Source organism: Paenibacillus urinalis, assembly GCF_028747985.1.
Taxonomy (GTDB): Bacteria; Bacillota; Bacilli; order Paenibacillales; family Paenibacillaceae; genus Paenibacillus; species Paenibacillus urinalis.
Genome location: NZ_CP118108.1, coordinates 4,345,001 through 4,460,343, shown reverse-complemented (window position 1 = coordinate 4,460,343; position 115,343 = coordinate 4,345,001). Strand labels below are relative to the sequence as shown.

Annotated in this window: 106 protein-coding genes, 2 tRNA genes and 1 other annotated feature (1 of these 109 cut by a window edge); of the genes, 95 read left to right on the top strand and 13 right to left on the bottom strand. The window is 47.2% G+C overall.

Features of this window, described 5'->3' with window-relative positions:
• From PUW25_RS20595 to PUW25_RS20505, 19 genes are all read left to right on the top strand, one after another.
• Positions 1 to 714: the 3' portion of a sugar phosphate nucleotidyltransferase gene (locus PUW25_RS20595; protein WP_047913606.1), read on the top strand. Its footprint begins 18 nt before the window's first position; the window shows 714 of its 732 coding nt (coding positions 19-732); its start codon lies off the left edge, out of view; it ends in the stop codon at positions 712 to 714.
• A 13-nt stretch (positions 715 to 727) separates the two neighbouring features.
• The gene (locus PUW25_RS20590) at positions 728 to 1,759 is read left to right on the top strand and encodes a GT-D fold domain-containing protein (RefSeq protein WP_052512251.1); all 1,032 of its coding nucleotides are present in this window, start codon (positions 728 to 730) and stop codon (positions 1,757 to 1,759) included.
• A 31-nt stretch (positions 1,760 to 1,790) separates the two neighbouring features.
• Positions 1,791 to 3,167 carry a glycosyltransferase family 2 protein gene (locus PUW25_RS20585; protein ID WP_047913607.1) on the top strand — a complete coding sequence of 459 codons (1,377 nt, stop codon included), beginning with the start codon at positions 1,791 to 1,793 and terminating at the stop codon, positions 3,165 to 3,167.
• Between the two features lie 219 nt (positions 3,168 to 3,386).
• Positions 3,387 to 4,013 carry a DedA family protein gene (locus PUW25_RS20580; protein WP_047913608.1) on the top strand — a complete coding sequence of 209 codons (627 nt, stop codon included), beginning with the start codon at positions 3,387 to 3,389 and terminating at the stop codon, positions 4,011 to 4,013.
• A gap of 253 nt (positions 4,014 to 4,266) precedes the next feature.
• Positions 4,267 to 4,554, top strand: coding sequence for a hypothetical protein (locus PUW25_RS20575; protein WP_047913609.1), 288 nt, complete (start codon positions 4,267 to 4,269; stop codon positions 4,552 to 4,554).
• A gap of 23 nt (positions 4,555 to 4,577) precedes the next feature.
• The gene (locus PUW25_RS20570) at positions 4,578 to 4,901 is read left to right on the top strand and encodes an alpha-helical endospore appendage domain-containing protein (RefSeq protein ID WP_047913610.1); all 324 of its coding nucleotides are present in this window, start codon (positions 4,578 to 4,580) and stop codon (positions 4,899 to 4,901) included.
• The gene (locus PUW25_RS20565; protein WP_047913611.1) at positions 4,901 to 5,188 is read left to right on the top strand and encodes a hypothetical protein; all 288 of its coding nucleotides are present in this window, start codon (positions 4,901 to 4,903) and stop codon (positions 5,186 to 5,188) included. The genes PUW25_RS20570 and PUW25_RS20565 overlap by 1 nt, the downstream gene beginning before the upstream one ends.
• 68 nt (positions 5,189 to 5,256) lie before the next feature.
• Positions 5,257 to 5,568, top strand: coding sequence for a hypothetical protein (locus PUW25_RS20560; protein ID WP_047913612.1), 312 nt, complete (start codon positions 5,257 to 5,259; stop codon positions 5,566 to 5,568).
• Between the two features lie 264 nt (positions 5,569 to 5,832).
• A complete protein-coding gene (locus PUW25_RS20555) occupies positions 5,833 to 6,903 on the top strand; it encodes a CgeB family protein (protein WP_081872723.1) in 1,071 nt (356 codons plus the stop codon).
• A 22-nt stretch (positions 6,904 to 6,925) separates the two neighbouring features.
• On the top strand, positions 6,926 to 8,062 hold the full coding sequence (locus tag PUW25_RS20550; protein ID WP_052512252.1) for a CgeB family protein: 1,137 nt from the start codon (positions 6,926 to 6,928) through the stop codon (positions 8,060 to 8,062).
• 163 nt (positions 8,063 to 8,225) lie between these two features.
• Positions 8,226 to 9,656: a glycosyltransferase family 4 protein gene (locus tag PUW25_RS20545; protein WP_274337464.1), complete on the top strand. Its 1,431-nt coding sequence runs from the start codon at positions 8,226 to 8,228 to the stop codon at positions 9,654 to 9,656.
• 13 nt (positions 9,657 to 9,669) lie between these two features.
• Positions 9,670 to 10,761, top strand: a complete 1,092-nt coding sequence (gene wecB / locus PUW25_RS20540; RefSeq protein ID WP_047913613.1) for a non-hydrolyzing UDP-N-acetylglucosamine 2-epimerase — start codon at positions 9,670 to 9,672, stop codon at positions 10,759 to 10,761.
• Positions 10,754 to 11,740, top strand: a complete 987-nt coding sequence (locus tag PUW25_RS20535) for a polysaccharide biosynthesis protein (RefSeq protein WP_047913614.1) — start codon at positions 10,754 to 10,756, stop codon at positions 11,738 to 11,740. Before wecB ends, PUW25_RS20535 begins: the two co-directional genes overlap by 8 nt.
• Positions 11,737 to 12,567 (top strand): SDR family oxidoreductase, encoded by an 831-nt coding sequence (locus PUW25_RS20530; protein ID WP_047913615.1) that lies wholly within the window; start codon positions 11,737 to 11,739, stop codon positions 12,565 to 12,567. The genes PUW25_RS20535 and PUW25_RS20530 overlap by 4 nt, the downstream gene beginning before the upstream one ends.
• Positions 12,549 to 13,496 carry an NAD-dependent epimerase/dehydratase family protein gene (locus PUW25_RS20525; protein ID WP_047913616.1) on the top strand — a complete coding sequence of 316 codons (948 nt, stop codon included), beginning with the start codon at positions 12,549 to 12,551 and terminating at the stop codon, positions 13,494 to 13,496. Before PUW25_RS20530 ends, PUW25_RS20525 begins: the two co-directional genes overlap by 19 nt.
• Positions 13,493 to 14,200, top strand: coding sequence for a glycosyltransferase (locus tag PUW25_RS20520; RefSeq protein ID WP_047913617.1), 708 nt, complete (start codon positions 13,493 to 13,495; stop codon positions 14,198 to 14,200). Before PUW25_RS20525 ends, PUW25_RS20520 begins: the two co-directional genes overlap by 4 nt.
• A 53-nt stretch (positions 14,201 to 14,253) precedes the next feature.
• Entirely contained in the window at positions 14,254 to 14,835 is a 582-nt protein-coding gene (locus tag PUW25_RS20515) for a class I SAM-dependent methyltransferase (protein ID WP_047913618.1), read from the top strand.
• Between the two features lie 70 nt (positions 14,836 to 14,905).
• Positions 14,906 to 15,610, top strand: a complete 705-nt coding sequence (locus PUW25_RS20510) for a glycosyltransferase (protein ID WP_047913619.1) — start codon at positions 14,906 to 14,908, stop codon at positions 15,608 to 15,610.
• 19 nt (positions 15,611 to 15,629) lie between these two features.
• The gene (locus PUW25_RS20505) at positions 15,630 to 16,676 is read left to right on the top strand and encodes a glycosyltransferase family 4 protein (protein ID WP_047913620.1); all 1,047 of its coding nucleotides are present in this window, start codon (positions 15,630 to 15,632) and stop codon (positions 16,674 to 16,676) included.
• Positions 16,677 to 16,706: 30 nt separating this feature from the next.
• On the opposite strand, the gene PUW25_RS20500 is transcribed toward PUW25_RS20505, so the two are convergent.
• The 4 genes from PUW25_RS20500 to PUW25_RS20485 form a co-directional block, all read right to left on the bottom strand.
• Complete coding sequence (locus tag PUW25_RS20500; protein WP_047913621.1) at positions 16,707 to 17,684, bottom strand: D-alanyl-D-alanine carboxypeptidase family protein; 978 nt, start codon at positions 17,682 to 17,684, stop codon at positions 16,707 to 16,709.
• 145 nt (positions 17,685 to 17,829) lie between these two features.
• Entirely contained in the window at positions 17,830 to 18,963 is a 1,134-nt protein-coding gene (gene vanS, locus PUW25_RS20495; RefSeq protein WP_238546475.1) for a vancomycin resistance histidine kinase VanS, read from the bottom strand.
• Positions 18,947 to 19,645, bottom strand: coding sequence for a VanR-ABDEGLN family response regulator transcription factor (gene vanR, locus PUW25_RS20490; RefSeq protein ID WP_205054941.1), 699 nt, complete (start codon positions 19,643 to 19,645; stop codon positions 18,947 to 18,949). The genes vanS and vanR overlap by 17 nt, the downstream gene beginning before the upstream one ends.
• Before the next feature lie 146 nt (positions 19,646 to 19,791).
• A complete protein-coding gene (locus PUW25_RS20485; RefSeq protein WP_081872727.1) occupies positions 19,792 to 20,862 on the bottom strand; it encodes a glycosyltransferase family 4 protein in 1,071 nt (356 codons plus the stop codon).
• A gap of 280 nt (positions 20,863 to 21,142) precedes the next feature.
• Here PUW25_RS20485 and PUW25_RS20480 point away from each other — a divergent pair, with 280 nt between their 5' ends.
• The 5 genes from PUW25_RS20480 (at position 21,143) to PUW25_RS20460 (ending at position 26,301) form a co-directional block, all read left to right on the top strand.
• A complete protein-coding gene (locus PUW25_RS20480) occupies positions 21,143 to 22,174 on the top strand; it encodes an ATP-binding cassette domain-containing protein (RefSeq protein ID WP_205054942.1) in 1,032 nt (343 codons plus the stop codon).
• Positions 22,171 to 22,881, top strand: a complete 711-nt coding sequence (locus PUW25_RS20475; RefSeq protein ID WP_047913625.1) for an ABC transporter permease subunit — start codon at positions 22,171 to 22,173, stop codon at positions 22,879 to 22,881. The genes PUW25_RS20480 and PUW25_RS20475 overlap by 4 nt, the downstream gene beginning before the upstream one ends.
• Positions 22,882 to 22,886: 5 nt before the next feature.
• Positions 22,887 to 24,272, top strand: coding sequence for a GldG family protein (locus tag PUW25_RS20470; protein WP_047913626.1), 1,386 nt, complete (start codon positions 22,887 to 22,889; stop codon positions 24,270 to 24,272).
• The gene (locus PUW25_RS20465; protein ID WP_205054944.1) at positions 24,272 to 25,216 is read left to right on the top strand and encodes a DUF4340 domain-containing protein; all 945 of its coding nucleotides are present in this window, start codon (positions 24,272 to 24,274) and stop codon (positions 25,214 to 25,216) included. The genes PUW25_RS20470 and PUW25_RS20465 overlap by 1 nt, the downstream gene beginning before the upstream one ends.
• Positions 25,217 to 25,488: 272 nt before the next feature.
• Positions 25,489 to 26,301, top strand: coding sequence for a YhcN/YlaJ family sporulation lipoprotein (locus tag PUW25_RS20460; RefSeq protein ID WP_052512255.1), 813 nt, complete (start codon positions 25,489 to 25,491; stop codon positions 26,299 to 26,301).
• A gap of 99 nt (positions 26,302 to 26,400) precedes the next feature.
• Here PUW25_RS20460 and nagA read toward each other — a convergent pair whose 3' ends face one another.
• From nagA to PUW25_RS20445, 3 genes are read right to left on the bottom strand one after another with little or no spacing between them, the layout of a single operon-like run.
• Positions 26,401 to 27,579 (bottom strand): N-acetylglucosamine-6-phosphate deacetylase, encoded by a 1,179-nt coding sequence (gene nagA / locus PUW25_RS20455; protein ID WP_274338438.1) that lies wholly within the window; start codon positions 27,577 to 27,579, stop codon positions 26,401 to 26,403.
• Positions 27,580 to 28,305 (bottom strand): glucosamine-6-phosphate deaminase, encoded by a 726-nt coding sequence (gene nagB, locus PUW25_RS20450; RefSeq protein WP_047913629.1) that lies wholly within the window; start codon positions 28,303 to 28,305, stop codon positions 27,580 to 27,582.
• Positions 28,306 to 28,311: 6 nt separating this feature from the next.
• On the bottom strand, positions 28,312 to 29,169 hold the full coding sequence (locus PUW25_RS20445) for a MurR/RpiR family transcriptional regulator (RefSeq protein ID WP_047913630.1): 858 nt from the start codon (positions 29,167 to 29,169) through the stop codon (positions 28,312 to 28,314).
• Positions 29,170 to 29,440: 271 nt separating this feature from the next.
• Between PUW25_RS20445 and PUW25_RS20440 the strand changes: the two genes are divergently transcribed.
• The 3 genes from PUW25_RS20440 to PUW25_RS20430 all read left to right on the top strand — a co-directional run bounded on the left by PUW25_RS20440 (position 29,441) and on the right by PUW25_RS20430 (position 32,623).
• Positions 29,441 to 29,662 carry a helix-turn-helix domain-containing protein gene (locus PUW25_RS20440; RefSeq protein WP_047913631.1) on the top strand — a complete coding sequence of 74 codons (222 nt, stop codon included), beginning with the start codon at positions 29,441 to 29,443 and terminating at the stop codon, positions 29,660 to 29,662.
• A gap of 1,218 nt (positions 29,663 to 30,880) precedes the next feature.
• Positions 30,881 to 31,849, top strand: a complete 969-nt coding sequence (locus PUW25_RS20435) for a phosphotransferase family protein (RefSeq protein WP_047914471.1) — start codon at positions 30,881 to 30,883, stop codon at positions 31,847 to 31,849.
• Between the two features lie 171 nt (positions 31,850 to 32,020).
• Entirely contained in the window at positions 32,021 to 32,623 is a 603-nt protein-coding gene (locus tag PUW25_RS20430) for a hypothetical protein (RefSeq protein ID WP_047914472.1), read from the top strand.
• A 369-nt stretch (positions 32,624 to 32,992) separates the two neighbouring features.
• Here the strand turns inward: PUW25_RS20430 and PUW25_RS20425 are convergent, their stop codons facing one another.
• Entirely contained in the window at positions 32,993 to 33,238 is a 246-nt protein-coding gene (locus tag PUW25_RS20425) for a hypothetical protein (RefSeq protein ID WP_152557840.1), read from the bottom strand.
• 89 nt (positions 33,239 to 33,327) lie between these two features.
• Complete coding sequence (locus tag PUW25_RS20420; protein ID WP_047914473.1) at positions 33,328 to 34,689, bottom strand: dipeptidase; 1,362 nt, start codon at positions 34,687 to 34,689, stop codon at positions 33,328 to 33,330.
• Positions 34,690 to 34,937: 248 nt separating this feature from the next.
• Here PUW25_RS20420 and PUW25_RS20415 point away from each other — a divergent pair, with 248 nt between their 5' ends.
• The 12 genes from PUW25_RS20415 to PUW25_RS20360 all read left to right on the top strand — a co-directional run bounded on the left by PUW25_RS20415 (position 34,938) and on the right by PUW25_RS20360 (position 52,304).
• Positions 34,938 to 37,346 carry a helix-turn-helix domain-containing protein gene (locus PUW25_RS20415; RefSeq protein WP_205055155.1) on the top strand — a complete coding sequence of 803 codons (2,409 nt, stop codon included), beginning with the start codon at positions 34,938 to 34,940 and terminating at the stop codon, positions 37,344 to 37,346.
• Positions 37,347 to 37,753: 407 nt separating this feature from the next.
• The gene (locus PUW25_RS20410) at positions 37,754 to 38,674 is read left to right on the top strand and encodes an ABC transporter permease (RefSeq protein ID WP_047914482.1); all 921 of its coding nucleotides are present in this window, start codon (positions 37,754 to 37,756) and stop codon (positions 38,672 to 38,674) included.
• 47 nt (positions 38,675 to 38,721) lie between these two features.
• Entirely contained in the window at positions 38,722 to 39,606 is an 885-nt protein-coding gene (locus PUW25_RS20405; protein WP_047914474.1) for a carbohydrate ABC transporter permease, read from the top strand.
• Positions 39,607 to 39,638: 32 nt separating this feature from the next.
• Complete coding sequence (locus PUW25_RS20400; protein ID WP_205055156.1) at positions 39,639 to 41,174, top strand: extracellular solute-binding protein; 1,536 nt, start codon at positions 39,639 to 39,641, stop codon at positions 41,172 to 41,174.
• Between the two features lie 114 nt (positions 41,175 to 41,288).
• Positions 41,289 to 42,755 (top strand): glycosyl hydrolase, encoded by a 1,467-nt coding sequence (locus PUW25_RS20395; protein WP_274338437.1) that lies wholly within the window; start codon positions 41,289 to 41,291, stop codon positions 42,753 to 42,755.
• Positions 42,722 to 43,654, top strand: a complete 933-nt coding sequence (locus tag PUW25_RS20390; protein ID WP_274338436.1) for a hypothetical protein — start codon at positions 42,722 to 42,724, stop codon at positions 43,652 to 43,654. The genes PUW25_RS20395 and PUW25_RS20390 overlap by 34 nt, the downstream gene beginning before the upstream one ends.
• Positions 43,655 to 43,687: 33 nt before the next feature.
• Complete coding sequence (locus PUW25_RS20385; protein ID WP_274338435.1) at positions 43,688 to 44,581, top strand: hypothetical protein; 894 nt, start codon at positions 43,688 to 43,690, stop codon at positions 44,579 to 44,581.
• Position 44,582: 1 nt separating this feature from the next.
• Positions 44,583 to 45,875, top strand: coding sequence for a Gfo/Idh/MocA family protein (locus PUW25_RS20380; RefSeq protein ID WP_205055158.1), 1,293 nt, complete (start codon positions 44,583 to 44,585; stop codon positions 45,873 to 45,875).
• 54 nt (positions 45,876 to 45,929) lie between these two features.
• Positions 45,930 to 48,152: a glycoside hydrolase family 88/105 protein gene (locus PUW25_RS20375; RefSeq protein WP_274337459.1), complete on the top strand. Its 2,223-nt coding sequence runs from the start codon at positions 45,930 to 45,932 to the stop codon at positions 48,150 to 48,152.
• Between the two features lie 165 nt (positions 48,153 to 48,317).
• Positions 48,318 to 50,267, top strand: a complete 1,950-nt coding sequence (locus PUW25_RS20370; RefSeq protein WP_047914479.1) for an ABC transporter substrate-binding protein — start codon at positions 48,318 to 48,320, stop codon at positions 50,265 to 50,267.
• A complete protein-coding gene (locus PUW25_RS20365) occupies positions 50,245 to 51,294 on the top strand; it encodes a FecCD family ABC transporter permease (protein WP_377783575.1) in 1,050 nt (349 codons plus the stop codon). The genes PUW25_RS20370 and PUW25_RS20365 overlap by 23 nt, the downstream gene beginning before the upstream one ends.
• Complete coding sequence (locus PUW25_RS20360; RefSeq protein ID WP_047914480.1) at positions 51,291 to 52,304, top strand: FecCD family ABC transporter permease; 1,014 nt, start codon at positions 51,291 to 51,293, stop codon at positions 52,302 to 52,304. Before PUW25_RS20365 ends, PUW25_RS20360 begins: the two co-directional genes overlap by 4 nt.
• 80 nt (positions 52,305 to 52,384) lie before the next feature.
• Here the strand turns inward: PUW25_RS20360 and PUW25_RS20355 are convergent, their stop codons facing one another.
• Positions 52,385 to 53,263, bottom strand: coding sequence for a DUF72 domain-containing protein (locus tag PUW25_RS20355; protein WP_205055161.1), 879 nt, complete (start codon positions 53,261 to 53,263; stop codon positions 52,385 to 52,387).
• A gap of 137 nt (positions 53,264 to 53,400) precedes the next feature.
• On the opposite strand from PUW25_RS20355, the gene PUW25_RS20350 reads away from it, so the two are divergent.
• A complete protein-coding gene (locus PUW25_RS20350) occupies positions 53,401 to 54,393 on the top strand; it encodes an MBL fold metallo-hydrolase (RefSeq protein WP_274338434.1) in 993 nt (330 codons plus the stop codon).
• 107 nt (positions 54,394 to 54,500) lie between these two features.
• On the opposite strand, the gene PUW25_RS20345 is transcribed toward PUW25_RS20350, so the two are convergent.
• Positions 54,501 to 55,061: a phosphatidylglycerophosphatase A family protein gene (locus tag PUW25_RS20345; protein WP_047914492.1), complete on the bottom strand. Its 561-nt coding sequence runs from the start codon at positions 55,059 to 55,061 to the stop codon at positions 54,501 to 54,503.
• A 163-nt stretch (positions 55,062 to 55,224) separates the two neighbouring features.
• Between PUW25_RS20345 and PUW25_RS20340 the strand changes: the two genes are divergently transcribed.
• The 3 genes from PUW25_RS20340 (at position 55,225) to PUW25_RS20330 (ending at position 57,763) form a co-directional block, all read left to right on the top strand.
• The gene (locus PUW25_RS20340) at positions 55,225 to 56,280 is read left to right on the top strand and encodes a GerMN domain-containing protein (protein WP_047914491.1); all 1,056 of its coding nucleotides are present in this window, start codon (positions 55,225 to 55,227) and stop codon (positions 56,278 to 56,280) included.
• 92 nt (positions 56,281 to 56,372) lie between these two features.
• Positions 56,373 to 57,128: a ribonuclease PH gene (rph, locus tag PUW25_RS20335; protein ID WP_047914490.1), complete on the top strand. Its 756-nt coding sequence runs from the start codon at positions 56,373 to 56,375 to the stop codon at positions 57,126 to 57,128.
• Positions 57,129 to 57,136: 8 nt separating this feature from the next.
• Positions 57,137 to 57,763 carry an XTP/dITP diphosphatase gene (locus tag PUW25_RS20330; RefSeq protein ID WP_047914489.1) on the top strand — a complete coding sequence of 209 codons (627 nt, stop codon included), beginning with the start codon at positions 57,137 to 57,139 and terminating at the stop codon, positions 57,761 to 57,763.
• An 80-nt stretch (positions 57,764 to 57,843) separates the two neighbouring features.
• Here PUW25_RS20330 and asnB read toward each other — a convergent pair whose 3' ends face one another.
• Positions 57,844 to 59,688, bottom strand: a complete 1,845-nt coding sequence (gene asnB, locus PUW25_RS20325) for an asparagine synthase (glutamine-hydrolyzing) (RefSeq protein WP_047914488.1) — start codon at positions 59,686 to 59,688, stop codon at positions 57,844 to 57,846.
• Between the two features lie 189 nt (positions 59,689 to 59,877).
• Between asnB and PUW25_RS20320 the strand changes: the two genes are divergently transcribed.
• The 4 genes from PUW25_RS20320 to mgtE all read left to right on the top strand — a co-directional run bounded on the left by PUW25_RS20320 (position 59,878) and on the right by mgtE (position 62,461).
• Entirely contained in the window at positions 59,878 to 60,207 is a 330-nt protein-coding gene (locus tag PUW25_RS20320; RefSeq protein WP_047914487.1) for a hypothetical protein, read from the top strand.
• 42 nt (positions 60,208 to 60,249) lie between these two features.
• Complete coding sequence (locus PUW25_RS20315) at positions 60,250 to 60,600, top strand: hypothetical protein (RefSeq protein WP_047914486.1); 351 nt, start codon at positions 60,250 to 60,252, stop codon at positions 60,598 to 60,600.
• Between the two features lie 122 nt (positions 60,601 to 60,722).
• Positions 60,723 to 60,857 (top strand): hypothetical protein, encoded by a 135-nt coding sequence (locus PUW25_RS20310; protein ID WP_256209896.1) that lies wholly within the window; start codon positions 60,723 to 60,725, stop codon positions 60,855 to 60,857.
• A gap of 224 nt (positions 60,858 to 61,081) precedes the next feature.
• Positions 61,082 to 62,461 (top strand): magnesium transporter, encoded by a 1,380-nt coding sequence (gene mgtE, locus PUW25_RS20305; RefSeq protein WP_047914485.1) that lies wholly within the window; start codon positions 61,082 to 61,084, stop codon positions 62,459 to 62,461.
• A 78-nt stretch (positions 62,462 to 62,539) separates the two neighbouring features.
• Here mgtE and PUW25_RS20300 read toward each other — a convergent pair whose 3' ends face one another.
• Positions 62,540 to 62,833, bottom strand: a complete 294-nt coding sequence (locus PUW25_RS20300; RefSeq protein WP_047914484.1) for a magnetosome magnetite crystal formation protein family — start codon at positions 62,831 to 62,833, stop codon at positions 62,540 to 62,542.
• 141 nt (positions 62,834 to 62,974) lie between these two features.
• On the opposite strand from PUW25_RS20300, the gene PUW25_RS20295 reads away from it, so the two are divergent.
• From PUW25_RS20295 to PUW25_RS20060, 48 genes are all read left to right on the top strand, one after another.
• Positions 62,975 to 63,048, top strand: a tRNA-Arg gene (locus PUW25_RS20295).
• Between the two features lie 448 nt (positions 63,049 to 63,496).
• Positions 63,497 to 63,570: transfer RNA gene (locus PUW25_RS20290), tRNA-Arg, on the top strand.
• 565 nt (positions 63,571 to 64,135) lie between these two features.
• Entirely contained in the window at positions 64,136 to 65,068 is a 933-nt protein-coding gene (locus PUW25_RS20285) for a hypothetical protein (RefSeq protein ID WP_205055167.1), read from the top strand.
• A 129-nt stretch (positions 65,069 to 65,197) separates the two neighbouring features.
• On the top strand, positions 65,198 to 66,529 hold the full coding sequence (tig, locus tag PUW25_RS20280) for a trigger factor (RefSeq protein ID WP_047914316.1): 1,332 nt from the start codon (positions 65,198 to 65,200) through the stop codon (positions 66,527 to 66,529).
• A gap of 376 nt (positions 66,530 to 66,905) precedes the next feature.
• Positions 66,906 to 67,496, top strand: a complete 591-nt coding sequence (clpP, locus tag PUW25_RS20275; protein WP_047914315.1) for an ATP-dependent Clp endopeptidase proteolytic subunit ClpP — start codon at positions 66,906 to 66,908, stop codon at positions 67,494 to 67,496.
• Positions 67,497 to 67,508: 12 nt separating this feature from the next.
• Positions 67,509 to 68,762, top strand: a complete 1,254-nt coding sequence (clpX, locus tag PUW25_RS20270) for an ATP-dependent protease ATP-binding subunit ClpX (RefSeq protein WP_047914314.1) — start codon at positions 67,509 to 67,511, stop codon at positions 68,760 to 68,762.
• 101 nt (positions 68,763 to 68,863) lie between these two features.
• Positions 68,864 to 69,961 (top strand): flavodoxin-dependent (E)-4-hydroxy-3-methylbut-2-enyl-diphosphate synthase, encoded by a 1,098-nt coding sequence (gene ispG / locus PUW25_RS20265; RefSeq protein ID WP_047914313.1) that lies wholly within the window; start codon positions 68,864 to 68,866, stop codon positions 69,959 to 69,961.
• A 219-nt stretch (positions 69,962 to 70,180) separates the two neighbouring features.
• Entirely contained in the window at positions 70,181 to 71,920 is a 1,740-nt protein-coding gene (gene lonB, locus PUW25_RS20260) for an ATP-dependent protease LonB (protein ID WP_047914312.1), read from the top strand.
• Between the two features lie 87 nt (positions 71,921 to 72,007).
• Positions 72,008 to 74,347 (top strand): endopeptidase La, encoded by a 2,340-nt coding sequence (lon, locus tag PUW25_RS20255; protein ID WP_205055168.1) that lies wholly within the window; start codon positions 72,008 to 72,010, stop codon positions 74,345 to 74,347.
• Positions 74,348 to 74,419: 72 nt separating this feature from the next.
• The gene (gene yihA / locus PUW25_RS20250) at positions 74,420 to 75,034 is read left to right on the top strand and encodes a ribosome biogenesis GTP-binding protein YihA/YsxC (RefSeq protein WP_047914310.1); all 615 of its coding nucleotides are present in this window, start codon (positions 74,420 to 74,422) and stop codon (positions 75,032 to 75,034) included.
• Between the two features lie 273 nt (positions 75,035 to 75,307).
• A complete protein-coding gene (locus PUW25_RS20245; protein WP_047914309.1) occupies positions 75,308 to 75,898 on the top strand; it encodes a hypothetical protein in 591 nt (196 codons plus the stop codon).
• A gap of 317 nt (positions 75,899 to 76,215) precedes the next feature.
• Positions 76,216 to 76,614 carry an adenosylmethionine decarboxylase gene (gene speD / locus PUW25_RS20240; RefSeq protein ID WP_047914308.1) on the top strand — a complete coding sequence of 133 codons (399 nt, stop codon included), beginning with the start codon at positions 76,216 to 76,218 and terminating at the stop codon, positions 76,612 to 76,614.
• A 382-nt stretch (positions 76,615 to 76,996) separates the two neighbouring features.
• Entirely contained in the window at positions 76,997 to 78,382 is a 1,386-nt protein-coding gene (gene hemA / locus PUW25_RS20235) for a glutamyl-tRNA reductase (RefSeq protein WP_047914307.1), read from the top strand.
• 14 nt (positions 78,383 to 78,396) lie between these two features.
• Entirely contained in the window at positions 78,397 to 79,224 is an 828-nt protein-coding gene (ccsA, locus tag PUW25_RS20230; RefSeq protein WP_047914306.1) for a cytochrome c biogenesis protein CcsA, read from the top strand.
• Between the two features lie 5 nt (positions 79,225 to 79,229).
• Positions 79,230 to 79,886, top strand: a complete 657-nt coding sequence (locus PUW25_RS20225; RefSeq protein WP_274337457.1) for a precorrin-2 dehydrogenase/sirohydrochlorin ferrochelatase family protein — start codon at positions 79,230 to 79,232, stop codon at positions 79,884 to 79,886.
• Positions 79,887 to 80,837, top strand: a complete 951-nt coding sequence (hemC, locus tag PUW25_RS20220) for a hydroxymethylbilane synthase (RefSeq protein ID WP_047914304.1) — start codon at positions 79,887 to 79,889, stop codon at positions 80,835 to 80,837.
• Between the two features lie 4 nt (positions 80,838 to 80,841).
• Entirely contained in the window at positions 80,842 to 82,392 is a 1,551-nt protein-coding gene (cobA, locus tag PUW25_RS20215) for a uroporphyrinogen-III C-methyltransferase (RefSeq protein ID WP_274337456.1), read from the top strand.
• Positions 82,393 to 82,450: 58 nt separating this feature from the next.
• Positions 82,451 to 83,452 (top strand): porphobilinogen synthase, encoded by a 1,002-nt coding sequence (hemB, locus tag PUW25_RS20210; RefSeq protein WP_047914302.1) that lies wholly within the window; start codon positions 82,451 to 82,453, stop codon positions 83,450 to 83,452.
• Between the two features lie 61 nt (positions 83,453 to 83,513).
• Positions 83,514 to 84,818: a glutamate-1-semialdehyde 2,1-aminomutase gene (hemL, locus tag PUW25_RS20205; protein ID WP_274337455.1), complete on the top strand. Its 1,305-nt coding sequence runs from the start codon at positions 83,514 to 83,516 to the stop codon at positions 84,816 to 84,818.
• Positions 84,818 to 85,714, top strand: coding sequence for an RluA family pseudouridine synthase (locus PUW25_RS20200; protein WP_274338233.1), 897 nt, complete (start codon positions 84,818 to 84,820; stop codon positions 85,712 to 85,714). Before hemL ends, PUW25_RS20200 begins: the two co-directional genes overlap by 1 nt.
• A gap of 152 nt (positions 85,715 to 85,866) precedes the next feature.
• Positions 85,867 to 87,324: a LysM peptidoglycan-binding domain-containing protein gene (locus tag PUW25_RS20195; RefSeq protein ID WP_274337454.1), complete on the top strand. Its 1,458-nt coding sequence runs from the start codon at positions 85,867 to 85,869 to the stop codon at positions 87,322 to 87,324.
• A 502-nt stretch (positions 87,325 to 87,826) separates the two neighbouring features.
• Positions 87,827 to 90,496 carry a valine--tRNA ligase gene (locus PUW25_RS20190; RefSeq protein ID WP_047914298.1) on the top strand — a complete coding sequence of 890 codons (2,670 nt, stop codon included), beginning with the start codon at positions 87,827 to 87,829 and terminating at the stop codon, positions 90,494 to 90,496.
• A 77-nt stretch (positions 90,497 to 90,573) separates the two neighbouring features.
• Positions 90,574 to 91,950, top strand: coding sequence for a bifunctional folylpolyglutamate synthase/dihydrofolate synthase (locus tag PUW25_RS20185; protein WP_047914297.1), 1,377 nt, complete (start codon positions 90,574 to 90,576; stop codon positions 91,948 to 91,950).
• 4 nt (positions 91,951 to 91,954) lie between these two features.
• Positions 91,955 to 93,325: a UDP-N-acetylmuramate--L-alanine ligase gene (murC, locus tag PUW25_RS20180; RefSeq protein WP_081872823.1), complete on the top strand. Its 1,371-nt coding sequence runs from the start codon at positions 91,955 to 91,957 to the stop codon at positions 93,323 to 93,325.
• 125 nt (positions 93,326 to 93,450) lie between these two features.
• Entirely contained in the window at positions 93,451 to 94,731 is a 1,281-nt protein-coding gene (locus PUW25_RS20175; protein WP_052512294.1) for an SPOR domain-containing protein, read from the top strand.
• Between the two features lie 120 nt (positions 94,732 to 94,851).
• Positions 94,852 to 95,094, top strand: coding sequence for a DUF4321 domain-containing protein (locus PUW25_RS20170; protein WP_047914296.1), 243 nt, complete (start codon positions 94,852 to 94,854; stop codon positions 95,092 to 95,094).
• Positions 95,095 to 95,213: 119 nt separating this feature from the next.
• Complete coding sequence (locus PUW25_RS20165; protein WP_047914295.1) at positions 95,214 to 95,819, top strand: Maf family protein; 606 nt, start codon at positions 95,214 to 95,216, stop codon at positions 95,817 to 95,819.
• Positions 95,820 to 95,874: 55 nt separating this feature from the next.
• Positions 95,875 to 96,564 carry a RadC family protein gene (gene radC, locus PUW25_RS20160; RefSeq protein ID WP_047914294.1) on the top strand — a complete coding sequence of 230 codons (690 nt, stop codon included), beginning with the start codon at positions 95,875 to 95,877 and terminating at the stop codon, positions 96,562 to 96,564.
• A gap of 159 nt (positions 96,565 to 96,723) precedes the next feature.
• Positions 96,724 to 97,758, top strand: coding sequence for a rod shape-determining protein (locus PUW25_RS20155; protein ID WP_047914293.1), 1,035 nt, complete (start codon positions 96,724 to 96,726; stop codon positions 97,756 to 97,758).
• A 280-nt stretch (positions 97,759 to 98,038) separates the two neighbouring features.
• Positions 98,039 to 98,878 (top strand): rod shape-determining protein MreC, encoded by an 840-nt coding sequence (gene mreC / locus PUW25_RS20150; protein WP_081872821.1) that lies wholly within the window; start codon positions 98,039 to 98,041, stop codon positions 98,876 to 98,878.
• Positions 98,878 to 99,411, top strand: coding sequence for a rod shape-determining protein MreD (gene mreD / locus PUW25_RS20145; protein WP_047914291.1), 534 nt, complete (start codon positions 98,878 to 98,880; stop codon positions 99,409 to 99,411). Before mreC ends, mreD begins: the two co-directional genes overlap by 1 nt.
• Before the next feature lie 79 nt (positions 99,412 to 99,490).
• Complete coding sequence (minC, locus tag PUW25_RS20140; RefSeq protein WP_047914290.1) at positions 99,491 to 100,153, top strand: septum site-determining protein MinC; 663 nt, start codon at positions 99,491 to 99,493, stop codon at positions 100,151 to 100,153.
• A gap of 5 nt (positions 100,154 to 100,158) precedes the next feature.
• Positions 100,159 to 100,953 carry a septum site-determining protein MinD gene (minD, locus tag PUW25_RS20135; protein ID WP_047914289.1) on the top strand — a complete coding sequence of 265 codons (795 nt, stop codon included), beginning with the start codon at positions 100,159 to 100,161 and terminating at the stop codon, positions 100,951 to 100,953.
• A gap of 6 nt (positions 100,954 to 100,959) precedes the next feature.
• Positions 100,960 to 102,141, top strand: coding sequence for an FtsW/RodA/SpoVE family cell cycle protein (locus PUW25_RS20130; RefSeq protein ID WP_274337453.1), 1,182 nt, complete (start codon positions 100,960 to 100,962; stop codon positions 102,139 to 102,141).
• Between the two features lie 110 nt (positions 102,142 to 102,251).
• The gene (locus PUW25_RS20125) at positions 102,252 to 103,151 is read left to right on the top strand and encodes a M23 family metallopeptidase (protein ID WP_274337452.1); all 900 of its coding nucleotides are present in this window, start codon (positions 102,252 to 102,254) and stop codon (positions 103,149 to 103,151) included.
• On the top strand, positions 103,144 to 103,995 hold the full coding sequence (locus PUW25_RS20120; RefSeq protein ID WP_274337451.1) for a M50 family metallopeptidase: 852 nt from the start codon (positions 103,144 to 103,146) through the stop codon (positions 103,993 to 103,995). Before PUW25_RS20125 ends, PUW25_RS20120 begins: the two co-directional genes overlap by 8 nt.
• Before the next feature lie 70 nt (positions 103,996 to 104,065).
• Positions 104,066 to 105,256 (top strand): Rne/Rng family ribonuclease, encoded by a 1,191-nt coding sequence (locus PUW25_RS20115; protein ID WP_274337450.1) that lies wholly within the window; start codon positions 104,066 to 104,068, stop codon positions 105,254 to 105,256.
• 74 nt (positions 105,257 to 105,330) lie between these two features.
• Positions 105,331 to 105,415 (top strand) — a sequence feature (ribosomal protein L21 leader region).
• Between the two features lie 13 nt (positions 105,416 to 105,428).
• Entirely contained in the window at positions 105,429 to 105,740 is a 312-nt protein-coding gene (gene rplU / locus PUW25_RS20110; RefSeq protein WP_047914284.1) for a 50S ribosomal protein L21, read from the top strand.
• Between the two features lie 13 nt (positions 105,741 to 105,753).
• A complete protein-coding gene (locus PUW25_RS20105) occupies positions 105,754 to 106,092 on the top strand; it encodes a ribosomal-processing cysteine protease Prp (RefSeq protein ID WP_047914283.1) in 339 nt (112 codons plus the stop codon).
• 18 nt (positions 106,093 to 106,110) lie between these two features.
• Positions 106,111 to 106,422, top strand: a complete 312-nt coding sequence (gene rpmA, locus PUW25_RS20100; RefSeq protein ID WP_047914282.1) for a 50S ribosomal protein L27 — start codon at positions 106,111 to 106,113, stop codon at positions 106,420 to 106,422.
• A gap of 200 nt (positions 106,423 to 106,622) precedes the next feature.
• Positions 106,623 to 107,360, top strand: coding sequence for a Spo0B domain-containing protein (locus PUW25_RS20095; RefSeq protein ID WP_047914280.1), 738 nt, complete (start codon positions 106,623 to 106,625; stop codon positions 107,358 to 107,360).
• Between the two features lie 13 nt (positions 107,361 to 107,373).
• Entirely contained in the window at positions 107,374 to 108,684 is a 1,311-nt protein-coding gene (gene obgE / locus PUW25_RS20090) for a GTPase ObgE (protein WP_047914279.1), read from the top strand.
• A gap of 157 nt (positions 108,685 to 108,841) precedes the next feature.
• Complete coding sequence (locus PUW25_RS20085; RefSeq protein WP_047914278.1) at positions 108,842 to 109,279, top strand: ACT domain-containing protein; 438 nt, start codon at positions 108,842 to 108,844, stop codon at positions 109,277 to 109,279.
• 35 nt (positions 109,280 to 109,314) lie between these two features.
• The gene (locus PUW25_RS20080) at positions 109,315 to 110,601 is read left to right on the top strand and encodes a homoserine dehydrogenase (RefSeq protein ID WP_047914277.1); all 1,287 of its coding nucleotides are present in this window, start codon (positions 109,315 to 109,317) and stop codon (positions 110,599 to 110,601) included.
• Between the two features lie 33 nt (positions 110,602 to 110,634).
• Positions 110,635 to 111,597, top strand: coding sequence for a homoserine kinase (gene thrB, locus PUW25_RS20075; RefSeq protein ID WP_274338433.1), 963 nt, complete (start codon positions 110,635 to 110,637; stop codon positions 111,595 to 111,597).
• Positions 111,594 to 112,466, top strand: coding sequence for a prephenate dehydratase (gene pheA, locus PUW25_RS20070; RefSeq protein WP_047914275.1), 873 nt, complete (start codon positions 111,594 to 111,596; stop codon positions 112,464 to 112,466). The genes thrB and pheA overlap by 4 nt, the downstream gene beginning before the upstream one ends.
• A 19-nt stretch (positions 112,467 to 112,485) precedes the next feature.
• On the top strand, positions 112,486 to 113,373 hold the full coding sequence (gene ilvE, locus PUW25_RS20065; RefSeq protein ID WP_047914274.1) for a branched-chain-amino-acid transaminase: 888 nt from the start codon (positions 112,486 to 112,488) through the stop codon (positions 113,371 to 113,373).
• A gap of 189 nt (positions 113,374 to 113,562) precedes the next feature.
• The gene (locus PUW25_RS20060; RefSeq protein WP_274337447.1) at positions 113,563 to 115,173 is read left to right on the top strand and encodes a LysM peptidoglycan-binding domain-containing protein; all 1,611 of its coding nucleotides are present in this window, start codon (positions 113,563 to 113,565) and stop codon (positions 115,171 to 115,173) included.
• Positions 115,174 to 115,343: the final 170 nt, after the last annotated feature.

The window sequence follows — 115,343 nt, the reverse complement described above, 5'->3', positions numbered from 1 at the left end:
GCAGGAGGCAAGGGTACGCGTCTTCATCCTTTGACTCAGCTGCTGAGCAAGCATCTGCTCCCTGTGGGCAAGTACCCGATGATTGTATATGGAATTGAAACACTGCGCAAAGCAGGGATTACAGACATTATGCTTATTATTAGCAAGCAGTCTGCTGGGCTCTATACCGATTTTCTCGGGAGCGGAGCCGGGTATGGGGTGAGTCTGACCTATCGGATTCAAGAAGAAGCAGGTGGAATTGCAGAGGCGCTGGATTTAGCCAAGGGGTTTATTTTACCGCAGGAGAAGTTTGCTGTTCTGCTTGGAGATAATCTGTTTGCAGATGATCTTGCTCCCTTTGTCACCGCATTTAAGCAACAGAAGCTGGGAACAGCCAGAGTGCTGCTGAAGGAAGTCGATGATCCAAGAAGATATGGGGTACCTGTATTTGATCCCGAGCATAGCGAGCTTATTTCATATATTGAAGAGAAGCCGGAGCATCCAGAGACAAATTACAGCGTAACTGGGTTTTATCTATATGATGCGGATGTATTCCATATTATTTCAGGCATATCTCCCTCTGCCCGGGGAGAGCTCGAAATTACGGATGTGAACAATGCCTATGCCAGAGCGAAAGGCTTGGAGTACGATATTCTCTCCGGTTATTGGAGTGATGCCGGGACATTCGAATCTCTTCAGGATGCAGCCATTCAGATGAAGAAGATCTTACCCTAAGGGAGCAATCCATATGGAGCGAAGCAGGAAGCTGGATCATGTCGGGCTGGCAGTCATTCACGCCGCGAAGAAGAGACGGCAGAGGTCTTCCGTCAAGAATAAGGCTTCTGCCAGAAAAAAGGGATCCAAATTAAAGCCGGCCATGAGGAAAAAAACCAATGCTAAGAGGCACAAACATCCGCGTCAACCGCAGGCTCCGCTCCCGCTTGATCATGAGGGTCCGCTTCAGAAGGCTTATGCCGCAGGGTATAAAGAGGGAATGTACCACGGTGGGGAGGCAATTGTAGAGCGGCTCATTCCAAGCGGAAGAATACTGCCGGGAATTACAGCCGAAGCTCTCATTCAGTCAGGTCTCATGCAGCATCAAGCCGAGATGCTTGAGATTACAGACAGTAAACAGGTAGCGGATGAGATTCGGTCGGCGCTGGATGAACGCCGGTCTTTTTCGCTTGTACGGCTGGGAGACGGCGAGCTGCTGACCCTAGCTTATGGGACGGTAATCTCCAGCACAGAAGCCCATGAGTTAGGGGCATTTCTACCTTATGCAGGGGTGCCTTTACCTGATGCTTCTGTTCAGAGTCTCCTGCTGGACTCCATCATGAAGGCGGATTATGTGGGGGTTCCCATGTCCAGGCGGCCCGAATTCCAGATGCTGCTGTTTGCCGTAAGCCGGCATTACGGCTGGAGCTTAACGCAGAATCGGCTGACCTCCTCACTCATTAATTACCAGCTGCATCATCATGGCCTGCTACTGCCAATCCTTGCTGAGCAGCGTGTCCTTCTTATCGGAAACAGAGCAGCAGAAACAGCGGATTTGATGAGGAAGCAGGGTGTAAATGTTACTGGCAGTGTCAGCCCGGTGCGTGGATTTGAAGATATCGAGCGGGTGTTAGAGGAGTGCCGCAGGTATGAATTTGATATTTGTTTAATCGCTGCTGGAGTTCCTGCGGTTGTTCTTTGTCAGCGCATAGCGAGTGAAGATAAAAAAGTCGCCATTGATATCGGTCATCTAGCGGATCAAATGATACAGGAGAGTCAGCAGTGATGCAGCTGTTCTTGAAGGAGGTAAGACAAGGATGAACCGAAAGACCAAGAAGCAGATGCGGAAGACGCCGCGAGTGATTTCGTTTCAGGAAGGCTTTCAACAAGGGTACGATCAAGGTAAGACTCATGGTATTCATTCATACGGCAAGTGGATGGAAGGAACAAGTATCGTCATTCCTACCTATAATCAGATGGATCTATTGAAAGGATGTATAGCCAGCATTCAGACTCACACCGCTCATCCTTATGAAATTGTAGTTGTGGATAATGCATCGACGGATGGTACGGCAGATTACCTCCGGTCTCTAGACTTGAATGTCCGATACACGGTGCTGGAGCGTAATTTGGGATTTGCAGGCGGTGTTAACCATGGTCTGATGATGGCCAGAGGTCAATATATTGTCATCTTGAACAATGACGTTGTGGTGACGCCGGGATGGCTTACGAACATGCTCAGCTGTTTGGACAGTGATGCAGGTATAGCTGCCGTAGGACCCGTCACCAATTATATTGGTGGAGAGCAGCAAATAGAGGTTCCCTACTCCGATGTGAAGGATATGCTTCCCTTTGCAGAGGGGTTTAATAAGCCTGATCCTGGTAAATGGAAATATACAGATCGTCTTGTAGGCTTCTGTTTATTGTTTCGAAGAGAGCTGCTGTATGACATTGGATATCTGGACGAAGGTTATCGCATTGGCAATTACGAGGATGATGACTGGATGATTCGTATCAGGTTGTCCGGGAGGAAACTTTGCATCGCGGGAGACAGCTTTATTCATCATTTCGGCAGTGTAAGCATGAAGAGCATAGAGAATTCACAGTTTGAAGAAACCAATCATGGGAATGCGAAGTTTTATGAGGCAAAATGGGGGAATCCGCATCAGTTGATTCAGGAAACGCGGCATACGAATGGTGCAGCGTATGAACAATTTGGAGTGCGCGGCATCCCGAGCTATCAATTTTATCCTGATCGCAGATTGGTCAAAACGAGCGGCAGCAAGCTGTACTGGTTACAGGATGGCCATAAGCATCCTCTAGAGCTGCAGGATGTGCATCAAGCAGCGGTATTCAATCGAGCTGTTCGGCTGTCTCGTCATGAGCTGCAGTCCATTCCAACCGGGGATATCATCCAGCTCCATACACCCGAAGAGTTACAGCAGCAGCAAGCCGGGAAGATGACGATCGGGATCCCTGATGGAAGCATCGTGACTGACAGCAGTCCTGAGGCAGCACAGCATCTATTTCAGTTGAAGGATGGAAAGCGAAGGCTGTTCATTACACCCCATGCAGCTGAGTGCTGGGGAATTGATCAGCAAGACATTTATGAGCTTACGACCGAACAATTGCAATCCATTCCACAAGGACTTCCTATTATTGCACCGCCTATGCTGATCAGCCCTATATTATAGATGGAATGAGGGTGTAATAGTTTAGAGTCAGGGGGATATTCGTCAAAATATAAATAAACCGGATCCCTGGGTAGATCTCATGGGTCCGGCTTTTTGGTGCCTGGAAGGGTTAAACTTGATTATAGTTTCCAATTTTAATAATATTTTCAGTAGTGAGTTTGTAGCTGCCCTTGATTGTCTACTCAAAAATAACATTAGGGCCCGAATATAGGAGATTATATGAATTTAATTGACGTCGTTGAACGATTATTTGATCAATACGGCTATTATGTATTGTTAATTGGCCTGCCTCTGGACTTTATCGCTTTGCCGATTCCCCCTGGCAACAGCACGCTTACATATACGGGATATCTTGTTTATTTGGGACTGCTGGAATGGCTTCCGGCTTATCTGCTGGCACTGACTGGAGCCTGTCTCGGAGTGACGATTACCTACGCGATCGGATACAGATTTGGGTCTCCCCTCGTGGATCGGTTTGGGAAGTGGCTGTCCATTCATCCGGATTTTCTTGAGAAAACAAGAAAACGGTATGACAAATATGGGGACAAGCTTCTGCTTTTTGTTTTTTTTGTTCCGGGAGTCAGACAATTCATCGGCTATTTTATAGGCATTATTCGACTTCCGTATCGAACCGTAGCTACCTATGCATATGGTGGAACGGCACTGTGGGTGACCGTGTTCTTCCTCATCGGCTATCTCTTCGGTGAGCAGTGGAAGCAGGTATTCAACATGGTGGAGAAGTCGCTGACACGCACTCTTATTCTGATTGGAATTGTCTTTGTCTTGTACCAGCTGGTAAGATGGATCCTTCGAAGAATCCGAAGAGCTCAGCAGAATCGAGAATAAGATGGTGATTCCACCATGATTCCAAATATAACCAGCAACCAAGCATTGGATGAGAGCATCCAGTGCTTTTTTTTATTTATACTGACTCCTTACCTTCCCTGTATGGCCAATCATTGTTCCTTAAAATATCCACAGCGGCAAGCGTGTCTAACAAGCACTGAGTTCCGGGGCCATGCATATGCTATGGAAGGCAAATGCTGATGAGGCCGGAATTTAATCTTGAGTTGTATTTTGAAGAGGGAGGTTGGGTCCAGTGCAGCAAAAACTCGATGAAGTGCTCGCTCATCTAGCGCATGCCCATCATCAAGTCGCAAGAGTCCTGGAAGCGGAACGGCATGTGAATGTGCGCATGGCAGAGATGATCAGTGTAATGCCGGACATGTTGCCGCATTTTACCGATATGCAGGGACTAATCGATGGAGCAGGACAATTAAATGCCGGAATTGTATCGTATTTGGGTAATCTGGCTGATTTGGAAGAGATGATTGCTGACTCCATTACGCATATCGTTAGGGAAATGGCTGCATCGGATGAAGAATAGAAGCAACAAGGCGGGTGAGAGTGATGAGCAGAGAGGAATCTATGCTTCAAATTATGGACGCTGCCGTTAAGCTGCAGCATAATATATCTCTGATTCTGGAGGCTAAGGCGCTGGAAGCGGAGAAGATAAGAAATTGGTCTGTTAATCATTTAAGCGGGGCAGTATTCGAGAGCCATGAGGAGCAGTTGAATATGTCGCTTAAGCTGCAGGAGCATTTAATTGAGCTTCTTGAGGGAGTTAATCGGATGGAAGCCGGTCTGAACAGCAATCTGAAGGCCTTGTTAAGCCAAGGAGAGCAGGATGGCGGTTCGTTTGATTCTATGATGGATCTTGATGTGGGTAAGTGATGAGCCTGTTAGCGAGAGAGAGGGAGGCGAAGCTTGCCCTGCTGGAGTCGATTGCGAGAAGCCAGACTGCACTTTCTCGTATGCTGGAGACGATAGCAGATGGCTATGAGCTGGCAGCCATTCCTGCAGCACAGTTAATGAAGCATATTGACCTCATCGCCAAATGTCAGCAGGAGATGGCAGAGAGCATCCATGGGATCTCACTTGAGCCGATCAAGAAAGGCAGCCCTGCTCCCCCCTGGTATCCTGATGAGGATACAGCGTTTGTGTTGCTCCGAAATACGTGAGCAGTACGGCTCAATTCGTCATACCGTGAACTGTTTCATCGTTGATTAAGTCCACAGGAGGAGTAAATATGAAGAGAAAAAAAAAGAGGGTAACGGGTTCCGGTACAAAGGCTGGTGCCCGCGCTACATCCGTCAGAAAGAAGAAAAAGGTCACCGGGGTGACCAAGAAAAAGCTGACCAAGATGACTTCAAGCAAGAAGAGAGTAAAGAAACGGTTATCTCCAGCGGGCAAGAAGCGTCAGCTCCGCAAAAAACGTGTCCAGTCTCCACGAGAAACCATCGCCGCACCGGAGTACAAAGACGCATACAGCGAAGGCTTCAACGCCGGGTTCGCTCAAGGATTCGAAGATGGACATAAACTGGCCTATGAGGCGCAATAATTTCTTCATTTTTTGAATGGCATAAACTGTTTTCAAGCCGACATTACTTCGGTCACTTGTAGACAGTTTTTCTTTTTTTTACGCAGGGTACAAGCCCTTTTTATTTTTGAAACTTGGGCTTAAGGTAAGAAATCAGGATAGATGTACTCGGGGCAAAAGCCAAATTTGTACAGGTGAGGACAACGGTCCATGATGCATTTGACACCCTGGCATATAGTTAGAAGTGATTACACTATACCACTTGGGCGAGGGTGAGAACGAGAGGTGAACAGGACTAAGCGGAGGCTGCAGGGTTATCAGGATGGATATGAGCAGGGGATACGATATGGCGGATGTGAAGCGGTGCTTGGCAGAACACAGCCATTTACTCCCGTGCTTCGAGATCTGAAGGTCATGTATGTTCCTCAGGGCTTTGATGCGATTGATGAAGGGATCATCGATGCACTGAACTCTTCTGTTCGTGAATGCGTGGTGGCAGATCGATCTGCAATGGCCCGGAGCGCTATAGAGCACACCCCTGATCTGGTGCTCGTGTTAAATGGACTTCATATCTTCCCCGAAGATCATCTTGCACAGATACAAGAGATTCGATCACACGGAATCCGAACGGCCATATGGTTTGTCGATGATCCCTATTTTACAGAGGAAACAGCATCGATCTCCCAGCATTATGATCTGGTGTTTACACATGAGCTGAATACAGTACCGTTCTACAGCAATCTGGGTGCTGAGCACGTGCATTATGTTCCGCTCGGAGTGAATACCTCGTTGTTCAGACCGCGGCAAATCGCACCGGAATATCGATACGATATCGTATTTATTGGCAGTGGATTCTGGAACCGAATCGCTTTGTTCGATGCGCTTGCTCCTTACTTGAAGAACAAACGTGTGATGATTGCAGGAGGGGAATGGGATCGGCTCAGCAATTTGGAGCTGCTTCGTCCATTTATTCACTCAGGCTGGATTCCGCCTGCTGAATCTGTGAATTATTACAATGGAGCCAAAATCGTTATTAATATGCACAGACCTTGCGAAGCGGGATTAGATAATCGAAATACCCATCAAATTCAGGGCGGCTCTATCAATCCCCGCACGTATGAGATCAGTGCCTGCGGCACGCTCCAATTGACGGATGTACGAGATGATCTCACGCTGTATTATCGACCGGGATATGACATTGAGACCTTTCATACGGCACAAGACCTCCAGGAGAAAATGGAATATTATCTTACGCACGAACAAGAGCGTCTGTCTGTTGCCTGGCGAGGTCTCATGACGACGAATCTGCGCCATACCATGAAGCACCGGCTTGAGATGCTGCTAAATCATGTTTAAAAACAAAAGGAGGACGATAGGCGTGGCTGTGAGACAGAAACCAAAGAAAAAGGCTTCTTCAACAAGAAGATTTGGCTACAATTCCGAATCTCTTGTGCACAGACAGCAATTTCAAAGAGGGTTCGATGACGGCTATTTGAGAGGGCGCGCCAATTTTTTGATGAGCCGGGCTCAGGAGCCTCTGCCGGTTCGCCCCATTCAAGTTGTATATATCTCCTCAGGGAAGGGCTTTCCCTACTCACCGATTGATCAAGCGATTATTGAGACCTTGCAGACGCTCTGCTCCGCTGTACACATTGTGAATCCTGATGAATCTGCGCTTGAAACAGTACGTATGTTTATGCCGGATCTTGTGCTTGCACTGGATGGAATGTTCCTGCCTGTGGAAGTGGTAGATCAAATTCGAGGCTTAGGGGTTCGAACCGCCGTATGGTTGACGGATGACTCTTATTATACCGATATGACCCTAAACATTGCTCCACATTATGATTATATTTTTACACTTGAGCTCAACTGTGTTGAAATGTATCGTAATCATGGGTGTGCTGAGGTGCATTATCTGCCGTTCGGCGCCTTTATTCATCACTATTATCCTAACATGACGCCGACTGCTGTCCGCAGAGATGTCAGCTTCATCGGCTCTGGCTACTGGAACCGCGTGCAGTATTTTAATCCCGTACTTCCACAGATCATGTCTCACAATACAGTGTTTAACGGGATATGGTGGGACCGACTTCCCGATTACGAAATGTATCGCAGCCAAATTGAACTCAATCGCTGGATGAGTCCTGAAGAGACAAGGGACGTGTACAATGGAACGAAAATCGTCCTGAACCTGCACCGTTCACATGAGGATGATTCGATGAACAACAACAGCATTAAGATCCCTCCTCTATCCCCCAATCCCCGCACCTTTGAAATATCCGCGTGTGCTACCTTGCAGCTTACAGATGCCCGCTCCGACCTGATTCGGTTCTACACCCCGGGTGTCGAGATCGAAACGTATGAATCTCCGACCGAAATGATAGAGAAGATTGAATTTTATTTGGCAAATGAAGACAAGAGAAGAGAGATTGCGCTTCGGGGATTCGAACGTACCTGGAATGAACACACCTACAGTCATCGCTTAAACAGCCTGCTGCAGATTATATTCGGATGAGCTTGCACAGTGATGTGGAAATTGTACGAATGGTATGGTTCATTTGTCGTGCCGGTCATATTTAAATACAGAATATATTGTGGTTATAGTGTACCTGGAAAAAGGAGGTGAAGGCACCCTTTGATATCCGTAATCCAGTGGAAACTAAAGGGTTGTACACTCTATGACACTTAAACCTAAATTGATGTTGTTCAGTCATATCAGCAGTACACAGAGTATCACGGGGGCTGAGAAGCTGCTCCTCAGCTTCTGCAGGCAAATGGAATCCTATTTTGATTGTGTACTGGTTGTACCCTGTGAAGGAATTATCGCTCGAATGGCAAGAGAGGCTGAGATCCGAGTCATCATTCAGCCTTATGAGCTTCTCCACTATATGTATATTCCTTATGAGCAGCTGAGAGAGGACGCTGCCGAGTTAATGCAGCATCCTTCTTCCCAGGAAGTTGTGCAATTGCTTCATGAAGAAAATCCACACCTCATCGTCTCCAATACCTGTGTAAATGTTATCCCGGTAATGGCTGCCCGCATACTTGGCATTCCTGCCATCTGGAAGCTCACTGAAATCATTCAAACCAATCCTTACACGGCTGAGGCTATACAGTTCATTGATGAGCATAGTGATTGGGTGATTGCCATCTCTCATGCTGTTACTGAGCCGCTTGTGCACAGCTCGATCCCTTCGAAACTAACTGTATTGCCTCCTACCTGGAATGAAGCTCTTGCCGCACCAGATGAATGGGAAGGTCTGCGTCAGACTCAGCGGAAGACGCTGGGGCTGACCCCCGGACATTTTTGTATCGGATATATTTCCTCATTTATATATGAAGCAAAGGGTCTTAAGCCTTTTATTCAATCCGCGCTCTTGTTATGCGAACGATTCCCCCACACCCGGTTCTGGGTGATCGGTACAGCAGTGGATACGGCCTATTATGAGGAGTGCATATCTCTAATTCAGCAGTCAGGATTTGCTCATCAATTTTTATTCACGGATTTCATTGAAGATGTGAGCTGCGCATACAGCGCGATGGATCTAGCAGTCATTCCGAGCCTGGTAAAAGAGGGGTTTGGCATGACGGCCCTTGAGAGCATGTACTTCGCTAAGCCAGTTGTTGCCTTTCAGCAGGGCGGTCTCGCGGAAATGATGGAATCTGTAGACAATGGACACTTACTTGTCAGCCCGGGAGATACAGAGGAGCTTGCCGCCAAGATGATCCCATTCATCACCAACCGGAAGGAATCTGCACGGACGGGTCAACACAATCATTCCAAGGCTGAGCAGATGTATGGACCTGCAGCATATGAGAAGCGAACCGCGAGCATGGTGCAGCAGTGGGTCACGTTGTTCCCCGATTGGTTCTCTGACCTGCATTCAGCAAGGAACATAATCTCTCTGCAGGCTTACCAAGCCGCTAATCAGCCTTCTCCAACCAAAAGAAAACGAAGAAAAAAAACAAAGCGGTCGCAAGCTCCCCTCTTGAAATCTAAACCGCGTGCGAAAACCAAAAAACGCAGTACAGCCATCACTAGAAAAAAACGCCTGCGAACCAAGCTCGGGGTACGAAAGCAGAGAAAGCGAGCTCGCAAGGCTCGATAAGGAGGGAAGTAACATGAAGATACTGACAGTGCTCGGAACAAGGCCGGAAATCATTCGCCTAAGTCTAATCATTCCCAAGCTGGATGAGTATGCCAGTCGACATATCCTTGTGCACACCGGACAGAATTTCACGGAAAGTCTAAGCGGTCAATTCTTCAAAGAACTGGGCTTACGAACACCTGATTATGTATTACAGGATAAGGCAGCCTCACTGGGACGCCAGCTCTCAGCAATGTTCGAGCAGCTGGAGTCCATCCTCGTCACAGAGAAGCCGGACAAAATTCTGCTTCTGGGTGATACGAATAGTGCATTATCCGCCATTCTTGCCGAGCGTATGGGAATTCCGGTCGTGCATATGGAAGCAGGTAATCGCTGCTTCGATCTGGATGTACCCGAAGAGAAGAATCGGCGGGTCATTGATGCGATATCGACCATTAATATGCCATATACCGAACAGAGCAAGCATCATCTTATACGCGAGGGTGTTTCGAGTCAGCGAATCGTATTGACAGGTAACCCCATTTACGAAGTGATGAAGCACTATGAAGCACAAACGACGGCCAGCGATATTATGACGAAGCTGGGACTCAAGTCAGGGCAATATTTTCTTGTCACCGCTCATCGGGCAGAAAATGTAGACGTACCCCACAATCTGGAACAAATTATGGAGGGCTTAAACAAGGTTGCAGCAGTGCATGGCCAGCGTATTATATGCAGTATTCATCCCCGAACGAGAGCCAGAATTAAAGAGCATCTCAAGCTGGAGATGCATCCACTTGTTGAATTTTATGAGCCTTTCGGATTCTTTGACTTTCTGATGCTTGAAATGAACGCCAGATGTGCATTGACGGACAGCGGCACTGTACAGGAGGAATGCTGCATTATGGGCATACCGACCGTGACAATGCGGAAGACAACGGAAAGACCGGAAACCGTTGACTGTGGGAGCAATATTGTATCAGGAATCGATGCGGATCGGATCTCAGAATCGGTGACACTGATGGTAGAGCTGAAGTCCAATTGGGAATGCCCGAAGGGATACCTGGTTCAGGATGTATCGGATAAAGTCGTCAAATTTCTACTTGGAGGGAAACTGCATGTTTGAAAATCAACGAATCCTTGTGACAGGCGGCACAGGATCATGGGTACACGAACTGATACGCCAGCTATTAACCATGAATCCGAGAGAGGTCATTGTGTACTCACGGGGAGAATCAAGCCAGGTGGCAATGAGCCGTGAATTCGAAGATGAACGTCTCAAATTTTGTATTGGCGATATTCGGGATAAGGATGCGCTGGTTGCTGCTTGCCGCGGAATCGACTATGTATACCATTTGGCAGCACTGAAGCATGTGCCTGTGTGTGAGGATCAGCCTTATGAAGCATTAAAAACAAATGTTATAGGTACACAAAATGTTATTGAAGCAGCGGTTGAGAATCAAGTTAAAAAGGTGATCTACATCTCCACAGATAAAGCGGCGAATCCTTCCAATTTCTACGGTATGACGAAGGCAATCGGTGAGAAATTAATCGTTTATGCCAACTTGCTTCATAGCAGCACAGCGTTTGTTACCGTGCGGGGCGGCAATGTGCTCGGTACGAACGGAAGTGTGGTGCATCTGTTCAAGGATCAAATACGCAACAAAGGGATGGTATCCATCACGGACATGCGTATGACGCGCTTCTTCCTCACCCTGCGGGATGCCATTTCGCTCCTGTTCAAGGCTTCTATCGAAAGTGTTGGCGGCGAAATCTTCGTCATGACCATGCCGACCTGCAAAATTGTAGATCTGGCCGAGGTGCTCATTGAAGATGCAGGAGTTCCTGGTGTCCAGATCGTCGAACGTGGGACTCGTCCTGGGGAGAAGATTCATGAAATACTGATGAGCGAGTTCGAGAGCAGAACTACGGTTGTCTATGATGATCAATATCTCGTTATTCTACCGACACTAAATCTGCCGGTTCTCAAGGAGAGATACAAGGACTCCGAGCCCGTTACCTTCTCCAGCTTCAGCTCCGAGTTTAATCTGATGACGAAAGAGGAAATCCGTGAAATCCTGCAGCGCGGGGGGTTTCTTGCATGAAATTACTCATCGTAGGCGGACATGGAATGGCAGGCCATATGCTGGTTCAATATTTCAAGAAGCAAGGCCGGCATGCTGTCTTCTATACGTCACGTGATAAGAAGGATCCTCATAGTCTGGTCCTTGATGTGAATGACATTCACAGCGTAGATGTACTGGTTAAGGCAGTGCGCCCGGATATGATCATTAATGCCGTAGGTATCCTGAATCATCATGCGGATAGGGACATTATTCAGGCTTATCATGTGAATGGATTTCTGCCGCACCGGCTTGCCGCTCTTGCGGATCAGATCCATGCACGGATGATCCATATCAGTACAGATTGTGTATTCAAAGGAGATGGCACAGGCCAGTATACAGAGGATGCGGTTACTGACGGCGATTCAGTCTATGCGATTACCAAAGCACTCGGAGAAGTTCGTTCTCCGAGTCATCTTACCATCCGAACCTCTATTATTGGTCCTGAAATACGAAAACACGGTATTGGGCTTATGCATTGGTTCTTGAATCAGAAGGGGGTCGTGCAAGGCTATACGAATGTGAGATGGAACGGAGTAACGACACTCGAGCTGGCCAAGGCAGTGGATCATTATATGCAATCTGACACTTCCGGTCTGATCCACCTCGCACACGAAGAGCCGGTATCGAAGTATGAGCTGCTTCTGCTATTCAAAGAAATATGGCAGGCATCGGATACGGTCATTGTGCCGAGCGGCAAAATGGTTCAAGATCGGACTTTGGCGGTGACACGGCAGGACGCAAAGTGGTCTATGCCATCGTATTCCGACATGCTGAAGGAGCTGGCGGAATGGACGATAATTCGCTAAAGGATAAAGTTGTACTGGTCACCGGCGCGTCAGGATTTACGGGCAGGCATGCGGTAGACCTGTTAACACGCCTCGGTGCGAAAGTAGCGGCAGTGCTTCGTGGATCTTCCGGCGTCGTCCTTCCTGATCAGGCGGATGTCTACAGATGCGATCTTGAAGATCGGCATTCTGTTCATCAGCTGATACAGAGCACGAAACCAGATTATGTGCTTCACTTGGCAGGACAGAATTCCGTTCCCTCCTCATGGTCTGATCCGCTGACAACGATCCAGACGAATGTGATGTCCCCGCTGTATTTGCTTGATGCGCTGCGGGAAGTACCTCACTGCAGGATCGTTGTTATCGGTTCCCGTCTGAAATATACACCGAAGGCTGGCAGTCCACCTGCACCTCCCCATCCTTACAGCCTCAGCAAATATGTCGAAGAGATCGTTACATTGGCATGGACACATTTATATCGGCAGCACATTATATATGCGGAGCCTGGAAATTTAATAGGCCCGGGTCCTTCCACAGGCATCTGTGCATTGCTTGCCCGGCATGTTGCCTCTGCGGAAGGAGGGAGCAATCCTGATCCATTTCGGCTATCTTCGCCGGAAGATCGGCGCGATTTTCTCGATGTAAGAGATGCAGTTTCAGCGTATGTTCTATTGCTGCAAAAAGGAGTACCGGGCGTCGTTTATCCCGTTGTCTCCGGCAAAGAACGAACACTTGGTGAAGTCGCTGAGCTCATGCTGTCCCAAGCTGCCGGAGAGGTGCCTGTCGTATGGGGCTCTCCAACCTCCGGGCCTGGAGGAGCGTCAAGCGAGTCGTATCCCTATCACTCTTCACTATCCGAGTTGGGATGGGCGCCTCAAATTCCTTTTGCGAAGTCTATCCAGGATATCCTTAATGATGCCCGCCATAAGGAGAGAGGAGGAGCTGCATGAAGGATCAGCCTTTAGTTACCATCGTAATCCCCTTTTTTAACTGTCCTTATATTCCTCATGCCATTCAGAGCGCGCTGGAACAAACCTACTCTTCTACGGAAGTCATTGTCGTTGATGATGGATCAACGGTGCATACCGATCTAATTCATCCTTATATGCCCTATATTTATTATCTTGGCAAGCAAAACGGTGGAACAGCGACAGCGCTGAATCATGGGATTCGGTATTCAACAGGAGAATATGTCGTATGGCTGAGCTCTGATGATATCATCTATCCAGAGAAGGTTGCTGCGCAAGTCCGCATGATGCAGGAGACAGGCGCTTCTATATCGCATACCAATTTTAATTTTATCGACGAGCACGGAAACGTACTCCAATACCGGGCCGGTACTTCACCCATGACGAGAGAGGAAATGCTTCGTATGTTTCTGATGGGCAATCCGGTGAATGGCTGTACTGTAATGTTTCACAAATCTATTTTTCAATCTGTCGGCTTGTTTGATGAGTCGTTACGGTATACCCACGATTATGACTTGTGGAACCGTGTATTGCTTGCAGGATACTCGATGCCCTATATTATAGAGCCGCTTACCGCATATCGCAGACATCAGGGGATGGGCACCCTGCGTCACGGCGATGCGATATCACAAGAGATTAGTATGATTAAATCCAAGTATCAGGATCGTATAAGAGCGCAGATCTAACCATGATAAGTGCTCTCTTACGGTCCTGCCAGAAAGGAGTGATCTCCTACATTATGTATCAGGAGCTTGAGCAAGCTGATTTACTCCCTCTATTATGTGAACTGCTGAGGTTCTCAGATAGTGTGCTGGATATTGGAAGCGGTCCGGGACATTTGCTTGAATATTATGAATCCAGACTTATCGTTGCACTAGAAATTCACCGCCCTTATCTTGAGCATCGAGTGAACCTGTCACCCCATATTATCCCGATTAATTCGGATGCAAGGAAAATAGGCCAGTTGTTCGTCAACAAGTCGTTCTCCACAATTACGATGATTGATTCTCTTGAACACTTTACGAAGAAAGACGGAATGAAGCTGCTGCAGCAAGCGGAACAGATTGCTAAGCACCGCATTATCATCTTTACGCCAAGAGGATATTTTCCACAGTCAGGTGTGGATCATTATAAATTGAACGGTGAAGCATATCAGAAGCATCATAGCGGCTGGGATGAGCAGGAGCTGCTCGCGCTGGGGTATCATGTCATTGTCCTTAAGGGATTTCATGATCTCGGTAATCCTTCCTTTGAGACTTCTTTCCACAATGAGCATGTAGCAATGGATGCCATTCTTGCCTGGAAAACACTTGACACCTAGAGCTTAGGATAGGATTGGACGCTTCCTTGTAATCCGTTTTAACTTGATACAAAAAGCGAGGTGATTCGTTATGAGGGCAGAGCTTCCTAGAGTTTCTATCGTCATTCCGGTATATAACTGCAGATATGTCCATGAAGCGATTGAGAGTGCCTTGAATCAGACCTATCCTAATGTTGAGGTCATTGTAGTCGATGATGGCTCGACGGTGCACAAGGAGCTTGTTACTCCCTACTTGGACCAGATTCGTTATATACCCAAGATCAATGGAGGAACAGCAACGGCTCTGAACACGGGAATCGTGCATGCGACAGGAGATTATTTTGCCTGGCTGAGCAGTGATGATGTATTCGTACCTCAGAAGGTCGAGCTGCAGCTCGATTTCATGCTGAGGCGTAACCTGTCCTTCAGCCATTCTGCTTATAGCTATATTAACCACCTTAGTGAAGAGATTGGTGAGGTATATCCAGAGCTTGGCACGCGCGCAGAAATGGTTGAGACGCTCCTGATCGGCTGCCCAATCAATGGATGCACGGTCATGCTGGATATGAAAGTATTTGAGAAGGTCGGCCTGTTCAGTCCTGTGTTCCGATACGCCAATGACTATGAGATGTGGCTAAGAATCCTTCCCCATTACGACCTCGACATCATTAACAAGCCTCTAGTCCACTACCGCGTACACGACGATATGGGAACGTTCAAGCACCATGAAGCCATTGAAAATGAGAAGCAAATCATCCAAGCTTTGCACAGGACGTCACTACGGTCCTTAATATGATCTATAGGGAGGTGAAGGTGTGCGTTTTATTTTTCCTGTATATACGCTATGCCGAGGCGGAGCTCAGCGCATGCTCACGGAGCTGGCCAACCGGCTGGCGACCATCGGGCATGAGGTTATAGTGGTCATGCCGAAGTACGGTGTTGTTGAATATGAGCTGAAGGCCAATCTGATTCAAACCGGAGATGATACGCTGCTGGCACATCATATTCCAGCCGGCGATGTGATCGTGTCCAATTTCTATACAACAGCTTATCCTGCTCAGCAAGCCAGTGAAGAGGGGAAAGGACTGCATATCCGCTTATCATTATGCTATGAGCCGACTTTTCTCCAAGATAATCAGTATTCCTTTCCTTCTTACAATCTGACACCGAATCTGCTTGTCTTGTCCCGATGGCAGCAGGATGTGATCTACTTAAATCATGGGATCAAGGGACGCATCATTCCTGTAGGTGTGAACAGTTTCTTTCACAACATGAACATTCGCGAGCATCTGAATATGCCGCTTAATATCACTTCCATCTATCGGAAGGAGGAAGGGGACTTCTCCTGGCATCGGGAGCAGAAATATTTGCTCAGCCAGCTGGATATTGTAAAGGCCCTTTATCCTGACGTGGTCATTAACCTTGTTACACCGCCCGGCGAGTATGCAGATTCAAAGGATATACAGCAGCTGCAGGCATCCGGTAAATATCGGCTATACACCCCGGTGAATGACGAAGAGCTTCGATTCCATTACAACCAGACAGACATCTATGTAAGCTCTGGTTCGTATGACAGCGGATCTTTGCCTGGACTTGAAGCTATGCGGTGCGGAGCAGCGCTTGTCACTTCGTATTCAGGCGGGAATACCGAATATGCGGTACATGAACGAAATTGTCTAATGTCCTACCGATACGAGAACCGGCTAGCACAGGATATCATTCGGCTTATTGAGGACCCGGCACTACGTCACAAGCTGGCGGTTCGAGGCGAACAGGATTCTTATGCGTTCACCTGGGAACGGAGCTACAGCGAGTTTGAGCGTGTTGTGAACGATATTGTCAGCCGTTCACTGCTGAAATGATGAACTTATATTGAAGGCCAGAAATTCAAGCTAGATTAGATTATAGATCTGAATGGCATCCTGAAGATGATAGGGCTCGGAATGGGCATTGCCGTCCGCTCCCGCTGTAATTAGGATATACTCCTCTCCGTTGATGACAGCATAAGTCGCCAGACATAAGCCCGCCCGTTCGGTATACCCCGTTTTCCCACCTTTAATTTCTCCATTTGCCAGCTTCATTCGGTCTGACTGTTCTGCAAGGGTGCTGTATATCGTTATACCATCAGGATGCAGTGAGCTGACACTCGTGCTGTAACGGGTGGTCGTAAATATTTCCTTGAATTGTTTGTTGTGAAGAGCATATTGCAACAGAATGGTCAGGTCATCAATGGTAGAGTAATGTTCCTCATCATGCAGCCCTGTCGGATTAGTAAAATGCGTATTTCGCATTCCGAGCTCGGCTGCTTTTTTGTTCATGTTGGCGACGAACTGTTCCTCCGAGGAGGAAACAAACTGTTCGAGAGCTCCAGAAGTTTCCTCCGAGGAGGACACAAGCTGTGCAAGAGCTACAGAAGCCTCCGCTCCCGATGGAAGCAAGGTACCGTAGAGCAGATCAATCGCCTTTACCTCTTCATTCGGCAGAAATCCGGCCATCGCTGCTCCTTCAGCCACCAGGGGAGGAAATAACGCAGGATTAAGCTGAACGCTCTCTTCTAGACTGGACAAGCTTTCGATAGCCAGGATGGCCGTCATGATCTTTGTGAGGGAAGCGGGGTATATTTTCTCTTCGGAATTAACATGAAGCAATACTTCGTCGTCAGCAAGACGTACCAGCTTGGCGTTCGAGCTGTACAGCTCATAAGGCACGATCGCATCCGAAGTGTTTCTGGTATTCTGGAACCAGCGATTTGCAGCACGATCGATCTGTTGAAGTACACCTTCCAGATCCGCAAGCAGCAGGATGGTGAGGATAATTAAGATTAATCCTTTGAGCGAGAATCGTTTATTCTTTTTCTTCGTGTTCGACATGCTAAAAAAACAACTCCTTTACATAGCAGTGCTTCTAGGATGTTGCGAGCCGCAGGTAAGTGTGGACTCAGGAGCACTACTTCCATTCAATCATGTAAGAGGGAGTTGTTTTTTAATTTTTCCTGGTCAAGTTCTTAAGAGTTTCTTAAGATTGTCCCGGAAGCGTGACAATAAACTTCGTATGTGAGCTGTCACTGCTCGCAGTGATGGTTCCGCCATGCGCATTCACGATCTCCTTGGCGATTGCAAGTCCAAGGCCGGCTCCGCCGGTGGCAGAGGATCTGGCGGTATCCAGCCTGTAGAATTTCTCGAATATCGTGTTCAGCTTATGGGGAGGAATCGTCTCCCCCACATTGGCGAAGGTGATGACCACCGTACCGTGCTGCTTCACGGCTGTTACAGCGACATTTGTACCTGAATAGCTGTAATGTATCGCATTTTTCATAATGTTGTTGAACACTCGCGCAAGCTTGTCCGGGTCACCATGCAGTGTCAGCTGCTCATCTACCTGTACGGATACGGTAAGCTCATGCTCTGCCAGCATCGGATGGAACTCATCCGCAATTTGCATGAGCATCATAGAGAGGCTGATATCCGTCTGCTCAAGTATAATCTTCTGCAGGTTAAAGCGGGTAATATCAAAGAATTCATTGATGAGCTGTTCCAGGCGGTATGCCTTCTCAAGAGTAATGTTCACATACTTGGCCTTCTGCTCCATCGGCATATCCTGGGCTTCATCCAGCAGACTGAGATATCCGATAATGGACGTAAGCGGTGTTTTGATATCATGGGCGAGATAGACCACCAGATCATTTTTTCGCTGCTCCGCCTCCTGGGCATCCTTCATCCTTTTTTGGAGCGTGTCCTTCACCAGATTCATCTTACGCTCGACGACTTCAAGCTCTGGAGATAGAGTTACAGGCTCGTCTGATTCCTCGACCAGCTTATCCATGCTCCGGTTGATTTCGTTAAAATAATGGGTTGCTCTGCTCAGTGTCCAATAGAAGATCAAGAACAGCAGCAGTATAAAAAAGATCCCGAGTATCAGATCCTTGTTCTGCTGAAATATAAGGTAGTACAGCTGGACCGCCGTTTTGTACTCAATACTTAGAACGACCTCTGCAAATCGGATGAATGCATCGGCAAAAGGAGCCTCAAGCACACCGTCAATCAAAATGTTCTTGGCTGCCAGTCCAATAATGGCCGTTAGGATCGCGGTAAGCAGAATTTGAGTAATTATTTTGTTTTTGAGCTTTCGAAAATCATCCTTCAATCTTATAACCTACTCCCCAGACCGTTTTTATATATTTGGGCTTGTCCATATGATCATTCATTTTCTCCCGAAGATGCCTGATATGAACCATTACAGTATTGTTGTTTGTATAATATTTCTCTCCCCATACTTCCTGGAAGATTTGCTCGGAGCTCAGCACCTGACCCCGGTTAGAGCATAACATCCAGAGGATGGAGAATTCCGTTGGCGTAAGGGAGATCAGCTTCTCGTTCAAGTAACATTCGTGGGTATTCTTATTGAGAACCAGACCGGAGAAGGCAATGATTCTGTCCTCATCCGTATGCGGATTCTCCAAATTGTACTTCGTAAACCTTCGGAGCTGAGCTTTGACACGGGCAACGAGCTCAAGCGGTCGAAACGGCTTGGTTACATAATCATCAGCACCTAGTGTCAGCCCGGTAATTTTGTCGATCTCTTCTTCCTTCGCCGTAAGCATAATGATCGGGAAGTGGTGCTTCTCTCGAATCTGCTGGCATATATCAAAGCCGCTTATATCTGGAATCATAACATCTAGGATGGCCAGGTTCAGCTTATTTTGCTGAATGCAGTCCAGCGCTTCCTTCCCGCTGTAAAATTTATATACCTCGTAGTTCTCGGCTTTTAAGTATAGCTCTACCAAATCCGCAATTTCTTTTTCATCGTCTACAACTAGAATCTTTGTGCTCATAGGGACCACCTTTACTTCATATCAGCTATCTTCACTTTATTCATTGTCTTATTTTAACCATAGCTTGGTCAGAAAGCGAATCGTGCTCATGGAACGAACCTAGGCCCTGTCTTCATGAAGAACAGGGCGTCAATGTTCGCTATGGATTAGTAAATAGAGAGTGCATTCATCATTTGTCTGAAGGAGACCGCATATGTGCTGCCGGAAAAATGGTTAACGAGATGCTCCCTGCCTGCACGCCGAATATGTTCGCGAAGAGCCAGGTTATCCATGAGCTCGATCGCCTCGGCAGCAGCCTGCTCAATATTGCCGAGCGAATAGAATTTACCCGTCTGATTGTGGGTGATGAAGGCCCTCACGCCATCAGAATCGGAACTAAGTACAGGTACACCGCAGCTGATGGCTTCTGCAACCGCATAGCCGAATCCTTCCATAATGGAAGTCGACAGCATGATTCCGCCCGATCTGGCGGCCATAGAATAGTATTGCGGCATCATACTATTCGGAATGTTACTGAAGATGCCAATCTTATCCTCCAGATCTAGTGCCTTCAGCGTTTCGTAAAATTGCTGCTCGTCGGTCGGGACCGCGAGTGTAGGGTCATGAAATACCCATATCTTCGCATTGGGCTTGTGCTGAATAATGCGGTGGCTGATATGAAGGAACTCCCGCCAGTTCTTATTATGCTCCAGTCTTCCAATCCACATAATGGCGGGATAGGGGGGTATATCGGTATCAATCGGCGTGAATGTTGTTGTATCCAGCATGTTTGGAATAATGAAACGATGCATGAATGGACAAATCTCTGCGAATAACTGCTGAAGATGAGCTGTAGGGGGGATGAGTACGGCATTCGCATGTGCTTGCAGATAGGGCATCGCTGTACATATCGTTTCGATCGCAGCTTCTCTCGTGCCGAGACCCTGTGCTTCATAGATGATGCGCCCCCTGTAATCCAGTACAAGCCGGAGCCGTTCCACCATGTTGATATCCGATGTGACGATGATCGCATCATATTGCTGCTGGTCTAACAGTGACTTGATCTCGTTATCATGATTGGTAATGAATACGGTACCGGTATTATTCTGCATACCTGTCCCTGGCTTAAGGTACAGCGTGTGGGCTTCAATGCCATGTTGATTCAGCACAGAGCATCGCAAACGGTTAAGTGTTTCCACACCTCCGCTTGGAATAAAGAAAGTAAAGAGGACTTTCAAGGCAGATCCCTCCCGCAGTTTCTTATACGCCGGTTAGATAGAACGAAGGGGAAAATGGGCGGTTGTAGGTTATCGTATTTGTCCGTATCCATTTAGTTCGTCTATCTAAAGTACGTGATTGACCGGTATAGAGTGTGGGCTGAGAGCTGTTCGTTCATAATTTGGACATATTTTTTTAAGGGTTCTTTTAAATTCATTTAAGCCATGTTTATAGTTGGGTGGCTATGCTTAGTATGGATCATGTTTCGGTCTGAATTGATATAGAAAGGAAGTAGCGAATGTGCTGAGGTTAGATCAGGTAAGCAAGACGTTCGACAGCCATAGGGGAGTGCATCATATGGACTTTTCAATGGAACGGGGAGAGATCGTCGGTTTTCTAGGTCCAAACGGTGCTGGCAAAACGACAACCATGCGTATGATCACCGGGTATTTACGGCCGACAGAAGGCAAAGTGCTTCTCGACGGTGAATCCGTGCATGAGCAGGGTAAGAAAGCCCGATCCCGTATCGGATATTTGCCCGAAACGCCTCCCTTGTATCCAGATATGTCGATTCTTTCGTACTTGAGATTTGTAGCTAAATTGAGAGACGTGCCCGCCAGAGAGCAAAAGCAGAGAGTCGACGAAATGTTATCAAGACTGGGCCTCGCTGGTCGGGAGCGTCAGATCATCAGGACCTTGTCCAAAGGATACAAGCAGAGAGTAGGACTGGCTGGTGCCATTATACATAAGCCGGACTTGCTTGTGCTCGATGAACCAACATCAGGGCTTGATCCTAATCAAATCATGGAAATCCGTAATCTCATCAGAGAGCTCGGCGATAATCATACCGTACTGCTTAGTACCCATATATTGCCCGAGGTGAGCACCCTTTGCAGCAGAGTGCTGATCATTAATCAAGGACAGCTGGTAATGGATGGGTCTCCTGCATCCATCGGCAGTACAATGAATCAATCGTTTCACGTTTCTCTCACTGTGAAGGGGGAATCGGAGACGGTCGTCCCGTTGATTCAAACCTGGGGAGAAAGTTTGGAGGAGAAGGTAGAGCTTAGCTCACACAAGGAAGAGGACGGCCTCGTCCGCTTAGAGCTGAATGCTTCTGCTCATCATGATTATCGAGAAGAATTATTTTATTTACTGGCGAGATCGGAGCTCCCTATCCTCGAATTGAAGAAGCAGGATCAGTCCCTTGAAGAGATTTTCCAAAAGCTGACGACAGATGAAGCCGGAGTGAAATCCGGGAAGGAAGGTTCACTTGCTGTCTCTGCCTCAGGGCAAGGGCTGGAAGCGCCGAAGGGAAGTGAGGGTTCATGAAACGGATGCTCGCTATATTTTACAAAGAGCTGCAATCCTATTTCCTCGCTCCAACCACCTATTTTGCCTTTGCAGTGTATGTCTTGCTGTCGAGTTTTTTGTTTTTTATGAGCTTTGTTTACTATCAGCCAAGTATCGTCGATTATCGGCTTGTTCTGGGGGATACGATATCACTGCTGCTATATGTTATCCCGCTTCTGACTATGCGTCTGATCGCGGAGGAGTTCCGGCAGGGTACAGATGAGCTATTGATGACTTCTCCTTCGAGTGTATTGGAGATTGTGTTCGGCAAATATTTGGCAAGCTTGGTCATTCTCCTGGCTCTTATTATGTGCAGTCTTACTTATCCGCTGCTGATGTCCTTCTATGGAGATATCAATGAGACGACAGTGTGTGTATCTGCGCTGGGGCTCTTCCTGCTCGGTGCGGCGATGATGGCGATCGGAATGTTTGCCTCCTCGTTATCCCAGCATCAGATGGTCTCGGCAGTAGCCGGCTTTATTATTCTGTTTGTATTATGGATGCTGGATTCTTTCGGTGGAAATGCGGCGATTACAGCGTGGCTTGAACCCTTCTCCTTATCGAGCCGGTTCATGAATTTCACAAAGGGTGTCATTAGCGGATCGGATGTTATCTTCTATCTTACTTTGACAGCCTTATTCCTCACGTTCAGCATTCAAGGCGTCGAGCGGAAAAGGTGGAGGTAAGAGAGATGAAAAAATGGTTGAATCATACGAACAGTGCTGTTATTTCCATTGCAGTGATCGGCATTTTTATATTGCTTACGTTGTTCCTGAATTCATTAGGCGGCTTCCAGCTTGATATGACTGCGAACAAGCAGAATACGTTGTCTGAGCAAACCTTGGAGACTATAAAAGGTGTGGAAGAAGACGTCAGAATGCTGGTCTTCACCGTGAATTCCTCCAGTGATGAGCTGCTGAACAGGGAAGTGCAGGATATTGTTGATGAATACAGCAAACGAAATAATAAACTGAAAGTGGAGCATTACAATCTGGAGAACGAGCCCATCCTGGCCCAGCAGTACGGTCTTACGGCAAGCTCTATTGTGCTGGTGCAAGGGGACAAGCAGCAGGTTGTTCCCATGATTGATCTATTCACCTCCGGTGAAACAGAAGGCTCTTATCTCTTCTCTGGAGAAGAGAAGCTGACACAGGCACTGAATTCGCTCTCATCGGATGAAGTCCACCGAGTAGCACTTCTAACGGGACATGGTGAGCTGGATTTGTCTCTCGCAGCAAGCTTTCAGTCATCCCTGAATCAAAGCAATGTCGAGACAGAAGAAATATCTCTTGCCGATGGAGAGGCTGTTCCGGAAGGAACGGATATACTGGCGATTCTGGGTCCGCAAAACGATTTGACGGATTCAGAGATGAAGCAGATACAGTCCTATATGGACAATGGCGGGAAATTGCTGCTTACGATGGCTTTTCATGAAAGTATGGATACCGCTTGGCCTAATATTGATGCACTCGCTGAGCAATATGGAGTCCATAACGAGCATGCGGTAATGGTCGACCCAGAACAGTCGATGTCGATGGGACCGCTGTGGTCCATGCCGGTGTTTCAGTCTCATGCCATTACGGATAAGCTGATTGAGCATAATTTAACTCCTGTATTTTCACTGACTCTTGGGCTCAGCGCTACCGAGCAGGATAAATGGACGGTCGCTCCGATTGTGCAGTCTTCGGAGAGCAGTTATGGAGAGACGAATGTAGAAGGACTTCTTGTTAACGATACGGATAATGATGCGGAGTCCGATCTGCAGGGACCTGTAGATGTGGGATATGCCGTAAGTACACCGGATGGCAAGCCAAAGGCGGTTATACTGGGTGCAACTACATTTATTCAGGATTCCGAATTCTCGACAGGCGGGAATCGTGATTTTATTCTGAACACGATAAATTACCTGGCCGAGAAGGAGAACGGGGTTACGATCAGACCCAAAGAGCAGGCGGGCTATGAGTTGGCGTATCTGACACCTTCTCAAGGCACCGGAATTTTTGTTATTGCGGTCATCTTATTCCCGCTGTTATTTGTTGCAGCAGGTATTCTATTATGGTGGAGGCGGAGAAGATAATGAAGAAATTCATTCCTACTCTGTTGCTGCTCGTTATTCTGGCAGGCGGCTGGATCTTCGCTCATTCCCAGAACTACTTCAAGGAAGAGCCGGAGGCGGCTCGCAAGCTCATAGATACCAGCAGCTTTGATCCTAGTGCAATCGAGAAATTCAGTGTTATTAACGGAGGGGAAGAAGTTCAGTTGACCAAAGAACAGGGTGGCTGGGTTATGACAGAGCCTGAAGCTTACCCCGTGAACAGCTATGCGGTAGACAACTGGCTGGAAGCACTCCGTGCAGCTGAAATTACGAAAGTAATCGAGAATGAGCCAACCGATATTGAGAAATACGGTCTTGACCTTGCAGGAGACGGTATCGTTATGACCGCTCAGGATGGCACTGAATTCACCTTGGCCGTTGGTCATATGTTGCCTACAGGAGAAGATAATTATGTACAGGTCGATGGAAGTCTGGTTGCGGCTGTCAGTGAGGCCGAGGTTTCAAGTCTGATGCTCACTCCGCTTCAATTTATGGATACCACACCATTCGAATGGGATAATGATCAGCTGGTATCACTGGAGTGGGAAGGCGAAGATTCGACATGGATGCTGAATCGTACGACGGATGAAGAGAACAGTTGGACCATGAATGGGAAGAGTGTTGAACTGGCTGGAGCCGATTCCTTAATGAATCTGACGAAAAATACAGCGACAGATCAAGTGCTCAAGCCGCTTGATGCCGATCAGGCTCAGATTGCTTTTACATTGACGGCTGCATTCAAGGACGGTTCGAACAGCGTATATCAAGGCTGGACGGAATCATCAGAGCCCGGTGTCATTTTTGTTAAGACCGCAGAGGACTCACTTAGTTATGTTCTTGCATCAGATGCTGTTCAAGAAATTAAGGATAGAGCAGAAGAGCTGCTGAGCAGCGGCACCGAAGTAAATGATGCAGATACGGAGTAATGCCGATTATGTATAAACAAGGAGAATTGCCATTTTGATTGGACGATAGAAATGAACTCAGATGTTTAGTTCAGCTCGCAGTCCACTTAATCTAAGATGGCGGTTCTCCTTTTTTACAGGGGGCGCTGATATTATATGATTCTTATCTTCGGATGAATGAAGCTTCTCACTCCCTTGCATCGTTGGTTCCAAATCCTTTCAGCATATAGGTTAACTGGTTTGTGCACCTTAATGGAGTACCCTAACCTATACTTGAAATGGAGGATGAACGAATGCCAGGAATGAACAAAACAAAAGCGATCACTTTATCTTTATCCACCGCTTTACTTGTCATGTCTGGTCTAACAGGCTGTGGCACAAACACGGATAATCATGATTTGAACACCAATAATGTGCGTAACAACAAGACCGATAACAATCGGTACGGATTAAATGCAAACAGTGTTCATCGTACCAATAATCTCAGAAACAGCGATGATTTATCAAAGACTGTATCTGATATGGATGGAGTGGGTAATGCTTATGTTCTCCTTACTGATCATAACGCTTATGTTGCGGTATCGCTCAAAGACGGGGTCCAGCCGCAAAGCACAAGACACCACAATAACCGTAATATGAAGAGCAAGGACCTTGGCAGCATGGGAGTAAAGACCGGGACGAGAGCTCCTTATACAACCAGCGGTATTGCTCCAGGACTTACTAATGATTATTCTCAGAGCAACATGCTGGGAGATTCAGCGAACGGTCCTCGAGGAGCAGGCGGATTGTTTAATCCGAACAATGTACGAATGAATGATACCAAAGGCCCGACAACGTATACTAAAATGAATGATCATGACCAGGCCGAAGAAGAAGTATCTGATCAAATGAAGAAAAAGATTACAGCGAAGATCAAAGAAATGGCTCCAGAAGTGAAAAATGTATACATCTCAGCAAATGCAGACTTTGTAGGTCGTGCTCAAGGTTATGTTAACGATGTGACCGAAGGCAGACCCATCAGCGGATTTATTGATGAATTTCAAACCATGATGGATCGTTTGTTCCCGACAAACGGAACCATGATTGACAACAACAATAATCGTTAATCCAGCATAGAAGAGCTTATGGGGAATGAATATAAAAAAGGCGTTGTTCCAGAGAGATGCTCTAAGGGACAACGCCTTATTTTGCTTCATTTTAACTTCTTATCTACTGTCCATGCTTAATGCACGGCCTTTGATCCATACTTGCTTAAGCTGAAGCGAGTCATCCAGCAGCAGCAGATCCGCCTGCTTTCCTTGCTCAATGGTTCCTGTCGCATCCAATATGCCTAGAAGCTCGGCCGGATTATGACTAGCTGCCTGCGAAGCTTCTATAATATCGAGCCCGGCCTCCTGCACGAGGAAGCGGAAGCCGCGAATCATCGTAAGTGTACTGCCTGCAAGGGTAACTCCATCCTCTAACCGAGCCACACCTTCCTTAACGATGACCGGCAGGTCACCGAGGGTGTAATTTCCATCCTCAAGCCCGGTCGCCGAAATGGCATCCGTAATGAGTACCAGCTTCTGCAGCCTGCTTTTTAACTGAGCAAGAAGAGAGACTGCGGCAGGATGAACATGAATTCCGTCTGCAATGACTTCGGCGCTGATCCGTTCATCACTGAGCACGGCACCGGCTACACCGGGTTTGCGGTGATGAAGAGGGGTCATCGCGTTAAAGGTATGCACAGCGTGGTGGAGTCCCACTTCTACAGCGGCTTCTACTTCTTCATAAGTTGCATCCGTATGACCCAATGCGGCGATAATTTCTTTATCTTTGAGCCATGCGATCACCTCATGCGCACCTTGCTGTTCAGGAGCAAGCGTCACTTGCCGAACGAGTTCAGGATATTGCTGTTCCCAGGAGATCAGCCAGTCTACATTCGGCAGTGAAATATGCTCCGGATTTTGCGCTCCGGGCCATTTTGGACTAATAAAGGGACCTTCCAGATGAACCCCTGCAAGCTGTGCGTAAGGCATCTCCTTGGAACGGTATTTGTTCACTTCGCTGAGCACCTTCTCAATCCAATCTTTAGGCGCAGTCATGGTTGTAGCAAGCATCGTCGTCGTTCCTTGAGAAGCGTGATAAGACGTAATTGTATCGAGCACGTTCTCGTCTGAGTTCATAAAGTCTTCACCACCGCCGCCATGAACATGGATATCAATGAAGCCGGGAAGGATATATCCATTCTCGCTTGTGAACGTTTCTATGACGCCTTCATTCCAGCGAAGAGGTAGAGCTGCCTGGGTGCCTGCGTACACGATGGTTTCATTTTCAATGACAACGACACCATCCTCAATTACACTGTCCTTGGTAACGACATTTCCGTATATTTTAGTAAGCAATTACATCAGCCTCCCTGCACCGCGGTCTAACAGTACAATAACGTTCGGATGGCACTGAAGCAAGGATGCAGGGCACTCTGTAGTGATGGGACCGGTCAGCGCTGTACGAATGATGTCTGCCTTGTCTTCACCGCGGGCAACGAGAAGGATTTGTTTTGCTTTGAGAATAGAACCGACGCCCATCGTCATAGCCTGCTTAGGTACATCGGTCGGAGAATCAAAGAATCGGGCATTCGCCTTGCGGGTTTCCTCTTTGAGATCAACGACATGAGTGCCGCTCGTCAGGCTTGCTCCAGGTTCATTAAATCCGATATGCCCGTTATGTCCTATGCCCAGCAGCTGGATGTCGACAGGGCCGTGATCATTGACCAGCTGTTCATAATGAACGCATTCCGCTGCCAAGTCAGATGCATTCCCATTCGGTACATGCGTGTGATCCATATTCATATCAATGTGGTTAAACAGCTGCTCATTCATGAAGCTGCGATAGCTCTGTGGATGATCTTCAGGAAGTCCTACATACTCATCAAGATTGAAGGAGGAAGCTTGGGCAAAGCTCACGAGTCCTTTGTTGTACATTTGAATCAGCTCTTTATATATACCGACAGGGGAACTGCCAGTTGCCAGACCCAGTACAGCCTTACGTTTGGATTGCAGAAGAGCGGCAATAATTCCAGCGCCGGTTGCATTCAGGTCATGCTCATGTTCAAAAGTCCAAATATTCATATGAAATCACCCTTCATTTCTTAGTTTAATTCGCTGCACTTGCTCATAGGACACATTCAGCCTAGGGACAAATCGATCAAAATCATGACTAACCATGCCGGTAAATATAATATCGATCACATGAAGGAGTGCAATACGCGAGGCCATGTCCCCTCTGCGCATACCCTGTTCCAGGGAAGAGGTGAACAAGGGAATATCTGCAATGGAGGCCAGTGTACTGTGTCCGTAAGAGGTTAGTGAGATGGTGCGGGCTCCATTTTCTTTGGCACAAAGGAGTGCATCAATTGTATCCTGTGTTTCTCCCGAATAGGACACGGCAAACGCAACATCCTGCTCACCCAATGAAGAGGCTGAAGTGACCTGCATATGTCCATCAGAAAAAGCAGTGCAGGAAACGCCAATACGGATCAGCTTCTGATAAAAGTCCTGCGTTACAATGGATGAGGTGGCTACCCCATACAGATCAATGCGCCTAGCGCCGCATAAGAGCTTAATTGCATCCTCCAGGCGTTCATGATCAAGCAAACGAGTAGTATCGGTAATGGAAGCGAGATGGTTCGCCTCAATGGCTTCTATAATCGTAGAAAGTGAATTTCCCGCGACAATATCCTGATAAGCCGTAACGCCCGTTGGCTGGGAAATTTCCGCTGCCAGCTTCATCTTGAAGTCGGGAAACCCCCTGAAATGACGAGATTTGCAAAAACGGGTTACCGTTGCAGGACTCGTACCGCTGTTCTCAGCTAGTTCCTTAATCGATAACCCGGTCACCTCAGCGGGAGATGTCAAAATAACTTCTGCAATCCGGCGTTCCTGGGAAGGAAGCTGATCGAGCTCTTTGGAGAGAGCATTAAGTATCGTCGTCATAACTCATCCGCCTTGTTAGAAAATTAATTTCACAAATATATTAATTTTAATGAAAATTATTTTTGTATACCTTCATCTTAATCAAAATGTAGGGCAAAATCAACCGTTAGCCACACATTTCCTCAGCCTTACCTAGCATGTACTTGAAGTTTGATCTTTAGCCCATTTTTTTCCGAAGATTGAACCAATATAGGTGATTTTACATAAGATGAGTTGACTGTATCCCTTAACCTTGTTACACCATACAAACCCGGGCAAGGAGGGGTAAACATTGAAGGGTGACCACAAGAGCAAATTTTTGTTGACCCATCGTGAACGCGAAGTATTCGAGCTTCTGGTGCAGGACAAAACGACACGCGACATTGCAGGACTTCTCTTTATCAGCGAGAAAACGGTCCGAAACCACATTTCTAATGTCATGCAGAAGCTCAATGTTAAGGGTCGTTCACAAGCGGTAGTGGAATTGATCAAGTTAGGAGAATTAAAAATCTGACGAAGGCACGGAGTTCTTTCGTTTTCGTCATGGCCCTCTTCGCTCATCCGATTTGGATGAGAGAGGAGGGCTTCCGTTTGTGCTAGAGGAGATGAGATCGTGGGCTGACTGAAGTTATACATAGGTGGAAAGGTGTGCGCGTGGAGGGTATTTTGGTGGAAGGGGAAACGCAGTTAGATGGCGCGCGTGGAGGGTGCTTTGGAGCGAGGGGAAACGCTGTTAGATGTTGCGCGTGGTGGGTACTTTGGAGCAAGGGGAAACGCTGTTTTTGTGCTGCTCACTTCGGTTGTTTTTGCTTGGACGCGGGTAGGTCGAAGGAGCAGTGGTCCAAGCAAAAGCCAAAAGTCGTTCCCATCTCAAAAACAGCTTATTCCCGAGAAGGGCAGCGTCAGAAATCCTCATCTCCTCTGTGGTGTGGAGGAGGGGGACGTGGTTGCTCTCCTAGGTGAGCAACCAGTCTGAGTGTGAAGAGATGCTTCGTGTGGAGGGTGCTTTGGAGCGAGGGGAACGCTGTTTTTGTGGTGCTCACTCCGGTTGTTTTTGCTTGGACGCGGGTAGGTCGAAGGAGCAGTGGTCCAAGCAAAAGCCAAAAGTCGTTCCCATCTCAAAAACAGCTTATTCCCGAGAAGGGCAGCGTCAGAAATCCTCATCTCCTCTGGGGTGTGGAGGAGGGGGACGTGGTTGCTCTCCTAGGTGAGCAACCAGTCTGAGTGTGAAGAGATGCTTAGTGTGGTGGGTACTTTGGTGGAAGGGGAAACGCAGTTAGATGTTGCGCGTGGTGGGTACTTTGGAGCAAGGGGAAACGCTGTTTTTGTGCTGCTCACTCCGGTTGTTTTTGCTTGGACGCGGGTAGGTCGAAGGAGCAGTGGTCCAAGCAAAAGCCAAAAGTCGTTCCCATCTCAAAAACAGCTTATTCCCAGGGGGCAGCGTCAGAAATTCTCATCTCCTCTGGGGTGTGGAGGAGGGGGACGTGGTTGCTCTCCTAGGTGAGCAACCAGTCTGAGTGTGAAGAGCGCTGCACGTGGTGCTTATTTTGGTGCAAAACACATTTTGAATGTCATGCAAAAACTCAATGTTAAGGGGTGCATATTTTTTGCTGAGGATCGTGAAGAATTGACTTTATTCTCTGTCATGTAATCGATATAGTACATAATTAGATAGGTAGAAAGAAAGCGCACTCAATACCTATACATAACAATAGGGAGATGGGCTGTCACTATGGAAAGTACTACTAAACTGAAGTTGAAGCGTAAGGATATCGAAAGCATATGTTCAGCTGCTTTTCCTGAAGCCGGGAAGCTTAAGATGGCAGAGGAGCTTACTGAAGGCTGGGCAAATTCAGCTTATCTCATCACCTTGGAGAATGATACGAAGGTAGTAGCGAAGATCGCGGCGAGCATGGACTCCTTCATGCGTTACGAGCGTAACTTGATGCGTGCAGAGGTTGAGGTGCTGCGGCTGTTGGAATCTTCGGGGTTCACCATTGCACCACGGGTTATTTATCATGATGCTACAAAAAGCATAATCGAGTCTGAGTATTTTCTAATGAGCTATATTCCAGGTCAGTCTTTAAACAAGATCAGAAATGAACTCCCGGAAAGCACATTAACAGAGATTTATCAGCAGCTGGGCGTATACAATCGTGAGATGAATGAGATCAAGGGAGACGGATTTGGCTTCTACGCTCAAGAGGAGAGAAGAAAATCGACTTGGAGGGAAGCTTTTTTTCTAATGCTGGATGATCACTTTGCCGACGCGGAAGAGCGCGGAGTGAAGCTGCCCGTGTCAGGAACCGAAATGTATGCAGCGATGTACAGACTTGCCGACGCATTGGATGAAGTGACAGAGCCTAGGCTTATCATCTGGGATTTATGGGACGGGAATGTCATGATTGAAAATAACAAGATTTCTGGCTTGATTGATTTTGAACGTGCTTTTTGGGGAGATCCGCTGATGGAGTACCATTTTAATCATAAAAATGAGGTTACAGATTTTCGTTTAGGATATGGCCGGGATGTGGTTACGGAGGCGGAACATAAGCGGCGGGCGCTGTATGATGTGTACCTTGATCTGATATTGTGTGTTGAATGTTCCTACCGTGGTTACACAGACACCAATTATTTAAAATGGGCCTCAGATAATCTTGTTCAAAGCTGGGAAGGATTTATTCGGCAATATCCTTATTAGTGATTCAGCTACACGATTATCTTAAGACGGCAGAGTAACGATTAAGAGTGGTTTGATTAGGTGTTTTACGTGAAAAGGAACGACGAGGCACGTTGCTCCTTATATGGAACTATTCATTTTATCACAGCGTCTAATCCAACAAAATGAAGATTAGATCGCGAGGTGATCTGAATGAGAAACAAATTAACAATGTTCCTTCTGAGTTTTTTAATTCTGCTTGGTCTTGTTCATTCTGTAACGCCCTTAACAGCTCATGCCTGTTCTTGTGCTGGCCCTGTCAGCATGGAAGAACAGTTGAGTCGGAAAACGGCAATTTTTACAGGAAAGCTGATCAGTCTTAGTCAACCGGACCAAGGAATGATCTGGTCTTCCGCAGATCCGGTCTCAGCACAATTTGAAGTTATGAATGTGTGGAAAGGGGAGCTAGGTGCAGAAGCCACCGTATACACTGCAAGAAGTTCAGAAAGCTGCGGTTATGAGGGATTCGAAGTTGATGAAGAATTTATCGTTTTTGCTTATGGACCGTATGATCAGCTCAAGACCGGTATTTGCGAAGGGACAAAGGAGCTGGGCTCCGCACAGGAAGAATTGGCCGCACTTGGAGCAGGGTATAAGCCGGTAGCAGATACAAGTCATGAAAAAAATGCTTCGGAAGCGCTCATCGTGAATAAAAACCCAGGATCAAGCCAAGTTTGGATTGTGCCTTTGATGATTATTGCTGCCATGCTTGCTGTGACTCTACTGGTAATACTACGTAAGCGGCGGAAAAACTAAATTCAGTCATAAATCCGAGCAGCATCACCCACACAAAAAAGAGCGGGCTGTAAATCAGCCAGCCCGCTAACAGAGCCCCATCCCCCACGCAGAGGATTGGGGCTCCAGTCATTTAAGGTGTTGTCTTCGAACCATAGAGGCGAGCCGAAGAGCGAAGAGGACGGAATTGGAGTGGAGAAGCGGAGCGTTCGTCTTTGCCGTCAGACTTCAACCGTGTAATCACAGTAGAATCAAGAAGTCTGAGGTCAACAACGATCGGAACCCAATCCGTCCACGGAGCACCCGAAGCGAGCCGCCCATCTCCGCAGCATCACATCCAGCACGCCCTTCCACGAAGCATCCCCAACACAAAAAAGAGCGGGCTGTAAATCAGCCAGCCCGCTCACGGAGCCCCATCCCCCACGCAGAGGATTGGGGCTCTAACCAATAAGATGTTGTCTTCGAACCATAGAGGCGAGCCGAAGAGCGAAGAGGACGGAATTGGAGTGAAGAAGCGGAGCGTTCGTCTTTGCCGTCAGACTTCAACCGTGTAATCACAGTAGAATCAAGAAGTCTGAGGGCAACAACGATCGGAACCCAATCCGTCCACGGAGCACCCGAAGCGAGCCCACCCATATCCGAAGCATCACATCCAATACGCCCTCCATCTCCGCAGCAACACTTCTTAATTTCGCAATTCAGCCCCAGCTCCTATGTAACCCGCCTTAGATTTGCTTCAAATAATCCACAATCGTCAGCAAGCCCTTGTCAAAGTTCTCCAGATTAAAATGCTCATTCGGTGCATGCAGATTCTCATCCGGAAGGCCAAAGCCCATCATGACAGCAGGAGCATTCAGGGTACTGGACAGCTTCTCAACAATTGGAATTGATCCGCCGTCTTTGGTGAATAGAGCACGTGTGCCATAGACGTTCTCGAAGGCATCCGCTGCTTTTTGCAGAAATGGATGGTTTGGATCAATGTTAAAGGCAAATGCTTTTTCCTTAGGAGTAAAGGAGAGCTGTGCTCCCACCGGCGTATGTGCCTTAAGATGGGCTTCGATCGCATCCATCACCTTCTGAGGGTCCTGATCTGCGACGAGTCTGCAGGTGATCTTGGCATGGGCCTCCTTCGGAATGACCGTCTTGCTGCCTTCCCCTTGGAAGCCGCCCCATACACCGTTCAGCTCCAGGGTTGGACGTGCGCCTACACGTTCTACGAAGGAGAAGCCCTCTTCACCAAACAGAGCGTCAAGCCCCAGATCCTTTTTCAGCTGATCCTCATCAAAATTTTGTTTTGCGAATTCTTCGCGCATCTCAGAGCTTAACTCTTGCACACCCTCGTAGAACCCATCTACAGAAACACGGCCCTGTGCGTCATGCAGGGAAGCAAGCAGAGACACCATGGCATGAAGGGCGTTGGGAACACCACCGCCATATGATCCCGAATGCAAATCCGTGTTTGCCGTATTTAGTGACAGTTCCATAGAGCACAGTCCGCGCAGTCCTGTTGAGATCGCAGGCTTGCCTGGAGCCAGCAGCGAGGTGTCGGAGATCAGGATCGCATCAGCAGCAAGCTTGTCCGTGTTGTCTGCCAAGTATAGCGGAAGATTTGGACTTGAAATTTCTTCTTCCCCTTCAATACAGAATTTAATGTTTACAGGCAGCTCTTTTTCCTGCTTCAAAATCGCTTCGATGGCCTTCACATGCAGGAATAATTGACCTTTGTCATCTGTGGCTCCGCGGGCGTATAGCTTACCGTCCCGAATATCCGGTTCAAATGGCGGTGTCTGCCACAGATGGAGCGGATCGACTGGCTGTACATCGTAATGGCCGTAGATGAGAAGCGTTGGCTTCCCTTCTGCATGAAGGTAATCAGCCGTAACAACAGGATGGCCTTGCGTAGGGTGAATCTCTACATGCTCAAGACCCGCCGTCTTTAGTTTGTCAGCTACCCATTCTGCCGCCTTCAGAACATCTCCTTTATGTTCGGACAGAGCAGAAATACTTGGAATCGCAAGCCATTCCTTTAATTCATTCAAATGTGTCTCGCGATGTTCAGCAAAATATGCTTTATAATCAACGCTCATTGTAATATTCATCCTCCTTGATTCATCATAAACAGCAGCAATGATATTGCTTTGCCCTATTATTTTACACTCTTTTTGGCAGAATACGAAATTATTCCGGGTTGAGATACGGAATTCATCCAAGCTAGCAGGAAATGAAGAGGGAACAGCGAATGCAAACAGAGAATATATAAAACATTTACAAAATTATAAATAAATTAATAAAATATTATAGTAAACTTCATAGGAAACGGGCAGGTGAGCGATTCATGAATCCGCAGCAGGTGTTGACGGGAGAGAAAGAATACGATCCACTACCTAGTGAGAAGAAGCGGCCTTTCAAAGGCCGGTACTATCGGAAGAATCTCATTACGATTCTGCTCATCGCGAGCATTCCGGGCTTAATTACAGGAATCGTTATTTACTGGCTGGTCGTCTCCCAGATGGAGGAGGAGTTCAGTCGGCTGCATCAGAATCAGATCAGTAATCGGGCAGCGAACATCGCTGATCAATTTTCATATATGGAGCTTGGATTATCCCACTGGGCCTTTGAGCCTCGATTCGGCGAAGAATTAAAGGATATGGATTACGTCTATCATTTTGACCAGACGGAGGATATTGTTACAACCTTATATGTGTTACAGGGGTCACATCCGCTGATAGATAAGGTACAGCTCTATTTGAATGAGCCGAAGCCGATTTTGTTTAACCGCTCTTATGGAGAGCTGTCGGATGAACAGTTGATCCGATCCTATCATCAATATTTAACGGGCGGCAGTCAGGTGTACTGGACAGATAGGCTTCCAGGACAGCTCCTGCCCGAAGGTGATGTGAACACGGCTGAGGAGCTGCTGCATACAGACACTAATGAAGCGCTGGTGCTGGTGCACAAAATTCCCGGAGGGAGCACGGCACCGTTCGGAGCCCTTATTGTGACGCTAGATAATGATAAAGTCAGAAGTATTCTGAAAACGCTTACTCCATATGACCAGGGCTCGACCTTTTTGCTGGATAAGAGCGGAGAGGTGCTGGTGTCCGGCGGTGATCACAAAGGGGCCTCCTCCGGTGAGCTGAACGAGCAGATTAGGCAGCAGGTCGATTTGGAGCGTAATAACGGTTCTTTTTTATATACATTTGAAAATACAACGTATTCAGTGTCCTATGGCAAGCTGAGTCGCATTGACTCTGATTGGGTCTATGTATCCGCCGCTCCGATAACGGATATTACAGCACCCTTATTGTCGGTGTCCAAATTCATTGTAATCGTCAGCGCGGCAGGTCTGCTTATTGCCATTTTATTATCCTGGCTGGCCTCACGGCGTATTTATTCCCCTATTGAGCGGTTGCTCGGTGTATTGGGTACGAATGAAAAGGAGCGACTTCAAGGAACATTACTGCATCATGACGAGTTTGAATTACTTGAAACCTACTGGAACGACCTTCTTACGGAGAGAAGCAGAGCAAGACGCAAGCTGGATGATCAGCTGCCCATGCTGCGTGGAAGCTTCGTTATGCAGCTGATTCAAGGGCATCTATCGTCCCATTCAGAAGCATATCTCATTGAACAGATGTCGGATCTCGGGTTCAAGGTGGAGGATCGCCAATTTTTGCTGGTGAAGCTGCGGCTGACGGGCTATTCGAATCTAAACGGTCGTTTTAACGAGCAGGACACAGGACTTGTCACTTTTGCTGCTGTTAATATTATTGAAGAGTTTGCCGCACAGCGGTTTGAGCAGGCTGCAGTCCTGAATTTTCATGATTTATCCGCGGCTGTGCTCCTTACGGGCACGAATGAGGAGTCACTGAAGTCCGCTGCCCTTGTGTGGGGAGATGAGCTGATGCTGGTGATCAACCGGATTATGAAGATGAACGTAACGATCTTGATCAGCAGGCCAGCAGGCTTGGTATCCGAGCTTCCGGCACGATTCCTGGAGCTGGAGCAGGCAGAAGCGTTTAGAAGCATTGAAGATCTGAATCAGCTTCTGGATCTGGATGAAGAATTGCAATATCAAAAAATAGAAGAGTCAAGCTATCCTTTCCTCCTTGAGCGCGATATCGTCCAGGCGGTGCGTACAGGCAAAATGGAAGAGGCACAGCGTATCTTGTCTCAATTTATGGAGGAGGCCATTAAGCAGCATACGACCGAGTACCAATTACAGCAAACGATGCTTCAGCTGCTGGCGAGCCTGCTTCACATGATGCTTCAGTCCGGAGTTCCCTCTCATCAGCTGTTCAAGGGGAGGAATCTGTATGAGGAGATTGCATCCTTGAAGGAACGGGTTCCAATTGAGAAGTGGATGAGACAAGAAGTATTTCTTCCTTATATCCGTTACATGGAAGAGAGATCTCATGCCGGACTTAAGCCCGTTATTGACCGAACGATGCAGCGTATCGACGAGCAGTACATGACAGACATATCGCTGGAAAGCTGTGCAGACCAAGAGGGAATGACCCCTTACGCACTTAGCAAAGCATTTAAACAGGTAGCAGGCATCAATTTTATCGATTATGTAACTTACAAACGGATTGAGGCAGCGAAGGAATTGCTGAGAGAAACAGATTTGAAAATGAATGATATCGCGGACCGAGTTGGTTATCAGCACAGCTACTTTAACCGGATTTTTAAGAAGCAGGAAGGAATGACGCCGGGTCAATATCGCGATCAATGGCATCAATAGCAGTGTGCTGAAGATCAGGAAGTCTCTACTTGTCCTCGTTGAAATTTATTCGGTGGATAAGTAGAGCTTTTTTATGAGTACGAAGCCATTCTTCATGCATGGATACACATGATTTCATCTAATTTACAAAAAAAAGTAATTCAGGCAAAAAAGTTCAATCACATGAAAACCCCCGATTTAATAAGCTTCTTAAAACGCTGTAATGACGTTCTTTTCTGCCGAATTGAAGGGCCGGAACAAAAAATGAATGTTGGCGGAAACGCAAAACGTTGGATAAAGTAAGGATCATACATTTTGACAACGCTTTCAAAATGAACGAAGAAAATGGAAAGGAGACGTCTATGAAAAATGATTCGCAGATCCCGGGAATCGTCGGTTACGGCTCTCAAATTCCTACGAAGGCGGACATGAAAAGGAATGCAAGAAAACGATGGCTGTCCCAGCTGAAACGCAACAAATGGTTATACTTGCTGGTCACGCCTGGACTTCTATACTTTCTTGTATTCAAATATGCGCCGATGTGGGGAATCGTCATTGCCTTTCAGGATTATCAGCCTTTTCTCGGTATTCGGGAAAGTGAATGGGTTGGATTCGAAAATTTCACGACCTTTTTCCAAAATCCTGATTTCTACAGGCTGCTGCGCAACACCCTGATTCTGGCCGTGTATGATCTCGTATTTTTCTTCCCGGCTCCCATTCTCGTGGCCTTACTTCTCAATGAAATTTCAAAATCCTGGTTTAAACGAACCGTACAAACGTTAGTCTATGTTCCGCATTTTGTATCCATGGTTATTATTGCAAGTATTACGTATGTATTTCTTACGCCTGACGGCGGGGTTCTGTATGAGCTGATCGCCTGGATTACAGGCACGCCCATCGATGTTCTGTCTGATCCGGATGCCTTCAGACCGCTCATTATCGTTCAGATGCTGTGGAAGGAAGTTGGCTGGGGCACGATTATCTTCTTAGCGGCACTCGCTGGTGTAGATACCGAACAGTACGAGGCTGCAATTGTGGATGGCGCGGGACGCTTTCGCCGGATGTGGCATATTACTCTGCCGGCCATCCGTAATGTCATCATCATTCTGCTTATTCTTCGTCTGGGGAACTTCCTTGATACCGGATTTGAGCAAATCTTCCTCATGACCAACTCCCTTAACCGCGATGTTGCCGATGTGTTCGATACTTATGTATACCAGGTCGGTATCACTCAAGGGGCATTCAGTTACAGTACAGCGGTTGGATTATTCAAGTCGGTTGTAGGGATTATCCTCATTCTTGGAGCGAATAAGCTTGCCAAGAAGTTCGGCCACTCCGGCATCTACTAGACAAAATATCGGCCAATAACATGACTCTTGCAAAGGAGGGATAGTAGATGGACAAAAGGTTTAATACGCCGGGCGGACGAGTCTTTGACGTATTCAATTACCTGATTCTCAGCATCTTCGGGATTGTCACGGTGCTTCCGTTTCTATATATTATCGGCAACTCGTTTGCAACGGAAGCCGAAATCACGGCGCGAAACTTCTTTCTCATTCCACATGATATTTCCTTCAGTGCGTATCAGTACATCTTTTCATCATCTACGATTTTTAAGAGCATTGGTAACTCCGTATATATTACGGTTGTGGGAACACTCGTTAATCTGCTGTTCACACTAACCATGGCGTATCCGCTCTCCCGCAAGGATTTTTGGGGACGGAATGTCATCATGAACCTCGTCATCTTCTCCATGCTGTTCGGAGGAGGGATGATTCCAACCTATCTGGTCATTCGAGAGCTGGGTCTTCTGGATACTTACTGGTCCTTGATTCTACCTGGTGCTATCGGTGCCTTTAACCTGATTGTCGTCAAAAACTTTTTTCAGGAGCTGCCTGCAGGACTGGAAGAGGCGGCGCGGATTGACGGCTGTACAGATCTCGGTGTATTTTGGCGCATTGTTCTTCCCCTTTCCAAGCCGGTCATTGCTACGTTTGCGTTGTTTTATGCAGTAGGGCATTGGAATAACTTCTTCTCGGCGCTCTTGTACCTGTCGGACAGTGCCATGTGGCCGCTGCAGGTTATGCTCAGACAGATTGTGCTGCTCTCGCAGGGCACAGCCGGAGATATGGCAAACATGGATCCTAATTTTGTTCAGCCTCCGGAGCAATCCATTAAGATGGCGGTCATCGTCGTCGGTACGATCCCAATTCTGCTGGTTTATCCGTTCCTTCAGAAGCACTTTGCCAAAGGCATGCTGCTTGGTTCAATTAAAGGTTAATCCAAATAAACTATTCAATGGGGGTACTGTTTATGAAACAAGCCAAGAAGTCTGTGAAGCATTCGATCAAAGTTCTAAGCACTTCGTTCCTTGTGGCGGCAATGCTTGCCGCTTGCTCATCCTCGCCGGGCGGTAACGGTGAGCAGGCGCAATCCGGTTCATCCGGAGGAGAAGCCGCAGGCAAATTGGAGCTTGGCATTATGGTACCAAATTTTGAAGCGGAAACGCCGGCTGCCAATAATCCTGTCATTCAGAAGCTGGAGGAGCTGACCAATACGGAGCTGGAATTTCAGTGGGTGCCTAGCAGCTCATATGAAGACAAGTTCAACATTACACTGGCTTCAGGCAAGCTGCCGGACGTCATGGTCGTTCTCGGTAAATCGCCAAGCTTCATCAATGCCTCACGCAACGGTGCCTTCTGGGAACTGGGTCCTTATCTGAAGGACTATCCAAACTTATCTCAAGCGAATGAGATTATTCTGAACAATGCTTCGATAGATGGGAAGACGTATGGAATATATCGTGCACGGGTTTTGGGACGTAACGGTGTTACCATCCGTAAGGATTGGCTGGATAATCTCGGACTCAGCGCACCGACGACTATTGATGAATTTTATAACGTAATGAAGGCCTTCACGGAGAATGATCCGGACGGCAATGGCAAGAAGGATACGTACGGGCTGATTGCAAGTAAATTCAACGGACCTTGGGATATCATGTCGGTGTGGTTTGGTGCACCGAATCGCTGGGGTGAGGATGAGAACGGTCAGCTCGTTCCGGCTCATAAGACACCACAATATTTGGAAGCGCTCAAATTTTTCCGCAAGCTATATGAGGAAGGACTCGTCAACAAGGATTTTGCGGTCATGGATGCAACGAAGATGCCGGATCTTATGGTCAATGGAAAAGGCGGTGTTATGGTCGACGTAGCGGATAACGCTCAGCGGATCGATCAGAAGGTGTTGGAGAAGGATCCAAATGCGACGGGAGCCATCGACGTGCTGCCTGCCATGGTTGGACCTGAAGGGCATCGAGATCTGCCGACCTCGGGATATTCCGGAATGATTGCTATTTCGAAGAGTGTGAAGACAGAAGAAGAATTGAAGGAAGTGCTGACCTTCCTAGACAAGCTGAACGAGGAAGAGCTGCAGATGCTGATGAGTTCAGGCATTGAGGGTACGCACTATGAGAAGAAAGAGGACTATATCGTACCGAGTACGGATAAACAGATTTTGCGCGATTTGAATGGTACGAATCAGATCCTGATGTTCATTCCGGAAACGCGGGGTCTCAGCGTAGAGCAGACACCAGTCCGTCAGAAGGTTGCTGAAATTCAGAAGGCGAATGAAGAGATTGTCATTCCTAACCCAGGCGAGCCTCTAATCTCGGATGTGTATGCCCAAAAAGGACCTCAGCTCGACAACATTATTAATGATGCCCGTACCAAGTTTATTGTCGGCCAGATTGATGAACAAGGACTGCAGGAAGCCTTTGAGCTGTGGGAGGCAAACGGAGGTACGGAATATATCGAGGAAGTAAACAAGCTGTACGCTGAGGTTAAACAGTAAGAGCTCTTCATTAACCAGCAGCATTCATAGATGAGGAGAGCGGGATGTCCCCCTCTCCTTTTCCGCTGATGAACAATTCGAAGGGAAATAATTCCTTACTGAGGAGGTGGCTTTATGTTGGTGTCACAGACGTTCCAGAATCCGGGTAACGAATTCAGAGTACAGCCCTTTTGGTTCTGGAATGGGGAGATGGATGACGAGCAGATTGCATTCCAGATTGCCGAAATGGCGAAGCAAGGTGTTGGCGGTTTTTTTATCTGTGCAAGACAGGGGCTGACCATTCCTTATCTGTCACAGGCTTGGTTTGACAAGGTGAGGTGTGCATTGAGTGAGGCGAAGAAATACGGACTCCATGTGTGGCTGTACGACGAGTATCCTTACCCAAGCGGAATGGCAGGAGGAGAGGTCACTCTCGAAATGCCGGAGGCGAAGCAGCGTACGCTGGAGCATTACACGAGACAGGTCTCCAGTGGGGAAACAGTGTCCTGGACTCTGCCATGGGCGGTAATCTTGTATGCGAAGGCCATTCGCCTGGATGAGTGTGGCAGACGTGTATGGGAAGAAACGATTGATCTTCGCAAATCCATCGGGAACGTTCAGCTGGAGCAGGTCTACCAGGAGACGGGCCTTACCTCCTATAATCGTAAACGGTTTTTCACCTATGAAACGGCATTTCAGCTCGAATGGGATCCTCCCGCAGGAGATTGGGAATTGATCATCTTCATGGAGAAGGAAATGACGGATTTTAAATATTACGGCAATTTTGTAGATCCCATGAATGAAAAGGCGATGAAACGATTCATTGAGCTGACACATGAACGGTATGAGGCAGAATTGGGTGAAGAGTTTGGGGGTGTCATCAAAGGGATATTCACGGATGAAATTGCGCCGCTGGGCCGCATACCGTGGTCATCGCAGCTGCCTGCTTTTTTCAAGTCGCAGAACGGGTATGATCTGTTGGAGCACTTGCCTGCACTGATATGCAGAGATGCAAGAGATGCTGCTCGAATCCGCTACGATTACTTTCAATCGGTTCATCTGCTGCTGAGACAATCGGTGCACAAGCAGGCCCATGATTTCTGTGAGCGGACGGGAATACAGTATGCGGCAGAGGTTCCCTCCGTCCGAATGACGACACAGCTGTACAGTCATCTTCCCGGTGGAGATTCGGCGCACGAGAAGATTGGAAGATCGCTGTCCTATATCCTTGACCGATATGGACTCAAGATGCGGGATAATCCGAAGATGGTCAGCTCTCTAGCAAGACAGCTGGGGAGAAAACGAAATATGATTGAATGCTTCCACAGTGTAGGCTGGTCGATGACATTGCAGGATGCCAAGTGGATGATCGACCGAATGGCGGCACTGGGTACGAATTTTTATAATTTTCATGCCTTTTTCTATACCATTGGCGGTCTTGCGAAGCATGATGCTCCCCCATCGCAGTTCGTGCAGAACCCGTATTGGCCTTATTTCCGTGAGCTCGGCGATTATGTGGGTCGAATCAGCTACCTGATGTCAAGGGACATGCAGATATTCGAATCGCGGTGCTGGATCCGACAACCTCTTTCTGGACCTTGATGGGGAATCCGCTGCATGGATTCAGCTATGCAGGAGTCGACGAGGAGGAGATGGAGGAGCTCGAACAGCTTAAGCACGACTGGCTTACTTTGACCACACTTCTGCTTAAGCATCGCCGGGATTATGATCATCTTGACCCGGAGCTGTTAGCAAGCAGCACCGTGGATGATGGTAAGATTCGGATTGGCGAAGCCCGATACGATGTGCTGATATTACCGCCGCTCAACAATCTGGAGGCAGAACCATGGCAGAAGCTATGCTCTTACGTCCAGGCTGGCGGCAAAGTGATCTCCATCGGCAGACTTCCGAATGAAATGATTCAGGCTGCAAGTCCTGGGAAGGAACAGATTGAAGTACTCCTGGATGCGGAGAATGCCCGATTTATCCGTACCGATGAGGGCTTGGAGAAGGCTTTTACCAGAGATGTGCTGCCGCTGCTTGATGAGTGGGCCCCCGAATTCGTCACTTTAGAAATGAAGGAGGACCCGTTAGCAGTACTTCAGCAGATTCGGTGGATATCTGATGATCAGGCGCTTCTGTTTGTAACGAATCAGGAAGGAGAGCTAATCAGAGCAAACCTGCGGATAGATGCGGAGGAATTTAAGGCGAGAGTGGACAGAGGCGATGCCGCAGATGACGCACAAGATCAGCTCTACATTAGGATGAAGCAAATAACGCTGGAGACGGGAGATGACGCTGCACCAGCTATACTTACCCCGCTCTATTCGGAAACAGGCAATGTGACCGGGTATGAACGATCGATCGAGCTGGCTCCTTACGAAGCACAAGCTTATCTGATCGAACGGAGTCCTAAGCCAGAGGCAATTTCTACTCAGACAGTGAAAGCCGTGAAGGAATCGAGTCGATGCTGTCAGGAAGTGTTGATTCCTTTATCTTGAGCCTGGGAGCTGAAGGCTGCTGAGGAGAATAAATTGAGACTTGGCGAATTCTCTTTGACTGTCATGGATGCGGATGGCAAGGTACATCTCCGTGGCGCCCAAGTTACGGCCAAACCCTTCATTGACCAGGTTGCTGAATGGGGCAGCGAAGGGCTGCCTATCAGGTTTGAACAAGTATTCGGGACACCGAAAAAGGCTCAGCTGGCCTATCCTTTGTACGCTCGATATGTTACTGAATTTGATTGCCGTACGAAGCTGAGACAGGCGCTGCTCTTTTTCGATCGACATGCCATTTCGGGTGAGTACACTCTTGATGTAAATGGAAGACGGCTTACAGGGGACGAGTTTAGGTCCGTCAATATTACCGATCACAATAATATCGCTGCGAGCATCGGGGCTTATCTCTATGAAGGCGTCAATAAGATTGTGGTTGAGGTTCGGATCGAGAATGACCACGACGGGCTTCTGGATCCTTTGATGCTCTCGGGCAGCTTTGGTGTTTATTACGTGGGTGAACAGCTTTTGCTTCAGGATATACCAGACCAGACCGCCATTCTCCAGCCGGAGCCTGTAGAGGGGTATCCGCATTATGCGGGCACCATGCGTTATCGCCGTACCTTTATGTACTCAGCTCCAGTCATTCAGAACACGGATAAATTCGAGCTTACCTTCGACGATTTCCGGATTCAGGATGTGGTCGAGCTCCGTGTAAATGGCCATTCACTCGGTGTAAGAGCATGGTCGCCGTATCAGTGGACCGGAAGCACCTCCATTCTGAAGGATGGGGAGAATGAGATCGAAGTGAGTGTGACGGGAACGCTGATCGGACTGCTTGAAGGAGCTTATTTTGATCAGAAAGAGCATGCGCTCAGAAACGTGAAGGAACGTTATCGCAAGCCAAAATCGCTGTCTAAGGAGAGAATTTGATATGAGCAAAAAAACGTATGTACTTGTCGGTACGGGCGGAAGAGCTGGATTTTTCTATACGGCACTGGCCAAAGATTTTCGGGAGCAGTCGGAGCTGCTGGCATTTTGCGATACGAATCAGACACGGATGAATTACGCGAATCAAATATTAACCGAGCAGTGCGGATATCACGAGGTTCCTACCTACAAGGATCATCAGTTTGACGAAATGATTGAGGCGCACAAGCCGGACTATGTCATCGTCACGAGTATTGACCGGACACATCATCGTTATATCATTCGAGCCATGGAGCTTGGCTGCGACGTCATTACAGAGAAGCCGATGACGGTTGACGAAGAGAAGTGCCAGGAGATACTCGATGCGGTGGAGAAGACCGGACGAAACGTGAGAGTGACCTTCAACTACCGCTATGCTCCTCATCATACCAAAGCTCGTGAGCTTATTATGAACGGTACGATCGGAGATGTGCATTCTGTACATTTTGAATGGCTGCTGAACACTCAGCATGGGGCCGACTATTTCCGCAGATGGCACCGGGATAAGCGAAACAGCGGAGGTCTGCTGGTACATAAATCAACACACCACTTTGACCTCGTCAATTTCTGGATTGGCTCGCAGCCAGAGACTGTATTTGCCTTTGGGGATCTGCTCTTCTATGGCAAGGAAAATGCCGAGAGACGCGGTGAGCGTCATGACTATCCAAGAGCGACGGGGCATGCGAAAGCCAAGGAGGACCCGTTTGCGCTGCACCTGGATCAAAGCGAGGGACTGAAGGCCATGTATTTCGATGCTGAGCACGAGGACGGCTATCAGCGTGATCAGAATGTGTTCGGAGACGGAATCAGTATAGAAGACACGATGGGCGTTCTCGTTAAATACAAGAACCGTGCTGTGCTGACGTATTCCTTAAATGCTTACATGCCGTGGGAAGGATACCGAATTGCCTTTAATGGCAGCAAAGGCCGGATCGAGATGAACATCGTTGAGCAGTCCTATGTGAATGCCGGTGGTGACAGAGCCATAGAAGGTGCCCTTCAGGGACATAACATTACCGTGTATCCCATGTTTGATGCCCCTTATCGTGTCGAGGTAGAGGAAGGCGAAGGAGGCCATGGCGGTGGTGACCCGGTGCTGCTTAACGATCTGTTCGGAGAGCCAGTGGAGGATCCGTTTCATCGTGCAGCCAATCACGTAGACGGGGCAAGGTCCATTCTGACAGGTATTGCGGCGAATAGAGCGATACGCACAGGGCTGCCTGTTCAGATCAAAGATCTCGTTAAGTTCTATAACTGATCCCTGTGATCAACTCGTGCAGCTAATCTATATCGGTATAAAGGAGCGGATAAGATGCGTTATTTTCACGAAAATGAGTCCATTGCAAGTCGCAACCACGATGCGATAGAGGATGTATTGTCCACCATTGCGCAGCGTTATATCGGTGATAATCCGAAGCAGTCCTTCTTGTTCAGGGCATATAATGAAGCAGGCTTTAACCGACTGCCTGACTATAGATATGAGATGAATCTGAATGATCGTCTGCCGGATGCACCGTCAGGAAGCTATGCCTTTATCTGGGGGAAGCTGTGGAGTCCGAATCTGAATGAAACCAAGCTGAATATGAGCCTGAGCTGCTATAGCCCGGTAACCATATACGTGAATGGGGAACTGTTCTTCAAATCAGATCTTCATCAGGAGCTGTTTCCCGACAGACGCTGGCCGCTTGCTGTTCCCGTTCAGTATGGCTGGAATGATATTGTGCTTCAGTTCGTGAAGACCGATGTCGGCTTTGGGGGTGTGTTTGGTACAGGCTCTTTTAAAAATTTCCCACTGCACTTCATCAATCCGAGCGCTGATCGAAACGATCAGGAGGGATGGATGTACTCGGAGTTTTTTACCAATCCGGAGCAGAAGCTGCCTAGACTTGGAATGAAGGAGAAGGACACAGATCTTATCTGGTATCCTCGCCACAGCTGGACCAGGGAGGAGCTGGATCAGGGGGTATTCGGCAGAATTTATGGGCTGGAGCCATTGCAGACGGCTTATGCATGGAGCACCTTCCACGTCAAGCAGCCCGAGGGCAAGCCGGTGCGGATTAAGGGACGTCATGATGGAGCGCTATCGCTATATGTCGACGACGAAGAAGTCTATGCTTCAAGTGCTTCCGGTGAGATCGACCTGAAGCTTCCGCGGATATTCGGAGCGCATCAGCTCATCGCCAAAGGGACCAACACAGAGGACGCGGCTGCAAGGTGGGGATTTGAGCTCAAGGACTTCGGACGTAACAGCGGAGTAAGCTGGCATTCACCTTATTCGGTGGCAGGCAGCCAGGATTCATGGCTGTATTTAGGGCCTTTTGATCCTTCAAATGAGCCGCAGCTGAGCACCGTTCAAGAAGTGAACCGAATCCATGGTGACGATTCTAGAGGTGTATACTACCGGCTCGATTTTCCGAATACGGTCATTCGGCCTTATCTAGAGAGCACGCATTATGGGAAATGGAACTATCCACTGGGTGTGACGCTGCTTGGATTGATGCAGACCGGGCTGGAGCTCGGCGAGGAAGCGTATGTCCGTTATGCGGTAGAGCATATTTCGCTCAGCACGTCATTTGATAAGTATGGATTATGGGACAGAGCGACTTATGGTGCAGCAGGAATTAATAATCAGCTGTCCGCTATAGATAGTCTTGATGACTGCGGATCCTTTGGAGCAACGATGCTGTTTGCCATGGAGCAGGCTTCTATTCCGGGCGGCAGGGACACGGCGGATCGGATTGCCAAGTACATGAGAGAAGATCAGGAGCGTCTGCCGGACGGAGCTTTTTTCCGAAGAAGAGGAGCTGCAGAGATGAGACAGGAGACGATGTGGTGTGATGATCTATACATGAGCACTCCGTTTCTGACGCGGTACGCCAAGCTGACTGGTGACAGCACCTATCTTGAGGATGCCGTTCAGCAGTTTCTGTTGTTCAAGCAATATCTCTATATTCCAGAACTGAAGATCATGTCACATGTTTATGACTTTGTCAGAGGCAGTGCTACAGGTATCCCATGGGGAAGAGGCAATGGCTGGGTGCTGTTTTCACTGACAGAGCTGCTGACGATGCTGCCTGATACACACGAGAAGCGGCCTGAGCTGCTTGGCTTCTACCGTGACTTATGTGAAGGATATGTTGCGCTGCAGGGAGAAAACGGTCTATGGCATCAGGTACTGAACCGCCCAGACAGCTATGAGGAGAGCTCCTGTACTTCAATGTTTATATACGCTTACGCCAAGGGCATTCGTTCTGGCTGGCTGGAGGATACAGGCAAGTATGTGGATTCCGTGTTAAGGGGCTGGGAGGGTCTCACCCGGATCGCTATCGACTACAAAGGCAACATTTATGGGGTCTGCAGAGGTTCAGGATATTCCTTCACGGCTTCTTACTACAAGGATGATCTCGGTTGGAACCTGAATGATACCCACGGAATCGGCATTGTACTGCTTGCAGGGGTAGAAGCTCTGAGAATGCAGGTGGCCCTCCGAGAGAGTGCAGATACAGATGCTTTTGCAGTGTCAGCACAGCATTAATTTATTTTGGATATTGCTAAAGGGTATAATCAAGGGCTGGAGATGCTGAACGCATGTCCGGCTCTTTTTTTCTGTGAAAACATTGTAAATGAGAACGGTTATCATTAGAATTAGATTTGAGTTTTAAAAAATAGATATGTATGTTCACGACATGGAGGTGATCGAATGAACATGAGTGAATATATCCACTTATGGGGGAAGGCCTCTGTCCGTGTTCTCGATGTGCGTCACATCGTTATGGAGGCTGGAGAATCGTTGTCAGCGTACAGCATGCCAGCAAAATGTTTTATATATGTCATTCGTGGAAACGCACAATTGAAGCTGGATGGACAGGAGCATGCGGCTGTTCCGTTTTACATCATACATAGTTTCAAAGGAATGATCTTAAATATTCCCAGGCTGTCTGAACCATTTGAATATCAAATTGTATTCTATAAGCCTTTTGATATGTTGTCCCGATCCAGAGAGCGTCTTGGTCTGTTGGAGAAGCGAAATTCATATGACATTCATTATGTACTTCAACCTGCCAGACCCGTGTTTATCAAGGAATTATTTACAGATATGCACAGAAGCTGGATCAGTGATGACCGATTAAAGGGTGTAATTGTACAGTCCTTGTTTCTAGGGCTGGTTTATGAACTGCTTAAGCAGCTTGAGCAGGAAGGAACGGCTGTAACGGTCCCGGATCTTACATCGCAGGCGATAGGGTATATGGACAATCATTACATGCGTCCGATCAGTGTATCTTCTGTTGCTGATGCGCTAGACTGCTCGCCAAGGCATTTATCCAGACTGTTTCAGAAAAGCGGTCTTGGAGAGACGCCTTCTGATTATTTGGCTCGACTTAGGCTGGAGAAGTCAGGGGAATTGTTAAGGGATACGAGTCTGACCTTACAGGAGATTGCAGTAAATGTAGGTTATCAGGATGGGTACTATTTTAGCCGGATGTTTAAAAAGTATACTGGCGTTTCTCCGATGGAATACCGTAAAGAGCCATTCCAGATGATCCAGATGAAGGAGAAGGGTCCTAAAATGTCATTTGGCAGGTCCGAATATTCCATTGCCGCTAACAAGCTGCGTCGCTATATTGATAATAATAATCATTATTATCAAGACGGGGGTTACACCATGAATAAAAGCAATGTTAAAAAATCAACAGCAATTATGCTGTTTATCAGTCTCAGCATTTTTCTTGCCGCATGCGGAGGTGCATCAGGAACTACAGTAATCCATAATTCTTCTCATACTGCTGCGAATGGGACAGAGGCATTAGCATCGGAAGGAACAGCTCGAATCATACAGCATGACCTTGGGGAAACAAATGTACCTGAGTCTCCGGAGCGGATCGTTGTTCTTGAACAGGGCTTTGCCCAAATTGTTGCTGCTCTTGAGGTTAAGCCGATTGGGGTTGCAGATGATAACAAGCCGGAGCGTTTTCCTAAGGATACACTTGAATACATTCAAGGTTATACCTCAGTAGGTACACGTTCTGAGCCCAATTTGGAAGTGATCCGCACACTTGAGCCGGATCTGATCATTGCAGACACAAGCCGGCATTCTGCCATCTATGAACAGCTCTCCGAGATTGCACCTACAATTGTGTTTAAGAATGATACGGCGGACTACGCGCAATCTTTGGCTGCCACTGAGGCAATTGGTGAAGCACTTGGCAAGGGAAGCGAAACACAAGTCCTGATTCAGGAGCATCAGGATGGAATTGAAGAGCTGAGAACACAAATCGATAGGAATAAGACCGTGCTAATGATTACACCCGATGAAGAGGATGGTCAGTCTTTTCAAGTTCGGACGAGCACTTCCTTCCATCCTTCGTTCTTAATAGAGGCTGGGCTACAGTATGCTCTTATGGATGAGGACGAAACGAATCAGCTGATGACGACGGAACAATTGCTTGCAATTGACCCGGATGTCATGTTGATCCTTCTTAATGAAGATGCTACGTCGGTTATTGAAGCACAGGCGGATAATCCATTATGGAACAGCCTGGCAGCGGTTCAGAACAATAACGTTCACGAGGTGGAGCTGGCAACTTGGTCCAGACAGCGCAGTATTGTGTCGCTGAATCAAATTATGGATGAAGCAGCGGATATCTTCTGACGTGATGGTACATCATTTTTCTACCAGAAGATCTTGGTGTATTCCTTTATACTTTGTGCTTATTGTGGTCTTACTCGGTATATTGTTCATAGGCTCTTTAATGATTGGCCCTGCTTTTTTCTCGGCTGAAGTGGTGGGGAGCTATTTGTTTCAATATTCAGAATGGGATAAAAATCACCTGATTCTCCATTTGCTCCGTATGCCGAGAGCGCTCGCGTCGCTGGCTATAGGTGCCAGCCTCGCTGTCTCTGGTTGCATCATGCAGGCAATAACAAGGAACCCGCTTGCTTCTCCGGGCGTATTTGGGGTGAATACTGGAGCATCATTCATGGTTGTTCTATGCATGGTGCTGTTTCCAAGCTTCGGCGGATTAGCGATGGCTGGATTCGGCTTTGCCGGTGGGCTTTTAGCTGTGCTTCTCGTTCTGTTGATGAGCGCGCTCATCAAAGGTGGAAGTGCGACTGTAAGAATGGCATTGATCGGTATGATGATACAAGCTGTCTTGTCCTCTTTAACCCAGGGCTTACTTATATTTAATGAGGAATCTGCTGGTAAAATGATCTTTTGGCTTGCAGGATCGGTGGCAGGAGTTGAGTGGGAGGAACTTAGAATACTGTTGCCTGTCAGTCTGATTTGCCTTCTCATTGCCTTTGCTCTGAGCCGAGCTCTTTCTCTGCTTAGTTTAGGAGAAGAGGTTGCGCAAGGGTTAGGTCAGCGAATATGGCTGCTGCGCATAACGGGAAGTGCTGTTGTTATCATGCTGGCAGGTATTTCAGTAGCAGTATGCGGTCCGATAGGTTTTGTTGGATTGATCGTTCCGCACATTTCCAGATACATGCTGGGTAATAATTATCAAATTGTGCTGCCGTTCTCTGCCCTAATGGGCGCTTGTTTGCTGCTCCTTGCGGATATGGTCGCGAGGCTTGTCAGCTTCCCGGCAGAGACACCGGTAGGAATTATCACAGCTTTGATAGGCGCACCTTATTTTGTGTATTTAGCAAGACGCCAAGCAAGGAGTACTTCATGAATGGATCTATAAGATCGAGAAATAAACTTACCTTTGGGTTTCTATTCATTCTCGTCATCCTCCTGGCTCTCATCAATATTGCCGTGGGTGCGGTATCTGTTACATTCATGGATATCTTGCATGCTTTTACAGGCAAGGGTGACCCCGATGTATCCCACATTATCATCCATTACAGACTGCCGCGTATAATTCTTGCGATTATGGTGGGAGCAGGCCTTGCTGTTTCCGGACTAATATCGCAGGCTATTTTGATGAATCCGATGGCAGCACCGGATACGCTGGGGATCTCAGCAGGATCGGCCTTGGGTGCTGTTGCAACCGTTTTGCTTCTAACTCCCAATATGCACAGCCAAGCTCTTACTGCACTTGCTGCATTTGCTGGGGGCGCAGCAGGCGCACTGCTTGTTTATGTACTTGCATATCAGAAGGGCCTAAACCCTGTGCGGCTTGCTCTTATAGGTGTGGCAGTCAGTGCCTGCGGAAGTACCTGGATTCAGTTGCTGATAACGAAGACTTCGGCGGGTACCAGTACGGTATTGCTGTGGCTGAACGGTTCGCTATGGGGTAGAACCTGGGATCAGGTACTGCAGCTTGCTCCGCTTATCGTTATTTTTATTCCCATGGTCTGGCTGTTCAGCAGAGCTATGGATATTCTTGCCCTCGGAGAGTCTATGTCCAAGGGACTTGGTGTGAGCCTAGAAAAGATGAGACTGATTCTATTGCTGTTGACGGTACTGCTTGCTAGCGGATCGGTTGCTACTGTTGGGATGATTGGTTTTGTAGGATTGGTGAGCCCCCATATTGCGCGTAAACTTGTTTCTGGTGGACATAGGGCATATGTTCCTGCGGCAGCTTTGACGGGCTCAGTCATGCTCCTGCTCTCAGATACGATGGGCAGAGTGCTGCTGCCGCCCATTGAATTTCCTGCGGGTCTTGTAACATCTATAATTGGGGCCCCTTTTTTTGTATTCTTATTGTGGCGGGAATCCCGGAAGCAGGCTCAGGTATAGTATTGACAATAAAGCCTTTCTTCTGTTCGTAACAGAAGAAAGGCTTTATTGATTTTGATAAATAAATGAGCCGCGATTATTTAAAATAACTCCAGCTGCTCCGGTTCTTCCTCCTGCTTCTTCCGGATCACTTCAGATGCCAGCGGCTGCGGTGTCATGCCGAGCATGGTCATGAGCTGCTTAGCGTTTGCTGCGGCATCTCCGCCGGAGTTGTTATTGAACACGACGCAAATCTCCTGACTTTGCTTCTCTAGTTGATCCAGTCGTTCCTTCCATTCAGAGAGCTCCTCCTCATTGTATCGATAGAGATATCTTACCTCCCGCCAATTTGGAGCTCCGCTCTGATGCCAGCCGGATGCGTTCCGCCCATGGAATCGCACGATGCTGAGATCTGCATCTGTCGCGCTCAGTACGGTCGGGATGGAGCCTTGCCCTGCGTTCGGTTCGTCGCAGATGCTGTGGATCCAGCCTTCTTTTTTCATAAAAGCGAGTGTTCTATGCATCATCTCACCTTCAAACCAGCTGCGGTGTCTGAATTCTAGTGCACAAGGAATATGCTGCATGCGCTCCTTGATACTGCGAAGTGTACCTACGTTCTCTCGATTACAATCAAACCAAGGCGGAAACTGGAACAATACGGCTTTCATTTTACCTTTCTCGACCATGGGGGCAAGCGACTCCATAAAAGCGGCATACATGGTGTCTGTATCCGGGAAATAGGGCTTACCGCGCAGGTGACCGGTCATGCCTTGATAGGCCTTGACAATGAAGGAGAATTGATCAGGCGTTTCCTCCGTCCATCTTGCCATTCTCTCCGCCGGCTGCACTGCATAGAAGGAGCTGTCGACTTCTACCACCGGAAAATGGGCACTATATTCGATCAGCTTGTCCTTCGGCTTCGTACCGGGCAAATATAAGTCGTCATGGTCTCCCCAGCCGGTCAGACCGATGTTAATCATCGGACATCCCTCCTTCATTAAGGGTAGTACTTATTATTAAGCTGTATTGGGTCATTATAAATCATGATTTCTACCATGTTCAAACCGGTCGATTATGGAGTATCCTTTAGAATGACGTCATAGGAAGGAGGCCATTCATGAAACTGCCGGAATGGACACATCACGAACAAGAAGGAATTATCCAGGTCAAGATCACGATGTCATTCCCGCTTAGATGGGTGAACAGCTACATACTTCGAGGAGATGACGGAGTTACGATTGTTGATCCAGGGCCGCGCTCCCCTGTAACAGAGGCAGAGTGGGACAAGGTCTGGTCCGAGCTTGCCATTCATCCGAAGCACGATATTAAGCACATTGTGCTGACGCATCATCATCCCGATCACTATGGTCTTTCAGGCTGGATGCAGGAGCAGAGTGGAGCAAGCGTGTGGATGTCGAAGAGGGCGCATACAGAAGCCCAGTATATGTGGGGAGAAGCTGCAGATATCAACGATCAGCTGCCCGATTTTTTCAGAACACACGGCATGACAGAGGAATGGGCACAGCAGCTAAGACCCCATCTAGAGAGCTTTGACAGCGAGGTACTGCCTGCGCCAATGGTTAGTTATATAGAAGATCAACAATTTAGGATGGCGGGAAGGCAGTTCTCAGTGATCGAAACAGGTGGACATGCACCGGGTCATCTGTCTTTTTATGAAGAAAGCACGGGAATCATCCTCTGTGGAGATGCCGTTCTTCCCCAAATCTCACCGAATGTTAGCCTGCTGCCCGGAAGTGATGAACAGCCGTTGCGCCATTTTATTGAGGGACTGCATGAGTTGTCGGGACTGAAGGTGAGCAGAGCCTTTGCGGGACATCGCCATCCTTTCACTGGCTTTGAGAGTCGTATTCAAGGACTGCTGAAGCATCATGAGGAACGTCTGGATGAGATGGAAGGGATGCTGCAGGAGGGGGAGAAGACGGCTTTTGAGGTCTGTGTGAAGCTGTTCGGGACGAAGTTTGGTATTCATCAAATGCGGTTTGCTATGGCAGAGACATTGGCGCATTTGGATGAATTGGTACGGCAGGGCAGGGCTGTCATGAAACTGCCAGAGTCGAGAGAGCGAATAGTGAAGTTTACACGAAGATGACTTCGAATCATTCGGATGGTAATTTGCTAGCATACACGTCAAAAAAGGTACCGATCACGGGTGAACGGTACCTTTTTTGTTTCATACATATTCTCCGCCTGCTAATCTTATAATTCCTCTTCGGCATCATCTTTAACAGGCTCATCTCCAAGTTCAGCTTCGCGTTCAGCCTGTTTCCGATGGGCAATCCGGCTGCTGGCGGATGCGGCAACTGCACCGACAATGTCATCCAGAAAGGTGTGGATATGCTGATCTGATTTATCATTCAGCCGCACGAGCACTCCAGGCTTCAATTTATCTACATATCCATAGTTCGTAAATCCAATGCTTCCGTACACGTTCACGATAGAGAACGCCAGGATCTCATCGACCCCGTACAGGCCTTCATCGTATCGTATCATATCCTGCAAAGGCTGAATCAGCTTGCCCTCTTCGGCGAGCAGGTCCAGCTGTATACCGGTTAGAACCGCATTCTGTACCTCGCGTTTACTGAGCACCTGCTCCACGTTATGTATGCATTCTTCCATTGTTAGATCAGGATAATAGTCCTTCTGCAGCAGCATGACCAGCTCTGCGATCTCAGGAATTTTAACGCCTCTTTTTTCGAGCCACTCCCAGGTGGCCTCCGCTACTTTTCTGCTGTTCAGACTGTAAGGGATTTTCTCCATTGGTATCTAACCGCTCCTCTTCATGTCAATTTAGTAAGTTCTAAATTAACATAACCGATTTTGGACTTTTTGATTTCAGTAGATCATGTTAAGGCATTTTTTCTATTAGAGCTCGTATACATAGTAGTACAAACTGTACAAAATTGTTAGGAGGACTTTTCACATGAGCCGTTTCCATCGCAAGGTTAAAATGATATCTGCAGCAGGGCTGCTTACCGTTCCTGTGCTGCTCACCGGATGCAGTATCCTCTCTTCTCAAACATCCGAAAGTGTTGATGCCCCCCCGCCGATCCTTGAGTCTGCCATGATTCAGGCTGCAGAAGGCAACGGAGAGATGGTTCAGACGGAGCAGATGACGGTATATCTGAAAGATCAGAATGGACTGCTTGCTCCGGTTTCAATGTCACTTCCGGCTCTCCCAGATCTTACTTTTGTGGAATCCTCACTTGCAGCACTTGTCTCGGGCGGTGCTTACTCGGGATACATGCCTGATGGCTTTACGGGCGTGCTTCCTCAAGGAACCGAAGTGATGGATGTGACGGTTACACCGGAGGAGAAGCTGGCCGTTGTTGAATTCAACTCCAAATTCACGGAATACATGCCAGAGGAAGAGCGTCAAATTATGGAGGCGGTGACCTGGACCCTTACCGGAAATCCGGATATTCAGAACGTACAGCTCTGGGTAGATGGCAAAAAACTGAATGAGATGCCCGTGAATGGAACGCCGATGGCTCAATCGCTCACACGTGGAATAGGCATCAATTTGGATCTGGGTAATCATTTGAGCACGAATTCGAGTCCGGTCACCGTGTATTTCTCTGATGAATCGCCTGCAGGGGAACAGTATTATGTACCGGTAACAAGACTGGTTGAGCCGAGCACGAATCGTGTGGAGTCCGCATTATCTGAGCTGATTAAAGGTCCTGAAAGTGAAGGGCTCGAGATGGTGCTGACCACGGCAACATTGCTGGAGTCGGTTGTCACTGGCGAGGATGGAACAGTCTCGGTAGCGCTGAAAGACGAGATGTTTACAGAAGGCGACCCGATCCCGACAGAGCTGCTTCAATCGGTTGTCTTAACGGTGGCGGATAATTCAGGCAATGCTGATACGAAGGTGCAAATTACGTTTAATGATCAGCAAACGGTGATAGGTACAGATGAACAGAACTATGGCGAGCCTGTGACGAAACCGGAATATATTAATGAGATCGGTATCTAAGGAATCGCATTTGTAAAGGGTGCTTTTACAAAAGCATTTTGGTAGAATGATAAGGACTAATACAGGACGCTTAAGACGTAGGAGGCAATATCATGAGATCTAACGGACGTACCAGCGAACAGCTGCGACCGATCACAATGACAGTGGGTACCAACAAATTTGCGGAAGGCTCCGTATTCATAGAAGTAGGAGATACCAAAGTCATATGTACAGCTACAGTAGACGAGAAGGTGCCCCATTTCATGAAAGGACAAGGCAAGGGCTGGGTGACAGCCGAGTACTCCATGCTTCCTAGAGCAACACAGACTCGGAATCAACGCGAGGCAGCTCGCGGCAAGCTAAGTGGACGTACGATGGAAATTCAGCGCCTGATTGGACGCGCATTAAGATCCGTCGTTGACCTGCATGCGCTTGGAGAGCGTACGATTACTTTAGACTGTGATGTCATTCAGGCAGATGGAGGAACCCGTACAACCTCGATTACCGGTTCATTTGTCGCCATGGCGATTGCGATGGACAAATTAGCACAGCAGCACCGGCTGCCGGTGTTTCCTATTACAGATTTTCTGGCTTCTGTCAGTGTCGGTGTTGTTCAGGACAAGGCACTGCTTGACCTTAACTATGAGGAAGACTCCAAAGCCAAAGTGGATATGAATATCGTGATGACCGGAAGCGGAGAATTCGTAGAGCTGCAAGGGACCGGGGAAGACAGACCCTTCAGCCGCAAAGAGCTGGATGAACTGCTCAGCCTTGGCGAGCACGGTATTCTTCAGATGATCGAGAAGCAGAAGGAAGTGCTGGGACCCATTGCGCTTAAGATCGGTTCCCGTAAGATTGGGGAGGCTTAATCGACAGCATGAACAATTTGGACAGCCCAGTCATTATCGTCGCTACCAAAAACAAAGGAAAAGTTCGTGAGTTTGCCCACGCTTTTGCCCGGATTGGCAAAGAGGTCAAGAGCATGTACGATTACCCGGATGTTCCTGATGTGGTGGAGGATGGCACGACATTTGCCGAGAATGCATGGAAAAAGGCGAAAACCGTAGGCGATACCCTTGGCCTGCCTGTTCTCGCCGATGATTCCGGATTATGCGTGGATCTTCTGGATGGCGCCCCAGGCGTATACTCGGCACGGTATGCCGGCGAAGGCGCTGCCGACGCGGATAATAATGAGAAGCTGCTAAGCGAGCTTGAATCACGCAAGCTGGGAGAGGATACGGAGCAGCCGCTCCTTAGCCCTGCCCGGTTTGTCTGTTCACTCGTGCTGTATGATCCGGCAACGGGAGAGAAGCTGGAATCCTATGGTACAGTTGAGGGCTTCATCACTTCCGAAACCGCCGGATGCGGCGGTTTCGGTTATGATCCGCTCTTCTATCTTCCAAGCTATGAGAAGACCATGGCGGAGCTCAGCATGGATCAGAAGCAAGCAATCAGCCATCGCGGAGCAGCGCTTCGGGACTTAATGACCAAGCTCGGCGGTTAATACCCGATTATGATCGTCATATACTTCAAAGAGACCTGCTGTTAACAGCAGGTCTCTTTGTGCTTGCCGGGTGCTTACACTTACCGAATAGACACTTTATAAGTCTTTAACCAGTTGTTTACCTGAGTCAGGTAAGCAAATAACTGAGGTCCGGACATCAGCTGGCCAAACCAAGGATTATTGGAAGAAGCCTCTTTGGAGGCTGCAATTTCCTTGATTTTCTTAACATCCAGCAGGGGCAGCACTGGAGATGAGGGATCATCCAGCACATCCAGCAGTTGCTGCCGAACGCTCTCTAGATAAGCGGGATTATGCGTCTTTGGATAAGGACTTTTTTTGCGATAGAGCACGTCATCAGGCAGGATACCTTCCAATGCCTTACGCAGAATTCCTTTTTCCCGATTGCCTGTAATCTTAAGCTCCCAAGGAATGTTAAATACATATTCCACAAGCCTATGATCGCAATAAGGAACTCGGACTTCGAGCCCGACCCCCATACTCATCCGGTCCTTGCGGTCAAGCAGAGTGGGCATGAACCGAGTGATATTAAGATAAGACATGACACGCATCTGTGCTGCTTTGCCGGTCTCTCCAGCGAGAAGAGGAGTCTCTGCCACCGCATCTGAATAACGGTCATTCAAGTATTCAAGCGGACGCGTCCATTCTGAGATATCCGGGGACAGGAGACTCGCTCTCATCTTCGGGGCGACAGCCCAAGGGAATGTACCCGAGTTCAGCATTTCGTCGCGGTGAAACCATGGATATCCGCCGAATACTTCGTCAGCAGCTTCACCCGATATGGCAACGGTCGCCTTCTTTTTGATTTCCCGGCAAAATAAATAAAGCGACGAATCGACATCCGTCATCCCCGGTAAATCTCGGGCGAGCGTAGATGCGTTCAAGGCTTCCACAACCTCCGCCGTATCAAACTCCATAAAATGATGATTCGTCTTCAGCTCATCGACCATTCGCTGGATATAAGGAGCATCTGAATTGGGCTGGAAGGAGTGGGCTTTAAAATGCTTGTCGTTATCTACATAATCGACAGAGAAGGTGTCAATATTCCCTTGCCCGTTTCTCTTGTAGTACGCTACGGCCAAGGCAGACAAGGCGCTGGAATCCAATCCCCCGGATAGTAAGGAGCCTAACGGTACATCCGAAGCAAGCTGTCGTTCAAGGGTGTCAATGAGCAGACTTCTAACCTGTGCCGCCGTAGCATCCACATCGTCTTCATGAGGCTGGCTGACGAGCTTCCAATAGGCGTAAGAACGGAATCCATTTCTGTTAAAAGTGGCTGCATGCCCGGCGCGAAGCTCCTTCATTGAGGAATATACGCCATGACCTGGTGTTCTTGCCGGTCCAATGATGAATACTTCAGCCAAGCCCTCAGGTCCCACGACCGCTTCGACCGCTGGATGCAGCAGCAGTGCCTTGGGCTCCGAGCCGAACACGAGCAAATCTCCCTGATCACTATAGAATAGAGGCTTTACTCCAAGCCGGTCTCTGGCCATGAATATATGCTCGCGTCCGCTATCCCAAATGACAAAGGCAAATATCCCATTAAATCGTTCAACACATTCAGGTCCCCATTCCGCATAGCTGGCAAGCAGCACCTCGGTGTCACAATTGGTTTTGAAATGATGTCCACGGTTCTCCAGCTCTTTTTTGAGCTCAGGTGCATTGTACAGCTCTCCATTATAAACAACGGTATATTGCGTATCTCCATGATTCATGATCATCGGCTGGGCCCCATTCTCCGGGTCCATAACACTCAGTCTGCGATGGCCAAAGGCACAAGGATTCGAGATCCAGGTTCCGCCGGCATCGGGTCCGCGATTTGACATACTTTCCGTCATGCGGACAAGCAGTTCTGATTCTTGGGTAAGATCACGATTCCATTGTATAAATCCTGTTATACCGCACATGACTGTTCATCCTTTCTTTTACGTAACTTCTCAGAGGCTCATATAACAGCGTGTGGAGAGCGGTCATGCCTCATCCCCTTTTTTCTACACGAGCAGTACTAGCAAATATATGCCGAAATTAGGCATAAAATGTCTGTCCACATCCGAAACTATAAGAGGCGAGCATATTAGGGTTGGGAGCGATGAATTTTGACAAGAAGCCTGTATTTTGTTTCTGTTGGCGGACGTTCTGTTCTGAACGATCAGCAGGCAGCATCCTACGAATGGGTGATTGAGGCGACGCCAGAGCAAGCAGATTATTTGAGAGGGCTCCTTAGCTTGATGCAGGAAAAAGAAGAAGAGGCCTTCCCGGGTTATATCTTCCCTTGGCCGGACACCGAAGAGGCCTCCGTCAACTCGTTATATGAGGAAGCACTTCAGAACGTGTATAACGAGATTTATCAGCTGGGTACGCGCGAAACTCGCAGTCACTTGGCGCAATATGGGGTTGTCCGTCACAGTATTAACGGGAATGAATGAACGTAACTTGATTAACCTAACATAAGAACAGGAGATGGGCTCATGTATGTGATTCAAAATGCCAAAATTACGAATACCACGGAATTAAATGGGGTGCCTTGTGTGGAAGTAGCGGTGGAGCCGGGACAGGCGGGAGATCCTTCATTGCTTGTATATGTGGCTCAGAATGCGAATGGAGCAGGACTTGATCTGCACAGAGTCGTGCGTAATCATCATGATTTGGCTCTGGATTGGTACAATGATAATCAAAATGCAGCGTTTGAGGATGCGACAGCAGTTGCGTTTGAGAACAGTCAGGTTGTAACGGCCGAGCAGGAGAAGGGACAGTTCCTCCAGTCCTTATTGAATTACGGGACGTTAAACCAGGATATTTTGAGTAAATTGCAAAAATAAACATTACACGAGGCTGCAAATGGGATGGTTAACACCAATTTCTTTGCAGTCTTTTTTTGTGATTAGAAAATACTCCGTACATTTATTACACATAATACTTCATGTATCCCGGGGAGGTGAATATGATGGCTTCAAAGTACAAGGTAACGAAGAAATACCGTCACGGTTTGGCAAATGAATTTGCTAGTGAAGTACTTGCGAAGAATAAAAATCACCAGCGGCAACTGAACAGAGCACGTTTAGGAAGCAGCAACTAATCCGGGCTGCACACAGGCCTCCATTCTTTCAGTGATGAAAGGATGGAGGCTGTCTATTATAAAAATAAGTGCTCATCTTGAGGCTCAATACGGGATATTGCAGAGGAATACATATCACGAAATAGGCTTGAACATGATTTTATACCTATACAGCAGGGTAAACGCATAAGGAAGGATACAGGAGCAGCAGTTCAGATTAATTACAGATTGAAGGTGAACGACATATGAACGATATCGATATTCGGAGCAGAGAACAGGATTTGCACAATCTAACCCTCAGTATAGAGGACGCTGTCAGGCGCGGCAGCATAGAAGAGATGCACGATGAATTTGAAGAGTGGGAAGCATATGACCTGGCCACCATCTATTTAGCATTAAATGAAGCTTACCGGCCTCGATTTATGGATGCGCTGGATACGGAGCTATTAGCTGACATGCTGAGCGAGCTTGAGCCCGAAGTAGAAATTGAAGCTTTATATATTCTGAGTAAGGATCGCGCAGCTCAGGTGCTGAATCGAATGGATAACGACGATTTGGCCGATTTGATGGGCGAGATGACAGATGAAGTTAGAGAGTACATGCTCTCAATCATGGAGGCTTCTGAGCGGGAGACCGTAAGGGAGCTAATGAATTATGGACCGGAGACAGCCGGCGGTATCATGACCAACCGTTATGTATGGTTCTATGCCAAATATACGGTTCGTGAGGCAGTGGAAAAGGTGAAGCATTTTGCAGACCTAACCAACGATGTACAGGATCTCTATGTATTAGATGAAAACAAAGAAGTTATAGGACTCACCACCTATAGAGATCTTGTGCTTGCTTCAGATACAGAGCTTATCGAACATTTGATGAGAGAAAATGTGGTCAAGGTATCAGCGGACATGGACCAGGAGGCCGTCGCGCACTTATTCGAACAATATGATCTCGTGTCGATCCCGGTTGAGGATACCGCAGGCAAATTGATTGGAGTGGTTACGTTTGACGACGTGCTGGACGTCTTGAGGGAGGAAGCGAACGAGGATATTAACAAGCTGGCGGGTACTGATAAAACGATTGATTTTAACACACATTTCTTGACGGCGGCCAAAAGAAGACTTCCTTGGCTAATTATGCTGTTATTCCTTGGGCTGCTATCTGGAAGTATTATAAGCATATTTCAGGGGACGCTCAGTCAAGTGGTGGCACTTACATTCTTCATGCCGATGATCGCAGGAATGACCGGGAATACGGGCACACAATCACTTGCGGTCGTGATTCGAGGGCTGACACCACAGAACAAAATGAGCGGAGGAGCCATATTACGTTTATTATGGAGAGAGCTTAGAGTCGGATTTACGATTGGGGCCGTTTGTGGAATCAGCGTAGCGCTTGTGGCGGGAATTTGGCAGAGCAGCTTTGCTCTAGGTGCTGTTATCGGCTTCTCTCTGATCCTAACCATTGTGATTGGTACGATGGCTGGGACGATTATTCCTATTCTGCTGCATAAGCTGAAGATCGATCCGGCAGTTGCATCGGGCCCTCTTATTACGACGTTGAACGATTTATTTTCTTTGACGGTGTATTTTGGTACGGCCACGTTGTTTATTTCATATCTGGTATAAGTCAATCATTCAGATGACATAAATAAAAACCAGCCCGAGAGGCTGGTTTTACTGTGAACGGCATTGGCTTAATCGTTGTTATGCTGCTTCTCTTAATGATTTAATCCCCTGATAAATGTTATAAATAAACGAACCGAAATAGATGACAAAAAACACAATGATATATCCTAGAATCGAGGCAGGATGGTCTGCGGTGAACAGAAAGTAGAGCAGTGGAATCGCTGCAATGAAAGGGAATACATGTGAGAATAATGCGCGTTTCGCATGTTTAGTTATGTAATCATCCTTGGCTACAATCCATACAATTAATGGAAATAGAAAGGGGGCAAAAAAGATACTGAAATAACTAAGGGAAGATAACAGCTGTCGCATGAAATAACGCTCCTTTTGAATTTTCCTAATATTTAAATCATATTACCCTTCATCGCATGTGATGATACATAAAAAATACTTTGACAAATACAGATTATACGATATAATAAATATCGCACTGTGAAAATAAGTACATATCTTGTCCCAGTAGCTCAGCAGGATAGAGCAACGGCCTTCTAAGCCGTCGGTCGGGGGTTCGAATCCCTCCTGGGACGTAAAAAAGAGAGACAACCGAAAGGGTGTCTCTTTTTTGCGTCCGCGGGGATGAGAACCCCAAATGGGGGTTCGTCGGAGCATAGGCATCGATAGCAATCGCATCGCAGTCAGCCGTAAGGCTGTACCCCGACTGGGACGGTGAGAGACAACCGAAAGGGTGTCTCTTTTTTGCGTCCGTGGGGATGAGATCCCCAAATGGGGGTTCGTCGGAGCATAGGCATCGATAGCAATCGCATCGCAGTCAGCCGTAAGGCTGTACCCCGAGTGGGACGATGAGAGACATCCGAAAGGGTGTCTCTTTTTTGCGTCCATGGGGATGAGAACCCCAAATGGGGGTTCGTCGGAGCGTAGGCATCGATAGCATCCGCAGGCTTAACTAAATAAAAAAACAGTTAACGCTTGCTATCGTCACATATATATGATACGATATATCTCGCGCTTGAATTTGTCCCAGTAGCTCAGCTGGATAGAGCAACGGCCTTCTAAGCCGTCGGTCGGGGGTTCGAATCCCTCCTGGGACGTAAAAAAAGAGAGACATCCGAAAGGGTGTCTCTTTTTTGCGTCCATAGGGATGAGAACCCCAAATGGGGGTTCGTCGAAGCATAGACATCGATAGCAATCGCATCGCAGTCAGCCGAGAGGCTGTACCCCGAGTGGGACGATGAGAGACATCCGAAAGGGTGTCTCTTTTTTGCGTCCATAGGGATGAGACCCCAAATGGGGGTTCGTCGGAGCATAGGCATCGATAGCAATCGCATCGCAGTCAGCCGAGAGGCTGTACCCCGAGTGGGACGATGAGAGACATCCGAAAGGGTGCTCTTTTTTGCTTCCGTAGTGATGAGACCCCCAAATGGGGGGTTCGTCGAAGCATAGGCATCGATAGCATCCGCATCGCAGTCAGCCGAGAGGCTGTTTTATCTTAACAACATATCGCTGGTCTGAATGAAATAAGCTAAAATATGTTTTTTTTAGACTGAATTCGGTTATGTTAATATATTAGAGCTATACACGGATATGTAGTTTCTATATAATTCAACAAGTCGATTTATAGTTGTCGTTAAACCGGATAGAGAGGAGGCAGTCATAATGAGCGATACGAACTCCCAAACCAAAGAGAAAAATATTGTTCTCTTCCCGAAGACGCTGGATTACTATCAGATTCAGCTTACCGTAATGCTGGAGAATGAGCGCTATTCGGAAGCGATGCGTTTGCTTGAGTTCCTGCTTCAATGCGAAGGGCAGGAGAAACGGAATTATGAAGAATGGGAAGCTTTGCTGGACTGGCTGCGTGCAGCTTTCCCTCAATATATAGATCGTGATCAGAGAGAAGACGGACGAAGTGACGAGGATCTGGAAGAGAGTGAAGAGGATTTTGCTCGTCAAAATGCCCGAAATAAAATGGCGGAAGATGGAGCATATGCGGATAAGCTGCTAAGAACGGTCATGGAAGAGCCGCTGAGCGAGCAGACGATGCTGGCACTGGATCAGCTGGCCTATATCGAAACACCGGGTATTGATCATTCGCTGTGCGAATGGCTTCAGCAGCGTAAGCTGCATCCATTGCTTCAATTTCGAGTGCTGCAGACCTTGCGCAAAAGAGGATCACAGGCAACGGTATCGCTTACACGAGGATCGGAAAAAGTGGAGGTTGAGGTAGAATCTATTCCACTGAAGCCGGATGAATTCCCGTTTCCGATCATTCGAGTGCTGGAGCTCGTAGCAGATCAGACGGAAGTACATGAACCCACCCTGTTTTATTTTGCTCAGGAATTATGGTCCCAATATGTGATGGCTGTATATGGCACAAGCGACTACCGCTCTATGCTTGAAGGCGATGATTCGACACTCGATATATGGGCTGCGGCGCTCCATGCGGCAGTCGCTGAGAGTCTGGGCGGATCACTGGACGAAGAAGAGATTAGAAGGGTCTACGAAATCACGAGTGAAGTCAGATTTAGATTCGAGCAGGCGTACCGATCCATTAAACGATTTGTATCTGGCGGACTGGATGTAAAATAGCCGAAAACTTCCTTTTGACGCCTGCAAGGGTTTACCCTTGAAATTGCATTTAATGTTGTTTATACTAAAATGGTTATTTTGTACGCGCTTGACATGGTTAACATGTGAAATTTGGAGGGGAAAGCATAAATGAAAGCAACTTGGGAAAAAATAGAGAAGAACCTTGGGGTTCTTGAAGTTGAAGTAGAAGCAGATCGTGTAGCTGCTGCTCTCGACAAGGCTTTTAATAAAGTCGTTAAACAGATAAATGTACCTGGATTCCGTAAGGGTAAAGTGCCTCGCTCGATCTTCGAAGCTCGTTTCGGCGTAGAGAGCCTGTACCAAGACGCGATTGATATCCTTCTTCCTGAAGTGTACACGGAAGCTGTTGATCAAACAGAAATCTTCCCTGTTGAACAACCAGAAGTGGACATCGATCAATTCGCAAAAGGTGAAGCTTTCAAGTTTAAAGCAAAAGTTGTCGTTAAACCTGAAGCAAAACTTGGCGAGTACAAAGGACTTGAAGTTCCTAAGGCAAACACAGAAGTTTCCGAAGAAGAACTGAATGCTGAGCTTGAGCGTCTGCAACAACGTCATGCTGAGCTTGTAGTTATCGAAGAAGGTACTGCAGAGTCCGGCGATATCGCGGTAATCGACTACGAAGGTTCTGTTGATGGAGAACTGTTCGACGGTGGACAAGCTGAGCGTTATTCCCTGGAACTGGGTTCTAACACATTCATTCCTGGCTTTGAAGAGCAAGTAATCGGTCTTGCTACTGGCGACAACAAGGATGTTGAAGTGACATTCCCTGAGGAATATCATGCGGCAGAACTTGCTGGCAAGAAAGCCATCTTCAAAGTGAAAGTGCACGAAATCAAACGCAAAGAGCTTCCTGCAATCGACGATGAGTTTGCGAAGGATGTAAGTGAATTCGATACTCTTGCTGAGTACAAAGAAGATCTTACGAAGCAGCTGTCTGAGCGCAAAGCAGAAGAAGCAAAAGCAAACCAAGAAAATGTTGTTGTTGAGAAAGCGGCTGCTAATGCAGAAGTTGAAATTCCACAAGGAATGATTAACAGCGAAGTTCGCAACATGATGCGTGACTTTGACAACCGTCTTCGTCAACAAGGCATGAACCTTGAAATGTTCATGAGCTTCTCCGGTCAAACGGAAGCAGATCTTCAAAACCAAATGAAGGGCGATGCTGAGAAGCGCGTTCGCAACAACCTGGTTCTTGAAGCAATTGGTAAACAAGAGAACATTGAAGTATCCGATGAGGATATTAACGAAGAGCTGAACAATATGGCGACTTCCTTCAAACGTACTCCAGAAGAGATTCGTCAAATTCTCGAAAGCAACGGTTCTTTCGACAGTCTTCGTGAAGAAGTTCTGCTTCGCAAAACGATTGACTTCCTTCTTGCAAACAGCGTAGAAGTTGACGCTCCAGCTGAGGAAGCTGCTGTAGAAGCAACTGAAGAATAAGATTACACATCACGTTAGAAATATAACAGATAAGGCACGTAAGGTATTTTACTAAACGTGCCTTATTTCTTCTCATGAATATCCATTTTATAGTTAAATATATTATTAAATGGTAATAAGTGAGCTGTCGTGATATTTTAACTGTACCTTCCATATACTTGAGTTATAGGTCTTAACTCCATAGGATGGAAGTCCGATTTGCACATACATAAAAAAAATGGTTAAATATGATCAAGCTTTCTCTTTAGCAGCTGCTTGGCTGAGGAGAGCAGTCATAAATGACATTGAACAGGGAACATGATAAAATTAAGACTGTACTTTATTTAACCCTGATTAATGTGGCAGTAAGATTCTATTATGGAGAAGAGGTCGGAACATGAATCTCGTGCCTATGGTTGTTGAACAAACCAATCGCGGTGAACGTTCTTACGATATATATTCAAGACTATTGAAGGATCGTATTATCTTTCTCAGCGGTGCAATAGATGATGATGTGGCCAACAGCGTTATCGCGCAGCTCTTATTCTTGGCTGCAGAGGATCCGGAGAAGGATATCAGCTTATATATCAATTCACCAGGTGGTTCTGTTACTGCGGGGTTGGGTATATATGATACAATGCAATTTATTAAGCCAGACGTTTCAACCATCTGCGTAGGGATGGCTGCCAGCATGGGCTCACTTCTGCTCACTGCGGGTGCACCTGGCAAGCGCTTTGCGCTGGAGAACAGTGAAGTTATGATACATCAGCCGCTTGGCGGGATCCAAGGTCAGGCATCCGATATTCAAATTCACGCCGACTGGATTATTAAAACGCGTCAGAAGCTTAATCAGATCTACGTGGAGCGTACGGGTCAACCCCTTGATAAAATCGAGCGTGATACGGACCGCGACTATTTTATGAGCGCGGAAGAAGCTTTAGAATACCGTATCATTGACCAAGTACTCACCAGACCGATTAATTCTTAAAGGGGTGGTTAGATGTTTAAATTTAACGATGAGAAAGGGCAGCTTAAATGTTCTTTCTGTGGTAAATCCCAGGAACAGGTTCGTAAGCTTGTCGCTGGACCAGGGGTATATATTTGTGACGAATGCATCGAGCTGTGTGCAGAGATTGTAGAGGAAGAACTCGGTCATGATGAAGAGATTGATCTGAAGGATATTCCAAAACCGATGCAGATTCGTGATATTTTGGATCAGTATGTTATCGGTCAGGAGCAAGCGAAGAAATCGCTGTCTGTTGCCGTTTATAATCATTACAAGCGCATTAATACACAGAGCAAGATTGACGATGTAGAAATGTCGAAGAGTAACATTCTGCTATTGGGACCAACGGGTTCTGGTAAAACGCTCTTGGCTCAAACCATGGCGAAGATTCTAAATGTTCCATTTGCGATTGCAGACGCTACCTCGCTCACAGAAGCAGGGTACGTAGGTGAAGACGTTGAGAATATTCTGCTCAAGCTCATTCAAGCTGCTGATTATGATGTTGAGAAGGCAGAGCGCGGCATTATTTATATCGATGAGATTGATAAAGTAGCACGTAAGTCGGAGAACCCTTCGATTACACGTGATGTATCCGGTGAAGGCGTACAGCAGGCCCTCCTCAAAATTCTAGAGGGTACGGTTGCTTCCGTTCCACCACAAGGCGGACGTAAGCATCCTCATCAGGAATTCATTCAAATCGATACTACAAATATTTTGTTCATCTGCGGCGGTGCCTTTGACGGACTCGAGCAAATGATCAAACGCCGTATCGGCAAAAAAGTAATCGGTTTTAACTCTTCTGCTGAGCAGAAGGATCTGAAGCCGGGTGAGTATCTCGGAATGGTTCTTCCAGAGGACTTGCTGAAGTTCGGTCTGATCCCGGAGTTTGTTGGGCGTCTTCCGGTTATCTCTACATTGGAGCCGCTTGATGAGGCGACGCTCGTTCGCATTTTGTCTGAGCCGAAGAACGCTTTGGTTAAGCAATATACGAAGATGCTGGAGCTGGACAATGTAACTCTCGAATTTGAGAAGGAAGCACTCGAAGCGATCGCTCGAGAAGCAATCAAGCGTAATACGGGTGCCCGTGGACTTCGTGCAATCATTGAGAGCCTCCTGCTTGATGTGATGTATGAAATTCCTTCCCGCGAGGATGTTACGAAGTGTGTCATTACGAAGCAGGTCGTTGAAGAGAAGACAGCACCTGAACTGCATGGTGATAAAGATAAGAAGCAAGAAGAGAGTGCCTAAATAAACAAGTCTTACTCCACTCGTAATGAGGTTTATTTATACTGGATATTTCCAGGCCTCTAGCGGGTGGAGATTTGACGTTATGGGGAGAGAAAGGAATCATGTTTTTAAGACAAGATACACGTCCCGTAAAAGTTGGCAACATTACCATTGGCGGAAGCAATGAAGTCATTATTCAAAGTATGTGTACAACGAAAACGGCTGATGTGGATGCAACGGTAGCTGAGATTTTGCGGCTTGAAGAAGCGGGATGCCAAATTGTTCGTGTAACGGTCAATAATGATGAAGCGGCAGAAGCGATTAAGGAAATTAAGAAGAGAATTCATATTCCGCTAGTGGCGGATATTCATTTTAATTATAAATTAGCTCTAAAAGCAATCGAAAATGGGATCGATAAGGTTCGGATTAATCCGGGTAACATCGGCAAACGTGAAAAAGTAGAAGCCGTAGTTAAAGCATGTAAGGAAAAAGGAATTCCAATCCGTATCGGTGTGAATGCTGGCTCGCTTGAGAATCATTTGCTTGAAAAATATGGCTATCCTACAGCCGATGCGATGGTAGAAAGTGCCTTGTTCCATATCGGCATTCTGGAAGAGCTGGATTTCCATGATATTATCGTGTCGCTTAAGGCATCTGACGTTCCAATGGCCATCGAGGCTTATACTAAGGCGGCACAGGTGATTCCATATCCATTGCACCTTGGGATTACAGAAGCAGGTACGCTGTTCTCAGGTACAATTAAGAGCTCGGCAGGTATGGGTGCTCTGTTATCTATGGGAATCGGCTCCACAATGCGGATTTCACTCAGTGCAGATCCGGTTGAAGAGATCAAGGTTGCCCGTGAGCTGCTCAAAACCTTTGGTTTGATTACAAATGCGGCCACCCTGATTTCTTGTCCGACCTGCGGTCGTCTGGATATCGACTTGTTCTCCATTGCTAATGAAGTAGAGGATTATATTTCACAAATTAAAGTGCCGATCAAGGTATCGGTGCTGGGTTGTGCGGTTAATGGTCCTGGTGAAGCGAGAGAAGCCGATATTGGGATTGCAGGGGCACGCGGCGAAGGTCTTCTGTTCCGTCATGGAGAGATGATCCGCAAAGTGCCAGAGGCTGAAATGGTTGAAGAACTGAAGAAAGAAATCGACAAGATCGTAGAAGTGTATGAAGCAACCGGCGTTATTCCGGGACGCAAGCACTAATCTTTTATTATAAAATAAGAATTTAACTCTTCACTGCTTCCTCGTATGAGGAAGCAGTTTTCTTTTTACCTGCCTGAAGAACGGTCTCTGTTCCTGTTTGATATTGAAATCTATAAGAGAACTTCTGTTTTCGACGTTTATGCCGGAGTGAAAAGGCTATACTACCATGTATCGAACTTTTTGTGGTAAGTGACGAAAAGAACAGGAGGGACACCTAATATGGGTACTGAATTAACCGTTATTGTCATGTTAATCAATTTGTTTTTCGGAGTCGTAATCGGGCTCTATTTCTGGAATATGCTGCGTGGACAGAGAAACAATAAAAGTGCGGTGGAACGTGAGTCTCGGAAGGAACTCGACAAGCTGAGAAAGCTGCGGTCCATATCACTGACCAAGCCGCTTGCCGAGAAGACGCGTCCTGCCAAGATGGAGGATATTGTCGGGCAAAAGGATGGGCTCCGCGCGATGAAGGCAGCTCTCTGCAGTGCAAATCCGCAGCATGTTATCGTTTATGGCCCGCCGGGAGTAGGTAAAACCGCGGCAGCGCGGGTCATTTTGGAGGAAGCCAAAAAAAATCCGGCCTCTCCGTTCAAAGCCGATGCCAAATTTACAGAGATTGATGCAACAACCGCCAGATTCGATGAACGTGGTATTGCCGATCCACTGATTGGCTCTGTTCATGATCCGATATACCAAGGCGCAGGTGCAATGGGCGTGGCAGGTATTCCTCAGCCTAAACCAGGAGCGGTTACGAAGGCGCACGGTGGGATTTTATTTGTCGATGAAATTGGTGAGCTTCATACGATTCAGATGAACAAGCTGCTCAAAGTATTAGAGGATCGTAAAGTTATTTTGGAAAGTGCGTACTATAACTCCGAAGATACGCATACTCCTGCTTATATCCACGATATTTTCCAAAACGGTCTGCCGGCTGATTTTCGTTTGGTAGGGGCAACGACCCGTTCACCTCACGAAATTCCTCCGGCTCTTCGTTCCCGGTGTATGGAGATCTTCTTCCGCGCACTGCTGCCTGAGGAGATTGGACAAATTGCAGAGGATGCGATCAGTAAGATTGGCTTTGCAGCCAATCCTGAAGCGGTGGAGGTTGTAAAAAGATATGCCACCAATGGTCGTGAAGCGGTGAATATTGTACAGCTCGCCGCAGGACTTGCTCTGACTGAGAATCGGGATGAACTTCGGGCTTCGGATCTCGAATGGGTCGCCAGCAGCAGTCAGATTCAGCCGAGACCGGACAGGAAGGTGCCAAGTCTTCCACAAGTGGGCTTTGTCAATGGTCTTGCCGTATACGGACCTAACATGGGTGCGCTGCTTGAGATTGAAGTATCCGCGGTGCCTGTAATGAAGGGAAAAGGAATATATAACATCACGGGAGTTGTCGATGAGGAGGAGATTGGCGGCGGTTCAAGAACGCTCCGCCGGAAGAGCATGGCCAAGGGGTCTGTAGAAAATGTAATTACCGTGCTCAGATCAATGGGGCTGGAGCCTTCTAACTACGATCTTCATATCAATTTTCCTGGAGGTACACCAATAGATGGTCCTTCCGCGGGAATTGCCATGGCAACGGCGATTGCTTCTGCAATTAAGGGGATTCCCGTCGATCATGAGCTGGCAATGACAGGTGAGATCAGCATACATGGAAAAGTAAAGCCGATCGGCGGCGTGCTGGCCAAGGTAGAGGCTGCTTTTCAGGCTGGAGCGAAGACGGTTATTATCCCTGCAGACAACTGGCAGACCATTTTTGAAGGTTTGGATGGCTTGAAGGTTATTCCTGTTGAGTCCGTGGATGAAGTATTCGAGCATGTCTTCGGCAAAGAGCTGATGACAGACAATGAAGAGAAGGCTGCACCTGCACCCGAGCTGTTTCCACAATCTTCACCTTCAATACTACATGCGGACTTGAATCGCGGCGGAACGATGAATAGTACAGAAAGCATGTAAAGACTTCTCCTTCATTGGTTTTTTATGTGAACATTTGATAGAATAATGAATGATAACAACCTGAGAGCCATTGGAGGTGTGAAAGCGATGGGGCCGAGCAAAACCAAAGTTCGTCGTTTTCCTTTACTGCCTTTAAGAGGACTTCTCGTCTATCCGAGCATGGTGCTGCATCTCGACGTGGGCAGGGAGAAATCCGTCAAGGCTTTGGAAAAAGCGATGGTAGAAGAACATCTGATTCTCCTGTGTTCTCAATCTGACGTAAATATAGAAGATCCTGCACGTGAGGATATTTATCGGATCGGTACAGTGGCGAAGGTCAGACAAATGCTGAAGCTTCCGAATGGAACCATTCGTGTTCTCGTGGAAGGACTTGAACGAGCAGAGATAACAGAGTATACAGATCATGACGAGTTCTATGAAGTGCTGGCGGTGGAGCTGCCGGAGGAAGAGGCGGACCATCCAGAGACGGATGCATTAATGCGGACCGTTCTCAGCCAGTTTGAAAATTATATAAATCTATCGAAGAAGGTAACACCCGAGACCCTTGCAGCTGTATCCGATATTGAAGAGCCGGGGCGTCTTGCGGATGTTATAACGAGTCACTTGTCCCTGAAGATCAAGGACAAACAGGAAATTTTGGAAACAGTAGATGTGAAACAGCGGCTTGAGAAGCTGCTGGACATTTTGAATAATGAGCGTGAGGTCCTTGAGCTGGAGCGCAAGATTAACCAGCGGGTCAAGAAGCAGATGGAGAAGACCCAGAAGGAGTATTATCTTCGTGAGCAAATGAAGGCGATACAGAAGGAGCTTGGCGAGAAGGAAGGGCGTGCCGGTGAAGTTGAAGAGCTTCGTGCGGGTGCGGCAGAGCTGTCACTCCCTGACAAAGTGCGAGAGAAGGTCGAGAAGGAAATTGACCGGCTTGAGAAAATGCCTGCCAGCTCCGCAGAGGGCGGCGTTATCCGCAATTACGTGGATTGGCTGTTAGCTCTGCCATGGAGCCGTAAGACGGAAGATGATCTGGATATTCATGCCGCTGAAGAAGTGCTGGATGCAGATCATTACGGTCTAGAGAAGCCGAAGGAGCGCGTGCTTGAATATCTGGCTGTCCAGAAGCTGGTGAAGAAGCTGAAAGGTCCAATTCTTTGTCTTGTAGGTCCTCCAGGGGTAGGTAAGACATCACTTGCGCGTTCTATTGCCAAATCACTTGGCCGTGAGTTTGTGCGTATCTCCTTGGGCGGTGTAAGAGACGAAGCCGAAATTCGCGGACATCGAAGAACGTATGTCGGTGCCATGCCTGGCCGAATCATTCAAGGAATGAAGACCGCAGGTTCACTGAATCCAGTATTTTTGTTGGATGAGATCGACAAGATGGCTTCTGATTTTCGTGGGGATCCATCCTCAGCTTTGCTTGAAGTGCTAGATCCTGAACAAAACAATACGTTCAGTGACCATTTTGTAGAGCTTCCCTTTGATCTGTCGAACGTCATGTTTGTAACAACAGCCAATACAATTCATAGTATTCCGCGTCCGCTCCTTGATCGGATGGAAGTGCTTAACATTCCAGGATATACGGAGCTGGAGAAGCTGCAGATCGCAAGCCGTTATTTGCTGCCGAAGCAGATCACAGAGCATGGATTGACAGATGAACAAGTGGAAGTGCAGCAGGATGCGCTCTTGAAAGTCATTCGTGAATACACGAGAGAATCCGGCGTGAGAAATCTAGAGCAGCAGATGGCTTCCCTATGCCGCAAGGCTGCGAAGAAGATCGTATCCGGCCACACAGGCAAGATTGTTATCGCTCCGGATGATGTGAAAGATTACTTAGGTCCGCAGAAATTCCGTTACGGTGTTGCTGAGCTTGAGGATCAGATCGGAACGGTTACGGGACTTGCTTGGACAGAGGTTGGTGGTGAGACACTCGTTATCGAAGTGACTGTTGTTCCGGGTACAGGCAAGCTTACTCTGACGGGTAAACTGGGGGATGTTATGAAGGAATCTGCGCAAGCAGCCTTCAGTTATACACGTTCCAAAGCAGGGGATCTCGGGATCGCACCTGACTTCCACGAGAAGAACGATATTCACATTCACATTCCTGAGGGCGCCATTCCGAAGGATGGACCTTCTGCCGGAATTACAATGGCTACTGCACTGATATCTGCATTGACTAACCGTCATGTATCCAAGGATGTGGCGATGACAGGTGAGATTACACTCCGCGGCCGGGTTCTCCCGATTGGCGGACTGAAGGAGAAATCGCTTGCGGCACATCGTGCAGGATATAAGAAAATTTTGCTCCCGAAGGATAATGAACGGGATTTAAGAGATATACCGGACAGTGTACGAGAAGATGTTGAATTCGTACCTGTTGCACACATGGATCAAGTGCTCCAGCATGCACTGGTCGAACAACAGGCAAGTGTGCACTAGATAAGCCAATGAGCATCAACGAGAGTTCCATTATTTCATTGGTGTGTTATGAAGAGAGGATAAATATCGATTATGAAAGTTACAAAATCCGAATTTATCATTAGTGCGGTCAGCCCTAGCCAATACCCTGAGGACGCCTTGCCGGAGATTGCTCTGGCAGGGCGTTCCAATGTGGGGAAATCTTCGCTGATCAATCGATTGATTAATCGTAAGAATCTGGCAAGAACGAGCTCAACCCCAGGCAAAACCCAGCAGCTTAATTATTACCGCATTAATGATGCACTTTATTTCGTGGATTTTCCAGGCTATGGGTATGCCAAAGTATCGAAGACACAGCGTGCGCTCTTCGGTCAAATGATGGAGAAATATTTGCTTGAACGAGAAGAACTGAAGCTGGTCATGCAGATGATTGATATGCGTCATCCCCCTACGAAAGACGACATTATGATGTATGAATGGCTGAAGCATCATGGGCTTCCCGTATGCGTCGTGACTACGAAGATGGATAAGATTCCTAAGACACGCCGAGCCAAGCATGCAAAAGTCATAAGAGATGCGATCGGTCTTCATCCCGAAGACAGCTTTGTCTCTTTCTCGTCAGAGGAAGGTTTAGGCAAGGATGAGCTGTGGGCAGTCATATCCCGTTATGCAGGGTTTACAGAAGAACAGCCGTCTATAGAAGAGTAGTCCTAACAATTCTCACCAAAAGCAAGTGACCAGACGATCTTGCAGAACAATCGAGCTAACACGAACTTTCTTGCAGAATAATGAGCATTTTCCCTATGGGATGTATAATTTCAAGTTTCTTCCTGATTTTTAATGATTTAAAGCAGAAATTCATTGCATGGCAGAAGGGCGGGTTCCGCCCGCGGTAGTGTATAATGAAGCTAAGTAATGAACATTACGGTTTTAAATCGGCCTGACTACAGAATGGTCGGGAAAGAATTGAGGAGATTTTTTATGGCTCAGCGGTTAGCCACAGAATATGTTAAAGCCACTTTGAAATTAACAGAACCTCAGATGCAGCAGTTTTTAAAAATGGCCGAAGACAGCCAGCTTCAGCACCAACGAGTGAAAGTGCTGGGCAAGGGCGGGCAGGATGTTGTACTTCGTGATGGTGCTGGAGAGGAAGTCTATTTCCCATTTGATCGAGAAGATGGATTATATGTCTGTGAGTTGTCTTGCCGTCTAGTGAATCCTCAGCTGACGAGTGTCGTGCGCAAATTGTTTCTTGCTTTCAAGGGTGAAGGAATGGAGAACCGGGTGTATGCTGGTTTTACCATGATGTATTTTTATTCCCAAGGCTCTGTTCGCAAGATTATTGAAGTCAAACAAGACCAAGCTCGCATCGTATACGAATACAAGAATTCCTTGCAGGAGTTTGAACAGCAATACCGATCACGTGATGTTGAACAGAAAATATTACGTGTGAAGAGCAGTATTAACCAACTGCTCGATGCAAGAAACAAGGTATCTTGCCAGGAGGAAATTCGTCATATTGATGAGCAGTTACGGATAGAAGCATTCATACTATTTACTCTTGAAGCCTAAATATATTCATAATGCAGAGCCTGCTCTTTACTGAGCGGGCTTTTCTTTGGTTCTAGTAAACCTTACACGGTATTATTTTTTTGGTGTTTGGTCCACTTCAGGTCAAAAAAAATATACTGTATTGTTCTTGAAAAAACTGTTGCATTTGTAATGAATAGGTGTTATTTTTATTCTCGTTGAAAAGAATATAGGAACCAGGATTCACTCAGGACATTGTGTATGTTGCGAGAGATTTATCCCTCGGGAAGTGAATGACGTAGGTCCTAGCGGATGAAATTTTTTCAAACATTTTATTCCTAGGAAGGGGGAACCGAAAGATGGGAAATACAACTTTCGGAAGACACGTTGCTGTTGACACTTGGGGAGTAGACTTTGATCTGTTGAACAATGAGGATTTCTTGCAAGTACAGATGGTAGAAGCCGCAGAAGCTTGTGATGCGACCATCTTGTCCGTGCAATCCAGACAGTTTGAGCCACACGGGGTTACTGTGCTAGTCATGTTGGCTGAGAGTCATCTCTCGATTCATACGCACCCTGAAAGAGGCTTTGCCGCGATTGATTGTTACACTTGTGGAGAATTGGTTGATCCGCAGCTTGCTGTTGATTACCTGGTATCGGCTTTGAACCCGGAGAAGATTTTTTCAAAGACATTAGTGCGTGGGAATGGCGAATTAGATGTCGAACAGCCTGTAAAACAACAGATTGAGCTTGTATAATACACAGATTTATAATACGATACATTTAATAAAGAACCATGGAATTTCCATGGTTTTTTTATATATTTTATGTAATAAACTAGAAATTCTCCTAACTGTAATATTCGATGGTGAGCTGCACAAGTTTCAAATGAGTTTACAACGTATAAATTAATGAAGTGGCGGTAAAATTAAGTAGGCACATTTGAATCCATAGGTTAAGAAGATGAGGATTTCATAAACATGTCATAAAAAGCATTAGGGCGAAACTGTACATATGTTATACTAAATACTGCTTAAGGCTAATTGCTAATAACACATTTAATTGTTTTTATAGACTGAATCTATTTCATGTGAATGGATTCAATGATTTACGAATTTTGTAGAGGCAGGTGAACTTGCAATGCACATCGTCGCAGTTGGGTTAAACTATCGCACAGCGCCTGTAGAAGTAAGAGAACGGTTTACATTTGATGAAAAAGACCTGCCATCAGCGCTCCGAGAGCTCAAGAAGACAAACAGTGTATTGGAAGGCGTCATCGTTGCTACATGCAACCGTACGGAAATGTATGTGGTGGTTGATCGTCTCCATATGTGCGGGTATTTCATACGCAGCTTCATGGAGCATTGGTTTGGTATTTCCCGCGAGGAGTTTACTCAACATCTCTATATATATGAAGATGAACAGGCGATACGTCATTTATTTCGGGTAACCAGCGGACTGGACTCCATGGTGATCGGAGAGACCCAAATTCTAGGCCAGGTTAAGCAGGCCTTCTTAACGGCTCAAGCTGAGAAGGCAACTGGAACGTGGTTTAATACGCTGTTCAAGCATGCCATCTCTGTAGGCAAGAGAGCGCACAGCGAGACTTCGATTGGTGAAGCAGCGGTTTCTGTCAGTTATGCTGCTGTTGAACTAGGGAAGCGCATCTTCGGCTCCTTTAATCATAAGAAGGTCATGATTCTGGGTGCAGGGAAGATGAGTGAGCTCACTGTTCAGCATTTGTATGCGAATGGTGCGGAAGAAGTCATTGTGGCGAATCGGACCTTCTCGCGCGCAGAGGAGCTGGCAGCCAAATTTGACGGAACAGCATGCACCATGGAACAGGCATTTACACGTCTTCATGAAGTGGACATTTTGATCAGCTCAACAGGAGCGAAGGATTTCGTTATCTCGGCTGATATGGTTAAAGACAGCATGAAGCGAAGAAAGTCACGTCCGTTGTTCATGATCGATATTGCTGTACCTCGGGATATAGATCCTGTAATTTCAGATATCGCTAATGTCTTCTTATATGATATCGATGATCTTGAAGGCGTGGTTGAGACCAATCTGGAGATGCGCCGGATCGAGGCAGCGAAGATCGATTCCTTTATCGAGGAAGAGATTGAAGAATTTAATCATTGGCTCAAAACCTTGGGGGTTCGTCCTGTGATTCGAGCTTTGCAGGAGAAAGCCAACAGTGTTCATGAGGAAACGCTGGAGAGCTTGTTTAACAAGCTGCCCGAGCTGGATGAGCGTCAACGTAAGGTGATACGGCGACTGACAAAGAGTATGCTTAATCAAATGACGCATGAGCCCATTAATCGTATAAAAGAAATGGCAGTGGATAAGAATGCGGATGATGCATTATCGATGTTCACTACCATGTTTGGTCTTGAGGAAGAGCTCGAAGACAAGGAAGAGTCTTCTGTTTCCTCAAGAGTGAATATGAAGCCGGCCACGGAGCCTGGTCGTGAGGTGGAGCAAGCACCTTCACGGATTGCATATGTTCCAGTGAGCCTGTAAGGCAGGTGTAAAGAGTGTCTACAGTAGATACGATTCACACTATGCTGATTTATATTTATGCCCTGAGCCTTCTGTTTTATTTCTCGGATTGCATTCGACGCAACACGAGTGCGAAGCGGATGGGCACAGGGCTTCTTGTTGTCGTGTTCCTGATGCAGCTGATTTACCTCATTCTTCGCACGGTGGAACTGGGACATATTCCAATCTATTCGATGTATGATTTTGTATTCTTATTCACCTTCAGCATGGTTATTACATCTCTGATCATGACAACGTTCAGGAAATCAGAATATATCGTATTCCTGCTGAATGTGGTCGGATTTAGTGCTTTGGTGCTCAGTGATTTTTGGCTTGCTCCGGTCGTCAATCCAATGCTGAATTGGCAGACTGTGCATGGGCTTCTTGTCATGCATATCGCTCTTGCTAATCTGGGGTTTGCTGCACTAACGCTCGCTGCCGTATTTGCTGCGATCTATCTTTTTCTGCATTTCAGGCTCAAGTCGAAGCAATGGGGCGATACGATGCGGCGCATGCCGAGTCTTGAAATGCTCTATTTGTACATGAACAAGTCAAGCTCTATCGGGACTCCGATGCTCGGCGTTTCGGTCATGCTTGCTGTATTATCGATCATGGCAGAGAAACGCTGGCCATTATTACTCGATGCCAAAGTGCTTTCAACACTTATTGCATTATGCATCTATTTAGGATACTTCATTTCAAAACGATATAATGGTCATGCTCCCCATGTTATGGCACGGTGGACGCTAATCGGTTATGTCTTTGTCATTATTAGTTTTATCAGTAATGCTTGGTCTGTATTTCACCGCTGGACAGGAGAGTGAAGTAAATGGAGCAAGCTTATGTTCCGATATGGCTGGATTGCTCAGGTCGCACTGTCATTATAATTGGCGGTGGTCCAGTGGCTGAGCGCAAGGTAAGTGGACTTCTTAATTCAGGAGCGAACATTACGATCATCAGTCCCACGATGACCGAGAGACTTCTTCAGCTGGCTCAGCTGAGTGAAGTCTCCTGGATTCAAAGGCCCTACCGTCAGGGAGACCTGAGAGGGGCTTTTCTTGTATATACAGCTACAAATCACGCGGATATTAACCGACAGGTGGTTAAAGAAGCGAAAGAGACAGGTGCTTTGGTGAACAGCGCAGATGAGCCTCGCAGCGGTGATTTTATTACACCGAGTGTCGTACGCCGCGGCAGGATGTCAATCGCTGTGTCAGCCTCGGGTTCAAGTCCAGGAGCAGTCGCACGCATTGCACAGCAGCTGGAGCAAGAATATGGTGATGAATATCAAGTGTACTTTGATTTTTTGCATCAAATTCGTCAAACGATTCTGTCTCGTATTGAAGATCCAAGCAAGAGAAGACATCTGCTGAGAAAAGTATTAGAGTTAAATATATTAGATGAAATCAGAGAAGGACGCTTCGAATTATGGTCCGATGAACAACGAAATAATTGGATTGCAGACAATCAGGAGGGTAATGAATAAATGCGAACGATTGTAGTAGGAAGCAGACAAAGTGCACTGGCTCTAACACAGACAGGGCATGTCATTGATGATTTGAAGAACCTGTGTAAGCAGCATGGGCTTCTATTTGATTTTGAGATCAAGAAGATTGTAACGAAGGGCGATCAAATCCTGGATGTCACGTTGTCCAAAGTCGGGGGCAAGGGGCTGTTCGTCAAAGAAATTGAGCAGGCTATGATGAACGGCGAGATTGATATGGCCGTACATAGTATGAAGGATATGCCCTCTGTACTTCCCGAACCACTGACTACTGGTGCTGTGCCGCGCAGGAAGGATCCAAGAGATGCCCTCATATCCAGAACCGGATCTTCCCTGGATGAGCTGCCTCAAGGCGCAAAAGTAGGGACGAGCAGTCTGCGCAGAGCGTCTCAGCTCAAAGCTTATCGTCCTGACTTTCAAATTGAATGGATTCGCGGCAATATAGATTCCAGACTTCGCAAGCTTGAGACAGAAGGCTTCGATGCTATTATTCTCGCTGCGGCGGGTCTTTCTCGTATGGGATGGGAGGATCGGATAACGGCTTATTTGTCTCCGGACACTTGTCTGCCAGCGGTAGGCCAGGGTGCGCTTGGTATTGAATGCAGGAAGGATGACAAGGAACTCCTTCATTTGCTCAGTTTATATAATGATCTGGAGACGGCGCTGCCGGTTGCCGCGGAACGGAAATTTTTGAATGTGCTGAACGGAGGGTGCCAAGTACCCATCGGAGCGTATGCAACCTGGGCTTCCCATCAAGAAGAGGATGAACATAAGCAGCTTATCGAGCTGACGGGGATGGTTGGAACACCAGATGGATCGACGGTGCTTAAAGAGACGCTGATCGGGAGCGATCCTGAACGTCTTGGGGAGGAAGTTGCTGAACGCTTGATTCAAAAAGGCGCAGAGAAGATACTGGCAGACGTAAGGGGATGAGGAAATGGCAGGTAAGGTCTATCTCGTGGGTGCGGGACCGGGGAACGCGAAGCTAATTACAGTCAAAGGCTGGGAATGTATTCAGAAGGCAGATGCGGTAGTCTATGATCGTCTGGCCAGTCCCAGACTACTTCGAATCATGAAGGCTGGAGCATCCAAGATCTATGTCGGCAAAAAAACAAACCGCCACACAATGAAGCAGGAGGATATTAATCAGCTGCTTGTGGATCTCGCGCTTGAAGGCAAAACGGTCGTTCGTTTAAAAGGCGGTGATCCGACCATTTTTGGAAGAGTCGGTGAGGAGGCAGAGCTGCTTCGCAGGCATAATATTCCTTTTGAGATCGTGCCGGGAGTCACCTCTGCAATCAGTGTGCCGGCCTATGCCGGTATTCCTGTCACACATCGGGATTATGCATCATCCATTTCGATTATTACTGGACATGAGAGTCCGGATAAGCTCAATAGAGCGATCTATTGGGATAAAGTAACGAATGCCACAGGAACCTTGGTATTTATGATGGGAGTCGCTAACATCGGCTATATCAGTCAGCAGCTGATTGATCATGGCAGACCCAAGGATACGCCTGTAGCGCTGATTCGCTGGGGAACTTGGGCTGAGCAGGACACTCTTGTAGGCACACTTGAGGATATTGAGCACAAGGTGCAGGAGCACGGATTCCGTCCACCCGGCGTCATTGTCGTTGGTGATGTCGTCAAGCAGCGTGAACGGCTGCAATGGGCAGAATTCATGCCTCTCTTTGGCAAAAGAATACTGGTGACAAGAGCAAGAAGTCAGGCAAGTGAGCTCGTCACACGGATTGAGGAATTAGGTGGAGAGCCTTATGAGCTGCCTGTTATTGAGACGGTTCCTGTGCAAGCGGATCATCAGAGGGAGCAAATAGCAGAAGCTCTTAATCAGTTAGAACAGTATGACTGGGTCATATTTACGAGTGTGAATGGAGTCGAGCATTTCTTTAGAGCGATGGAGGAACAGGATAGAGATATACGTTCACTCTATCGCGCGAGAATTGTAGCCATTGGACCGTCAACGAAAAAGGTACTTCGAGACAAAGGAATTCTGGCAGAACAGGTCCAGGGATCTTATCAGCAGGAAGGGCTGATGGATACCTTTGATGCTGATCTTCTCCCGGGACAGAAAGTGCTGCTGCCCTCAGGTAACCTGGCTCGTCCTTGGCTCTCTGACAGACTGAAGGAGAAGGGGCTTGAAGTCCACAGTGTCAGTGTATATGAGACGGTCGTTCCTGAAGAGCAGGACGATGAACTGATAGGACTCCTGCAGAAGGGCAAAGTTTATGCTGTCACGTTCACGAGCTCTTCAACAGTAACTCATCTCCTGACGCTATTAGAACGGATGGGATGTGAACAGCCTGCTTCTTTATTTAAAAATGTTCACGTCGCGTGCATTGGACCTGTTACTGCAGAAACGGCGGCAAACGCGGGGCTTCATGTCAGTATCGTTTCAGAAGAGGCGACAATAGAGAGCTTGGCTGATGCACTGTGTCATATGGGTGACCAAGTTCATCAGCTTGGCTGATGCACTGTGTCATATGGGAGAACACGTTCATGTTAATTAATGAAAGGGGTTATTCAGAATGGGATTTCCAATCGTAAGACATCGCAGACTACGGCAGTCGGCCGGTATTCGCAATATGGTGCGAGAAACACATTTGAATGTTAGTGATTTTATACAACCGATCTATGTTACATACGGTACAGGGGTTAAACAAGAAATCTCGTCAATGCCGGGAGTATACCGTTTCTCACTCGATACGCTGAAAGAGGAAGTACAAGAGATTGCTGAGCTCGGTATTCCGGCTGTACTTCTATTTGGTATTCCAGATACGAAGGATGCTGTAGGTTCCTCCGCCTATGCAGAGAATGGAATTGTACAGGAAGCGACAAGACTCATCAAATCCTGGTACCCCGATCTGCTCGTCATTGCAGATACCTGCCTGTGTGAGTTTACGGATCACGGTCATTGCGGAATGATTCATACGCATGAACGAGACGGTCATGTATGTGTTGATGTCCTGAATGACGAATCGCTTGAGCTGCTGGTGAAGACTGCTGTGTCTCAGGCAGAAGCTGGAGCTGATATCATTGCACCATCCAACATGATGGACGGTTTCGTAGGTGCAATTCGTGCAGGACTTGATGAAGCAGGATTCACCCATATTCCAATTATGTCTTACTCGGTGAAATACGCCTCCGGCTTCTACGGACCTTTCCGTGAGGCAGCAGATTCAGCACCCCAGTACGGTGATCGCAAAGCTTACCAGATGGATCCGGCTAATGCCAGGGAAGCGCTGCGTGAAGCCGAAACGGATGTTCTTGAGGGAGCAGATATGCTGATGGTGAAGCCTTCTTTATCTTACCTGGATGTGATGCGCACGATTAAGGATCAATTTGATCTGCCGCTGGTTGCGTATAACGTCAGCGGTGAATATGCGATGGTCAAAGCCGCAGCGATCAATGGTTGGATTGATGAAGAGAAGGTGGCCATGGAAATCCTGCTCAGTATGAAGCGTGCTGGAGCAGATATGATTATTACGTATTATGGCAAAGACGCAGCCCGCTGGCTGGCAGTTCGTTAATATTTTCGTAAAGATACACTATTGGCATATAAATTTATGAACAGAGGAGTGAGGTTTAAGAATGAGTGAACAGAATCGACAGCCGCGCCGGGAGGAACGTTCCCGTACCGCTTTTGAAGAAGCGAAGCAATACATGCCTGGCGGAGTGAATAGTCCGGTACGTGCATTTAAATCTGTAGGACTGACTCCTGTATACGCAGACCATGGCATAGGTTCTAGAATCTATGATATTGATGGTAATTCTTTTATTGATTATGTGGCCTCCTGGGGTCCTCTTATTATGGGACATGCCCATCCGGAAGTGATATCCGCGATTCAGGAGACCGCTGTCAAAGGGACAAGCTTCGGCGCACCAACACTCATTGAAACGGAAATGGCCAAGCTGGTATGCGAGCGTGTACCCTCCATCGACGTTGTTCGTATGGTGAACTCTGGCACGGAAGCAACGATGAGCGCGATCAGACTTGCTCGAGGAGCAACAGGCAGAAGCAAAATTTTGAAATTTGAAGGCTCTTATCATGGACACGCAGACAGCCTGCTAATCAAGGCAGGTTCGGGAGTAGCAACTCTTGGACTTCCGGATAGCCCTGGTGTTCCAGAAGGAGTAGCTGCCAATACGATTACCGTTCCTTATAATGATCTTGAATCGGTTCGATTGGCATTTGATAAATTCGGGGAACAGATTGCTGCGATCATCGTTGAGCCTGTAGCAGGCAACATGGGGGTTGTGCCGCCAGCGGCAGGATTCCTTGAAGGGCTGCGCCGGATTACCGTAGAATACGGCAGCCTGCTTATTTTTGACGAGGTCATGACGGGCTTCCGGGTAGGGCTTCACAGCGCACAAGGCCGGTTCGGTGTCATCCCGGATTTGACTTGCCTTGGCAAGATCATTGGCGGCGGCCTGCCTGTTGGCGCCTATGGTGGAAGACGAGACCTGATGGAACAGGTGGCTCCGGTGGGTCCAATCTATCAAGCGGGTACACTCAGCGGTAATCCGCTGGCCATGGCAGCAGGCTATACAACACTTAAGCTTCTTAACGAAGAAGTATACACTCGTCTTGAAGAGCTCGGTGCAAGACTTGCTGCTGGTTTTGAGAAGAATGCGAAGGAGCTGGGTGTTCCTGTAACCATCAATAGAGTCGGATCGATGGTATGCCCATTCTTCACTGATCAAGCAGTGACGAATTATGATGTTGCCAAGTCGAGCAATCTGGATCATTTCCGTGCTTACTTTGGCCATATGCTTCAGGAAGGAATCAGCGTAGCCCCTTCTCAATTCGAGGGGATGTTCGTCTCCGGGGTGCATAGCATCCAGGATATCGATGATACAATTGAAGCGAACTATAATGCGTTGAAGGCACTATGATGAACTATAAGAAAAGAGGAGACTGGGCTGAGCTGATGCCAGGCAAAAAGGTGCTCTCCCAGGATGACCGAAGTATGGCAGCTGAGAAATGGCTGCTTGAGGAGCTGGGTATGCCCGAGAAGCTCCTGAACGAGCTTAAGGCTAATAACGGTATTCAACTTGCAGGGGACCGGCTTCGGCTGGCTCTTTTTCCTTCTGCACCGTATGGAATTGTACCCCGATATGTAGAGCTGGATGTACTCCATGAGGATGATTTTTGCCTTGTTGTAAACAAGCCGGTAGGTATGCCCATTCATCCAGATGGAAGTGAGCGTCAGGACGGAACGGTCACCCTTGATCATGCTGTCGCTGGATACTACCAGGTAAGCGGACTAGAGATTGCGGTGAAGCATATCCATCGTCTGGATGTGGATACGTCAGGTCCAGTGCTGTATGCGAAGAACCGCTATGCAGAACTGAAGCTGAACGCCATGATGCAGCTGAAGCAGATTGAGCGCAAATATGTTGCAATCGTTCACGGGGTCGTAGCTCAGAATAAAGAGAAGATAGACTTGCCAATCGGCAAGGACAGGCATCATAAGCAGAGAAGAAGAGTCTCCCCTACGGGGCAGCATGCGGTAACTCATATGGAGACATCCGAAAGACTAAGAGAAGCAACCGTAGTCCGGCTTCGTCTGGAAACAGGGAGAACACATCAGATTCGGGTACACCTAAGTCATTTGGAACACCCCTTGTTTGGAGATACGCTGTATTGCGGCTTGAGTGAAGGGATTCGCAGACAAGCATTGCATGGAGAAGAGCTCAGCTTCAAGCATCCTTTTACAGGGGAGCTACTCACGGTCACAGCTCCTTGGCCTCAGGATATGATTGATTTATATGACTCGTTAAAAGTGTAAATAAAAATATGAATCCGCGGATGAATGGTATGAGTCCTCTGAACGGTGCATATACATGTACACGAGAAGCATCTTGAGTTTACTTGTGTAACATGACGTAAAGCTATGAAAATCTCATGGTGAATATATGCTGTGAAAGGAGGACTAGCGCTATGTTAAACCCGCCGTATGGACTTCGGTTTGATATTTACGAGCGTGTTCATCTGCCCGAAGATGTGCCTGCCATTAGTGAGCTGGATGAGATTGAATTGTATCCTCGCATACAGGTTGTATCGGAGCAGGAGCATGCTGCGCTGCGTGGACACTTGCTGTTGTCCGGTATTTATCAAGGAGAGAACAATCAGCAGGAGGAGCTGTCGCACGAGATTCCTGTTGAGATTACAATTCCACTCAGCCGTGTCGCATCCATTGAAGATATTGCAGTGGAGATTGAGAATTTTGACGTGGATTTACTTTCGACGCGCAGTCTGAACATTACGGGCGTGCTCTCTTTGCGCGGAATTGAAGGAATTGGACCGGCAGAAGAAACCTCTGACTGGAATCCGGAGGAATTTACCGTTGTGCATTCCAATTCAGGTGAGGAAGAGGCAACGTCGAACCCGCTATATTCAGGGTACAATCCGTATAACCGTGATCCATCCATAGCGGATTCAGAACAACAAGAAGCGATATTGTCGAATTCGGAATCTCCAGCTGAGCTTCAATATGATACAGAAGCTTCGGTGTACTCACCTTCAAGGCCTTTTTTGCATACGCCATATGAGACGCCTGTATCCGAGCCGGCTGCAGAGGGCAATGCTGCATGGTCTCTTCCGTATGAAGCAGAGTCAGTCGGTGATTCCGTGAATCGGGAAGACGCTCAGGCACAGGCTCCGTACAGCGCAGATGCATTTGGCAGCACGGAGGAACAATATGAACAGAATGAAGCAGAGTCGGACCGGGGACAAGATGATCCATCGAATCAATACGGTGCATTCACATCCGGTAATCAAGAACCGGAAGCATACTCAGCTCCAGAGGTGTGGAGCTTCGAGCCTGCTGTAGTGTCGGGCTCAGAGCGTGACTCGGTGGCTCCTGCTGCGAGTCATGCTGCAGATGCGAATTCAGATTCTGCAGAGATTGAGGAGACAGCCGGTCTTGGTGATTCTGCGGATGAGCTTGAGACAGACTCTAGTCCGCGAGAGCCGGAAGCTCAGGAGGTCTTGCTCGAAGCGGATGTGCCACAGCCGGATCCTTCCGAAGAGAAGCCTGAATTGAAGGTTGCCTTTGGAACCAAAAAATCGGGCGAAGCTTCAGCACAAGGCTCCTATGGCATTACTTCGCTCTTACAAAAGAACAGAACGGCAGAAGAAGTCCTGCAGCTGGAAGAGGAGCTTCCGATTGAACAGCGTGAAGAAGAACCGGCAGAGGAAGTTCAATGGAAGAGCCTGTTTCTCGGAAGTGGTGCTGAGCAGACACCATTCAAGAAGGTTAGACTCTGCATCGTGCAGCGTGAAGAAACGCTTGAAACCATTGCCGACCGGTATCAGCTCAGTACGCGTGAGCTGCAGCTATATAACCGTCTGTCCGAGCAATCGGTAGAGGAAGGTCAGGTACTCTACATTCCTTAGTAGAGCTGCTTACAGGAGAGTTCCCGGTTTGAATCGGGGACTCTTCTTTTTTGTCATGTAAGGTCAAATGCCCGGTTGACGAATGGCACAAAAGAAATGTATGATGACAGTAGGATTGGGAATACAATGAATAACAACAGTACTTAAACTTAATCTAACGACTTGGATCGGGAATAGTAGGCAGTGAGCCCTTCAGAGAGTGGAATTGATATGGTGTGAAATTCCGCAGGATTGTGAGCTGTACCGAAGTCGCCCGTGAGTTGCCCTTTTGAACTTTCTTGTATGATGAGGAAGCTAGAATGCGGCCGGTAGCAGCCGTTATCTGCCTAATGAAGTGTCATATCGAGCTTAATGTTTTCTCTTTTTACAAGTGAATTCGGACCTGCTCGGCTATGAAACAAAGGTGGTACCGCGAAAGAATGGCCTTTCGTCCTTTGAGGATGAAGGGTCTTTTTGTATTTTCAAGAATGTGTTAAACGAAGATAAATTGGAGGAATGTATGATGTCAGAACCGACAGCGAATCCGAATCAGACGGAAATGTCGACAACGTACGATCCGCGGGCAGCGGAACAGAAATGGTATCCATATTGGATGAATAATGAATTTTTCAAGGCAGGTCAGCGCAAGGATGCGAAGCCTTTTACGATCGTGATCCCTCCGCCTAACGTTACGGGTATTCTTCATATTGGGCATGCACTGGACTTTACGCTGCAGGATATCATTATTCGGGCAAAAAGAATGCAGGGCTACGATGCGCTCTGGCTTCCGGGCTCTGACCATGCAGGAATTGCTACACAAACGAAGGTAGAACAGAAGCTTAGAGAAGGCGGCGTATCCCGTTATGATCTGGGCCGTGAGAAATTCCTTGAGAAGGTATGGGACTGGAAGGAAGAATATGCAAATACGATTCGTTCCCAATGGGCGAAGATGGGGCTTTCACTGGATTACTCCCGTGAGCGGTTTACGTTAGATGAAGGTCTGTCCAAGGCCGTTCGTGAAGTCTTTGTTAAGCTGTACGAGAAAGGGCTCATTTACCGCGGTAAACGCATTATTAACTGGGATCCTGCAGCACGCACGGCCTTGTCAGACATTGAGGTTGAATACAAAGAGGTACAGGGACATTTGTACCATTTGAAATATGAGCTGAAAGACGGAAGCGGCTCGATCACGGTTGCGACAACACGTCCGGAAACGATGCTTGGAGATACCGCTGTTGCTGTACATCCCGAAGATGAGCGTTATAAGGACATGATTGGCAAGATCCTCGTGCTTCCGATTATTGGTCGTGAAATACCGGTGATCGCGGATGAGTACGTGGACAAAACGTTTGGCAGCGGAGCTGTGAAAATTACACCTGCTCATGATCCGAACGATTTTGAAGTAGGTCTGCGTCATGATCTGCCGCAAATTACGGTTATGGATGAGTCCGGTAAAATGAATGAAGAAGCCGGCAAATATAAAGGTCTGGACCGCAGTGACTGCCGCAAGCAGATCGTTCTTGATCTCAAAGAATCCGGCGTCTTGATTAATATTGAAGACCACACACATCAAGTGGGCCATAGTGAGCGTTCCGGTGCGGTTGTAGAGCCTTACTTGTCCACACAGTGGTTCGTAGCTATGCAGCCGCTCGCGGAACGAGCCATTGAAGCACAGAAGAGCGGTAAAGGGGTTAACTTTGTTCCTGACCGATTCGAAAGAACCTACTTGCAATGGATTGAGAATGTTCGCGATTGGTGTATTTCGCGTCAGCTGTGGTGGGGTCACCGTATACCTGCGTGGTACTGTGATGCTTGTGGTGAAATTCATGTCAGCCGCGAGGATATGACGGCTTGTCCGAAATGCGGATCGCAAGAGCTTCGTCAGGACGAAGACGTCTTGGATACCTGGTTCAGTTCTGCACTATGGCCGTTCTCTACGCTTGGCTGGCCGGAAGAGACAGAGGACCTGAAGCGTTACTATCCGACCTCTGTACTTGTAACGGGATATGATATCATTTATTTCTGGGTAGCACGGATGATCTTTACGGCACTTGAGTTTACGGATGAGATTCCGTTCAAGGATGTTCTAATGCATGGACTCGTGCGTGATTCCGAAGGACGCAAGATGTCCAAGTCGCTGGGCAACGGAGTGGATCCGCTCGAAGTTATCGAAAAATACGGAACAGACGCAATGCGCTATATGCTGTCGACAGGAATTACTCCAGGACAGGATCTGCGCTTCCGCTGGGAGCGTGTTGAGCAGGCCCGCAACTTTGCGAACAAGATTTGGAACGCATCCCGTTTCGCGCTCATGAACTTGGAGGGCTTTAAGGCAGAGGACATTGATATTACGGGTGAACTGACTACAGCTGACCGCTGGATCCTGCATCGCCTGAATGAAACAGCTAAGGACGTAACCCGTCTGATGGATGCCTATGAATTCGGCGAAACGGGCCGTACACTGTATAATTTCATATGGGACGATCTCTGTGACTGGTACATTGAGTTCTCGAAGCTCTCGTTATATGGTGAAGATGCGGAAGCCAAACGCAAAACACAATCCGTTCTTGCCTATGTCCTTGACCAAACCATGCGCCTGATCCATCCGTTTATGCCGTTTATCTCCGAGGAGATCTGGCAGCACCTTCCGCATGAGGGTGAGACAATTACTTTGGCAGCTTGGCCGGAATTCAATGAGGCCTTTGTTAATGACAAGGCTGTAGCTGAAATGAATATGCTGATGGATTTGATCCGTGCAGTACGCAACATTCGGGCCGAAGTAAATGTACCGATGAGCAAAAAGGTTGAACTGCACATTAATGCAAGTGGTCAGGATGGTCTGAACATCATTGACAATAACCTGATTTATGTTCGTCGTTTCTGTAATACTTCAGAACTATCTACTGGAACAGAGCTGTCTACACCAGATAAAGCGATGACTGCTGTGATCTCCGGCGCCGAGCTGTATTTCCCACTGGCAGGCTTGATTGACATCGATCAAGAGATTGCACGTCTCACGAAAGAAAAGGAGACGCTGGATAAGGAAGTATTGCGGATCGAGAAGAAGCTCGGCAATGAAGGCTTTGTATCCAAAGCGCCTGAGAAAGTTATCGAAGAAGAGCGTGCGAAGCTTGCAGACTATTCTGATAAGCGGACAAAAGTCATTGCACGGATTGATGAACTTCAAAATTAATATAAGACGGCAGGTGTTCCTCACTAACGTAAGGGATGCCTGTCTCTTACTTACTTTATACTTAGAAGGTGAAGCATATGGATCGAACCACTGGCAATAGCACGGCTGCTCCGCTGAATACGTATAATGAGGCGGTAGCTTGGATCAACAATCTCATTCCGTTTGGAATCAGACCGGGACTCTCCCGCATTGAATTGCTCTTGTCTAAGCTGGGTAATCCCCATCAGCATCTGAAGTTTATCCATGTCGCAGGAACGAACGGAAAAGGTTCTACCTGTGCCTTTTTGACGTCAGCCTTAAGACAGTCCGGTTACGATGTAGGTACATTCACTTCACCGTACATTACCAAGTTTACGAATCGGTTTCAGTATAACGGGGAAGACATTCCTGAAGAAACTTTACTGGCACTTGCAAGACGTCTTTATCCGTTAGTAGCGGAAGTGGGGGAGACAGAGCTGGGTTCTCCCACCATGTTTGAGGTTGCGACGGCGCTTGCAATTCTGTATTATGCTGAGGTGTGCTATCCTGATGTAGTGGTATGGGAGACAGGACTCGGGGGAAGGCTTGATGTAACAAATGTCGTAACTCCGATTATTTCCGTAATCACCAATATTGGAATGGACCACACTGATATTCTTGGAGATACGATTAGCCAAATCGCAACTGAAAAGGCAGGAATTATTAAACCCGGCGTTCCTGTCGTCAGTCTAGTAGAGCAGCCGGAAGCGATTCAAGTCATTCGTGAGGTCGCAGAGAAACAGAAATCCACCTTATATCTTGCGGGTGACCAGTTTACCTATGAACAGGTTCAGGTTAATAAGGATGGACAGAAATTGCATTTTAATGGACCGTTTCGTGAACTTGATGTCGAGCTGACATTGCAGGGCAAGCATCAATGTGCCAATGCCGCTGGGGCTTTAATGACACTTGAAGTGCTGCGCCAATACATGGCGTTCTATATGGAAGAGGAAGATTTGCAAAAAGGTTTCCGCCTTGCCTCTTGGGCAGGCCGTTTCGAGAAGGTGTCCGACGAGCCGCTTCTCATTCTGGATGGAGCTCATAACCCTGAGGGGGCTGAGATGCTGGCACAGAGCATCAAGGATCTGTATCCTGAGCGGAAACTAATTTTAATGATGGGCATGCTGGAGAATAAGCATCACAAATTGTATTTTGAGCATATACTGCCACTAGTGGATACGCTTATCCTGACTGAGCCAGATTTCCGACGTAAAATGGACGCGGCCCAGTTAAAAAATATGGTAGAAGAGCTTCGTCCATCCTATGCCAAACCAAACCTTGACATCATCGTAGAACCTTCATGGAAACAAGCATTGAGCTTACTTAAGTTACGGACGGAAGCGGAAGATCTGGGGGTTGTGTCCGGCACATTATATTTGATTGCCGATGTAAGGGCCGCCCTTCTGCATCAAACCGATTCTGAAAAAGGTTGGTGAAAATTTGTTAAACACTTCGGAACATGTACATTTTATCGGTATCGGCGGCTATGGGATGAGCGCCATTGCAAGAGTTATGCTGGAAATGGGATATACCGTCACGGGATCGGATGTCGTATCCCAGGAGCTCACTGAGAAGCTTGCCGCTAAGGGAGCAAAAATATATATCGGGCATACGCCGGAACAAGTCCACGGTGCGGACCTGGTTGTCTATTCAACAGCGGCTTCCAAGGACAATGTGGAACGCGTTGAGGCCGAGCAGCTGAACATCCCTATTCTTCATCGTGCTCAAATGCTTGCAAGGCTGCTGAATGAACGTAAAGGGGTTGCTGTTGCCGGTGCGCACGGTAAGACAACCACTTCTTCTATGATTGCGCTTGTCATGGAGGAGTGCGGCGTAGATCCGACCTATATTATCGGCGGAGAAATAATGAACCTCGGTACGAATGCCAAGGCGGGCAAGGGTGAGCATGTTGTAGCAGAAGCGGATGAGAGCGATGGCTCCTTCCTGCAGTATCATCCTTGGCTGGGTATCGTAACGAATCTTGAAGCCGATCATATGGAGAATTACAACAATGATTTTAATGAGCTGAAGAATGCTTACATTAAATTCTTGAATCAGGTTAAGCCGGAAGGCTGTGCGATTGTCTGTGCGGATGATGAGAACATTCAGAGCATCATGCCGCAGCTCAAATCCAACATTATCACTTATGCGATCGATGCAGAAGCTGATTATACGGCAACAGATATTGAGCTCGGTGATCGCCATATTTCATTTACGATGAATCATCGAGGTGCGCCTCTTGGAACCGTTGAGTTGTCCGTACCTGGTAGACATAATGTGAGCAATGCCATGGCGACTGTGATTTCTTGTCTCGAAGCAGGTATTCCGTTTGAGTCTATTGTGAAGGCAATCGTGAAGTTCAGCGGAGCGAAGCGGAGATTTCAGGTGCTCGGAGAAGCCCGTGATATTCTCATTATTGATGATTACGCGCATCACCCAACGGAGATTGAAGCGACGATCAGTGCTGCCAAAGCGACAGGCAAGCGGATCATAGCGGTCTTTCAGCCGCAGCGCTACACACGTACCTTCTTCCTGCTGGATGCGTTCAGCCGTGCATTTGGAGAAGCAGATGAGGTCATTATTACGGACATCTTCTCCCCTGCTGGAGAGAAACAGATCGAGGGTGTACATTCCTCCAAGCTGGTAGATCTGATCAAGCTCAACAGTAACCCAAATGCCGTATATATTCCTACCAAAGAGGATGTTGTGAAGCAGCTCGAACATCGTTTGCAGCCTGGAGATCTCGTCTTAACCATGGGAGCCGGCGATATTTGGAAAGCAGGCTATGAGCTTGCGAAGGGAATCAAGTAAGATCCTTACCGTTTGTGTCATACCAAGCATCGTTTCTTTAATTAAAGAAACGGTGCTTTTTTTTGCATAACTCCTCTACTAGACACATATAGCTGTTAGAAAGGACAAGAGGAGGGTGGTTAGCCGTGAACAAAGCTAGAATGACATTTCGTTTCAATGAGGACAAGCCTGCTGCCAAGCTCGAATCAGACATCGTAAAGTCTGGCGATGAACGGAAGCTCAGCAAGGAGCGTACAACTGCGAAACATGATATAACAGATCCTGAACCTGTTGAAATGCCGCAGATCACCAACCCGCCGCAGACCGTGACAAGCCTTCCTCTTGACGAGCGGGAAGTAGAAGGGCGTTCTGATCAAGACAGCTTCAGTGCAGATCGTGTTTACGTGGATCGGAGAATATACGAGGATTGGGAAGAGCCTTTTGGTTCTTACTCTTCTGTGCCTATTGTTGCAGGTCATGAGCACTACAAAGAGCCTCAGGAGAAAGACAAGCAGCACCGAGATTCATACGAGGAAGCCGAGGATCAGAACCCATTCTATGTGGATCAAGCTAGTGAGAATTACAGCATTTACCGGGGACCTCGGAATGTATGGAAAATGACGGGATCCATTATCGCTGCAGTCGTTACAGGTGTCATGTTCGGATTTGTCGCCATGTCCATGGTGAATTCAGAGAACACCTCAAACACCGTTTCGCCTGTATCGGTGCCTGCATCATCAGGTGTCACTCAAGAAACAGCTGCAGAGGGAGCAGGAACTGTTCCTGCCGGCACAACATCCGCGGTAACCATTCCAGCTGTAACCTACTATATGCTGCAATACGGGGTGTTCAGCAGTTCAGAAGGTGCCGAGCAAGCCAAAGCTGAGCTGACAATCGCCGGTATAGCGGCTGGGAGCGATCCTTTGGATGAGCTGCGTGTGTACGCGGGAGTTTCCGCCGATCGTGAGAATGCCAAACTGATCAGTAACCAGTTAAGAACGGAAGGGGTGGAGCTGTACGTACGTGAGATTCACCTTCCTGAGATAACGGGCCTTCAGTTCTCAGGTGATCAGAGCACGGCTGCAGAGTTTTTTAGTTCAAGCCGGGCGGTTACAGAAATATTGACCTCTTTATCAATCAAGCAGCTGGGTCAGCAGGAGCAGAAAGCACTGTCAGAAGCGGATATGATCGCTGTCACGGACGCGCATCAGCGCTGGACAGGCACGGTGACAAAGGTCAGAAGTGGTTTACCGGCGGAGAGTGAGTCTGTCGAGCTGCAAATGGAGGCCGCTATGAATACGGCAGTCACTGCAGTTGCAGAATATAATAAAAATCCCTCCAAAGAACATATTTGGAAAGTGCAATCACAGGTCATGAATTATATACTGCTCGAAAAACAACTGCTTGAAATCATCAAACAAGCATAGTATGCGCGCTGATCCGGCACGGGACTGGAAATAGTTCCCCATGCCGGATTTCTGTTTGTACTTACGTCTAGGTTCCCGTATAATAATGAAGGTGTCAAAATATGGCGAGGGAAGAGTAGAATGAAAAAAAACTTCGGAATATTCATCTTGTTTCTGCTCCTCGGTTGGTTGATTGGAGCATCCATATCCAAAGGTTTAGAGCAGTTTGAGGCTCTTTCTTTTTTAACGAATGCAACGACGATCAGCTGGTCGCCAAAGGCAAATTTCGACATCATTAGCTATCATCTTAACATTCAATTAAAGATCAGCCTGCTCAGTCTGTTAGGGGTTGTATTTGCGATTTGGCTCTACCGGAAACTATAGTTTTTTTATAATTACGGAGCTGAATCCAGTACAGAAGCATGAGCAGGAGTAAACACAGACTAAAAAAGATATGTAACACATGCGAATAGCATTATCATTCTCACGAAGGAGTTCATTTCTTGAAAAAGCAGCGGATCATACTCGCCTCCACGTCTCCAAGACGCAGGGAACTCATAGCGACGCTTGGCCTTCCGTTTGAAGTTCGCCCTAGCCACACCCCGGAAGATACACCAGAAGACTACACACCTCAGCAAATTGTAGAAGAACTTGCCTACCGCAAAGCAAAGACTGTCTATGATTCTTATGATTCTGAACTGGCAGGAGCCATCGTAGTAGGCAGTGATACAATTGTCGTACTCGGCGGAGAAGTGCTTGGCAAGCCAAAGGATGAGCAGGATGCTTACCGGATGCTTAGTTCGCTTCAAGGCCGCATTCATGAAGTGTACACAGGAGTGACTTGTATATCGGGTGAGGATGGACGTGTAATTACGCGGCATCGCCGTACGAAGGTGAAGATGAAGCCGCTCGAGCCAGATGCCATTCATGCTTATATTCGGACAGGCGAGCCTTCTGACAAGGCAGGCGCATACGCCATTCAGGGTTTGGGTGCAACATTCGTTGATTCCATCGAAGGATGCTATTTTAACGTTGTGGGTTTGCCGCTCTCCTTGCTTAGTGAACAACTGGCAGAGCTGGGCTTGAACGTGCTGTCCATTGACGAATAGGAAGTCATAGTAACTAGAGAACGGATTCGTTTTTTTATGTGAAAAGAGGGAGAAGATGAGTTCGCCACAGTATATGCTGCGCGACATCCCCCAAGAACAGCGCCCGAGAGAACGCATGCTAGAAGTAGGGGCGGGTGCACTAAGTCATACGGAGCTTCTGGCGATTCTGCTTAGAACAGGAACGAAGCAGGAATCAGCCATTCATATCGCTCAGCGTATTCTGAACGAAGCAGGGAGTCTTCGGAATCTGGTGGATATGAGTGTTGATGAGCTGTGTCAGCTCAAAGGCATTGGCCCCGCCAAGGCAATTCAGCTGAAGGCTGGCATCGAGCTGGGACAACGGGTTATGCAGACGAGATTAACGGAGAGACCTGTCATTCGCAGTCCGAAAGATGCGGCTGATCTGCTTATGGAACAGCTTAGGTATTTGCAGAAGGAGCATTTTGTCTGCCTCTTCCTGAATACCAAGAATCACGTTATTGCCCAAGAAACGTTATCGATGGGCAGCCTCAACGCTTCCATCGTTCATCCGAGGGAAGTGTTCAGGGCTGCCATGAAATGCAGCAGTGCCTCCATCGTGTGTGCGCACAATCATCCGAGCGGTGATCCTGCCCCGAGTCCGGAGGATATACAGCTGACACGTCGTCTTGTCAAAGCTGGTGAAATTGTAGGAATTGACGTTCTCGATCATATCGTGATCGGGGACGGGAAATATGCAAGTTTGAAGGAGCAAGGGTTCATATAATATAATGTGGTACGTTAACGGTTTTTTTATTAAGCGTAAATTACAAGGAGCGTTTTCCTTCATCGCTTCAATCGCTTTATTCTGAATCGGATTATAATGACGCAGCTGCTAAGCAAGTGGCAGCATAAATAATGCAAGCAAAGAAAGGGAGAAAATAGCATGTTAGGTGGCTTTACTAAAGATTTGGGGATTGACTTGGGAACGGCGAATACGCTCGTTTACGTACGGGGAAAAGGCATTGTGGTCAGAGAACCTTCCGTTGTTGCATTACGTACAGATACACAGGTTATTGAAGCTGTCGGTGAATCTGCAAAAAAAATGATCGGACGTACTCCTGGTAACATCCGTGCCATTAGACCAATGAAGGATGGAGTTATTGCCGATTTCGATACTACGGCAACGATGATTAAATATTTCATTCGTCAGGCTCAGAAGCAGCGTTCCTTCTTCCAGCGTCATCCAAACGTGATGGTATGTGTTCCTTCCGGCATTACGGCGGTAGAACAGCGTGCTGTAGAGGATGCTACGAAGCAGGCGGGAGCAAGAGAGGCATACACTATCGAGGAGCCGTTTGCTGCAGCGATCGGTGCAGATCTTCCTGTATGGGAGCCAACGGGAAGTATGGTCGTTGATATCGGCGGCGGTACAACAGAAGTTGCAGTGATCTCCTTGGGAGGCATCGTGACAAGCCGTTCCGTGCGTGTTGCCGGTGATGAGATGGACGAGTCCATCATCCAGTACATCAAACGTCAATACAATCTGATGATCGGTGAAAGAACAGCGGAACAGCTCAAAATGGAAATCGGATCTGCACTTCCTCTGGAATCGGTAGAAACGATGGAAATTCGTGGACGTGACCTTGTTACCGGGCTGCCGAAGACCATCACAATTACTTCAGATGAAATTAGTGAAGCACTTGCCGATACAGTGGGCTCCATTGTTGAAGCTGTTAAAGTAACCCTTGAGAAATGCCCGCCTGAGCTGGCTGCGGATATTATGGACCGTGGTATTGTGCTGACAGGAGGAGGAGCTCTTCTTCGTAACCTGGACAAGCTGCTTGCAGGCGAAACAGGAATGCCGGTCATCGTTGCTGAGAATCCGCTGGATTGTGTAGCTATTGGTACAGGCAAAGCGCTGGACAACATTCATTTGTTCAAATCTAGAAGCAGCGCTGCAATCAGATCTAAACGTTAATATACGAAACATTGAAAGTCACAGCTAAGCAGGCTGCATCCACCCGTGCTGGCCGCAAAGCGTTAAGGCATATCTGCGTAAGGAGATGCAGCTATGCCCAGATTTTTATGATGTTGCTACCCATGGGATAGTAAGTCAGTAGTTTAAGGTTCGCTCAGCTATAGGACCACTACGTACTTGCTTTCCCTTTTTAAGTGAAGCTTATAATCGGCTTAGCATCATAACGAAATAAGGATGTTAGAGGGTGTTGTAACTGTTTAAATGGTTAGGCAACAAGCGATTGTTTATTTTACTCGTTGGTATTATCATTTTTATTGCACTTATGGGCTTTACAGTAGGATCGAGAGCAGGGTTATCACTACCCGAGAAGTTTACAAAAGATATGGTCGGATTCGTGCAGCAGGTCTTCTACAAACCGACCTCCTATATTGCTGGATTCTTCGAGGATATAGCGAATCTTAAATCACTGCAGGAAGAGAACGAAATTCTAAAAACCTCAGTTGCTCAGTATAAGCAAGAAGCGGTGAGATACGGTAATTTGGCAGAAACGAATCAGCGTCTGCAGGAGAATCTCGATTTCACCGAGGAGCAAAAGAACAGACATAATTATAAACTGCGCACAGCCCAAGTCATCAGTGTCAATTCGGATCCGAACAACAGGGTTCTGAACATTGATATTGGAGAAAATGCAGGGCTGAAGGTTGGGATGGCCGTAACGACGCTGGACGGGCTGGCAGGTACCATCAGTCATGTCAGCAACTTTACTTCTACGGTCACCCTGTTAACAGCGCTGGATCCGAGCTCAAGCGATGCCAATGCAATTGCAGCTACCGTTGTGGGCAAGGAAAATGATACTTTCGGTATGATCGAGAAGTATAACCCGCAAACGGGTTATCTGGAAATGACCAAAATCAGCGAAAATTCCAAGATTGCCAAAGATGATGTCGTCATGTCCTCAGGAATTATCGAAGGATTTCCGAAATATATGATTATAGGGACAGTCAAAGAGATTAAGGAAAGTGAATTCGGACTTGCACAAGTCGCCTATATCGAGCCGGCAGCGAACTTTACGGACTGGAAGGAAGTCTTCGTCGTCATTCCACCTGAGGTAACTCCATAGTGGCCGGGCGGAAGCAGTTACTGATCATTCTGTTGTTTGTGCTCTTTATTATTGAAGGGACTGTCGTGCCTTGGATCATCCCGGACAGCTGGCTTCCTCGAATTGGACACAACTTCGTGTTTATAGCCATTTTGTTTGTCACGGTATACTATCATCGCCATTCGGCTCTCGTGCTGGGCATTATCTTTGGCTTGCTTCATGATGTGGTCTACTATGGCCATATGATTGGTCCGTATTCCTTCGCCATGGGGCTGACAGCCTATCTGATCGGCTTGTTCTTCAAATCTCCAAGAGCGACGATGCCGGTCATGATGATGATGGTGATTCTGGGGAGTCTGCTGTTCGATTCGATTCTCTTTTTCACCTATAAGCTATTCCGGCTTAATCAGGAATCATACAATTGGGCACTGCTGGAGTACATGATTCCAACCGTGTTTATTCATTTTATATTTGCATTAATTATTTATGTTCCGCTACGAAAACAACTTGATCGACTAACACGGCGTAGAGTAACGAAGAAGGATAAAGTGTAATAATATCTAACGCTTTTCAGGCAAAAAGAAGGAACTGCTGCGCTTCGGCACGAATGTTTGAGATGGGAGGGACAGGCTTATGACAGTAAAATCGAATCATGTGACGATCAAAGGCATCAAAGATGGCCTGGTATTCCTGATGGATGACGAGTGTGATTTGGAGGAACTGCTGAGCGAGCTTCGCTTTAAGCTTGAACATAGCCATCAAAATATATTGTCCGGTCCCATTATTCATGTCGATGTAAAGCTTGGATCTCGAATTGTGACCGAAGAGCAGAAAGAAGAAATTCTTCATATTTTGAAGCAAAAAGGCAATTTGCTCATACGTTCCATTGAATCTCCGGACGCTGAAACCGATGAGAACAAGGCTTCGGCCCTGACCACCATTACCGGTATTGTGCGTTCCGGTCAAGTGCTTCACCATGAAGGAAACTTGCTGCTGCTTGGTGATGTCAATCCTGGCGGAAGTGTCAGCTGCACGGGTAATATATATATTATGGGTGCACTTCGCGGAATGGCGCATGCGGGAAACAAGGGCAATGAGGATGCTATTATATGTGCATCTTATTTTGCGCCGACGCAGCTTCGAATCGCGGAGGTGATCAGCCGTCCTCCGGATGAATGGGAGCAAAGAGAAGCAGGGATGGAGTTTGCTTACTTGCAGAACGGACAAATGCAGATCGACAAAACGAGCAATATCGTTCGGTTGCACCGTGATTTTAACGTGTTTAAAGGGGTGTAGCATACATGGGAGAGGCGATTGTTGTCACTTCAGGAAAAGGCGGTGTCGGCAAAACAACCACATCGGCCAACATTGGCACTGCACTTGCGCTGCTTGGTAAAAAAGTATGTCTGGTCGATACAGACATTGGCCTTCGAAATCTCGATGTCGTTATGGGACTCGAGAATCGAATCATCTACGATTTGGTGGATGTAGCAGAAGGAAGATGCCGATTGAACCAAGCTTTGGTCAAAGACAAGCGCTTTGATGAATTATATATGCTGCCAGCCGCGCAGACAAAAGATAAAAACTCGGTTACACCTGATCAGGTAAAGGATATTGTGCTGGAGCTCAAAAAAGATTTTGAGTATGTCATTATCGACTGCCCTGCAGGTATTGAGCAAGGATTTAAGAACGCCATTGCCGGTGCCGATCAGGCCATTGTTGTAACTACACCAGAGAATGCTGCAGTTCGTGATGCAGACCGTGTAATCGGGCTGCTCGAGAGCTCACACGTCGGATCTCCAAAGTTAGTCGTTAACCGGATTCGGAATAATATGGTTAAAACCGGCGATATGCTGGATATCGATAGTATTTTACAAGTGCTTAATATTGATCTTATTGGGATTGTTCCTGATGATGAGCTTGTTATCAAAGCAGCCAATTCTGGTGAACCGACCGTTATGAATCCGAACTCGCAAGCTGCCATGGCCTATCGTAATATCGCAAGACGCATTCTTGGTGATACGGTGCCACTCATGCTGCTTGATCAAAAGAAAGGTGTCTTTACACGGTTTAAGAAGTTTTTCGGAATGGGTTGATGCAATTTGCTTCGCAAATGGAAAGAGCTGGACTGGCCGCTAATGGCCGTTCTCGTTTTATTTATGCTGGTAAGTACGATGGTTGTACATAGTGCCATTATTCCAACACCGGAATTCGAGGGTTATGATATAAGGACTGCGATCTTTTACATCCTTGGATTCATCATTGTGCTGGGGATCGCGTTGGTCGATTATCGGGCATTGCTCAAGTATAGCTTCGTTATATACGGAATAGGCTTGATTATGATCATTCTCCTGTTCTTTATTGGAGCAGAAGTGAATGGTGCGAAGAGCTGGTTCAAGCTGCCGGGAGGATTGTTGTTCCAGCCCGCTGAATTGGTCAAGCTGGTGCTTATTCTCGTCTGCGCATATATGCTCGGTAAACGGGGCGGAGAACCGCTGAGATTCAGGGCGGATATTATTCCAGCCGCACTCATCGTTCTTGTTCCTTTTGTGCTCGTGCTGATTCAGCCGGACCTCGGGAATGCCATCATTTATTTGGTTGTATTTGTCGGGATGCTGTGGATTGCGGGAACAAGGTATAAGCATGTGTTGATTGGCATTACGACAGTGCTTGCCGCACTGATCCTATTTGTCACCTTGTTTAATACGTTTAATGATCAGATCAAAGCATCGCTTGAGGAACAGAATCGCTTGCATTGGTATCAGCGTATCAATACCTTTCTCAATCCGGGAGAGGCTTCGAGTGATGATAGACACCAATCCAGCTATGCCATCATTGCGATTGGCACCGGCGGATTGGCGGGGGACGGCTTTAAGCAGGGTGAACTCAAGAACAATCATTTTATCCCGTATCCCTATTCGGACTCCATATTTGTGGTCATAGGTGAAGAGTTTGGATTTTTGGGAAGTGCGTTTGTTCTGCTGATGTATTTTGCACTGATCTATCGTTTGGTTCGAATCGCAGCAGCTTGTTATGATAAACGAGGAGCTTATATCATCATTGGGATCGCAACCATGTTCATTTTTCAGGTATATGAAAATGTAGGTATGATGGTAGGGCTAATGCCGATTACGGGCATCACACTACCCTTTATCAGCTACGGTGGGACATCCCTTCTCATCAATATGCTCTGTATCGGAATTGTGATGAGCATCAAGCTGCATCAGGATAAGTACGATTTGCAAAATAATGAAACTACAACGACAACAGCACCTGGGCTTTAGAGCCCATGGTGCTTTTTTTGTATGCACGTTCGAAGGCTTGTTCATATTTGCTCGTCCCTATTCATAAGATGTAACAGTTAGAGTGAATCCTCACAAGGAGGACAATAGGGATGAACATTAAAGCCAATATTAAACAGCGGAGACAGGAACGGATCCGACAGCTTCTTGATGTAGAAGATACCCGCGAGAAACAGAGCTTAAAGACCATAGAACATGGACGACCTATAGACAGGAGAAGGGTGCCGCAGGCAGAACAGCAGCCTCCCTTTTTTCAATCGGTTGACGAAACAGATATAAACACAGCTGAGCGAGATCCTGAGCTGTTATGGAAGAAGGATCGCAGAAGATGGGTAGAGGATGAGACTTATTACGATGGTCCGGATCAACAGCCCCGTTTTCTGAACGGACTGCTTAAGCGGATTGTGATCAGCGGCATATTATTTGGTGCGATCTGGGGTGCGTTTCAGTGGGATGCTCCGTTTTTGGAAAGAGCCAAGTTTTTTGTGGCAGACAGCCTTCATCAAGAAATGGATTTTCAAGCAGCGGCAGCCTGGTACACAGATCATTTCGGCGGCACCCCTTCTTTTTTGCCGATCTTTCAAGATGATGGTGCATCCCCGCTGAAAGTGACGGCTTCCCGTAAATTGTCTCCTCCCATTGCAGGCACAATTGCTCAGCCCTTTGCTATAACAATGGAAGGGGTGGAGATTGTACCTAATTCTGAAGGTGGAGGCGTTTTTCAAGTTGATAGCATTGATGCAGGACGAGTTATCCAGGTAATTAACAACCCCGAGACAGGTACGACGGTAGTTGTTCAGCATACAGGCGGGCTGACAGGCATTTACGGACGTCTTGCGGAAACTAAGCTGGAAACAGGCTCTTGGGTTGAAGAAGGCGGGCAGATCGGTCAGATCCCAGCAGGCACATTAGCGCATGATAAGACTTTGTACTTTGCAGTAAAGGATGGGGACACCTATATTGATCCAGCGGAAGTGATTGCTTTTGATTAATGTAATGGGGATCCGGCTATCCCTGCATCCGGTATTTGTTCTTGTTATGATGCTCTCTGTCGTAACAGGGCGATTTATTGAGCTGTTAACGTTATTTGCCATCGTGTTTATCCATGAGCTTGGTCATGCAAGCTGCGCTTTGTTACTGGGGATTCGGGTTACCTCTATTCAGATGCTTCCTTTTGGGGGAGTGGCAACGATTGAGGACCGGGGGGATTTGACGGCCAGAAAAGAGATCCTGATCTCACTTGCGGGTCCCTTCCAAAATGTATTGATGATTGCAGCCGCCTATGCGATGAATGCCACAGGGATGTGGGATGGACAGTTTCTGGATTATTTTATTTCCTCAAACCTCATCATTGCCTTATTTAATTTGCTGCCGATTCTGCCATTGGATGGAGGCAAGATCGTACAAGCCTTGCTGAGTATATTTCTACCCTATCACAGGACACTGCTCGTTACTTATAAAATAAGTATCATGTTCAGTGCAATGATGCTGACCTACGCATTTTTGCCGCTGATGAGGGGACAGGAAATGGTGGATCTGAGCGTAGCTATGATGGGCTCCTTTCTCCTTTATGCCAACATCGTGGATTATCGGAATATCCCTTATCGATTCGTACGCTTTTTGATGAACAGGGATATTCTTTTTTCAGTCCATGCCTCTTCCGGGAGCTTGGCTCAACCAATAATTTCGATGCCAGCGAAACCTTTGGACAATATCTTGCGTTTATTTAAGAGAGAGAAATATCATATGATATACGTGATGGACAAGCATGGGAATATTGTTGGCGTTCTGCCAGAGCAGCGCATAATCAAGTCGTATTTTGATAAAAGAACGTAATTTACAAAATAGGAGAGCGCAAACGAATGCCACTATCTTCTCTCTAAAAGAGTACTCTAGAGGTGAAGCCATGAAGCAAACGATTGTGAACTGTGAACCAAATCTGATTCGAATGGCTCTTCTGGAGGAAGGTAAAGTAGTTGAATACGCAGCGGAACGGGCGGGTGAAAGAGGACTGCTCGGTTCCTTTTTTAAGGGACGTGTAGTCAATGTGCTTCCAGGTATGCAGGCGGCGTTTGTTGATATCGGGCAGAAGAAAAATGCCTTTTTATATATCGATGATGTACTGCATCCCAACCTGGACAAGCAGCCTAAGATCAAGCCGGCCATTACAGAGCTACTTTCCGTGGGTCAGGATATTGTTGTTCAGGTGTTCAAGGAGCCGGTAGGTGGAAAAGGGGCAAGAGTCACAACGCACTATGCACTGCCCGGTCGCTGGATCGTTTATATGCCGATGGCGGGATATATAGCGGTATCCAAGAAAATTGCAAAAGAAGGTGAGCGATCTCGTCTCAAAAGTATTGCTGAGCGTTGTAAACGGGATGAAGAGGGTATGATTATACGAACGGTTTCTGAGCATGAAAGTTTGGAAGCGATTGAAGGTGATGTCATTCAGCTGCGCAAGGTGTGGCAGAGGATTGAGCAAAAAGCCAGCATGAACAATGCTCCGCGGCTGCTGCATCAGGATCTCAGCATTCTGCAAAGATTCATTCGGGACAGTTATACGGTTCATAGTGATGAATTTGTAATTGATAACGAGCATCAGGCGAGAGAAGCGAAGCTGTTCTATCAGGATGTCGCTTTGAATGGAGTGCCTCATTTTCATATTTATCGCGGGGATAAGCCTGTTTTTGAAGCATATGGAGTTCAGGAGCAACTGGTAAGGGACTTTAAGAGAAAGGTGTGGCTTGAAGGCGGCGGCTATGTCGTCATTGATCATACCGAAGCTCTGACCGTCATTGATGTCAACACGGGTAAGTATATAGGTGGTCGAAATCTGGAAGAGACGGTAACGAAGACGAATCTTCAAGCAGCGATTGAAATCGCCAGATTAATCAGACTCCGAGATATCGGAGGAATCATCATTATTGATTTTATAGACATGGAATTCGATCGACATCGGGATGAGGTTATGCTGACACTCGAGCGGGAGCTTCAGAAGGATCGCACTAAATCTCACGTAGTAGGATGGACAAGGCTCGGTCTGCTGGAGCTTACCCGCAAGAAGGTAAGGGAAGAGAGCAGCCTGGTGCTGGAGTGATTATTGCAAAATGATTGATTTCAGAATAGACTCATGATATAATCTTCAGGTATGTGTTTAGTATTAAGTTGCTGCACATGCTGTAACCGCTCCGATCGGGTAGAAGCATTCTGCTTTTTGAGGCAGGATCACCTGGATTAGGCGAGTCTGAGACATGAGGAGGTGCAAGCAAATGTACGCAATTATTGAAACTGGTGGTAAACAGTACAAAGTTCAAGAAGGCGATGTTCTTTTCATCGAGAAATTGAACGCTGCAGACGGTGAAACAGTAACGTTTGACCGCGTGTTGGCTGTTTCTAACGACAATGGTTTGACTGCAGGTACACCGGTTGTTGCCGGCGCAACTGTAACAGCGACTGTTGAGAAGCATGGCAAAGGCCAAAAGGTTGTTGTATACAAATACAAGCCTAAGAAGAACTACCATGTGAAACAAGGTCATCGTCAACCTTACACTAAAGTAACTATCGGCAAAATCCAAGCGTAAGTGGGTGTAAACAGTGATTACTGTACACATCTTTCGTTTGAGTGACGGCAGCATTCGTGGCTTTTCCGTGAAAGGTCATGCGAATTATGCTAAAGCTGGTGAAGATATTGTATGTGCGGGAGTTTCCGCAGTGACGGTTGGTACGGTCAATTCGATTGAGACACTTACAGGTGTTGAGCTCGATGCCGAGATGGAGCATGGCTTTCTGAGCGCATATGTTCCTGAAGGAGCCAAGTTGTCAGACGATATTCGTTCCCAGGTTCAGTTGCTGCTTGAATCACTTGTGGTGATGCTGAAATCGATCGTCGATTCGTACGGAAAGTATATTCAGATAAAGCAGCATAATAACTAAAGAAGGAGGTAGACTACAATGTTAAAATTGGATCTTCAGTTGTTCGCATCCAAAAAAGGTGTGGGTTCCACAAAGAATGGTCGTGATTCCCAGTCCAAACGTCTTGGCGTTAAGCGTGCAGACGGTCAGGCAGTGTCTGGCGGAAGCATCCTCGTTCGTCAACGTGGTACTAAAATCCACCCAGGAACGAACGTAGGAATCGGTAAAGACGATACTTTGTTTGCGAAAGTAGACGGCGTTGTTAAATTTGAACGTTGGGGCCGCGATCGTAAAAAAGTGAGCGTCTACCCTATTGAAGTTGCTCCTGTAGCAGCTGCAGTAGAAGCGTAATAGGCATTTCGCCTAAGGAGCCTTCGGCATGTTTGCCGAAGGCTTTTTTTATTCAGACCATCACTTCACCTGGGCTCGTGTTTCAACTGAGCGGAGATGTTTTTTGTTTTTTGGTACTGTTTGGCAACTTCGTCTGTGATATACTGCCTTTATGACCTTTATATTATAATGGGGTTAACATTGATGAACGGGGAGAAGTCATGAATTACTGGAAAAAAGTGCCCTTAGCGGTATCTTGTTCGGTCATATTTCCGTTAGTTTTGGTGATCATCTCTAAGACTCTGATCTCTTGTATTTTGCTTGCGTTATGGTTAGGAGTTGTCCTTTATTATGTCTTTAAGGCTGTGGACAAGCAGCTCGAAGAGCAGCGCCGCCAAACGCAGCAGAGAATGGAAGATACAGCGATATCCGTGTTAAATCATCATAGACATGATTGGATGAATGACCTCCAGGTGTTGTATGGATATATTCGTCTAGGAAAGAATGATAAATCAATACAAACGGTGGAAAGAATAAAGGAGAGAATGACGGAAGAGAGCAAGATTTCCAAGCTGGGTGTGCCGTCTCTCATCTTTTATTTGCAGTCGTATAGAATAAGCGGCAGTCTTGTTGTTCTAAGTGTGGAAGTGGAGGACGGATTGCGGCTGGATACCTTGATTTCTCCCGAGGACGGTGAGATGCTGACAGGGACGATTGCGGATACAGTCAGGGCTTATCAGTTCAGCAACCGATCGTCTTGGGGAGAAATTCGTCACCTGTTAATTCGTTTTGGTCAGGATCAAGGGGATGTTATTGTACGTTTCGAGGGAGAGAGAATAGCATCTGAATCAGAAGCATGGAGTAATTTGTACACGATGAAGCAAGGAACCAAGGTGATAGCGGAGCCGCCTGCAACAGGGGATGCGCTCATTCAATTCCGTGTGACTTGTGGGATATAAGGAAGGGATAATCATGTTTGTAGATAAAGCGAAGATTTATGTTAAAGGCGGGGACGGCGGAGATGGACTCGTATCGTTCCGTCGTGAGAAATATGTACCTGAAGGCGGTCCTGCTGGTGGGGACGGCGGCAAGGGCGGAAGTGTTATTTTTCGTGTAGACGAAGGTTTAAGAACACTGATGGATTTCCGTTATCAACGTCATTTCAAAGCAAAACGCGGTGAAAAAGGCCGTAATAAAAGTCAGCACGGTGCGAATGCAGAGGATATGATCGTTCGTATACCGCCGGGAACGGTAGTAACCGATGAGGATTCAGGCGAAGTACTGGCTGATTTGACCCGTCACGGACAGCAGGTCGTCGTTGCGAGAGGCGGTCGTGGCGGAAGAGGAAACATCCGGTTTGCAACTCCGAAGAATCCTGCACCTGAGCTTGCCGAGAATGGTGAAGAAGGCGAAGAGCGCTACATTGTACTCGAAATGAAGGTCATGGCCGATGTAGGCCTGGTTGGATTTCCGAGTGTGGGCAAATCTACGCTTTTGTCCGTCGTATCTGGTGCTAACCCGAAGATTGGGGCATACCACTTTACGACAATTACGCCGAATCTCGGTGTTGTGGACGTAGGAGAAGGCCGCAGCTTTGTTATGGCAGATTTGCCTGGACTGATTGAGGGAGCGAGTGAAGGTATTGGACTGGGTCATGAGTTCCTGAGACACGTTGAGCGTACCCGCGTTATCATTCATGTCATCGATATGGCTGGATCTGAGGGCAGAGATCCGTATGAGGATTTCGTCAAGATCAATGACGAGCTTCGTCAGTACAATGCTAAATTGATGGAGCGTCCACAGATTGTGGCTGCGAACAAAATGGATATGCCGGAGTCAGCAGATAACCTGGATAATTTTAAACAACAGCTGGCTGCTTCTCATCCCGAAATAGAGATTATGCCGATCTCATCCCTTACACGTCAAGGCGTGAAGGAGCTTCTCTACAAGGCAGCAGATCTGCTGGATCAAATGCCGGAAGAGCTGCATGTGGAAGAAGTGGCTGAAGTAAGTGAACGCAAAGTTTACAAGCTGGATAAAGAAGAAGAGGAAGGCTTCAAAATTGTGCGCGAGAATGAGATGTTCATTGTGGAAAGTCCGAAGATCGAGCGCATGATGAAACGAATGCAGCTAAATTCACATGAGGCAATTATGAAGCTTGCGCGTACCCTTCGCCATATGGGTGTTGATGATGAACTTAGAAAACGTGGTGCGAAGGACGGTACGATCGTTCGTATTGCTGATTTTGAGTTTGAATTCGTAGAGAGCAGCAGCTACTATTAATAAATATAACGAAATTTACCGTGGGTATCTTCCTTAGATATCCACGGTTTTTTGGAATATGGGCAGTAAGAGACTCCATTTGTCTATTGCCCTTTTCGATACGATTCGATATAATGTCCACTATATGAATACAATAGTCTTTGAGGAGAGGACGTTTTTGAAAGAACGCTACTATTTAGTACGTGAAGATATATTGCCAGAAGCTGTGGTGAAGACGATGCAGGTGAAGCAGCTGCTCGCTTCCGGTGAGGTGAAAACTGTCCATGAAGCGGCTGAGCGTGTTGGTCTGAGCCGAAGTGCATTTTATAAATATAAGGATGGAATTCATCTGGTCAATCAGCTGGAGAGAGAGCGAATCGTCACCATCTCGATCGATCTGGAGCATGAGTCTGGAATGCTGTCCCAAGTACTATCGCATGTGGCATCTTATGGAGGCAACGTGCTTACCATTCATCAGAGCATTCCGCTTCAAGGGCGTGCCAATGTTGTGATTTCAGTAGAGACATCTCGGCTGAGTGGAGATCTTGGTGAGATGATGGAGCAATTTTCGCAGGTTCCGGGGGTCAAACGCACACGCTTGATTGGTCAGGGGTAGAGGAGATACTTTAGTTACATAAAGGGGATGAGAAGATGAAACCGATTAAGGTGGGTTTGCTTGGATTAGGAACTGTAGGCACAGGTGTAATACGAATCGTGGAAGGGAATCAGGAGGATCTGAGCAGTCAAGTCGGCTCTCCTATCGTTATTGAAAAAGTAGCTGTAAAAAATCTGGTCAAGGCTCGTAACATTACCGTGGATGCGGATAAATTAACAGAAGATCCATGGGAGGTTATTCGTAACCCGGAGATCGACGTCATTGTCGAAGTTATGGGTGGAGTGGAGAGCACAAAAGAATACATTCTGGAAGCGCTGGAACGGGGTAAGCATATCGTGACGGCAAACAAGGATTTGATGGCGCTCTATGGTGCAGAGATTTTGGCCAAAGCAGAAGAGAAGCGCTGTGATGTCTATTATGAGGCGAGTGTTGCCGGAGGAATTCCGATAATTCGTACGCTGATTGAGAGCTTTTCGTCTGATCGAATCACCCGAATTATGGGAATCGTAAACGGGACCACGAACTTTATATTAACCAAGATGAGTCAGGAGGGGGCTTCGTATGATGAAGTTCTGACAGAGGCTCAGGCACTTGGTTATGCCGAATCCGATCCGACCTCGGACGTTGAAGGGTTAGACGCCGCGCGTAAGATGGCAATTCTCGGAACACTTGGCTTCCATACGAATGTTGAGCTTCGCGATGTGTCGGTCAGTGGGATTTCCAGTGTTACTAAAGAAGATATCGCTTATGCCAAGAGGCTTGGATATGAAATGAAGCTATTAGGTATTGCAGAGCGACAGGACGATCAGATCTCAATCAGTGTAGAACCAACGATGGTGAGTCAGCAGCATCCTCTGGCCTCTGTCAACGGCGTATTTAATGCAGTATTCGTTCACGGTGAAGCGGTTGGCGAGACGATGTTCTATGGGGCAGGTGCAGGTGAGCTGCCTACGGCTACCTCTGTCGTAGCTGACTTGGTATCTGTGATTCGTAATTTGAAGCTTGGAGTGAGCGGCCTGAAATCCATCAGCCCTTACAAAGAGAAGCATCTGATCCAAGATGAGCATATTTCTTATAAAAACTTCATCTTGCTGCATGTCGATGACAAAGCAGGTGTGCTTGCTCAAATTACACAAATATTTGCGGAGTACGACGTCAGTCTTGCTTCTGTGGTCCAGCAGCCGAATGAACAAAATCCGGATGCCGAGATCATTATTGTTACCCATAATGCCAGCAAAGCAAGTATGGATAAAGTACTGAAGCATTTTGACACACTTAGTGTTATTCGTAAAGTGAAGAGTGTTTACCGGGTAGAGGGATGAGCTTCCCCGTACTTTTGAGGAGGACCGAACACAATGAAGAACAGCGTAAGAGTAAAAATCCCGGCGAGCACAGCGAACTTAGGCCCAGGCTTTGATTCATTGGGTATGGCGCTCAGCTTATATTCTTATATAGAGATGAAGAGAGCGGAGGAGACCTCTATTTCTCTGTATGGCGAGCATTTAAAGGGGATTCCTACGGATAAGACGAACCTTGTCTATAAAGTGGCACAAGCTGTATTTAATCAAGCAGGAGTCCTTATTCCTGAGCTTGGGATTTCGATGTATTCCGAAATACCTCTTACACGAGGGCTTGGAAGCAGCGCAACTACGATTATAGGTGCTATGGTTGCCGCTAACGAACTTATCGGGTCACCTTTAACCCGGGAAGAGCTGTTCACAATGGCTACGCAAATGGAGAAGCACCCTGATAATGTGGGGGCATCGCTTTTTGGCGGCTTTGCTGTCTGTGCCTGGGACGGTAGTACTGCACATCATATCTCATTTGATCCGCCTGAACATCTGGAAGTGCTTGTCGTTATACCGCGGTTTGAACTGTCGACAACGAAGGCGAGAGAAGCATTGCCAAGCGAGCTTTCATTTCAGGATGCGGTCTATAATATTGGGCGGACCTCACTGCTCGTTGGTGCCTTAGCGAGTGGTCGTTACGATCTGTTAAGTGCGGCGATGAAGGATAAGCTCCATCAGCCCTACCGGGCTGCACTTGTTCCTGGAATGGCCGAAATACTGGAAGAGGCCCCACGCAAAGGTGCTCTTGGAGCGGCTCTTAGCGGTGCGGGTCCGACGGTACTCGCTTTTGTACATCAAGAAGAGCCGGATAAGCAAGGTCTTGAAGCTTATATGATTGAGACCATGCGAGCCCAAGGCATTGAAGCAGATACGATGTGGATCAAGCCAGATCTGCGGGGTGCACAGCTTGTTTCTGACGAGCATCAGAGCACATTTATGGATATCATTAAAGGGGAAGTAAAAGCATGAAACGAGTTGCAATATTACCTGAAGGCACTGTGTCACATGAAGCACTCGATTTTTTACTCGGAGACGAGCCGTATGTAGGCAAACACTTCAAGCTGATATCGGATGTGTTTCGGTCTACAGAACGAGGAGAAAGTGATTATAGTGTTATACCGGTGGAAAATACGATAGATGGATCGGTTAGTCTACATATGGATTGGCTTGTACATGAAGTGGATATCCCTATGCAGTGCGAATGGGTTTATCCTTCTATTCAGAATTTAATTGGCGATCGAGATGAGTTTCTGAATACAGCGGGAGATTTAGATTTTACCAAAATCCGCAAAATCATGTCACATCCCGTGGCGATCCCTCAATGTCAGCAGTTTATCCGCACGTATGCGCCTCAAGCAGAGCTTGAAAGTGTAGGCAGTACAGCAGAGGCGGTAGAAATCGTAAAGAAGAACCCGGGACAAGGCTGGGCGGCCATTGCTACGAGACTGGCTGCTGCGAAGCATGAACTAGATATTATGGCGGAGCGGGTCACAGATCATGATAATAACTACACCCGGTTTGTGTTAATTGGACCGGATGCAGTTAATCTGCAGCGAGCGGCAGATCATCAGAAGACAAGCATACTTATCACGCCTCCGGAAGATTTTCCTGGAGCACTTCATCAGGTATTATCCGCTTTTGCTTGGCGCAGACTGAATTTGTCTCGAATCGAGTCCAGACCAACGAAGAAGAAGCTCGGCAACTATTATTTTTATATTGATGTTATGGAATCAATGGATTCGGTACTCCTTCCTGCAGCGATTTCAGAGATAGAAGCTCTGGGATGCCAGGTTCGTGTACTGGGTTCTTATCCATGCTATGTATATACAGGACAATAATGCGGAGGTGTAACTTGTTATGACAGCAGAACAATGGATTTATCTAGATGGTCAGTATGTTACGAAGGAAAACGCAAAAGTATCCGTTTTTGATCATGGATTCCTATACGGTGACGGGATTTTTGAAGGGATACGGATATATAACGGTAATATTTTTAAATGCAAGGAGCATTTAGATCGGCTCTATGATTCAGCCAAATCCATTATGCTGGATATCCCTTTGTCTTATGATGAGATGAGGGAAGCCATGGCAGAAACCATTCGTCGTAACGAAATGAGAAATGGGTACATTCGTCTTGTTGTATCGCGCGGCTATGGTAATCTTGGAATTGATCCGCTTCGGTGTGAGAAGGCAAGTGTCGTCATCATCGTGGAAGAGCTGTCCATCTACCCGGAGGAAGCGTATCTCAAGGGCTTAAGAACAATCTCGGTTTCGCAGCGCCGCAACATCCCGGATGCACTCAATCCAAAGATCAAATCATTGAACTACTTGAACAACGTGCTTGTCAAAATTCAGTCAAACCACGCGGGTGTTGGAGAAGCGATTATGCTGAATTCGCAAGGTTACGTTACAGAAGGCTCGTCAGACAATATTTTTATCGTCAAGAATGGGGTTCTCATTACGCCACCATGCTACTTGGGCGCGTTAGAAGGCATTACTCGTAATGCTATTATTGAGCTCGCAGACAAAATAGGTCTGTCCTTCAAGGAACAGCCTTTCACATTGCACGATGTGTATGTAGCAGATGAAGTGTTCTTTACGGGCACAGCTGCTGAGGTTATCGCTGCTTATGAGGTAGATGGGAGAACGATTGGAGCCGGTGTCGCGGGGCCAATTACACTCAAGCTGCTTGAGGAGTTCCGCCAAATTGTAGACAAAGACGGGTATAAAGTATTTGCAGAGTAGTGCTGCTCTGAAATGAGCAGATAAGATCCTCTTCTTCGCATGTGGTCTCTTTTTTTAAAAGGGATTGCTGCTTAGAAGAGGATTTTTTTATAAGGAATGATGTCATTTGGGCGGATGCTGCATAGGATGAGAGTAACGAAAGAACGGGCGAATGTCATGCCTGAAGAAACGTGAGGAGGTTTTGGGCCTGTGAAGATCCATATTGTCAAAGAAGGAGATACCTTATATAAGCTGTCCCAAAAATATAATGTATCTTTAGAAACGATGATTAGTGCAAATCCGCAAATTGCAAATCCCAATGAATTAACGATCGGGATGAAAGTCAAAATTCCATCTGCACCGGTAACTCCACCGCCAGGAAATACGATTATTCACTCTCATACCGTAGTACAAGGAGACTCGCTGTGGAAATTGTCTAAAGCATGGGGGATTCCTCTGCAGGATTTAATTGCTGCCAACCCGCAGTTGAAAAATCCGAACGTGTTATTAGTTGGGGAAACAGTGAACATTCCTGCGGGGACATCCGCTAGTAAGGAAATGGGAACGGGTACACTAACAAATCCAACCCACACGGGTACATCTCCAAAAACGACAGTGGGAAGCGAGCAGTATACCGGTTCAAAAGAAGGAATCGTTCCGCTCGATGCATTGCCTAACTATCCTCAGCTTCCTGAACTCCCAACCATGCCAGAAGCACCAGTCGCCCCAAAAGCCGAATTAACAAAGCCGAAATCAACTGCACCCAAAGCCGAGCTAACCAAACCAAAGCCAGAGCAGCCGAAGGCAGAAGTCACTAAACCTGCACCAACGCCTCCCAAGGCAGAAGAGACCAAACCGAAACCAGCGCCTCCCAAAGCCGAAATCACCAAGCCGATTGCTCCTGCACCAAAGCCTGAGATGACGAAACCTATGCCACCTAAAAAAGAATTCAAACCAGTACCTCCACCGCCAAAACCTTTGCCTAAGCCTGTAAAACAGCCTGAAATGGTTAAACCTATGCCGCTGCCTGCACCCGTTAAAAAACCAGACTACGGATATTGCGATCCTTGTTACCCATCACACGGAATGATGATGCCATTTTATGAAGATAAGCATTATGGTAAAGGGCATGTCGGACATTGGCCGGGATTCCATCAGCCATATGGTCAGCATCCAGTTGCTCCAATGGGGTATCATGGTTCACATGAAGGTGCTGTTCCTTATGGTGAACAATCACCTATGGTGCAAGGAGCTTATGATCAGACGGACGGATCTTATACCACATACGAGAATGGCGGATATATTGTAGATTATATGCTTGTACATGGAGAGCCGTATGGAGATTGCGGATGTGGTCAGCCTGTAGCCTTGCCATATAGCTATGATCAAGCGGAATCGGATTGGAAGGCAGCAACAGCTCAGAATCAGCAGCCTGCAATGCATCCGCAAGCGTACGGACATCAGCCGCAATATACGAACTATTACAGACCTAACGAATACGGACCTCAAGTTCCGTATGTGGACTACTACAATAACCCATACAATAATGCTGGTGCACAAGCGGCTGTTCAGAATTTTGTGGACGGAGAGAATGATACCTCCCAACAACAAGCTGGTATAAACTTAGATAGCTTAAGCGAGCTTCCGAAGATTGAGAATGTAGGGTCTTCTCCTAAAGCAAAAACAGCAAGCGGAAAGAGTAAGGGTAAGAAAGCAATGGTATCATCCAGCGCTAGGAAGCGTACTTCGTCCAATCGAAATCAAAGCAGTAAAGGGGCTGGATTAAAAAAGGCTCGTAGAAATCCATGGCTTAAGAGATAACAGTGCTCCTTAGGTTAAGCAGCTCATTATGAGCTGCTTATTTATTTATAAAAAAAGTGTTGCATTAGTTAATAGTATGTGATAATCTATAATTCCTGTCGCGTTGACGGGGGCGAGCGTTAAGTAATTGATAGTTTGATAGAAAAACTTTTTCTAAAAAAACTATTGAC

What these genes read in the sequence shown, in the direction of transcription:
- PUW25_RS20590 (WP_052512251.1), top strand. Translation starts at nt 728, where the DNA reads ATGGAGCGAAGCAGGAAGCTGGATCATGTCGGGCTGGCAGTCATTCAC.
- PUW25_RS20585 (WP_047913607.1), top strand. Translation starts at nt 1,791, where the DNA reads ATGAACCGAAAGACCAAGAAGCAGATGCGGAAGACGCCGCGAGTGATT.
- PUW25_RS20580 (WP_047913608.1), top strand. Translation starts at nt 3,387, where the DNA reads ATGAATTTAATTGACGTCGTTGAACGATTATTTGATCAATACGGCTAT.
- PUW25_RS20570 (WP_047913610.1), top strand. Translation starts at nt 4,578, where the DNA reads ATGAGCAGAGAGGAATCTATGCTTCAAATTATGGACGCTGCCGTTAAG.
- PUW25_RS20565 (WP_047913611.1), top strand. Translation starts at nt 4,901, where the DNA reads ATGAGCCTGTTAGCGAGAGAGAGGGAGGCGAAGCTTGCCCTGCTGGAG.
- PUW25_RS20560 (WP_047913612.1), top strand. Translation starts at nt 5,257, where the DNA reads ATGAAGAGAAAAAAAAAGAGGGTAACGGGTTCCGGTACAAAGGCTGGT.
- PUW25_RS20545 (WP_274337464.1), top strand. Translation starts at nt 8,226, where the DNA reads ATGACACTTAAACCTAAATTGATGTTGTTCAGTCATATCAGCAGTACA.
- wecB (WP_047913613.1), top strand. Translation starts at nt 9,670, where the DNA reads ATGAAGATACTGACAGTGCTCGGAACAAGGCCGGAAATCATTCGCCTA.
- PUW25_RS20535 (WP_047913614.1), top strand. Translation starts at nt 10,754, where the DNA reads ATGTTTGAAAATCAACGAATCCTTGTGACAGGCGGCACAGGATCATGG.
- PUW25_RS20530 (WP_047913615.1), top strand. Translation starts at nt 11,737, where the DNA reads ATGAAATTACTCATCGTAGGCGGACATGGAATGGCAGGCCATATGCTG.
- PUW25_RS20525 (WP_047913616.1), top strand. Translation starts at nt 12,549, where the DNA reads ATGGACGATAATTCGCTAAAGGATAAAGTTGTACTGGTCACCGGCGCG.
- PUW25_RS20520 (WP_047913617.1), top strand. Translation starts at nt 13,493, where the DNA reads ATGAAGGATCAGCCTTTAGTTACCATCGTAATCCCCTTTTTTAACTGT.
- PUW25_RS20515 (WP_047913618.1), top strand. Translation starts at nt 14,254, where the DNA reads ATGTATCAGGAGCTTGAGCAAGCTGATTTACTCCCTCTATTATGTGAA.
- PUW25_RS20510 (WP_047913619.1), top strand. Translation starts at nt 14,906, where the DNA reads ATGAGGGCAGAGCTTCCTAGAGTTTCTATCGTCATTCCGGTATATAAC.
- PUW25_RS20500 (WP_047913621.1), bottom strand. Translation starts at nt 17,684, where the DNA reads ATGTCGAACACGAAGAAAAAGAATAAACGATTCTCGCTCAAAGGATTA.
- vanR (WP_205054941.1), bottom strand. Translation starts at nt 19,645, where the DNA reads ATGAGCACAAAGATTCTAGTTGTAGACGATGAAAAAGAAATTGCGGAT.
- PUW25_RS20475 (WP_047913625.1), top strand. Translation starts at nt 22,171, where the DNA reads ATGAAACGGATGCTCGCTATATTTTACAAAGAGCTGCAATCCTATTTC.
- PUW25_RS20470 (WP_047913626.1), top strand. Translation starts at nt 22,887, where the DNA reads ATGAAAAAATGGTTGAATCATACGAACAGTGCTGTTATTTCCATTGCA.
- PUW25_RS20465 (WP_205054944.1), top strand. Translation starts at nt 24,272, where the DNA reads ATGAAGAAATTCATTCCTACTCTGTTGCTGCTCGTTATTCTGGCAGGC.
- PUW25_RS20460 (WP_052512255.1), top strand. Translation starts at nt 25,489, where the DNA reads ATGCCAGGAATGAACAAAACAAAAGCGATCACTTTATCTTTATCCACC.
- nagB (WP_047913629.1), bottom strand. Translation starts at nt 28,305, where the DNA reads ATGAATATTTGGACTTTTGAACATGAGCATGACCTGAATGCAACCGGC.
- PUW25_RS20445 (WP_047913630.1), bottom strand. Translation starts at nt 29,169, where the DNA reads ATGACGACGATACTTAATGCTCTCTCCAAAGAGCTCGATCAGCTTCCT.
- PUW25_RS20435 (WP_047914471.1), top strand. Translation starts at nt 30,881, where the DNA reads ATGGAAAGTACTACTAAACTGAAGTTGAAGCGTAAGGATATCGAAAGC.
- PUW25_RS20430 (WP_047914472.1), top strand. Translation starts at nt 32,021, where the DNA reads ATGAGAAACAAATTAACAATGTTCCTTCTGAGTTTTTTAATTCTGCTT.
- PUW25_RS20425 (WP_152557840.1), bottom strand. Translation starts at nt 33,238, where the DNA reads ATGGGTGGGCTCGCTTCGGGTGCTCCGTGGACGGATTGGGTTCCGATC.
- PUW25_RS20420 (WP_047914473.1), bottom strand. Translation starts at nt 34,689, where the DNA reads ATGAGCGTTGATTATAAAGCATATTTTGCTGAACATCGCGAGACACAT.
- PUW25_RS20415 (WP_205055155.1), top strand. Translation starts at nt 34,938, where the DNA reads ATGAATCCGCAGCAGGTGTTGACGGGAGAGAAAGAATACGATCCACTA.
- PUW25_RS20410 (WP_047914482.1), top strand. Translation starts at nt 37,754, where the DNA reads ATGAAAAGGAATGCAAGAAAACGATGGCTGTCCCAGCTGAAACGCAAC.
- PUW25_RS20405 (WP_047914474.1), top strand. Translation starts at nt 38,722, where the DNA reads ATGGACAAAAGGTTTAATACGCCGGGCGGACGAGTCTTTGACGTATTC.
- PUW25_RS20400 (WP_205055156.1), top strand. Translation starts at nt 39,639, where the DNA reads ATGAAACAAGCCAAGAAGTCTGTGAAGCATTCGATCAAAGTTCTAAGC.
- PUW25_RS20395 (WP_274338437.1), top strand. Translation starts at nt 41,289, where the DNA reads ATGTTGGTGTCACAGACGTTCCAGAATCCGGGTAACGAATTCAGAGTA.
- PUW25_RS20380 (WP_205055158.1), top strand. Translation starts at nt 44,583, where the DNA reads ATGAGCAAAAAAACGTATGTACTTGTCGGTACGGGCGGAAGAGCTGGA.
- PUW25_RS20375 (WP_274337459.1), top strand. Translation starts at nt 45,930, where the DNA reads ATGCGTTATTTTCACGAAAATGAGTCCATTGCAAGTCGCAACCACGAT.
- PUW25_RS20370 (WP_047914479.1), top strand. Translation starts at nt 48,318, where the DNA reads ATGAACATGAGTGAATATATCCACTTATGGGGGAAGGCCTCTGTCCGT.
- PUW25_RS20365 (WP_377783575.1), top strand. Translation starts at nt 50,245, where the DNA reads ATGAAGCAGCGGATATCTTCTGACGTGATGGTACATCATTTTTCTACC.
- PUW25_RS20360 (WP_047914480.1), top strand. Translation starts at nt 51,291, where the DNA reads ATGAATGGATCTATAAGATCGAGAAATAAACTTACCTTTGGGTTTCTA.
- PUW25_RS20355 (WP_205055161.1), bottom strand. Translation starts at nt 53,263, where the DNA reads ATGATTAACATCGGTCTGACCGGCTGGGGAGACCATGACGACTTATAT.
- PUW25_RS20350 (WP_274338434.1), top strand. Translation starts at nt 53,401, where the DNA reads ATGAAACTGCCGGAATGGACACATCACGAACAAGAAGGAATTATCCAG.
- PUW25_RS20345 (WP_047914492.1), bottom strand. Translation starts at nt 55,061, where the DNA reads ATGGAGAAAATCCCTTACAGTCTGAACAGCAGAAAAGTAGCGGAGGCC.
- PUW25_RS20340 (WP_047914491.1), top strand. Translation starts at nt 55,225, where the DNA reads ATGAGCCGTTTCCATCGCAAGGTTAAAATGATATCTGCAGCAGGGCTG.
- rph (WP_047914490.1), top strand. Translation starts at nt 56,373, where the DNA reads ATGAGATCTAACGGACGTACCAGCGAACAGCTGCGACCGATCACAATG.
- PUW25_RS20330 (WP_047914489.1), top strand. Translation starts at nt 57,137, where the DNA reads ATGAACAATTTGGACAGCCCAGTCATTATCGTCGCTACCAAAAACAAA.
- asnB (WP_047914488.1), bottom strand. Translation starts at nt 59,688, where the DNA reads ATGTGCGGTATAACAGGATTTATACAATGGAATCGTGATCTTACCCAA.
- PUW25_RS20315 (WP_047914486.1), top strand. Translation starts at nt 60,250, where the DNA reads ATGTATGTGATTCAAAATGCCAAAATTACGAATACCACGGAATTAAAT.
- PUW25_RS20310 (WP_256209896.1), top strand. Translation starts at nt 60,723, where the DNA reads ATGATGGCTTCAAAGTACAAGGTAACGAAGAAATACCGTCACGGTTTG.
- mgtE (WP_047914485.1), top strand. Translation starts at nt 61,082, where the DNA reads ATGAACGATATCGATATTCGGAGCAGAGAACAGGATTTGCACAATCTA.
- PUW25_RS20300 (WP_047914484.1), bottom strand. Translation starts at nt 62,833, where the DNA reads ATGCGACAGCTGTTATCTTCCCTTAGTTATTTCAGTATCTTTTTTGCC.
- PUW25_RS20285 (WP_205055167.1), top strand. Translation starts at nt 64,136, where the DNA reads ATGAGCGATACGAACTCCCAAACCAAAGAGAAAAATATTGTTCTCTTC.
- tig (WP_047914316.1), top strand. Translation starts at nt 65,198, where the DNA reads ATGAAAGCAACTTGGGAAAAAATAGAGAAGAACCTTGGGGTTCTTGAA.
- clpP (WP_047914315.1), top strand. Translation starts at nt 66,906, where the DNA reads ATGAATCTCGTGCCTATGGTTGTTGAACAAACCAATCGCGGTGAACGT.
- clpX (WP_047914314.1), top strand. Translation starts at nt 67,509, where the DNA reads ATGTTTAAATTTAACGATGAGAAAGGGCAGCTTAAATGTTCTTTCTGT.
- ispG (WP_047914313.1), top strand. Translation starts at nt 68,864, where the DNA reads ATGTTTTTAAGACAAGATACACGTCCCGTAAAAGTTGGCAACATTACC.
- lonB (WP_047914312.1), top strand. Translation starts at nt 70,181, where the DNA reads ATGGGTACTGAATTAACCGTTATTGTCATGTTAATCAATTTGTTTTTC.
- lon (WP_205055168.1), top strand. Translation starts at nt 72,008, where the DNA reads ATGGGGCCGAGCAAAACCAAAGTTCGTCGTTTTCCTTTACTGCCTTTA.
- yihA (WP_047914310.1), top strand. Translation starts at nt 74,420, where the DNA reads ATGAAAGTTACAAAATCCGAATTTATCATTAGTGCGGTCAGCCCTAGC.
- PUW25_RS20245 (WP_047914309.1), top strand. Translation starts at nt 75,308, where the DNA reads ATGGCTCAGCGGTTAGCCACAGAATATGTTAAAGCCACTTTGAAATTA.
- speD (WP_047914308.1), top strand. Translation starts at nt 76,216, where the DNA reads ATGGGAAATACAACTTTCGGAAGACACGTTGCTGTTGACACTTGGGGA.
- hemA (WP_047914307.1), top strand. Translation starts at nt 76,997, where the DNA reads ATGCACATCGTCGCAGTTGGGTTAAACTATCGCACAGCGCCTGTAGAA.
- PUW25_RS20225 (WP_274337457.1), top strand. Translation starts at nt 79,230, where the DNA reads ATGGAGCAAGCTTATGTTCCGATATGGCTGGATTGCTCAGGTCGCACT.
- hemC (WP_047914304.1), top strand. Translation starts at nt 79,887, where the DNA reads ATGCGAACGATTGTAGTAGGAAGCAGACAAAGTGCACTGGCTCTAACA.
- cobA (WP_274337456.1), top strand. Translation starts at nt 80,842, where the DNA reads ATGGCAGGTAAGGTCTATCTCGTGGGTGCGGGACCGGGGAACGCGAAG.
- hemB (WP_047914302.1), top strand. Translation starts at nt 82,451, where the DNA reads ATGGGATTTCCAATCGTAAGACATCGCAGACTACGGCAGTCGGCCGGT.
- hemL (WP_274337455.1), top strand. Translation starts at nt 83,514, where the DNA reads ATGAGTGAACAGAATCGACAGCCGCGCCGGGAGGAACGTTCCCGTACC.
- PUW25_RS20200 (WP_274338233.1), top strand. Translation starts at nt 84,818, where the DNA reads ATGAACTATAAGAAAAGAGGAGACTGGGCTGAGCTGATGCCAGGCAAA.
- PUW25_RS20195 (WP_274337454.1), top strand. Translation starts at nt 85,867, where the DNA reads ATGTTAAACCCGCCGTATGGACTTCGGTTTGATATTTACGAGCGTGTT.
- PUW25_RS20190 (WP_047914298.1), top strand. Translation starts at nt 87,827, where the DNA reads ATGTCAGAACCGACAGCGAATCCGAATCAGACGGAAATGTCGACAACG.
- PUW25_RS20185 (WP_047914297.1), top strand. Translation starts at nt 90,574, where the DNA reads ATGGATCGAACCACTGGCAATAGCACGGCTGCTCCGCTGAATACGTAT.
- PUW25_RS20170 (WP_047914296.1), top strand. Translation starts at nt 94,852, where the DNA reads ATGAAAAAAAACTTCGGAATATTCATCTTGTTTCTGCTCCTCGGTTGG.
- radC (WP_047914294.1), top strand. Translation starts at nt 95,875, where the DNA reads ATGAGTTCGCCACAGTATATGCTGCGCGACATCCCCCAAGAACAGCGC.
- PUW25_RS20155 (WP_047914293.1), top strand. Translation starts at nt 96,724, where the DNA reads ATGTTAGGTGGCTTTACTAAAGATTTGGGGATTGACTTGGGAACGGCG.
- minC (WP_047914290.1), top strand. Translation starts at nt 99,491, where the DNA reads ATGACAGTAAAATCGAATCATGTGACGATCAAAGGCATCAAAGATGGC.
- minD (WP_047914289.1), top strand. Translation starts at nt 100,159, where the DNA reads ATGGGAGAGGCGATTGTTGTCACTTCAGGAAAAGGCGGTGTCGGCAAA.
- PUW25_RS20125 (WP_274337452.1), top strand. Translation starts at nt 102,252, where the DNA reads ATGAACATTAAAGCCAATATTAAACAGCGGAGACAGGAACGGATCCGA.
- PUW25_RS20115 (WP_274337450.1), top strand. Translation starts at nt 104,066, where the DNA reads ATGAAGCAAACGATTGTGAACTGTGAACCAAATCTGATTCGAATGGCT.
- rplU (WP_047914284.1), top strand. Translation starts at nt 105,429, where the DNA reads ATGTACGCAATTATTGAAACTGGTGGTAAACAGTACAAAGTTCAAGAA.
- rpmA (WP_047914282.1), top strand. Translation starts at nt 106,111, where the DNA reads ATGTTAAAATTGGATCTTCAGTTGTTCGCATCCAAAAAAGGTGTGGGT.
- PUW25_RS20095 (WP_047914280.1), top strand. Translation starts at nt 106,623, where the DNA reads ATGAATTACTGGAAAAAAGTGCCCTTAGCGGTATCTTGTTCGGTCATA.
- obgE (WP_047914279.1), top strand. Translation starts at nt 107,374, where the DNA reads ATGTTTGTAGATAAAGCGAAGATTTATGTTAAAGGCGGGGACGGCGGA.
- PUW25_RS20080 (WP_047914277.1), top strand. Translation starts at nt 109,315, where the DNA reads ATGAAACCGATTAAGGTGGGTTTGCTTGGATTAGGAACTGTAGGCACA.
- thrB (WP_274338433.1), top strand. Translation starts at nt 110,635, where the DNA reads ATGAAGAACAGCGTAAGAGTAAAAATCCCGGCGAGCACAGCGAACTTA.
- pheA (WP_047914275.1), top strand. Translation starts at nt 111,594, where the DNA reads ATGAAACGAGTTGCAATATTACCTGAAGGCACTGTGTCACATGAAGCA.
- ilvE (WP_047914274.1), top strand. Translation starts at nt 112,486, where the DNA reads ATGACAGCAGAACAATGGATTTATCTAGATGGTCAGTATGTTACGAAG.